Below are 115343 nucleotides of genomic sequence, written 5' to 3'. Positions count from 1 at the left end.
CATTTCTGTCATTTGACACACAGTGTTTCTACCGGAGATGGGGAATGGAAGACAGTCAGCAGCAGGACCACCGCTTTGACAATATCCTGGAATGTCCAAGTGCAGCAGGAATCCAGTCGGCTGTTCGATCAGGGCTGGGCATAGCGCTATTGAACGGGATGCACATTACACCTGACATGGAAGTCATCAACGATGTCTTTCCTACCCCTCCAGAGCTTGCCTATGTCGCGCGGGTTCAGATGAACAACCGCAACGCCGTGACAAAAGCGCTGATTGCGGAGATAGCAAAAGAGGTCGAACGCGCCTTTCCCTTGCGCGTAGCAGTTTAGTGGTCAGGTCTTCATTAAACCAAAGCCACTCGACATCCTCTGTCGCCGACGATCGATTGACTTGCGAAACGCTGTTTCGCTGACCAGTGACAGCGGAAAAAGAACCCTCTCGCCAACGCCGTCAATCACGGTCAGCTTGCCACCTCTTTCCTGCGCACGAACGATGTTTTCGAACCCCATGTCACCCACAATGATCCGGCCGCTTTCGAGATCGTCAAACAGTTCCATCAATTCAGCATGAAGACGTTCACGTCCGGCCTGATCCTTGGCCAGCGCGACGCGTTCCGAATGCAGGGTTGGCGCAAGATCTCCGTCCGGGCCGGTCAGTTTTTCCACCACTATCGCCGGGCCCGCTGATGTTGGCGCATATCCCATGAATTGCGCCAACCTCTCGATCTCGGGGCATCCACGGTTGAGCGCCGCCAGATATTCGTTTGCTTCGCGGTTCCATTGGCGCAGATTGCCATAGCGCCATTCGGCATAACGCGGCAGAAAATGGCTACGCACAGGTTCGTCCACCCGCACTTTCAGCAGCGCCCCTTCGACCTCGGGGTGCTGATAAATCAGATAGTTGCGACTTTTTCGCAGGGGTTTGTGGTCGCTCAGGTCAATCATGTCCGGGTGTTCCAACAGGGGTTGGGGTCTGTGTCCTTGAATGCCGGACAGCCCAAGTGGGCGCATTCATAGAATTTTCTCAAACCTGTTACAACTCACCTTTTGATCAGGGCCCCAGATTGGGACGCGGCAAAAGGATAAAGGCCTGGTCACCAGTTGATGCGACAACAGGCGTCGAGACCCAGTCGCCTGGATCGAACGGAGGTGTAATCCCATCGCATCTATCGGGCTGCTTCCAGCACATGATGATCTCGGCCCCGGTCAGATAGTTTAACCGCAACCGCAGCCCCCGTTCGAATTGAACTCTGGCGTCTGCCGCACCATTCACGCCAAGAAAATGTCCATAGATATACACGGTTTCGGCCTGTTCAGGCAGGCTTTGCGCCAATGCGCGCGTTGCTTTTTGCCAAGGCGGGATGAACATAAACGATGTTTTTCCAATGAGCATCAAATTGATCATCAACACGCACATCAACAAGATACGCGAAACACTTAACCATCTTTTTGAAGACTGCAGAAACTGAACCCCACACGAAGTCAGCACCACCCCAAACAAGATCCAAAGCCAGTTCAACGCCCGAACCGGGACCTGCACCCCCGACATCATCGCCTTGAGGATAAGCGGTGCCAGACCAGCAAGTGCAGCCATCAGGATCGCGACGGCAAACATCCGTCTTCGGGTAAACAGGAACCCCCAGGCACCTGCAAATAGGGCCAAGAGCATCAAGCCATAGCTGATTGTCCCTCCGCCCATTGTATAGATGATGGATCGGAGGAATACTTTGACCTTGGTAAGGTTCAGCAGCAGGTCATCGACCGAATTTACTTCGTTCGGCCCACGCCATTCAGCAACCGGAATACCAAATATCCCATGATAAAAGTAGTTCAGGGTGTAAACACTCAGCAACGCCAGAACCAGGCTGACAAAGAAAATGATCAGCGTAACAGCGACGCTGGTATAGGTTTTTGGCGCCTTGTTTGACAGCAGGATCAGTGTCAGCAACAGGAACGGATAGGTCGTGTAGGCCATGAAGGATAAGGGCACTGCCAGAACCAACAGGGCCAGCGACACACGATGCGGAAGAAACAGAATTGCCAGGCTGTACAAGGTGATAACCCAGATCCCCGGCAGCAACGTGTTGAACCAGTATGAAATCAGGAATGCTGGAACCGAAAACGCAATGAATAGCGCAAGATAACCTTTGTACCAGATCGGGTCCGAACGCTCCATGATCGCGACTGCCGCCGCAGCCGAGAACAAGCCCCAGGCTATGTTATAGAGATACATGCTTATTTGTGAGGGCCATAGAAATGGCCGGAACTGCCACCAGTAGTTCAACCAACGACCTTCATCCAAGGCCTTGTGGTAGGCAATCTCGGTCCAGCCCAGCAGCGCCGGGAAATCATCATGACGTACGAAAGGGTCGAAAAGCTGTGGCCAGTTGATCAGGAACAACGCAGCGGTGCAAAGCAGGGACAGAAAAAGAAACTCCTGCCGAGGTGTTTTTTCCGTCATGATTTGTCGCCATATGACCTTGCAATAACAGAGGCCCGGACCTGCGCGATCGCGGTGACAGCCGACCGGGGCAAGGCACGCACAACCAGCTTGCGTAGGGTCCAGCCTAAACTGCCGACCTCTTTCAACGCGCCGGGCGCGACTTTGGTATCCAGCACGTCCTGAGACAGCCGGGCTGCCCCTGACTGGTTCGCATAGAGGACAGAATTATACCGATACCAGGGTTCGATCGATTGATCCCCGAACATCTCAGGCCGCAAACAATCATAGGCCGTGTATCCCCGTTCAGCGAACAAACCCTGCCAAAAGGACAGGCGCTGTTCATTTATGTGAAACTCGCCGCCCTGCCCCGGAACGGCGGCTGAGAACAGGACCAGATCGCTATGTGTGGTCAGGCTCTGAACCAGGCTGGCCGACGCGTCATGCGGCAAGTGTTCACCGACCTCAAGCGACTGAGCCAAATCAAACTGGCGTCCAAGCTCGACCGGTTTGGACAGATCTGCACCGATAAACGCCTCAGCCGGTATCGCAAGCTTGTCACGATCCACATAGTCGCCATCAACACCGGCAATATCCTTGCAACCCGCGGCCTGCCACTCGGACAGCCACACACCCCGCCCGCAGCCAAAGTCCACGACACTGTCCGCAGAAATTTTTCCTAGAAGGCAAGCAATTAGCCTGTTTGCGGACCGCCTGGCGCCCTGGTCAATATAGTCAAAGAACTCGTTTGAATAGATATGCGACATTGCCAATCTCTAGGTTGAATTCTGCGGTTTATAGACCCACAGCCGTAGGAACGCGAAGTTGATCACAGGCAGAACAACTACAACGACAGCGGCCGAGGCAGCTTCGCTCAGGCCAAAACGAGGGCCGGCCAATCCGGTAATCGCAGCTGAAACCAGCAGCCCAATTCCGACCATGCAAAGAAACCGCCCAAACTGTGCAGGAACCACCAGCGCCTGCCCGAAGGTCCAGACTGTTTGCCCAATATATTGGATCAGGATTGCGGACCCAAAAGCCAATGCATTGGCGATCCAAGGCGAATGAAACACGCGCAACAGGCCCAGATAGGCCAGCATGTAGTAACCAGCCACGCCTAAGCCCACGATGGCAAACCGGATTATGCGGCGCCGTTCGCTCATTTCTGCGCGGTCTTCTCTTCTACTATGGTGTCCGAAATCTCTGAGGTCTCTTGATCTACAAAATAGAGTGGTCGGTTTTTGGCCTCGATATACAGACGTCCGAGATATTCCCCCATGATTCCAAGTGTCAACAGCTGGATACCCGAGAAGAAACTGATCACCAGAACCGTCGACGCCCAACCCGCAACCGCGTTGTAAAGGATCAAGGACCAAAAGACGTAGACCGCCATCAGCGCGGCGATAATCAGTGTCAGAAAGGCCATTCGTGTGGCGATCTGCAGCGGTTTGATCGAAAAACTCGCCAGTGCATCAAGCGCAAAGCGGATCATCTTGGACATCGGGTATTTGGTCTCGCCCGCGATCCGTGGGTCGCGGATGTATTCGATCCCGATTTGACGGAAACCAACCCAAGCGAACATGCCCCGAACGAACCGCGCGCGTTCCGGCATACTCAGAACCGCATCCAGCGCCCGACGGCTAACAAGCCGGAAATCGCCCGTGTCATTTGGAATGGGTACGTCCGAAAGCCGGTTCAATATGCGGTAGAAACCATGAGCTGTTACTTTCTTAAACCAACTTTCGCCTTTTCGCTCACTCCGACGCCCGTAAACCACATCATAACCCTGATCCATCATCGCCATCATGTCCGACAAAAGCTCCGGCGGGTCTTGCAGATCGGCATCCAACATGAAAATCCGCTGCCCTTGGGCTGCATTCAGCCCCGCTGTCAGAGCGATCTGGTGACCGCGGTTTCCCGATAGCTTCAAACCGCGAATACGCGGATGAAACTCGCTTTGGGCACAGATTGCGCGCCATGTTTCGTCATTAGACCCATCATCCACCAGAATAATCTCGGATTCGGCGTTCCACTGTTCAGTCGCAGCGATCAGGCGCTCCACCAGTAAGGGGATCGACTCCTCTTCGTTCATGCATGGAATGACGACAGACAGTAACATCTAACCTCCGGGCGCAATTTTGCTGCGCACCTATCGCAAAACGGACCAGCCAAGGAATAACGTTCACTTGGCGTTGTAGATGTATTGATATCTCAACACACGCATCAGCGAACAAGCCGGGCGCCGAGTTTTCACCTGTAGTTACCCAACCGACACAGGAATAGGCCCTAACCAACATTTTGACTGCCTCGCATCCTGAAATTCCCTTGCCTGCAAGAAACAGTAATTCGGGGCCATTTAAATTGGATGATTTCGCTCAACATGGGTTTTGTGAATCGCTTACCGAGCCTTTTTTGCTCGGGGACTCCAAAACAATGTCTGAGATGTGAAACACCTAAGCGTCCAAGACAAGAGCTGGTGTTGTGGCGGAGAGACAGGGATTCGAACCCTGGAGACGGTCTCCCGCCTACACACTTTCCAGGCGTGCGCCTTCGACCACTCGGCCACCTCTCCGTGCGGGCGTTATTTGGACTATCGCCTGGGGATTTGCAAGGCCCGATTAGTGTAAAATTCTCTGGCTCGTTTCAGGCCCGAACTTGCCTCAGGGTTCGTCACCATCACCGTCGGAAAGATCAGCCTCGGTCAATTCGGCGGGCGAAGAGGCCGGGGGCGCTTTTGTCTCTGAAACAGGCTCAGATGGGGGCATTTGCGCGTTACCTGACGATTGAAGGGCCTCGGGGTTTCGCAGCCAGACATCACGCTGAGCAAACGGAATCTCGATCCCCTCTTCGACAAAGCGGCGATTGATCTCATGGTTCATGTCGGACTTCACCGAAAGAACCCAATTCACATCCCGCAAAATGGCGCGGATTTCAAAGTCCAGAGAATCCGCACCGAACCCCTGAAACACTACGCTGGGTGCCGGATTCGCCAATACCATCGGATGTGCGTTGGCGATTTCGCCCAGGATTGTCTCGACCACGCGGGTATCGGTACCATAGGCTACCCCGACCGGGACAATGACGCGTCCGATCGTGTTTCCACGGGTATAGTTGGTGACAACACCGCTGATCAGGTCCGAGTTCGGGACAATGACATCTGTTCGATCGAAGGTCTCAATTCGGGTCGAGCGTACCGAGATGTCGCGCACATAACCCATCATCCCGTTTACGTCGATCCAATCGCCTTTTGAGATCGGACGTTCGACCAAAAGAATAATGCCGGACACAAAGTTCGAGACAATGGTTTGCAGACCAAATCCGATCCCGACAGAGAGCGCCCCGGCCACGATGGCCAGAGACGACAGATCGAAACCCGCAACCATGATGGCGACCAAGGCTGCCAGAAAGATACCGACATACCCCGTCCCTGAAACAATCGCGTTTTGACCACCGGGATCAATGCTCGTCTTTGGCAACAAAGAGGTCCGCAACCCACCCTGCAGGGCGCGTGTCAGTCCGTATCCGATCAGGAAAACCACCAGAAAAGTAAAGAAATTACTGGGCGAGACGGTCACGCCCCCAATGTCGAACCCCAAAAGGAGCCGCGACCATGCCTCTAACAAATCGGTCTCGCGTGCGCCCCAGATCAGCGCCAGAACCGGCAGGGCCAAAATGGCCATGGCAAAGCCAATCAGAACCGAAAACAATGTGTCCCGGGCTGCCTCACCCTTGCGGGTTATCAATCCATAAACCGAAGTCAGGAATCGTTGAAGGATGATCAGTGCGGCAATCAGGATCAACGATTTTACCGCTGGAAAAACAATGGCCTCAGCCGCGTTGTTATAACCGATGGCAGCCAGAACTGGGCTGACAACTCCCAACAGGAACAATGCTCGGCGCAAGAATTCGACCAGCTGGATAACCCCGGTTCCACGGGCATTGCCATCAGGTTCTGCCTGCACCTCGGCAAGCCGTATCTGCCGCGCACGCAACAGAACCAGAGCAGTTGCAAGAATAACTGGGAAGCCCACAACCGCGCGCGTCGCATCCGAAGTATTCTCGATCTGTTCGAAAAGGTTCCCAAGATCGTGCAAAATGAGAAAAACGGCAAGCAGATCCAGGTAGATTCGAAGCTCGGTGATCCGCTTTGGCGAGAGCTTTCTGAAACCCTGCGCCTGCTGCATTACATAGACCTGACGTCCAATCCAGTCGTAGTACAGAACAATGGCCGCCCAGAACGGTACGTTTTGTATCAGAAGGGTTCCCCGCAATCCCAATATCCCCGTCAGGACGACGGCTTTTACCAGCAACAAAACACCCAGCCATGGCAGAATTATCCGAAACAGCGATGTCAGGAATGTCCATACGCCAGTTCCCTGCCCCCCTATGGTACGCAGATAGTTCCCAGCAGCCTCGGACCAACGTTTTCCATAGCCCAGCAAAACAATGGCCACGAAGACCAGCAATAGAATTCCAAGCCCTTGTTTGCGAAGCTGCTCATGCACCACGTCTGTTTGGTAGTTCTGCACAGCCTCGTTGAAAAGGCTTCGGCCCGCTTCAGTCAGGTCAACCCAGGCTGGTCGCCAATAGCTGGGGTTCAGTGGCGATGGGCCGCGCTCCAACAGCTCTTTTTTCTGCCTATTTCGCAGGATCTGGTCAATTTCTGCGATCAGTCCGTTGGCGCGACTGAAGGCCTCGTCGGAAATGATATGCGGCACCCGCAGTGCGTTCAGTTGGTTTTCAAGATGTGAACGCAGCGTAGCAATGTCTTCCGGTTCGGTTGCATCACCTTCCGGTCCGGGACCCAAAGCCTTGATCTGGCTTTCCAGGGTCTGAATACGTTCGGTATTTGCACCACGCGCGCTGTTGAAAACATCTCGATAGGTATGAATTTCCGATCGCAGATTTTCCAGCGAAGCGTTCGAGGCCCGATTGGCCTCGATCACATCTTCGGCCCGATCCGCCGTTTTTACCCAACCCTGATAGTAGTCACTTTGCCGATCCGAAAGCTGGGCCGTTGCAGGACCAGACAGAACTGCAAACAAAAGTGAAACAAGGGCCAGAAACAGGCGGACCTGCCGCAACATCATACGTCCTCGAAAACGCCCGGAATGCTACGCGGCGCCTCGGTCATCCAATCAGGAACAGGCAATTCTTTTTCGCGCAGGAATTCCGGGTTGAACAGCTTAGATTGATAGCGCGTGCCATAATCACACAGAATCGTAACAATGGTATGGCCCGGACCCAGATCCTTGGCCAGGCGCACGGCGCCAGCCATGTTGATGGCGGTCGATCCGCCCATGACCAGACCTTCGTCGCGCAGAAGGTCAAAGATATAGGGCAACGCTTCGTTATCCGTCATCTGATAGGCGAAATCCGGTTTGAACCCCTCAAGGTTCTTGGTGATCCGCACCTGGCCAATACCTTCCGCGATCGAGCTTCCCTCCATCGCGATCTCACCGGTTTTGTAATAGGAATACAACCCGGCCCCCATCGGATCGACCAATGCGATCTTGACGCCTTTGGGCTGCAGCGCCTCGGCCACACCGGCCAACGTGCCACCTGAACCAACCGCACTGACAAAGCCGTCGACCTTACCGCCGGTTTGCTCCCAGATCTCGGGGCCGGTGGTCTCGACATGGCTCTGACGGTTGGCGACGTTGTCGAACTGATTGGCCCAGATTGCGCCATTGGGTTCCGTCTGCGCCAGTTCTTCAGCTAGACGGCGAGAGTAATGTACAAAGTTGTTCGGGTTGCGATACGGCGCTGCCGGGACCTGAACCAACTGTGCACCCGCAAGACGCAGCATGTCTTTCTTTTCTTCGGACTGGGTCTCCGGGATCACGATCACGGTCTTGAAGCCCATCGACGCCCCGACAAGCGCCAGACCGATACCGGTGTTTCCAGCGGTGCCTTCAACGATGGTGCCCCCAGGTTTCAGGTCGCCCCGTGCTATGGCATCGCGAATGATATAAAGAGCGGCACGGTCCTTGACCGATTGACCAGGATTCATGAACTCGGCCTTGCCAAGAATTTCACACCCGGTTTCCTCACTGATACGGCGCAGCCGGATCAACGGAGTTTTCCCTACTGCGTCGGCAAGGTCTTTCGCAATGCGCATGGCGCCCTCATTTCTTTACGTATCAACGAAGATTTACAGATGCTGCGCAACAACCACAAGCCGCGATCACGCCCCACGCAGCCTGTCTCTGTGCCGAGCCAGCCAATGCGCCAGTGACAATAGCGGCAAATCCTTGAACCCATGCCCGTCGACTTGATCCATGAACTGAGCAAAGGGAATGATTTTGGTGCGGATATCCTCACCTTCCGAGGCAAGCCCGCCATCGTCTATCGTTTTCTCAAGATCGGCCAACCCTACGTAAAGATAGACGTATTCGGTGGACGATCCGCTGGACGAATAGGCCTCTCCGGCAAATTCAAGCGACTTGAGGTTGATCTGGGCTTCTTCCATCGCCTCACGCCGCGCAGCCTGTTGCGGCGTTTCACCGGGGTCAATCATGCCTGCAACGGGTTCCCACATCCACGGCTCGGGGTCTTCGATCAGGAAAACCGGCGTCCTAAATTGTTCAACCAAAAGCACCGCATCACGCCCCGGATCATATGGCAGAACCACCACAGCACTGCCCTGCATCAATCCATTGCGGTTCAGCACCGACCCCATCGTGCCGTCATTCCTTCGGTGTTGAAGCTGAACCTCCTGCATGCCGAAATAGTCAATATAGGCATGGGTATGCTCGTGTACGATCACATCCTTCTTCGGATCACGCGCGTCACCGGTTCCGCGTTTGCGTGCACCCAGCTTGGCCCAGGCGCGGGTTCGGATCGACGGAAAACTGCGCGCGATCTTGACGGCATCGGCCTTGCCGTAATAGCCCATGACCTCTTGCGCGGCGGTTAGGGTCAGATCCCCCCACGCGTCTGCCCAGTCCTGCAAGGACCATAGCTCATCGGGCGACCACAGGTCAGGCTCGGGAAAGAACACGCTGACTTCGACAACAGAGCCATCGGGCAGTTCAACGGGCTGCCGCTGCAGATCATAATCAAACCCCCCTTCATAGAAAATCAGTCGCTTGAAATCCTCGGGTTCGAGGCCCTGAACCAGAAGGCCATCCGCAACGGCCCCACGTTCTGGCTTGATCATCGGAAATGCCTCGTCGCGCACGCCGTAAACCGCGTGATCCTTCAGCTTGGCCTCTGACAAAGTCAGGCATGACAGCGAACGGCCAAGCACCAGTTGCAGCAGTGGCAGATGCCGAAGCGTGCCATAGAAAAACAGATCGTTCACAAGGGTATCTCGCTTTGGTGTTTGGGTGCTAGCGCCAGCGGCGGCTTGCTTCTTCCGTCGCCAAACCGGCGATAAGAGCGCCAATAGCCAAAGTCCACAGAATTTCCGGAGCTAACAACTGCTCGCCATATCCAACGCCAATCTTGAATATCGCCATAAGGGCCTCGAACGGGCCGTCATAGCGGTGGCGCATGGCCAAGCGGAACATCTCATAGGTGCCCTGAACGAAAAGACCCCAAAACACCAGCGAAGCAATGCCTGTCAGTCCGTTATTGACGGCAGCGGTCCACCCCTTGCCGGTCCGTTTACCCATGATTTTCCAACCACACGCGACCCCAAGGGCCATGTTGACGACAGTGAAGTAGCCATAGCTTTTGCCTTCTTCACCATTTGCTATGATCATGCTGGAAACCAGAAATGCCACCACCGCCAGACAAAGGGCTGCGACAAGACGTGAGGCGCTGGGCATTCTAAAGGTCCGTTTACTAAGTAGGTTTCGCTATGGTGATCTGTGTCACATCACAGTTGCCGGTGTCAAAGGCCGCGCCGCAAGCGGTCAAATAATAATTCCACATGCGGCGAAAACGCTCATCAAACCCCATTCCCGAAATCTCGTCCCATTTGTCATTGAACGTCTCGTACCAGCGGCGCAGTGTCAGATCATAGCTTTTGCCGAATTCTTTTGACTTCACCACGGTCAGACCCGCATTCTCCACCTGCTCCTGCAGAATTGTCGGAGCCGGAAGCATCCCCCCCGGAAAGATATATTTCTGAATGAAATCAACACCATTCTTATACACATCCCAGCGATGATCGCCGACGGTAATGATTTGCAAGGTTGCCTGTGCGCCAGGTTTTAAGCGATCACGGATAGTGTCGAAATAGACCGGCCAATATTTCTGACCAACCGCCTCGAACATCTCAATAGAGGCGATCCCGTCATATTGGCCCCGTTCGTCACGATAATCCTGCAGCTTCAGATCAACTAAATCTGTAAGTCCTTCTTTTTCAATGCGTTGACGGGCAAAGCTCAACTGTTCCTTGCTGATCGTCAAGCCTGTGACCCGCAGGCCACGCTCTTTTGCTGCATATTCGGCGAAACCACCCCATCCGCAGCCAATTTCCAGAATATGGTCACCGGGTTTGGCACCCATTTCATCAACCAGACTGGCGTATTTAGCGGTTTGTGCCTTTTCCAAGCTTTCCTGTCCGGTTTCGAACAAGGCACTGGAATAGGTCATGGTATCATCTAGCCATAACCCATAGAATTCATTACCTAAATCGTAATGATAAGAGATATTCTTTTTAGCCTGTCGACGGTTGTTTCGATGCAACCAAAAGCGCAGGCGTTCATAGGCCTGTACCAGAAATTTCCCGGTGAAATCGTCGTACACGGTCTCGGTACCCAGATGCACTAGATCCATGAAGGCACGCAGATCTGGTGTGCTCCAATCGCCTTCCAGATATCCGTCTGAAAACCCCAGCTCACCCTCCCGGATAAGTCGTGCAAATACGTCCGGATTGTGAATATCGACCCGTGCGACAGGCCCAGGGCGTTTGCCTTCGGTTCGAAATACACGACCGTCTGGCAAGGCAATATCAAGCTGCCCCCGCTCCATCTGGTTCAGCATATTCAGAACATGTGCAAAATATCTTGGCAGGTCTGTCTGCCCTTCGATTGTAGTTAGAACCATCCGCTCTCCCCTGTGCGGTTGTTGTAGAAGGCTAAAACGAGTTTGTGTTTCTGGCAAGTTTTCAGTTCTTTACCGGCTTTTTCGGCCCTCGTAGGCCGACAAGGCGCGCGCGCGCCCTTCGGCCAAACCCACAACAGGGTTTGGGTATGGCGCGGACGGATCAAGACCCCACTTGCAGGGAATGGCTTCAAAATAATCAAGTGCGCTCGAGGGCGGGTTTGACTGTCCTTCGGCCACCCATTTCCGCACATAGTCGCAATAGGGATCATATTTTTTTTGCTGCGCCTCGGGGTTAAAAATACGGAAAAACGGGGACGCATCTGGGCCGGACCCAGCAACCCATTGCCAACCCATCGCATTTGAGGCCGGATCCCAATCGGTCAGGCAATCGGAAAACCAGCCCATACCGATTTTCCAGTGCGCCATCAGATGTTTGGTCAAATAACTGGCGACAATCATCCGTGCGCGATTGTGCATGCGACCTGTGACGTACATCTGTCGCAACCCAGCATCGACCACGGGAATGCCTGTCCTTGCCTGCTTCCAAGCAATGATCTCGGGGCTAGAGGCGTTTTGGCCCCAAGGGAACTGATCCCATTCCGGTTTCCAGTTGTTGCTTAACAAATGAGGCGTATGGAACATCAAATGATAGGCAAATTCACGCCAAACCAACTGTCGCAAATAGGCTTGGGTACCGGACATGCCGAACATCTCTGCGCCCTGGAGGGCGTGCCAGACGCTACGCGGTCCAATCTCACCCAGCGATAAATATTCGGAAATGCCCGACGTTCCATCCTCGGCCAGTTGATCCCGGGCTTCGGGATACCCCGAAAGCCGTTCCAAGAACCGATGGAGCGTTTTGAACGCTGCGTCTTCCCCTGGCTGTACATAGCGGGCGCAAACTGATGCCCCGCGGTTCATTCCCGCGGCCAATCCCCACGACTCCAGAGTATCTGTATGCGGCCATTCCTTCGGCGGGGCCAGCGCGGCGGGTCGCGCATGTGGAAATGGAACCTCGCGTCTCTGTACCGATCGCCACATTGGTGTAAACACGCGAAAAGGCGTTCCGGTCTTGGTCTGGACGGTCCAGGGCTCAAAAAGCAGGTGCCCGGAAAACGATTTGGGCTGTACGCCCAGTTTGGTCAGAGCCGTCTTGATCCTTGTATCTCGGGCAATCGTGTCCGGATCGTAAGCCCGAGACCAATAGACCTCGGTGGATCCGGTTTCCTTGATCAGGTTTTGCATAACCTCCAACGCATCCCCGCGCCGCAAGATCAGACGGCTTCCCAACTGCGCCAACGCGCGGTCAAACACCTCAAGGCCCTTGCCGAGGCGCCATTTAGGAGCCGCACCCAAGGCCTGCCCGAGATCGTCGAAAATATAGACCGGAATGATTGGCCGCCCCGTTGCCGAAGCAGCGCTGAGTGCAGGATGGTCCGACAGTCGCAAATCCTGTCGGAACCACATAATTATCGGCGGGCTCTTGGGTCCCATGACTGCTCCGTATTGTTTACCTTTCTACGCAGCAGTGTCAGAACTGGATCACAAAACAGCGTCCAACGCATTCAAAAGCTGATCAATTTCCCGTTTCGATGTGTAATGCGTAAAGCTGACTCGCAAAACACCTTGATCCAGATCCACACCCAAGGCCTGTAAAGGACGCACGGCATAGAAATCTCCGCCACCGGCCATAACCCCATGCGATGCAAGACTGGCAGCAACAGATTCAGCATTTCGGTTCAGCGCCAGCGCGACCGTTGGCGCACGCCGCGAGGCATCAGAGGTTCCGATCAGACGGACTGCATTGCGATCTTTAACCGCATCCAGAACCGGTTGTAGCAGGGCGATTTCGTGCCCGCGCATCAGGTCGTGGACAAACGCCCCCCGCGCTGCAGCACCAGTTCCGGGTCCGTCATGATGTTCGCATAAAAGATCGACGTAATCCGCCATCCCCGCACTGGCGGCGATCTGTGCGTGATCCGGCCCTGCAGGGGTAAAGCGTTGATAAAGAACATCGCCGTTGAAATAGTGCCCCTGATTGGGCAACAGCTCACCCAATGCCCGGCGGATCACCATGCATCCCTGATGAGGGCCATAGGTTTTATACGCCGAAAACAGATAGATATCCGGACCCAGATCACCGACATTCGGAAATCCATGCGGCGCGTAAGAGACACCGTCGACGCAGACAAACGCGCCTGCCGCATGTGCAATCGCAGTTATCTCGGTAACCGGATTGATTTCCCCGACCACGTTCGAACAATGCGGAAAACAGACCAGACGCACCTTTTCGTCCAGAATGTCCTCAAGATCCTGCGGGTTCAGAGACCCGGATTCGGGGTCTATCTGCCATTCGCGAACCTCTATGCCTTCATCAGCAAGACGGCGCCAAGGCCCCGAATTGGCCTCATGATCTTGATTTGTCACGACAATCGCATCACCCGGCTGCATCCACTGTCGGAATGCTTGCGCCAGAACATAGGTGTTCTGCGTGGTCGACGGGCCAAAGCTCAGTTCATCTGCATCCACACCCATGATCGCAGCCATTCGGGCGCGGGCCTCGTCCATTTCCTCTCCGGCCAGACGGCTGGCATCATAAGGGGCATAGGGCTGTACCTTGCGCTGGGTGTAATAGCGCGTCAAACGATCAAGCACCGGCTTGCAAGTATATGATCCACCAGCATTTTCGAAAAATGCCTGTCCCTGCAGGCTGGGTTCGGAAAAAGCCGGGAACTGCGACCGAACAAAATTGATATCCAGAGTGCTCATGGCACGTGCCTCCTTGATCATGCTTGCCTATCCAAGAGGTGCCCGAGCATGATTTCGGAACCCTCAGAAATCATGGCAGGTCTTCCAGCCCAGCCGACACGTTCAGGTGCCCGCAGAACCTGCGCCTTTGCCGCGCAAGTACGCCGACAAATTGCCCACAGCTTTTGCCATCGTCAAGAACACTGTGCCCTGAACCAAAGAAAAAGCCGGGCAATTATGCCCGGCCTTGAAAATGAGTACCGTTCGGGTGTCAGCCCTGAACTTTTGTGTAGGTTCCCTCACCGGCCAAGATACCGCGGAAACCGCCCGGCTCATCCAATCCGAATACGATCAGAGGCAGGTTATTGTCGCGCGCTAGCGCAATGGCCGATGCATCCATGACTTTCAGCCGCTTTGCCAACACATCATCGTAGCTGACCGAGTCATAACGCACCGCGTCCGAATGTTCTTTGGGGTCTTTGTCATAGACACCGTCCACGCCGTTCTTACCCATAAAGATCGCCTCGCAAGCCATCTCATTGGCGCGCAGTGTCGCTGCGGTATCTGTGGTGAAATACGGATTCCCTGTTCCAGCGGCAAAGATGCAGACCCGTTTCTTTTCCAGATGCCGCACAGCGCGGCGGCGGATGTAAGGCTCGCAAACCTCATCCATACGAATGGCCGAGATCACACGAGTAAACACGCCAACCTCCTCAAGCGCCGATTGCATGCCAAGCGCATTCATGACCGTAGCCAGCATACCCATGTAATCCGCCGTCGTCCGTTCCATCCCCTGAGCTGAACCGCTGAGACCGCGAAAGATGTTGCCACCACCGATGACCATACAAATCTCGACCCCTAGATCGTGAACTGACTTTACCTCTTGCGCGATGCGCTGAACGGTGGGCGGATGCAGGCCAAAACCCTGATCTCCCATCAGCGCCTCGCCCGAAATCTTCAGCATCACTCGGCTGTATTTCGCCTTGGTTGTATCGACAGTGTCGGTTGTGGGGGAAAGGGTCATGTTGCGCTCCGGGCTGGCACGGGTTTAATTCCGGCGCAAAATGAAGCAAAAGCTCCGCGGGTTCAATGCGGATGATGAGGAATGAGGCAACCTGAATGGCCAATGCCAAGATGACGCAGTTTTGGGACCGCCTTCCCCCTATTCCTGACGACAAACCCGTCTTGATCGCCGGGCCCACCGCATCGGGGAAATCAGCATTGGCGCTGAAGATCGCCGAAACGTTCGGCGGCGTGATCGTCAATGCAGACGCAAGCCAGGTTTATGATTGCTGGCGCGTGATCTCGGCGCGTCCCTCCGCCGAGGAAGAAGCCCGCGCGCCGCATCTGCTTTATGGTCATGTGCCTTATGATCAGAACTATTCGACTGGCCACTGGTTGCGCGAGGTCAAGCCATTGCTGTCCGGCGGAAAGCGCCCCATCATTGTGGGCGGTACAGGTTTGTATTTTTCTGCCCTGACCGAAGGTATGGCCGATATCCCGGCGACTCCGACCAAAGTTCGGGCTGCCGCGGATCAACTGGACCTAGCTACACTGATTGATGGGGTCGATGCCAAAACCCTGGCCGGGATTGACACCCGGAATCGCGCCCGCGTTCAACGTGCGTGGGAAGTTCAGCAAGCCACCGGGCGCAGCTTGCGGGACTGGCAAGCCGACACCCCTCCTCCGGTTCTGAACCCGCAAGACGCCGTGCCCATTGTGTTTGATGTCGACAAAGAATGGCTATTGGATCGGATCAGGCGCCGGTTTGACCTGATGCTGGAAAGTGGTGCTTTGGAAGAAGTTGAGGCGATGCGAAACCGGTATGACGCCTCGCTGCCGTCTTTCAAGGCCATCGGCGTTCCCGAGTTGGTAGCCTATCTTGAAGGCCGTATCACACTGGATGACGCGCGCGAGCGTGCCACAATCTCGACCCGTCAATTTGCCAAACGTCAGCGCACGTGGTTTCGCGCACGCATGAAAAACTGGATTCGCGTTGACTTATCAAAGTGATACTTAACGTAGTTACAAACCCATTTTCAGGACACCAACCGCAGATTCGAAGTGATCGAATCTGATTGGCGGTCACTTATTCGAATTACCTCGAGCACAGATTAAGCATCCGCGATGACGGAAACTTCGGCCCCAGCATGTCGCTTTTGTGCAGTTGATGACGATTTCCGACATTGACCTCATGGGAAATCTGGTGCCGAATGACGCCATGGGGATGCTGCTTATCCAAAAAAGAACACACGAACCTGCTGCCTGGCACCAACTGGTCTGAGCGGTTCAGAGCTACTTCATCAAAATCGATGTCACAGGGAGAGACATTAATGAAACACCAAACCATTACCGGAGCGCCGATCCATCGTGCCGCGGAAATGCACGCGCAAGAGTACCGCGACGGGCAACTAAGCCGCCGCGAGTTTTTGGCGCGCGTGACGGCATTGGGGGTTACCGTCCCCGCCGCCTATGGAATGATCGGCCTGGCGTCTCCGGCACAAGCACAAGAGCCACCGCGCGGTGGAACTATCCGCTATCAGATGGAAGTGCGCGGCCTGAAAGATCCACGTACTTATGACTGGACGCAAATTGCGACCTTCACGGCTGGCTGGCTGGAATATCTGGTCGAATACAACAATGACGGTTCGTTCAAGCCGATGTTACTGGAAAGCTGGGAATCCAACGATGACGCGACTGAGCACACGCTGAACGTTCGCAAAGGCGTCAAGTGGAACAATGGTGATGACTTCACCGCAGCGGATGTCGCCCGCAACATCGAAATGTGGTGTGACGCGGCAGTCGAGGGGAACTCGATGGCATCGCGCATGTCATCCCTGGTTGACGAGGCAACCCAGAAAGCGGGTAAAGGTGCAATCACTGTGGTCGATGATCACACGGTCAAGCTGACCTGCAACACGCCCGATATCACGATCATTCCAGGTATGGCCGACTATCCGGCAGCCATCGTGCACAGCAGCCACGATCCCAACAATATGCTGGCCAATCCGATTGGCACTGGCTTCATGATCCCTGAAAGCCACGAAGTGGGCGTAAAGGGTGTACTGGTCCGCAATGAAGAGCACGACTGGTGGGGATATGCTGCGGGCAAGGGTGGCTATATCGATCGGATCGAATTCATCGACTACGGCACCGACCCTGCGGCCTTCTTGGCTGCTTATGAGGCCGAAGAGATCGACATGAACTGGGAGTCGGTCGGCGAATTCGTAGACATCTTTGACAGCATCGGTCTGACACGGTCCGAGATCCCATCGGGCTTTACCATCGTCATCCGCCCGAACCAGCTGGCCGAAGATGCCGACGGCAACAAGATCTACGCCGACAAACGTGTGCGGCAGGCCCTGGCAATGGCCGTCGACAACGCCGTCTGCCTGGAGCTGGGCATGTCAGGATACGGCATTCCTGCCGACAACTGCCATGTTGGCCCGATGCACCCGGAATATGACTCGGCTGTGACCCGCCTGCCCTTTGATCCCGCAGCGGCCAAAGCGCTGATGGACGAGGCCGGAATGGGTGACTTCGAGCATGAGGTTCAGTCCATCGACGACGACTGGCGCCGCAACACGACCGCGGCCGTGGTCGCTCAGTTGAACGATGCCGGCATCAAGGCACGTCATACGGTTCTTCCGGGTTCGACCTTCTGGAACGACTGGACGAAATACGCCTTCTCGTCGACCAACTGGAACCACCGCCCGCTGGGCACGCAGGTTCTGGCGCTGGCCTACAAATCGGGCGTAGCCTGGAACGAGGCTGGTTTCGCCAATGACGAGTTCGACGCGCTTCTGGCCGAGGCAAACTCGATCGCGGATGTCGACAAACGTCGCGAAGTCATGGCCAAGCTGCAGGCGATCATGATCGAAGAAGGCGTGACCATCCAACCCTATTGGCGGACGGCGATGCGTCACCACCGGGACAATATGGTTGGGGTTGAAAAGCACATCGCCGACCTGCCACAAATCTATAAGTTCGGCATTCTTTCCTAAGCCGACAGATACAAGCCGCGCCGATTGGGCGCGGCTTTTTCGTCCGTATCGTGGCGACCAAAAAACAGCGAAGTGTGGGGCTTTTGACACCTGCACTGGCCACCAACAGGGGCTAATATGGGACTATTCATTCTAAAGCGTGTCGGCATCATGCTCATCACAGCTTTGTGCCTGACATTCTTGGTCTTCTTCCTCACCAACCTGTATCCAAACCTCGAAAAGCTTGCGAAAACGCAGGGCAATTTTCGTATGTCCGACGAACAGGTTGAAAGCTATCTTCGGAAAAACGGGTATCTGCAGCCGACGCCGATCAAATACGGCGAGTGGTTGGGCGTGCTGCCATCCTATCGGCACACCAACGAAGACGGCAGCGTACAAGGAAGATGTATCCTGCCCGGCGAAACTGCAGAAAGCTCGCCAAGTTTCTGCGGCATCCTGCAGGGATACTGGGGGTACTCCTCTGTTTTCAAAGAGGAAGTTTCGAAAGTTGTTGGCACCCGGTTGGCCCTGACCGGTCGGCTGATGCTTTGGGTTATGTTGCTGATGGTCCCTTCGGCGCTGATCCTTGGGGTGCTTGCGGGTATGAAAGAAGGATCGGCCACCGACCGGACCCTTTCAACATTCGCCATCACGACGACAGCGACCCCGGAATATGTGTCGGGCGTGATCTTTATCGCAATCTTCACTTCGTCCGCCGTTGGCCTGAAATGGTTCAAAGGCACCGCGACACAGGCGATGGAGAACCCAACCTTTGAAAACTTCTTCCTACCGGTACTGACTATTGCTCTCTACGGGATGGGCTATATCGCTCGTATGACCCGCGCCTCGATGACCGAGGTGATGACGGCGCAGTATATCCGTACCGCGCGTCTTAAGGGCGTTTCCTTCCCGAATATTGTCATGAAGCACGCGCTGCGAAACGCACTGATCGCACCGTTCACAGTCATCATGCTGCAGTTTCCCTGGCTGCTGAACGGCGTGGTGATCGTCGAGACCCTGTTTAACTATAAAGGTTTCGGCTGGGCGCTGGTTCAAGCAGCAGGCAATAACGACATCCAGCTTCTGCTGGCGATTTCGGTAGTGTCGGTCTTTGTGGTGCTAGTAACGCAGCTGATCTCGGATATCGGCTATGTCTACCTCAACCCACGCATCCGAATTTCGTAAGGAGGGACAGAACATGGAACCACTTACCTGGACCGGCTCTATCGCCATTCTGAACCCCTTGCTGATGATCGCACTGGTTGCACTAGGGGTATCAATCATCGTCTGGATCTTGGGCAGCATCGTGTTGCCCGAAACGCCGGTCGTCGTGAATATCGACGGCACAATCAATGCAGATACCGGCCTGCGCGGCCTGACGCAGATCGCGCTAAGATACAGCTTTTTCGCCTGCGTTGCGCTGTGTCTGGCATATGTGGTGCTTGGCATTTTGATGGGGACAAGCGCCGGGATTATCGGAGCGATCTCTCGGCAGTTTTTACCTGTCTGGATGTCGCTGATCATCCTGTTTGCAATGTCGATCGCCTTCAAGCGCAAGCTGGGCCTGTACGGTAAACTGTTTGACAGCCCCATCGGCATGATCGGTTTTGGCCTTGTGATGTTCTGGGTATTTACCGGCATTTTTGGTGCGCTGGACCTGATCGTCACGCATGATCCGCTGGCGCAAGTTTCAGGTATGAAGAACAAGTTGCCCGGAACTCCAATGCCCAGCACCGAGGACGGAACATATTCCTGGTATCTGCTGGGTGGGGACAATCTGGCCCGCGATGTGTTCAGCCGGATGGTCAAAGGGGCATGGATCGTGGTGCAGATCGCACCGATGGCAACCATATTTGCCTTCATGGTCGGGATTACTCTGGGCCTGCCTGCGGGGTTTTATGGCGGACGTCTGGACACGTTCCTGTCCTTCCTGGCAAACCTGATCCTGGCCTTCCCAGTAATCCTGCTGTTCTATCTGCTGGTCACGCCCGAGATCGTGGCAACCGGTGTGCCGAACTATATGGCAGCCGTGTTGTTCGTCTTTCCGATCCTGTTTCTTTGCGTCCTGCTGAATTCGCGGTTCTATACGCGGCCCAATTTCCGCACACCTCTGCTGATCGGAGTGTTGGGCATCGCGATGTGGCTCTATCTGTCTCTGATTTCAACAGACGGCTACATCATCGAAACCAACAGCTACAACATCTGGGGACTGCCCACCTATCTGGACCTGTTCAATATCCCCGGCGGCATTCTGGTCGTGTTCGTTTCGGTGGTTTTCGTAAACTCACCCACGGTATTCCGTATCGTGCGTGGCCTGGCGTTGGACATCAAAACCCGCGATTATGTTGCCGCAGCGCAAACCCGTGGTGAAGGTCCATGGTACATCATGCTTTGGGAAATCCTGCCCAATGCGCGCGGGCCGCTGATCGTCGATTTCTGTCTGCGCATTGGCTATACGACCATCCTTTTGGGAACCTTGGGATTCTTTGGCCTCGGGCTACCACCCGAAAGTCCCGATTGGGGGTCGACGATCAATGAAGGGCGCAAGCTCTTGTCGATCTATCTGCACCCTGCCCTGCCACCTGCGCTGGCGCTGTTGACACTGGTTCTTGGGTTGAACCTGTTGGCTGATGGCCTGCGCGAAGAAAGTCTGAAGGACTGATGTATGAGCGGCCGGGGGCCCTGCCCCCGGACCCCCGAGGTATTTTTGGCCAGATGAAGGGGATCCCCGGGATCTGGTGAGGAGCAACACAGATGACCAAACTTGCGTCCTATGAGGGCCCGATATTGGAGATCGACAAGCTGTCGATTTCGTTTTTCACGCGGTTGCGCGAGATCCCTGCAGTGATGGATTTTTCGGTCAGCGTGCAGCCTGGTGAAGCTGTGGGGCTGGTTGGGGAATCGGGGTGCGGAAAATCCACCGTTGCGTTGGGCGTGATGCAGGATCTGGGCAAGAACGGGCGTGTTGTTGGCGGATCCATCAAGTTCAAGGGTCGTGACCTATCCGAGATCACGGCCGAAGAACTGCGCGATATTCGCGGCAATGAAATAGCCATGATCTATCAGGAACCTATGGCCAGCCTGAACCCCGCGATGAAGATCGGTCGGCAGCTGATGGAAGTACCGATGATCCACGAGGGCGTCAGCAAGGACGAGGCCTATGCCCGTGCGCTGGAAGTGGTCACCGATGTACGCCTGCCCGACCCTGAACGGATGCTGAATTCTTTCCCCCACCAGCTGTCGGGAGGCCAGCAACAGCGCATCGTGATCGCGATGGCGCTGATGTCAAAGCCATCGTTGCTGATCCTGGACGAGCCCACCACCGCGCTTGACGTGACCGTCGAGGCCGCGGTGGTCGAGCTGGTCAAGGATTTGGGCAAGAAATACGGCACCTCTATGCTGTTCATCAGCCACAATCTGGGGCTAGTGCTGGAAACCTGCGACCGGCTGTGCGTGATGTATTCCGGCGAAGCGGTCGAGCGCGGCTCGATCAAGGATGTGTTCGACGAAATGCAGCACCCCTATACGCAGGCGCTCTTCCGGTCGATTCCACTGCCTGGTGCGGACAAGAACGCGCGCCCGCTGGTGGCCATTCCGGGCAATTTCCCCCTGCCCCATGAGCGCCCTCCGGGCTGCAACTTTGGCCCACGCTGCGACTATTTCGAGGAAGGTCGCTGTGACGCGCAGAACATTCTGATGGAGGCCGTGCCAGGCAATGACCGGCATCATACCCGCTGTCTGAAATTTCAGGAGATCGACTGGAACGCGCCCATCACCCTGGCCGAGCAAAAGGAAAAAGGTGAGATTGGCCGCGTTGTTCTGAAGATGGAAAATCTCAAGAAATACTATGAGGTTGCGGCAAATGCACTGTTTGGCGGCGGCGAAGCGAAAGTAGTCAAAGCAAACGAAACGCTGAGCTTTGAGGCGCATGAATCCGAGACACTCGCCATTGTGGGCGAATCCGGCTGCGGCAAATCCACCTTTGCCAAAGTTCTTATGGGGTTGGAGACGGCAACGGACGGGCAAATCCTGCTGGACAACCGCAATATCGAGGACGTGCCCATCGAAGAGCGCGACGCCAAGACGGTGGGCGAGGTTCAGATGGTGTTCCAGAATCCGTTCGACACGTTGAATCCTTCGATGACCGTGGGCCGTCAGATCATCCGCGCTCTGGAAATCTTTGGCGTCGGTAAGTCCGAGGCCGAGCGCAAGAAGCGGATGCTCGAACTGTTGGACTTGGTGAAACTGCCTCGTGCCTTTGCCGAGCGGATGCCGCGACAGCTTTCGGGTGGTCAGAAACAGCGTGTCGGCATCGCCCGCGCCTTTGCCGGGGATGCGCGGATCGTGGTGGCGGATGAGCCGGTCTCGGCGCTGGATGTATCGGTGCAGGCGGCGGTAACCGACCTGCTGATGGAGATCCAACGCGAGCACAAAACCACACTGCTGTTCATCAGCCACGACCTGTCGATCGTGCGCTATCTCAGCGACCGGGTGATGGTGATGTATCTGGGCCATGTGGTCGAGCTGGGCACCACTGATCAGGTGTTTGCGCCGCCCTATCACCCCTATACAGAAGCCCTGCTGAGCGCGGTCCCCATCGCCGATACATCGGTCGAGAAGCAGCACATCGTCTTGGAAGGCGACATCCCATCAGCGATGAACCCGCCTCCTGGCTGTCCGTTTCAGACCCGCTGTCGCTGGAAATCCGAAGTCCCCAACGGTCTTTGCGAAAGAGATGTCCCACCCGTGAAAACCCTGGCAGACGGTCATCAGGTCAAATGCCATCTGGCAGACGACATCCTGGCACGTATGGAACCCGTCATAAAAATCGCCGCTGAGTAATGGGATTGGGTACGCAACAAGGGCGTCGGTAAGGTGGTTCCGGCGCCCTAATTAAGCGACACGACCTCGAGCAGCCTGTCACTGAACGCGCTGATTTGGCCAAGCCGCATCACCTGTTGATCCGGCAATTCATCGGGCGGCCTAACCGCCCCAAATCACCTTCACGTAATTCTGGGTTTCCTTGTAGGGTGGTACGCCACCGTGTTTTTCAACAGCCTGAGGTCCGGCATTATAGGCGGCCAGCGCAAGCCGCCAGGATTTGAACTTGCGGTATTGCCAGGACAGATACCGGGCCCCACCTTCAAGATTCTGTTTCGGGTCGCGCGGGTTCACGCCCAATAATTGCGCGGTCCCGGGCATCAACTGGGCCAGACCCAACGCGCCTTTATGTGACACGGCATGCGGATTCCATCCACTTTCCTGCTGAACAAGGCGCAGGAACAGCTCTTCGGGAACATCGTGTTTACGAGCCGCTTGCCGCGCCATCGTCAGGTACTCACCCCGATAGTTGCCGGAATATCGCTTACTGAATTGTGGTTGAGGCGTCTTAGGCTTCAACCGATCTGAATCGCGGTACTGGGTGGCCGCACGGCCGTCCAAATATTTGGATTGCTTCAGAAAGATGTCCTTACGGCTTTTGGTAGACAGCGTATCCGCCGCAGCGAGTCCACAGGTTAACGCAAAGCATAGAACCGATAAAAAACCAAATCTGAAACGCATTAATGCCTGTCCCGCACTGTCACGAACCCGAGTGAGTATATGTATTTCAGCCAATAATGAAAGCATGGTAAATTTTCTCTGTGCAAACTCCCGACCAGTTCATTTCTCATGATCCATGTTCCAACCATGGTTCAGGGCGTATAGGGTCTCAGAAATACACAGCGCCAGATTCGGGCGCACTCAAGTCAGTTAAGAACGGGGAAATACATGGCGGGTTCTGTCAACAAGGTCATTCTGGTAGGAAATCTGGGGCGCGATCCCGAGGTACGGTCGTTCCAGAACGGTGGCAAGGTCTGCAATCTGCGCATCGCCACTTCCGAGACCTGGAAAGACCGCAACACCGGCGAACGCCGCGAGCGGACAGAATGGCACTCGGTCGCGATTTTTTCAGAACCATTGGCCCGCATTGCCGAGCAATATCTGCGCAAGGGCAGCAAAGTTTATATCGAAGGTCAGCTGGAAACCCGCAAGTGGCAGGATCAGTCCGGTCAGGACCGCTATAGCACTGAGGTGGTTTTGCGCCCCTATCGCGGCGAGCTGACTTTGCTGGATGCGCGTGGAGAAGGCGGCGGCGGTGGCGGTGGTCAATCCGGCGGTTACGGTGGCGGCCAGGCAGGTGGTGGCTATGGTGACCCCTATGGCGGACAATCCAGCGCCCCGGCACCCGCATCTGGTGGAATAGACGACGACGAGATTCCGTTCTAGGCACACCGGAGACACATCATGACATGGTCCTTCTCGCTCGGCCGACTATTGGGGTCGGAACTGAAGGTCCATGTCACTTTTTTCCTCTTGTTGGCATGGGTTGGATTCGCTGCCTATTCTACCGGAGGGATGCAGGCCGCGATCGGGAACCTGATTTTCGTGCTTGCCCTTTTTGCATGTGTGGTCGCGCATGAGTTTGGTCATGCGCTGATGGCGCGGCGCTATGGCATAAAAACTCCGGACATTACTTTATTGCCGATCGGCGGTCTTGCCCGATTGGAACGGATGCCAGAGAACCCCATGCAAGAGGTATCGGTGGCTTTGGCCGGTCCTGCGGTAAACGTCATCATCTGGATCATCCTCGTCTTTTTGGGCGCAGGAATGCCATTTGAAACACTCGCCAATATTGATTCACCCGAGACCGGGCTTTTGAACCGCCTCGCCTATGTGAACCTTCTTCTGGCCGCCTTTAATCTCATCCCCGCATTCCCGATGGATGGTGGACGCGTTTTTCGCGCACTGCTCTGCCTGAGGATGGATCGGGTCAAAGCCACGCGCATTGCCGCATTTGCCGGTCAGATAGTGGCGGTAGGATTGGGGTTTCTGGGGCTAAGCACAGGCAATCCGTTGTTGGTTCTGATCGCGGTTTTTGTATTCGTTGCCGCCAATGCAGAAAGCCAGGACGTCGCAATGCGATCAGTGGCGCGTCAGGTTCTGGCCCGCGACGCCATGATCACCGAGTTTCACGCCCTATCGCCAACCGACACGCTTGCGACCGCCGCTCAAGCAGTTATTCACACCACTCAGCATGAATTTCCATTGTTGGATGCAACAGGGAAACTGCAGGGCTTTGTCACGCGCGACCGGCTGTTTGCTGCCCTCGCCAAAGATATTCCCCGGTCAGAATTGGCCAGTTCAATCATGGTTGAGGATATCCCGACAGTGACCCTGAGCAGCGGGTTGGAAGCGGTTCTGAAACAGTTCCACGGGGGTGCCCCCGCAGTTGCCGTCTGCACGCGGTCAGATCAAATGGTCGGCTATATTACCCGTGAAAATATTGGCGAGTTAATGATCATTCGCGGGCGTTGATCAACCCAGCGCGTCCTAGAGGACACTCAAAACCGCATCCCGCGGAACATCCGACGTGACAAATGCCTGCCCGATGCCTCGGGCCAGAATGAAACGCAGCTGGCCATCGATAACCTTCTTGTCCTGCGCCATCAGCTCGACCAGCGCTTCGGCGTCGGGCAAATCCCCGTGGATATCGGAAATGTCGGTTTTCATGCCCATCGCACGCAGATGTGCCCGAACCCGGCTTGGGTCCTCTTGCGAACATAAACCAAGTCGCGCCGACAGTTCGAATGCCAGTGCGCATCCAATCGCAACGCCTTCTCCATGCAGCAAACGATCAGAATACCCGGTCGCAGCCTCAAGCGCATGACAGAACGTATGCCCGAGATTCAGCAGGGCGCGATCCCCCTGTTCGGTCTCATCACGAGCGACGATGTCGGCTTTCATCTGAACGGATCGGGTGACGGCCCGAACCCGCGCGGCCATATCCCCGCCCGAGACATCGGGGCCATTGCTCTCGAGCCATTCAAAGAATGCCGCATCCCCCAACAGCCCGTATTTTACGACCTCACCATAGCCGGACAGGAAATCCCGGTCGGTCATTGTGTCCAGAACCGAAGTATCCGCCAGCACCAGCGAGGGCTGATGGAACGCGCCGATCAGGTTCTTGCCCTGCGGTGCGTTGATCCCGGTTTTGCCGCCGACCGAACTGTCGACCTGCGCAAGCAGCGAAGTTGGTATCTGAACAAACCGTACGCCCCGGCGCAAAACGGCCGCGGCAAATCCGGCGAGATCACCTATAACCCCACCTCCGAGCGCAACCACCACGTCACGCCGCTCGATTTTCTCGGCTAACAACCATTCGACCGCACGCTCAAAATGCGGCCAGCTTTTGGTCGCTTCGCCCGCGGGCAGCGCCAATGCGGACATTTCGATCCCTGCGCTGGCCAACCCATCCCGCAACGCGTCAAGATGCAGGCTCGCCACGTTTTCATCGGTCAGAACCGCTACTTTGGGTCGCGGTAGCAAAGGCGCTATGCGCTGACCGGCCTGCGTCAGCAGATCGGGGCCGATCTCAACATCATAGGACCGATCCCCAAGCTCAACATGTACGGTTTGGTGCATCTATTTCCGTTCCAAAACATCAGGTCGCGTCATCAGAGCTTTGACGACACGCTCTACCATATCTTCAATCGAGACATCCCCGTCGGAGGAAACCGCCAGATCGGCGCGTTCATAGATCGGAACACGCTGTTCGTACAATGCACGGAGGGTCGCAAACGGGTTTTCGGTGCGCAAAAGCGGGCGCGTATCCTTGTGGCGAACGCGGTTCCACAACACACCCAAATCGGCGCGCAACCAAACGGACACCCCGCGTTGAGTGATCATGTCGCGGTTTTGTTCAATCATAAAGGCACCGCCGCCAGTAGAAAGGATACCTTTTTCCTCGACCAAAAGCCGCCCGATGACCTGGCTTTCCTTGCTGCGAAAAAAGGCTTCGCCATCACGCTCGAATATCTCGGGGATGGTCATGTTGGCCGCTGATTCGATTTCGGCATCGCTATCGAGGAAAGGAACCCTCAACCGAGCGGCCAATGCGCGGCCTACGGCGGTCTTTCCGGCCCCCATCATACCTACAAGCACCACTGTTTTGTGCAGTGTATAGTCCGAAACGGCAGATGCCGCATGGGTGTTATGCTTAATTTCGCTCATTTCATCGTGAATGACGTGATCTTAGGAAAAATGCCAGTTATAACTTGGTCAAAAGAGAAAATTGAGGCAGCGTTTGACCATGGGCCGTCTGATCAAGTTCCTGATATATCTGATTTGCCTGTGTTTCATCGGGCTGGTGGGATATGTCTACCTGGGTGAGTTTTTTGGTGCAGATTTCTCTGCGCCGCAAAGCGAGGTCAGGGAGCCGGTAATACTGAATGTCGAATAAAGTGGCGGTGGTTGCACTGTTTCTTGCAGGAACAGCGCAGGCGCAGCAGGAACCCCTTTCTGTTATTGAATGGCTGGCCAATCCTCCGGAAAACCTTCCGGGGACGGTTTTGCTTGAGCCACCCGTGGCGCAGCCCGGCGGTCAGCCCGATGTTCTTGTGACCCCGCTTCAGGCATTGTCACAACCCCTGGGCCTGGTTGCTTCGACTGTCACAGGATTGCCTGTCGACATGTGGCAGAACAGCGATCCCCAACGCTTGTCCGAACTGATCGAAAGCGTCCCGGTCAAGTACAACCCTGCAATGCAGCGTTTGCTGTTCACGTTGCTTTTAACCGAAGCTCGGGCACCGACGTCCAGTAAAGGGGAAGAGATTTTGCTTTTGGCGCGGCTCGACCGCCTCATGCATCTTGGCGCTGCAGACCCCACGCAATCATTGGTACAGCTGGCAGGTCCGACGAACAGTCTTGACCGATTTCAACGCTGGTTCGACGCCACCCTTCTGACCGGGGATGAAGATCGCAGTTGCACGGCGCTGATTGCTCAACCGCACTTGTCACGGGACTATGCCGCTCAGATTTTCTGCAAGGCCCGGCGTGGGGATTGGGACTCGGCCGCTCTCACGCTTGAGGCAGCCCATGCCCTACAGGTTCTGGCACCACAAGAGCTGGAGGTTCTGGACAGGTTTCTAAGCCCCGAATTGTACGAAGACGCCGAGTATCTGCCGCAACCGGACGACCCCTCGCCCCTGATGTTCCGCTTGTTCGAAGCTATTGGCGAACGTTTGCCCTCGGCTGCTTTGCCCCGCGTCTTCGCAAATGCGGATCTGCGGGATGTTGCGGGCTGGAAGGCTCAGGTCGAAGCCGCAGAACGGTTGACCCGCGTTGGAGCGCTAACGCCAAATCAACTGCTGGGGCTCTATACAGAACGGTCTCCGGCGGCGTCTGGAGCCGTATGGGACCGGGTATCGTCGATACAGCGGTTCGAAAAAGCACTGGATTCTGGCAATTCCGCAAAGATCGCCAAAGCTCTGCCGGTGGTTTGGAACCAGATGCGCAATGTCGGCCTGGAAGTGCCATTCGCTGAACTTTTCGCCGGGCGCCTCTCTCAGGTCAAACTACAGAAACCCGCGGCCGAGGATCTGCGGTGGCGCATTCTGTTGCTGTCAGATCTATATGAAACAGCGGCGTTGTCGGCTCCGGACAATTCTGAAGAAAGTCAGTTTCTGGCTGCGCTGGCTCAGGGTGATCCGGGGCGCGCGCCCTCCCCTTCGCCGCTGGCGGATGCCATCGCAGAGGGGTTTGCATGGGCGGCGCCGGTGCCAACCGATATTGGCAACATGCTGGACGAAGGCCGCCTCGGTGAGGCGCTTCTGGAGACGATGGTCCTGTTTGCCCATGGATCGCGGGGAAATCTGGTCGACCTGACAGCAGCCATGGCAACCCTGCGCCGGGTCGGTCTAGAAGATACCGCGCGCCGCGCCGCGCTGAACCTGCTGATCCTGCAGGGCAAGTGATCATGACGTCTCCGGGCTCTGACGAAATCTGGATTTCGACCTTTCTGGAAGCACAGGCCGCCGAGTTAGGCGCTGCCCAAAATACGCTTGTTGCCTATGGCCGCGATCTCAAGGATTTTGCGGCCTGGCTGCGGCGCCGGAAAATTGGGTTTGCCGAGGCCGACGCCAAGCAGGTTGAGGATTACCTGATCAGTTGCGACGCACAGGGATTGGCTCAATCCACCCGCGCCCGCCGTTTGTCTGCCATAAAACAGATTTATCGGTTCGCATTCGAGGAAGGCTGGCGTTCGACAAACCCCGCGATCAAGATCAAAGGCCCAGGACGGCCAAAGCGGCTGCCGAAAACTCTGGATGTATCCGAGGTGGACCGGTTATTGGTTGCTGCGCGCGAAAGCGGGCGAAACAACATCGAAAAGCTGCGCAATACCTGCCTGATGGAAATCCTGTATGCCACCGGGATGCGTGTCACTGAACTGGTATCGTTGCCGGTGTCATCGGCGCGCGGCGATCCGAGGATGCTCTTGGTATTGGGAAAAGGCGGCAAAGAGCGGATGGTTCCACTGTCCCCTCCGGCTCGACAGGCGCTTTCGGCATGGTTGGCGGCTCGGGATGAGACTGAGGAAAAGCGTGTTACAAAGGGTGGGCAGAGTTCCCGATTTCTTTTTCCCTCACGTGGCAAGGCCGGGCATCTGACTCGGCATATGTTCTATCATCTGATCAAGGAACTGGCGGTTCACGGTGGGGTCTCGCTCGAAAAGGTTACACCGCACACCTTGCGTCACGCTTTTGCGACACATCTTCTTGCCAACGGTGCCGATTTGCGATCGATCCAAACATTGCTTGGTCACGCGGATGTGGCGACCACAGAAATCTATACTCATGTCCTGGAAGAACGGCTGGCTGAACTGGTGTTGCAGCATCACCCATTAGCTAAAGATCCAGTTGAAAAGGGCTAACTCCTTGATCCAGTCAAGCCGCGCCCCCATAACAGACGCAGAAACACAAGCAGCTAAGGACCGATGGAACCCTCAACTTCTCTGATCGACGGCACATTCTGGCTTACGTCCGGTGCCATATTGCTATTGCTCTTCTTATCGGGGTTTTTCTCGGGTTCTGAAACGGCTCTGACGGCCTCGTCACGCGGCAAGCTGCGGGCGCAGGCGGACAAAGGGTCGCGCGGGGCGCAGAAGGCGCTGGACATCACCGACGACAACGAACGGCTGATCGGATCGGTTTTGCTGGGCAACAATCTGGTCAACATTCTTGCGGCCTCGTTGGCCACAGCGATGTTCACGCGCCTCTTTGGCGAAAGCGGCGTAGCGTTGGCAACCCTGGTCATGACCTTGCTGGTTCTGATTTTTGCTGAAGTTTTGCCCAAGACTTATGCCATAACCAATTCGGAAAAAGCGGCATCCGCCGTTGCTCCGATCATCAGCGTGGTTGTCACCCTATTCTCACCGGTCGTTTCGGCCGTACGCCTATTGGTACGGGGAGTTTTACGCCTCTTCGGTGTACAGATCGACCCGGATAGCAACATTCTGGCCGTGCGCGACGAAATCGTTGGGGCCCTGCATTTGGGCCATTCCGAAGGCGTGGTCGAGAAGGAAGACCGTGACCGCATTCTGGGCGCTTTGGATCTGGGTGAACGTGCGGTTGAAGAGATCATGCTCCATCGTTCGAATATCGAGATGGTTGATGCGGATGACGCTCCCGAGGCGATCCTGAAACAATGCCTTGAAAGCCCCCATACACGCCTGCCTGTCTTTAGGGACGAACCAGAAAACATCGTTGGGGTTGTTCACGCCAAAGACCTGTTCCGCGCTATGTATGCTCATGCAGGAAGCAGCGAACGTGAAAACAACCGACTGAAAGAGTTCGATGTCTCAAAGGTAGCGAACGCCCCTTATTTTGTGCCTGAAACGACCACTCTGGACGATCAGATGCGGGAATTCCTGCGGATGCATAGCCATTTTGCGCTGGTGGTCGACGAATATGGTTCACTCAGGGGTCTAATCACGCTTGAAGATATCCTCGAAGAAATCGTCGGCGAGATTGCTGATGAGTTTGATATTGATGAGGACGTCCCGGTAACGCGAACCGAAGACGGCCAGTACCTTGTTGAAGGCGCCATGACGATCCGCGATGTAAACCGCGCGATGGAATGGTCTTTGCCCGACGAAGAGGCCAATACCGTGGCCGGTCTGGTCATCCACGAAGCGCAGATGATTCCGATTACAGGTCAGGTATTCTCGTTCCACGGGTTCAGGTTCGAAGTCGTCGCGCGCGAAGGCAACAGGATCACAGAGCTGAAGATCCGTCCCCTCTGATCCTCTCGCCGCGACAGCCTATGTCGTGAACGGAACAGTATCCCTGGTTCTGCGATTGCAGGCTTTGACTATATCGCAAGGGGAGACTGTGACGTGAAGACAACAACTCAGGTAGCTGTAATCGGTGGCGGCGTTGTCGGGTGTTCGGTTCTTTATCACCTGACCAAGCTGGGCTGGTCGGATGTGATGCTGCTGGAGCGGTCCGAATTGACCAGTGGCTCGACCTGGCACGCGGCGGGTGGTTTCCACACGTTGAACGGCGACACCAATATGGCCGCACTGCAAGGCTATACGATCCGGCTGTATAAAGAGCTGGAAGAGATCACCGGCATGTCCTGTGGCCTGCACCACGTTGGCGGCATAACGTTGGCCGATGACCGCGACCGGTTTGACATGCTCCTGGCCGAACGTGCCAAGCACCGCTTTATGGGGTTAGAGACCGAAATCGTGGGCCCTGAAGAGATAAGGAAAATCGCACCGATCACCAATACCGACGGCATCATCGGCGCGCTCTATGATCCGCTGGACGGGCATCTTGATCCGTCCGGAACCACCCATGCCTATGCCAAAGCGGCGCGGATGGGCGGCGCAACAATCGAAACCCATTGCATGGTGCACGAAACAAATCAGCGCGCCGATGGCACCTGGGATGTGGTCACCAACAAGGGCACGATTCATGCCGAACATGTGGTCAACGCTGGTGGGCTCTGGGCGCGCGAGGTTGGCGCCATGGCCGGTGTCTATTTCCCGCTGCATCCGATGGAACATCAGTACCTGGTCACCGACTCGATCCCCCAAATCGAGGCAATTATCGACGCAGGTGGCGAACATCCCCATGTCATGGATCCCGCCGGCGAAAGCTATCTGCGGCAAGAGGGACGCGGTCTGTGCATCGGCTTTTATGAACAAACCTGCAGGCCCTGGGCTGTCGACGGCACCCCGTGGGATTTCGGTCACGAGCTTCTTCCCAACGATTTTGACAAGATCACCGATAGTATTGAATTCGCTTATCGCCGCTTTCCTGTTCTGGCCGAGGCTGGTGTGAAATCGGTGATCCACGGGCCGTTTACCTTTGCACCGGACGGCAATCCTCTGGTCGGGCCGGTTCCGGGGTTGCGCAACTATTGGTCGGCCTGCGGCGTGATGGCCGGGTTCAGCCAGGGCGGCGGCGTTGGTCTGACACTGGCGCAATGGATGATTGAGGGTGAGCCAGAGCGCGACGTCTTTGCGATGGACGTGGCGCGGTTCGGGGATTGGATCAGCCCGGGCTATACCCGTCCTAAGGTCATCGAGAACTATCAGAAGCGGTTCAGCGTCTCTTATCCGAACGAGGAATTGCCGGCAGCCCGCCCAGCCCGCACAACGCCGATGTATGATATCTTTACCGATCTTGGTGCTGTGTGGGGTCAGCAATACGGGCTTGAGGTGCCCAATTACTTTGCCCAAGGGGATGAACCGGGCTATGAAACGCCCTCGTTCCGCCGATCCAACGCATTCGATGCCACCGGGCGCGAGGTTCGGGCCGTGCGATCAAGTGTTGGCATCAACGAAGTGCACAATTTTGGTAAATACCGCATTGTTGGACCTGCTGCCCGTGATTGGCTGGATCGGATCATGGCGGGCCGAATCCCGAAACCGGGCCGCGTGTCGCTAACCCCGATGCTATCACCAAAGGGCAAGCTGATCGGTGATTTTACCGTTTCCTGTCTTTATGAGACCGAGTTCCGCCTAACCGCCTCCTACGGCTCTCAGGCGTTTCACATGCGCTGGTTCCTGCAAAATGCGCAGGATGGCGTAGCTGTCGAAAACATCAGCGATCGGCAGAACGGGTTCCAGATCGCCGGCCCAAAAGCCACGCAGGTTCTGGCGGCCTGCACCCGTGATGACCTGAGCGGATTTCGGTTCCTCGATCTGCGCCGCATGACCGTTGGGATGGCCGACTGTATCGTCCAGCGCGTCAGCTATACCGGCGATTTGGGGTACGAGATCTACTGCGATCCCATGGCACAAAGGCAGTTGTGGTGGACATTATGGCAGGCTGGGCAAGAACACGGCATCGTTCCATTTGGCATGCGCGCGATGATGAGCCTGCGTCTGGACAAGTTCTTTGGCTCCTGGATGCGAGAATTCTCGCCTGATTACACAGCCGCGGAAACCGGTCTGGATCGGTTCATTTCATTCTCTAAGAACGCCGATTTCATTGGCCGCGCAGCTGCCGAGGCGGAACGCACCTCAGGCGCTGCCCGTCGGCTGGTCGCGTTCGAGGTCGATGCCGAGGACGCTGATGTCAACGCGTATGAGCCGATTTGGCTGGGCGGAAAGGTCGCCGGGTTTTGCACTTCGGGTGGCTATTCGCACTATGCAGGCAAGTCCATTGCCATGGGGTTTCTGCCAACAGACCCCGCTGTGGACGGGCTGGAAGTAGAAATCGAAATACTTGGCCAGTTGTGCAAGGCACGCGTGATCTCAGAACCGTTATTCGACGCCGATGGCGCGCGTATGAGGGGATGACACAGCTTTCATACGTCTGCATTGTCGGCGCATGACGCGAATACCCATCATCCTTCTGGCCGCCGGACAATCCCGGCGTATGCGAGGCGCAGATAAGCTGCTGCAAGAGATTGATGGCTGCCCGCTGCTGCTCCGTTCCGCCCAGACAGCACGGGCCGCATCGTCGGTTATTGTTGCCCTGCCGTCCAAACCTCATCCCAGGTACGACGTGTTGCAGGGGCTGGACCTGCATCTGGTCGAAATCGCAGATGCGGAGGAAGGTATGAATGCCAGCTTACGAGGGGCTCTGTCCGCTGTTGGGCCAGAGGCCGAAGCCGTCATGGTTCTGCTAGCTGACCTGCCTGAAATCACTCTGGATGACCTTCAGACGCTGATCAAGGCGACTAAGGCGTATCCGGATAAGCTGATCTGGCGCGGGTCGACCGCGTCAGGACAGCCTGGCCACCCTGTGATTTTCAGCCGTCTCCTGTTTGATCAAATCAGCCGCCTGACCGGAGACGAAGGCGCACAATCAGTGGTTCGGGACCATCGGGACAAGGTCCATCTATGTGTGCTCCCCGGCCAACATGCCGTGCTGGATCTGGACACGCCCGAAGCATGGGATATCTGGACCAAAAATCGCAACAGTTAAAACGAGTACGGCCCGGTCAATGAAGACCGGGCCGGTTACCCAATTAAGGACTACCACTTTTCACTGATCCTGAAAGCGCGTCCAGAACACACTAGGCATTCCGAATATTCCGCAACCGAACCTAAACAAGACCCCCTCGTTAACATGCCGCTCAGCGCTTCCAGAGACTGTGACAAGCCGTTGGCACCCCCTAGTGCCGCCGACTTCCCTTCGCTTGGGCAAGACCATCGTCACCTATCAGATGCTCTCAAACAACGTAAAATTGGCCTAAACTTGCATTTTCTGATGTTTCAGTTTGGTTTTTACGCAACATCTCTCTCAATGCATTTCTACTATAGGTTGTTCGTCCGAGAAAATCTAAAAGCGAGTACACTCCAATTATCACAGACCATATATATAACATGTTCATAATATGATATGTTTCCGGCAAATTCAGCCTATGAGACCAGATCCACTCACAACCAATGGCTGTGTCATAAATCCATCAATTTCTGAGAGCTCGTTTTGTTTATCAAACAGATTTAATTCAACTAAAATCATCATTTGACTGCCGAACAGGCAACAATCCACCGATTCTCACCTTATGATTCGGAAGATTTCCGCGAATCTTTGCCACCCGACGCCGGGATAGAGCCTCTCGTTTGTGGCAAAATTAAGATTTATTAACCAACCAATCAGGAAAGTCACAGACTGATGCAGCATCTCTTGATCCAAGGCGCGGCCAGTGTCGCGTGCTTCAATCAGGAGACCAAAATGAGCATCCGTAAATCCTCTCTTCTTATGCCACGCACATCAAACTGGATAGGCGTCTCAGCGCTGAGTGCGGCATTGTTGGCAACGACCGCCCTGCCCTCGAAAGCTGACGAAGCGCTGGCTGATTTAGTTGAGAGCGTGTCACCTTCTGTCGTGACCATCATCGCGGAACAAAACGCCGCCAAGGGCCCGGAAACCGGACAGCAGTTTGATTTCGAAGGCCAACCATTCGGTGAATTCTTCAAACGCTTTGGCGTGCCTGAAGGGTTCGATGCCCCCCGTCGTGGTCCGTCTCAGGGTTTGGGGTCAGGTTTTGTACTGGATGAAGCCGGGTACATCATTACGAACCATCACGTGGTCGACGATGCCGCGACCGTGACCGTGCGCCTGAATGATGACCGAACTTTTGAGGCTGAGGTGATCGGTACCGACCCGTTGACCGATATCGCGGTTCTCAAGATCGACGCGGGCGAGCCACTTCAGGCCGTAGAGCTTGGCAATAGCGATGTGATCCGTGTGGGCGAGGATGTTGTCGCCATCGGGAACCCGTTTGGCCTCAGCTCGACCGTGACGACCGGGATTGTATCGGCCAAGGACCGCAATATTTCGCAGGGACCTTATGCCGAGTTCATCCAGACGGATGCGGCCATCAACAAAGGCAATTCCGGTGGCCCGCTGTTCAACATGGATGGTGAGGTTATCGGCGTGAACTCGGCCATCTATTCCCCGAGCGGTGGGTCGGTCGGGTTGGGTTTTGCCGTCACGTCGAACATTGTGGACCATATTGCCGCGGATCTGCGCGATGATGGCCAGGTCAGCCGCGGTTGGCTGGGTGTGTCAATCCAGAATGTCAGCCCTCAGATCGCTGCGGCGATGGGAATTGATGCCTCAAACGGCGCATTGGTTTCGGACGTTGTAGCCAACAGCCCTGCCGAAGGCGTCCTGGAACAGGGCGACGTCATCCTGACCTTTAACGGCGAACCCGTCGCGTCCAGCAGCGACCTGCCGATCCTTGTCGGAACTACCAAGGTTGGAACAGAAAGCACACTTACAGTTTTGCGTAACGGCAGTGAGCAAGACATAAAGTTGACGATTGGACAGCATCAGTCCGCATCGGCCGAAATGGACAAGTCAGTGGATGAAGGCATTTCGGGCACCGCCCTGGGCGTCACCGTTGCACCACTAACAGAAACCAACCGTGCGGAACTGGGCGTGGCCGAGAATATTGACGGTGTGATCGTCACGGACCTGAAACCGGACAGCCCTGCAGCCAAAGCCGGTCTTCAGCGTGGCGACGTGATCGTGAAGCTGGGCAACCAGGATACGGCCACTCCTGACGCACTGAAAGACGCGCTGGACAGCGAAAAAACCGATCCCGCGCTTGTCCTGATCAACCGTGGCGGCAACCAGATCTTTGTTGCGGTGGAAATCGCCTGATCGAACACCTGCGCGCGCCACGTGATGGGGAGATCTGGCGGGCGCCTCTCTGGCATGATTGAATTGTCCGCAATCTGCCGGAGCAGCCGGGTGCGCAACGACGCACCCGGCATCTAAACCGGTCAAATCTTGTACTTTGTTTGAAAAATTGTGTTTAAGTTCCGGTAGAAAGGATTTCAGATCATGAGCCGACGCCTGTTGATCGTTGAAGATGATGAAGACACCCGGGAATTCATAGCAAAAGGATTCAGCGAGGAAGGATATGTCGTCGAACAGGCCGCGGATGGGCGCGAAGGGCTGTATCACGCCACAGATGGTGGCTTTGACGCCATCGTTCTGGACCGAATGCTGCCCGGTCTAGACGGCCTGTCACTGATCAAATCCATGCGCGCCGCGGGTCTGAAAACTCCGGTTCTGATGTTGACCGCAATGAGCGCGGTCGATGAGAGAGTCAAAGGCCTGAGGGCCGGTGCAGATGATTATCTGGTCAAACCGTTCTCTTTTCAGGAACTGCATGCGCGGATCGAGGCTCTGTTAAGACGCCCGCAGGAATCTGAGGAAAACCCGACCCTGACCTGCCGCGATCTGGATATGGATTTGCTGACCCGCAAAGTCACCCGCAACGGGCGAGAGATTACCTTGACACCGCGTGAATTTCAGATTTTGGAATTCTTCCTGAGACGCAAGAACCGTGTGGTGTCACGCACTATGTTGCTGGAAGGTGTCTGGGATTATCATTTCGACCCGAACACCAATGTGGTTGACGTCCATATCTCGAAACTGCGCCGCCAATTGGATGAAGGCGGAGAGATCCCGTTGATTGAAACAGTCCGGGGCGCAGGTTACATGATATCTGATGGATAACCTGCGGCTTTCGTTCAATAATTCCAGAACACGTTTGGTTCTGGCCAGCATGGTTCTGAGCACATTGCTGACAGCCACCGTGCTGGCCCTTGTCTATGTCACCGCAAATCGCAGTATCGAAAGCGAAACCCGCTCGGTGGTTTCCGCGGAATTGACCGGTCTGGCCGATGAATACGAAAGGCGCGGGCTCATCGGTTTGCTGACAGCCATCGAACGCCGTATTCCCACCGCCTCTGAACGGGATGCCCTTTACTTATTGACCGACCGCAACGGGACGAAATTGGCTGGCAACCTGAGGCAATGGCCCGATGACATCACTGCCGGAAGTGGTTGGGTCCAACTTGAGCTGCGACGCTCGGACAGCGAACAGCTGGTGCCAATCTCGGCTGCATCCATTCGTCTGCCGGGCGGAGAACGCCTGCTTGTCGGGCGGGATGCGCTGGCACGACAGCAGTTTGACCGTGTTCTTTTACGCTCGGTCGGCTTCGCGCTGGCAATCGCGCTGGCGCTGAGCGTCCTGACAGGCTGGCTGTTTACCAGGCTCGTCTTTTCGCGCTTGTCTGACATCGCCTCGACCGCAGAAAATATCGTTTCAGGCGACCTGTCGCGCAGGATGCCCTTGCGCGGGACCGGTGATGAATTCGATCAAGTTTCAGGTACGCTCAATACGATGTTGGACCGGATCGAGGAGTTGGTCAGCAATCTACGGACGACCTCGAATTCGATCGCGCATGATCTACGCTCTCCTTTGTCGCGGTTGAAACAGCGGGTCGAATCCCTGTCAGATAGCCGCAAATCCGAACAGGATCGCGAAATCGACATCGCGCGCGCGACGACCGAGGTTGATCATGTCCTGCGGGTTCTGGGCCAACTGACTGAGATTTCGCGTGCCGAAGCAGGTGTCGGGCGAGAGCAGTTCGAAGATGTCGACCTTAAGCAACTCGTGGCGGACGTGGTCGAGCTCTATGATCCGGTTGCCACGGATCAGGGCGTAACACTTGAAGTTACAGGGTCAACTGCCCCCCTTCCCGGCCACCGCCCCCTTTTGTCTCAGGCACTGTCCAACCTGTTAGAAAATGCTCTGCGATACGCGCCTGATGGTTCGACCATCACGATCAATATTGCGGATGACGGCCTGTATACCAACCTCAGCGTGCGGGATCACGGCCCCGGTGTACCACAGGACGATCTGGCCCGCCTGCAGATGCCCTTTGTGACACTTGATCCCGCCCGGACCGAGCGCAATGCAGGTCTGGGCCTGGCTTTGGTCGCAGCGATATCGCATATGCACAAAGGCATGTTCGACGCCCGCAACTGTGATCCGGGCCTTGAAGCTACTATTCGTCTTTCGCGCAAACCCTGATCCGGTAATCATGAACCGCAAAGGTAAAAAAGGATCGGGTGACAGTAATTCTGACACCGGTTAAAACGTCGATTATGTCTGACCCGATCTCAACTATCCGTAATCTCGGCCCGGCCTATGAACAGGCTTGTGCGCGTGCCGGTATCCACTCGGCCCAGCAACTGCGCGAGATAGGCCCCGACGCGGCCTATGCAAAACTTTTGCAGGCAGGATCGCGCCCTCATTTCATCGGCTATTATGTTTTGGTGATGGGGCTGCAAGGCCGCCCCTGGAACGATTGCAAAGGCGAAGAGAAAAAGGCCCTGCGGCAAAGGTTCGACGCAATCAAAGCCAGCAACAGCACTGCGCCGCAAACGAAGATGATCGCCGACTTGGATGCGATCGGCGTCCGGATATCTTCGGACGATTTGAAACCCGCATAGAAAAAGCCGCCCCCGACCCCGGGAGCGGCTTTATAGGCTTGATCTTAAAACAGATTAGCCGACCAGTTCGATGCCCGAGAAGAAATAGGCGATCTCAACCGCTGCGGTTTCCGGTGCGTCTGAACCGTGGACCGAGTTCTCGCCAACCGATTCAGCGAACTCGGCGCGGATGGTGCCGGGGGCCGCATCTGCGGGGTTGGTAGCGCCCATGACTTCGCGGTTCTTGGCAATGGCGCCTTCGCCTTCCAGAACCTGTACAATAACCGGCTCGGACGACATGAATTCGCACAGTTCGTCATAGAACGGGCGCTCGGCATGGACGTCATAGAACTTGCCAGCTTGTGCTTTGGTCATGTGAATGCGCTTTTGCGCTACGATGCGCAGACCGGCCTCTTCAAACTTGGCGTTGATCTTGCCAGTCAGGTTGCGGCGGGTTGCATCGGGTTTGATGATCGAGAATGTGCGTTCCAGTGCCATGTCGGCCTCTCCTTAAAATAGGGCGCGGGGCCCGCGCCGAAATCCATCGCGGGCCGCGTATCATGGTCTGTAGCTTATGAAAAGTGTTATGATGCCCTGCTCCGGCGCTTTGCCGGTCACAATGTGCCGGGCAACGGGTCCAGACGGTCGATCCTACGAACATAGAGCACGGCCAGAAGGCCGATAAAGCTGCACCCGCACATCATGCCAAGCACAAGAAAGGGTCCGTTTTCCGGGCTGACAAAGGCGCCGGTGATCGTGGTCAGAACCGCCCCCAGCGCAACGATCATTGCACCTGACAGGCCCGCCGCGCTGCCTGCCAGTTTGGGACGAACCGACATCACGCCCGACGATGCATTGGCGTTGGTCAGTCCATTGCCGAAACCGACACAGATGGCCGAGCCGAAAAAGACCCAAACCGTACCAAGCCCGACCCAAAACAGAAGCAGCCCGCAAAGCGGCCCTGCCGTGGCCACATTCCGCCCTATCAGGATCATCGTTGTTAACTGCGTCCGCGCCGCCAATCGGCCAGTGACAAAATTCCCGACCATGAACCCGCCGGTGATAATGCCGATCCCAAGACCCAGCATCGCGGGGCTCAGATCAAACCAAGCAGCTGCAACCAACGGTGCACCGGTGATAAAACTGAAAAAGCCGCCGATCGAAAATGCCGCGCATAGGGCATAACCCCAAAACCTTCGGGCGCGGAACAGATGCGGATATTCCTTCAGCTGCGCCGCGAATGTTGGGGCGCGGTTTATATTGGTCTCTCCCATATCAAACCACAGCAAAGCCAGCAGACCGGTGCCAAGTACGGAATACAGAACAAACCCCGAGCGCCAGCCGAACAGCATGTCCAACGCGCCGCCCAGCATCGGCCCCAGCATTGGCGCCAACGCCATAGCCATTGCGACATAACCCAGCTTGCTGGCCGCCTCGTTGGGGGGATAGCGGTCGCGGATTGAGGCGCTGGACAGCACAGACCCGGCGACGACCACAGCCTGAATGAGGCGAAAACCCAGAAACACCCAGATTGTCCCAGCCAGCACGCAGCCGATGGATGCGACCACGAAGATCGACATGCAGATCAACAGGACCGGCCTGCGCCCATATCGATCCGACAGAGGACCCATGATCAGTTGCAGCACAGCAGAAACCGCCAGATATCCCGCAACCGCCAGATTCATAAGGCCGTAATCCACCTGAAAGTCCACGCTCATATGCGCCAGCGATGGCAGGAACATATTCAGCGTCAGCACCGACAACGCCGTGGCAAAGACCAGCGTGACCAACGACGGAGGTGTTCGGGCTGTATGCATGATGGAACCGTGTGAAAACTTCAGGCAAAACAGCGCTAACACATTGAATGTCGGTTGAACATGCAAGCTGCTGGCGGCGGCATTACGGCTCTGCTAAGAGCAGCACATGTTACGGATCGCAGACATCACATATGCCGTTGAAGGCCGCCCTTTGTTCGAGGGCGCAAGCGCAACCATCCCCGATGGCCACAAGGTTGGACTAGTGGGGCGCAATGGCACCGGCAAGACCACCCTGTTTCGCTTGATCCGGGGGGAACTGGCGCTGGAATCGGGCAGTATCGCTGTCCCGAAACGGGCGCGTATTGGTGGCGTGGCGCAAGAGGTGCCCTCGTCCGATGCCTCACTGATCAATACCGTTCTGGCCGCCGATACCGAGCGCAGCGCACTGATGACTGAAGCCGATAGTGCCACGGACCCCGGACGCATCGCCGATATTCAGACCCGGCTGGCCGATATAGACGCCTGGTCGGCCGAAGCGCGCGCGGCCTCGATCCTCAAGGGGTTGGGGTTCGATGACGAGGATCAGCTGAAACCCTGTTCGGACTTTTCCGGCGGCTGGCGCATGCGCGTCGCGCTAGCAGCGGTACTGTTCTCGCAGCCTGATCTGTTGCTGCTGGACGAACCGACCAACTATCTGGATCTGGAAGGCGCGCTGTGGCTGGAAAGCTATCTGGCGAAATACCCGCACACAGTGATCATCATCAGCCATGACCGCGGGTTGCTGAACCGCGCTGTGGGGTCGATCCTGCATCTGGAAGACCGCAAGCTGACCTATTACGCGGTGCCTTACGACAAATTCGCCGAACGCCGCGCTGAACGTCTGGCACAGGCGGAATCGGAAAACACCAAGGCCAAGGCGCGCATCGCGCATCTGCAAAGCTTCGTGGATCGCTTTCGCTATAAGGCGTCCAAAGCAGTTCAGGCCCAGTCGCGCCTGAAGATGATCGAACGCATTCAGTTGGTCTCGACCCCGCAAGAGGCTGCTCTGCGCGCTTTTTCCTTCCCAGAACCCGAAGAACTGTCGCCCCCGATCATTCAGATCGAAGGCGGTGTGACGGGATACGGCGAGACCGAGGTGCTGCGCCGTCTGAACCTGCGCATTGATCAGGATGACCGCATCGCGCTGCTGGGCAAGAACGGTCAGGGCAAATCGACCCTGTCCAAGCTGTTGTCTGATCGTCTGCCGTTGATGGCTGGCAAGATGAGCCGCAGCACCAAGCTGCGCATCGGCTATTTTGCACAGCATCAGGTGGATGAGCTGCATGTGGACGAGACGCCCTTGGATCATCTCCGCCGATTGCGCCCGAATGAAGCACCGGGCAAATGGCGCTCGCGTTTGGCCGGGTTCGGATTGAATGCCGATCAGGCAGAAACCAAGGTCGGGCGGCTGTCCGGCGGTCAAAAGGCGCGCCTGTCGCTGCTGCTTGCCACCATCGACGCCCCGCACATGCTGATTCTGGACGAACCGACCAACCATCTGGACATCGAAAGCCGCGAGGCGCTGGTTGAGGCATTGACCGCCTATTCCGGGGCCGTGGTGCTGGTCAGTCATGACATGCACCTACTGTCGCTGGTGGCGGACCACCTCTGGCTGGTCTCGGACGGATCCGTCAAACAGTTTGACGGGGATCTGGAATCTTATCGGTCCCTACTGCTGGGCCGCGACAAACCTGTTAAGGAAAAGCCGCTGACGGCCAAGCCCAAACGCCCATCGCGCGAGGCGGTTCTGAACCTGCGCGCCGATCTGCGCAAATGCGAGGAACGGATCGAGAAATTGACGGATATGCACGAAAAGCTCTCGGCCAAACTGGCGGACCCCAGTTTGTATGAAGACGACATGATCAACGACCTGGCGACCTGGAACCGGAAATTTGCCGAGGTGGTCGAGGCAATGCAAAAAGCCGAGGCGCTTTGGGTGGTTGCGGCAGAGCGGTTGGAACAGGCAGAGACCGCAGCATGATGGATACAGCCTTTCTCATAACCTCGTTTACAACATTGCTTGTGGTCATTGATCCGCCAGCACAAACGCCGATCTTTGTGGCCCTGACACAAGGCATGGATCGGCATGCGCGTTATACAATAGCGGTGCGCGCCTGTCTGACAGCGGCTGGGATTCTGGCCATGTTCGCCGCATTCGGCGAGGCGGTTCTGGGCTTTATTGGCATCTCGATGGAGGCGTTCCGCGTTGCGGGCGGCGTTCTGTTGTTCCTCACAGCGCTGGACATGCTGTTCGAACGGCGCACCAAGCGGCGCGAAAACAGCGCCGAAGAAGAAGAGCATCCTGATCCTTCGGTATTTCCGTTGGGTATTCCCCTGATTGCAGGACCCGGCGCGATTGCCACAATGATCCTGCTGGCCGGGCAGCATCCGGGCATAGAGGGTCTGGCCGTGGTGATCGGCATGATGCTGATCGTAGTGGCGATGGTGTTCGTCACCTACCTGTCTTCAGGCGCGGTGGCACGAATTCTGGGCAAGACCGGGCTGAATGTGCTGACCCGCCTGTTGGGCATGCTGCTGGCGGCCTTGTCAGTTCAGTTTATCTTGGATGGGCTAAAAGCCTTTGGATTTGCGTCATAAATCCCCATATTGGATTCGAGTGACGCAGTAAGGTAGCGGTATGGACGGCGACAGCATTGCAAATCTGGCCTATCTTGGATTGTTGGGCGCAGCGGTCGTGGCCTGGTTTATCTCTCAGAACCGGCAAAGCCTGAACAAAACGTTGCAACAGGCTCTGGCCTGGGTGTTTATTTTTATCGGCATCATTGCCGCCTATGGACTATGGGGCGATATCCGCAGCACTGTGGGCCCTGCCCCGCAGATGACCGTGACCGGCGAAAGCATCGAAGTGCCGCGCGCTTATGACGGGCATTACTATCTACCGGTTCTGGTCAACGGAGAACCCATCACCTTTTTGGTCGATACCGGCGCCAGCCAGATTGTGTTGAACGAGGCGGATGCCAGACGCATCGGTGTTGACCCCGATCAGCTGAACTATTTCGGGCGGGCCCTGACGGCCAATGGCGAGGTGCGCACCGCCCCGATACGGCTGGACAGCCTTGAACTGGGGCCGATCACGGATCGCAATGTCTCGGCCTGGGTGAATGAAGGGGCGCTGGATCAGTCCTTGCTAGGCATGGATTACCTGCACCGGTTCTCGAATATTCAATTCGCGGATGGGCGTCTGATCCTGTCGCGCTGATGCCCTCTCGATATTGAGAACATAATGAGAACATGCTAGAGTAATAGCATGTCCACACATCTTCTTGGCCGCAAGCCTGCACGACAAATGGCGGGGCTGCAGCTCCATCCGCAGATCACTCTGCAACTGGCCCGCGTGCACGAGGCCTGCGGCCCCGCCCGGCGCAGCTTTGCCATGTGGTTGGCCGGTCAGGCACAGGGGCCGGTGTTGTGGATTTCCCCCGCGTGGGAGGCAAGCCAGTTGCACCCGGGTGGGATGATGGCCTTTGCCGATCCTGCTCGGTTCCTGTTTGCCCGCCCCAACCATGCCGAGGACCTGCTGTGGTGCATGGAAGAAGCGTTGCGCAGCGGGGCAACCCCACTGGTGATCTGCGATCTGCCCGAGGCGCCCGGCCTGACGCCGGTCCGACGGATGCATCTGGCCGCGGAACAAGGCGGCACGATGGGGCCAGCCCCGCTGGGCCTGTTACTGACCCCTGGCGATGGCGGCGCACAGGGGGTTGAAACCCGCTGGCACATGGCTGCGGATCATCACGCCGGGGTTCCCTGCTGGACCCTGACCCGCCGTCGCGCCCGCGCCCTGCCCCCGGTCAGCTGGCAGGCCACCCAGACCAAGACGCATGCCGGGCTGAACCTGACGCGGATCAAGGCCCAAGATGTGTATTGGGGGGAATAAGTTACGCGGCTCACGGCACTTGTGACTAGCCAAGTGCTACATCCACCCCTAGCGTTCCGGTATGAGCCATCCAATCCATGACAGCCGCTATTCTTGGCTTCGCCTTCTGATCACCCTCGCAATCGCTACGGTGGCGAATGTGGGCATGTGGGCGGTAATCGTCGTGATGCCCGCGATCGAGGCGCAATTCAGCGCCGGTCGGGCCGAAGCCTCATTTCCCTATGTCCTGTCGATGATCGGGTTTGCACTGGGGAACATGTGGCTGGGGCAACTGGTTGATCGGTTGGGCGTGACCAAGGCACTGATCGGTGCCGCCCTTCTGAGCGCGGTCAGCTATCTGTTGGCAACATGGGCGCCGAATATGCTGCTCTTGTCACTGGCCCATCTGCTGTTGGGGTTGGGCACGGCTGTTGGTTTTGGCCCTCTGATCGCGGATATCTCACACTGGTTCATGAAACGCCGCGGGATTGCGGTGGCGTTGGTTGCCAGCGGAAATTACCTGTCCGGGGCGATCTGGCCAACGCTTCTGTCAGGCATCCTTGCACGTGAGGGATGGCAGCAGGTCTATCTGACGCTGGCGGTCATAACGCTGCTCGTTGTCATACCCCTGTCTCTGCTGCTGCGCCGGCAAGTCCCGATCGAGGCCCATCAGACCGCCGCCGCCAATGCGCAGATCAACGCGCGCAGCGTGGGAATATCGCCGCGCAGCTTGCAATACGTTCTTGGTCTGGCCGGAATCGGCTGTTGCGTGGCCATGTCGATGCCGCAGGTCCATATCGTGTCCTACTGCGTCGGGCTCGGATATGGCCCGGCGGTCGGAGCCGAGATGCTCTCGCTGATGTTGCTGGGCGGCGTGGTCAGCCGAGTGATCTCGGGGTTGGTCGCCGACAAGCTGGGCGGGTTGATGACATTGCTGGTCGGCTCTTTCCTGCAATGTATCGCCCTATTTCTGTTCCTTCCCTATGACGGGATGGCCTCACTTTACATTATCAGCCTCATGTTCGGTCTGGCGCAGGGCGGCATTGTCCCCAGCTATGCGCTCGTCGTACGTGAATATATGCCCCCGCAAGAGGCCGGAGCACGCGTCGGCTTTGTCATGATGATGACCATCATGGGCATGGCACTGGGCGGATGGATGTCCGGGTGGATTTACGACTTAACCGGAAATTATCAACTGGCCTTTATCAATGGCATCCTCTGGAACGGGCTGAACATCGCTATCCTGCTGATGTTGCTAAGGCGATCACGGCCCCGCAGGCTGGAGGTCATGATATGACCCAACTGACAAGGCGCGCTGTACTGTCCGGGTTGACCACCCTTCCATTTGCGCACCCGGCTCTGGCCGGGTTGCGTCCCTATGAACTGGTCCACAATGGCACTTCCGTAGATTTTACGTTCGAGCTGTCCGGAATCACACAGTCCGGAACCATGCCGATACGATCTGCAGATATCCGAATTGACATGACCGACCTGGCCAACAGCCGGGTGGATGTTTCGCTGAACATTGCCAAGGCGCGAACCAACCTGCCCTTTGCCCGCAAACCGATGCTCAGCGCTGGGGTTCTGGACGCCACAGGATTTCCCACAATTCATTTCACCTCGACCGATATTCAGCTTGGCGAAGGTGGACGTATCTCGAACGGGGCCGAGATCACAGGAGATCTGACCTTGCGTGGTGTAACGCGACCAATCACATTGCGCGCCAATATTTTTCGCCCGCCCGGCAGCGCCCGAGACAACTTGAATAACCTCTCCATCCAACTCAGCGGTTCACTGAACCGTCACGAATTTGGCGCCTCGGGTTATTCCGACCTCGTAAAGGAAACTGTTGGCCTTGATATCCGGGCCAAGATCAAAAAGACTGGATAGATCAAAAACGACGCCACAAAGTCGATAAGCCGCGCGCACCGCGCTGGAAATATCGCAATCTGAGCCCATCATGCGCACGATCATTTCCTTTGCCGCCCTATTTCTTTCCGTCATTCTGCTTCAACTGTCCACCGGTGGCGTTGGCCCGCTGGATGCGATTTCCGGCCTGACCCTGAATTTCACCACTGGGCAGATTGGTCTGTTGGGCTCGGCTCATTTCGTTGGCTTCTTTGTGGGATGCTGGTGGGCCCCGCGCCTGATGGGAAGCGTCGGCCATTCGCGGGCATTTGCCGTTTGCACAGCTTTGGGCGCAATGGGGTTGCTGGGGCACACCCTGACGGACAACGCTTATATCTGGGCGGCCCTTCGGATCGCGTCAGGCGCCTGTGTCGCCGGGTGCTACACAGTGATCGAGGCCTGGCTGAACGCAAAAGTCACGAATGAGACACGCGGGCGCGCCATGGGCACCTATCGCATCGTCGATATGGGCGCGTCCCTCTGCGCCCAGCTGATCATCGCAGTTCTGCCACCAGCATCATATGTCTCGTATAACTTGCTGGCGATCCTGTGCTGCGCTGCCCTGTTGCCGCTAACACTGACCCGCGCCAGCCAGCCCGAAACGCCCGACGCCCCGCGCTTGCGCCCGAAACTGGCCTGGAACAGCTCTCCTCTGGCGGTGGCCGGGGTGGTGGTTGCCGCGTTAAGCTCGGCGTCCTTTCGGATGGTCGGCCCTGTTTACGGGCAAGAGGTTGGGCTTGGCGTCGATCAGATCGCGTTTTTCCTGGCGTCTTTCGTGCTGGGCGGCGCGTTGGCGCAATATCCGATGGGATGGCTGGCCGATAAATACGACAGGCGCTGGGTACTGATCTGGCTTTCGGTTGCCGCCGTCCTAAGCTGCGGTGTGACCATGGCCGCCGGCAACACCGGAACCGTCGGCGTCATGCTGGCCGCGTGTTTGTTCGGCTTTACGACCTTCCCGATTTTCTCAGTTTCATCCGCGCACGCCAATGACTTTGCCACAACCGAACAACGGGTCGAGCTCTCTGCCGCGCTGATGTTCTGGTATGCGCTGGGTGCGATTGCCTCGCCTTACGTGTCATCCACTTTGATCCAATCCTTTGGACCCGGCGCGCTTTTTGCCTTTGTGGCACTTGGCCACGTGTTCCTGATCATCTTTGGTCTGGCGCGGATGCGGTCGCGGCCAACACCCGAGGAACGCACCAGCTATGTCTATTCACCGCGAACCTCGTTTACCATCGGGCGCTTGCTGAAACGATCCCGCGAGGAACGATAGAAAAAGGGCCGGGAAAATCCCGGCCCTTTCGTTTTAGTGTTCGGTGTGAGGTTCCTTGTCGACAACTTCGACCTCTTTCACCGGATCAACCGTCGGCTCTAGCGCGCCGTTGACGATGCCCCCGACCCCGTTTTCCATCGACAGGCCCAGCTCTTCGCCCAGCTTTTTCAGCGCGGGCATCTGCACGGCCATGCCCATGATCGAATCCAGCGCCTGGTTCACCACCGGCTTGTCGCCATTGGCGCCTCCGCCACCACCGGCGGCACCGATCCCGCCAACCTGATGGATCTTGATCGAGTCGATCTTTTCGGCAGGTTTGACCATTTCCGCAATGATCGTCGGCATCGCTTCAATCCGGGCCAGATCAACCTTCAGGCGGATCTGATCAACGGACAGGGCATTGTCAGCCTCGACAATCGCGCGCTTACCTTCCGCTTCGGCCAGCATGTCGTTCTTCTTGGCCTCGGCGCGGATGTTCAGCGCATCCGCTTCGGCTTGCGCCTCTTCACGGCGGGCTTCGGCGCGGTCGGCGGCAGCTTCTTTCTCGGCCTGGGCGGCCAGACGGATGGCTGTGGCCTGACGTTCAGCCTCACGCGTCGCTTCGATCAGCACGATCTGCTTCTGACGCTCGGCCTCGGCCACCTGACGGGCGGTAACCACCGCTTCGGTCGCTTTGGTCGCCTCAGCGCGGGCCAGATCGGCAGACGCACGGGCGCGGCTTTCCTCTTCGGATTTCTGCGCGATGATGATCTGACGCTCTTGCTCGGCAACCTCCAACTCACGCTCTTTCGAGATCTCGGCCTCACGGATTTTACGCTCGCGTTCAATGTCAGCCGCTCGAATTGCTTCCTCGCGCGCAATCCGGGCACGCTCGGTTTCACGTACAGAATCCTCGGTCCGCGCGGCGATCTCAGCCTCTTGCGCCACGCGCAGGGTTTCGATCTGTTGCGTCTGTTCGATGCGGGCCTGCTCTTCGTCCTTGTCGATCAACAGCTTCTGACGCTGGGCTTCCATCGCAGCACGGCGCACTTCAACCTCGGCATCCGCATCGATCTGCGCGCGCTCTTTTTTCGAGGTCGCAATAACCTCGGCCAGCTTACGCATACCCACGGCGTTAAAGGCGTTGTTCTCATCCAGCGCTTCGAACGGTGTCTGGTCCAGCGCGGTCAGCGAGACCGATTCCAGCGACAGGCCGTTTTTCAGCAGGTCTTCGGACACGGCATTCTGCACTTCTTGCACAAAATCGGCGCGGTTTTCGTGTAGACCGTCCATGGTCATCTGCGCGGCCACGGCACGCAGACCGTCGATCAGTTTGCCTTCGATCATCTCACGCAGTTGCTCGACATCGAATGTACGGTCGCCCAGCGTTTGTGCAGCACGCGCGATGCCTTCGTCCGTAGCCATCACCGAGACATAAAACTCGACACCTACATCGACACGCATCCGGTCTTTCGTGATCAGGGCAGCCTCAGCGCTGCGTTGAACTTCAAGGCGCAGCGTTTTCATGTTTACTGGGCTGACTTCGTGCAGAAGGGGGATAACCCAAGCGCTACCGTCCATAATAACTTTCTTGCCGCCAGCACCAGTCTTAACAAGACTGATCTCGCGGGTTGTCCGTCGGTACAACCGTTTCAAAACCAATCCAATTAACACTAGTATCGATAAAACGGTCGCAACAATAATGATCAGGAGTTCAAGTCCCATGCAAAATCCTCCAAGATTGGGGTTTGAAATTTAGTTAGCCTGACAAGCCGACCAGAACGAACCGGTCTTGCCGTCGGTCGCGCAGGACAAGCACTTCGGTGCCTTGTTCCAGCGTATCCTTGTCCTGCAGGGGCTCGGCGCGCAGGTAATGCGCATTGCCAAAGCGATCCATGACCCGCACTTCGGCCGGGCGGCCACGCGATGCTGTCCCTTGCGAGATGAAACCGCGACGGCGGGCCAGCATCCGTTCGGACATAGCCTCGGTCTCGGTTTTCGGCAGCAGGCGGGCAAAGACCGCGCTAAAGCCACGCGCAAACCAGATGCCAAAGGCCCCGGCCGGGATCGCAGCCATCCATGAGGGCAGATCAAAGCCCATCACATCACGCAGGCCCAGTTGCAGACCGATGCCCGACAGGCCGAAACCAACCAGCAAAACCACCAGCCAGATCATGAAAGGCACTTTGCCAAAGCCCAGCCAGCTTGCAGGACCGTCCGAGGTCACAACCGGCGTTTCCGCCGCAACCTCGGCCAGCTCGAACTCACCCAGATCAACATCCGCGTCCAGATCAAGTTCGAAATCACCAATGTCCAATTCCGGAGCGTCAACCAGATCAAGGTCAACCTCGCCCTCACCCGCCATCAGGCTTCCACCCAGCATCAGCGCCACCAGTTCCAGCCCCAAAAGGCCAAACAACAGCGCAATCGCAATGGTAAAGGGCACAAATGCACCCTCGAGTAGAAAGCTGAACATCAGTGGGCTGTCTCCGTTATTGTATACTATGGTATGCAGTAAATATGGGGAGTCATGACAAAGTTTCAAGAGGTTGTGATTCTATATTTCAACCTATGGGTAATTGACACGGTGCCTCTGGGGCAGTCGTGAAATCAGTTTTCAGGGGTTTTTTCCGTGCACGGGGCCCGAAAGTGGCATCCGTGCAAAAGCCGGGCTTTTGCTGGGCTGTGACATAAGATAGACGAGCCTGCAGTTACATACGCGGAAACGGAACATGGCTCGGATTCTCATCACCTCGGCGATCCCCTATATCAACGGGATCAAACACCTCGGCAATCTGATCGGCTCGCAACTGCCCGCCGACCTGTATGCGCGGTATCAGCGCGGCCGGGGGAATGAGGTCATGTTTCTCTGCGCCACCGACGAACACGGCACCCCGGCCGAGTTGGCCGCCGCCAAGGCAGGCAAGCCGGTCGCGGATTACTGTGCCGAGATGCATGGTGTGCAGGCCGATATCGCACAGCGCTTTGGCCTGAGCTTTGATCACTTTGGCCGCTCGTCCAGCGCCCAGAACAAAGCGTTGACCCAGCATTTTGCGGGCAAGCTGGAAGACGCCGGGTTGATCCGCGAAGTGAGCGAGAAGCAGGTCTATTCCCACGCCGATGGCCGCTTCCTGCCGGATCGCTATATCGAAGGCACCTGCCCCAACTGCGGCTATGACCGCGCGCGCGGTGATCAGTGCGAAAACTGCACCAAACAGCTGGACCCGACCGACCTGATCGAGCCGCGCTCGGCCATTTCCGGGTCGACCGACCTTGAGGTGCGTGAAACCAAGCACCTGTATCTGCGTCAATCCGCGATGAAGGATCAACTGGATGCCTGGATCGACTCCAAGTCCGACTGGCCAATCCTGACCACATCCATTGCCAAGAAATGGTTACATGACGGCGACGGCCTGCAAGACCGTGGCATTACCCGCGATCTGGACTGGGGCGTGCCGGTCAAGAAAGGCGATCAGGACTGGCCCGGCATGGAGGGCAAGGTCTTTTACGTCTGGTTCGACGCGCCGATCGAATACATCGCTTGCGCCAAGGAATGGGCCGATGCGACCGGAAAAGCGAATGCCGAGTGGGAGCGCTGGTGGCGCACTGACAAAGGTGCCGATGACGTGCGCTATGTTCAATTCATGGGTAAGGACAATGTGCCTTTCCATACCCTGTCCTTTCCGGCGACCATTCTAGGTTCGGGTGAGCCGTGGAAGATGGTCGACCACCTGAAATCCTTCAACTACCTGAACTATGACGGCGGCCAGTTCTCAACCAGCCAAGGTCGCGGCGTATTCATGGATCAGGCACTGGACATCTTGCCCGCCGATTACTGGCGCTGGTGGCTGCTGAGCCATGCGCCTGAAAGCAGCGATAGCGAATTCACCTGGGAGAACTTCCAGCAATCGGTGAACAAGGACTTGGCCGATGTGTTGGGCAACTTCGTCAGCCGGATCACCAAGTTCTGCCGCTCAAAATTCGGCGAGGCGGTGCCCCAAGGCGGCACCTATGGCGACCGCGAGCAGGCCCTGATCGAGGAGCTGACCCGCCGCGTCCGCGCCTATGAAGGGTTCATGGAGGCGATGGAAGTTCGCAAATCCGCCCAGGAATTGCGCGCCATCTGGGTTGCCGGGAACGAGTATCTTCAATCCGCGGCACCCTGGTCGACCTTCAAGGAAGATCCCGAACAGGCCGCGGTACAGGTGCGTCTGGGTCTGAACTTGATCCGGCTCTATGCCGTGCTCAGTGCGCCGTTCATTCCCGAAACCAGCGCCCGTATGCTGAGCGCGATGAACACGCTGGATACCGCCTGGCCTGACGATGTTGCGGCGGCCCTGTCCGCCCTGCCCGCAGGCCACGACTTTGCCGTTCCCGATGTTCTGTTCGCCAAGATCACCGACGAACAGCGCGAAGACTGGCAGGACCGTTTTGCAGGTGTCCGCACCTAAGACACCCGACTGGGAAAAAATACAGGGGGCTTAACGGCCCCCTTTTTCATTTTGCGTTTGATCCAGATTGCCGGAAACGCCCTTGCCAGATCAGGAAACTAGCCCTGGCCGATTTTCGTAAACCTGCCGCCCTACAGAAAAATATCCTTGGGTAAGCGATTGCCTTACGGGCTAACACGCTTGAGAAACCTACCAAAACCAGCCATCCTCACGAAGAGTTTAGGCGACTCGGACCGCTGGCGGCGACCCGAGTTGTGTTCAGTTTTTGTTTCAATGGGGCCTCTGCCATGATCCTTGCATCAACACTTTTCAGCTTTCGACCGAATGACCCCATAGCCAAATCCGTTTGGTATGCCGCAGCTTTTGCCCTGTGTGGGTTGGTGGTGCCAGCTGCCGCGCAGGATAAAGGTGACGCCCCACCGCCGAAAGTGTCCATCGCAGCGGCCTACACACAAGAAATCACGGACGAGGCGACTTTCATCGGTCGAGCTGAGGCGCTGAACAAGGCCGATATTGTCGCCCGGGTCAGCGGTTTTCTGGACAGTCAGAATGTTGAAGACGGCGCGATGGTGAATGAAGGCGACCTTATGTTCACGATCGAGCCGGACCTGTATCAGGCGACACTAGATGCACGGAATGCCGATCTGGACCGTGCCGAAGCAAATCTTGAGCTCGCCAAAGTTGACCTGGCCCGTAAAGAAGAACTTTACAAACGCGATGCCACTCCGGAAAGCGAACGGGATATCGCCCGTGCCAACGAACTTGTGGCCATTGCCGAAGTCAAAGCCGCGAAAGCCGCAATCCAACAGGCCGAACTTGATCTGAGCTATACTAAGGTCCACGCACCGTTCACCGGCCGTATCGGGCGGGTCGCTATCAGCGTCGGGGACGTTGTCGGCCCGAACAACCCACCATTGGTGAATATCGTCAGCGAGGCACCAGTGTATGTGAATTTCTCGTTGAACGAGAAACAGTTTACCTCGGTTCTTGAACAATATGGCGAGAATGCATCGTCGCTGGCCGAAAGCCCCAAAAGCCCGAATGTGCATGTAACGCTGCCCAATGGATCGGATCTGGGCGAAACAGGTTCGATTGTTTTCGTTGACAACCGTATCGACCCGCTGACTGGAACGATTGCAATGCGGGCCGAATTCACAAATGCCGACCGGCTGATCCTCGATGGTCAGTTCCTGAGCGTTCATATCGAAGCGCTGGAACCGACCTTGCAGGTTCTGATCCCGCAGGCGGCCTTGTCACGTGATCAGCGCGGTGATTTCGTTCTGGTCGTTAACGATAAGCAAATGGTCGAACAGCGCTATATCACCACCGGCGACAATGTCGGAACTGCTGTGATCGTTCTGGACGGCCTGCGCGAAGGAGAAAGCGTGATCGTCGAGGGCCTTCAGCGCGTGCGCCCGGGTGTGGCAGTGGATGCTGTCACCGCATCCGAGCAGCCGGGAGAGTAACAGATGTTCTCATCCCTGTTCATCAGCCGGCCCAAGCTGGCCCTAGTTATTTCGCTTGTCCTGACGATCATGGGCGGGATCGGCTATATGGTTCTGCCGGTCGCCCAGTTTCCTGATATTACGCCACCGGTCGTCAGCGTTTCCGCCACCTATACCGGTGCCAATGCCGAAACGGTCGAGAACACCGTCGCCGCGCCGATCGAGGCGCAGGTCAACGGCGTGGATGACATGATCTACATGACGTCCACCTCTTCGGATAACGGCTCGTATTCGTTGAATATTACCTTCGAAGTCGGCACCGACCCCGACATTGCATCCGTTAACGTGCAGAACCGCGTTGCGCAGGCCATGTCTTCGCTTCCGTCAGAGGTGACTTCGTCGGGTGTCGTTACGCAGAAGGCATCGACCAATATGCTGATGCTGGTCACGCTGACCTCACCCAAAAGCACCTATGACAGTGTATTCTTGTCGAACTACGCTTCGATCAACCTGAAAGATGCGTTGGCACGGGTACAGGGTGTTGGTAAAGCCGATGTTCTGACTAACCTTGAATATGCAATGCGGATCTGGATGGATCCCGACAAGATGACCGCCCTGTCGATTTCACCGGGTGATGTCATAGACGCTATCCGAGAACAGAATATCGAAGTGTCTGCCGGTTCGATAGGCTCGCCTCCGGTCCCTGAGGGACAGACATTTCAATATACGATCAAGACCAAGGGCCGGCTGACCTCGGCCGCTGAATTTGGCAATATTGTCATCCGTACTGGTGATGCAGGGGCAATCGTACGCATAAGGGACATTGCCAGAACCGAACTTGGAGCGCAGTTCTACTCGGCTTCGGGGTATTTCCAGGCAGAACCCGCAACGGTTATCGGAATCTATCAAGCCCCCGGTGCCAATGCGTTGGCTGTTTCTGATCGTGTTCAGGCCGAATTGGACCGGCTGTCGCGTTCGTTCCCAACAGATGTTGAATATCAGGTTCCGTTCAACACGACCGACTTCGTGGAACAATCTCTGAACGACGTGGTTTCCACCCTGATGCTGACGTTCGTATTGGTGATTTCGGTCGTATTTGTCTTTTTGGGCAGTTGGCGTGCCACGATCATTCCGGCGGTTGCTATTCCTGTTTCGCTGATCGGGACGTTCGCGTTCCTGCTGGCGTTTGGGATGTCCCTGAACACAATTTCTTTGTTCGCGCTTGTACTGGCCATCGGGATCGTGGTCGATGATGCCATCGTGGTGGTTGAAAACGTTGAACGCATTATCGCCGACGAAGGGTTGTCCCCGCCTGAGGCGACACGGAAAGCAATGGGCCAAATCACCGGACCCGTCATCGCAACCACACTGGTTCTGCTGGCCGTTTTTGTGCCCGTAACCTTTATGCCTGGCATCTCGGGGCGACTGTATTCTCAGTTTGCGGTCACCATCTCGACTGCGGTCGTGATTTCGTCAATCAACGCTTTGACCTTGTCTCCGGCGCTTTGCGGACTGGTTCTGCGCGCGCGCTCAGGTCCGCCCAAGGGTATTCTGGCCCTGTTTGAGCGTTTGATCGGAACGCTGCGTGACGGTTATGTTGTCATTGTCCGAAAACTGTTAATTCTGCCAGTCGCCGGACTGGGCGTCATCGTTGTTCTGGCCATGGGTACAGGGACGATCATGTCGAACACATCAAGCGGTTTTATTCCGCTTGAAGACAACGGTTATCTCTTTGTGGACATCCAGTTGCCAGATGCGGCAACGCTGGAACGCACCGAGACTATCGCAGGTCGGGTCGACGACCAGATCCGCGATATCTCGGGGGTCGCCAGTACGGTTCTGATCAACGGGTTTTCGCTGCTGAACGGCACAACCACAAATGGAGCGACCGTTTTTGTGAACCTCGACAACTGGGACGAACGGCAAGATCCCGACCTGTCTGCCGATGCCATTCTGGGCAAGGTTCTGGCGATTGCAAATGGCGAATCCGCAGCTTCGATCGTGGCCTTCAACCCGCCACCGATTCAGGGCCTCGGCATGTCAGCCGGTGTGGAAATGGAGGTTCAGCAAGTCGGGGGCGGTACGCCTCAGGATCTGGCCTCGGCCGTTGGGTCCTTCGTCTATGCTGCAAACCAGCGACCCGAGATTGGTCAGGCCTATACAACATTCCGGGCCAATGTTCCCCAGCTATTTGTCGATCTGGACCGTGAGAAAGCGAAAACCCTGGAAGTGTCTGTTGCTGAGATTTTCCAGACGATGCAAGCCCAGCTGGGCTCGTACTATGTGAACGATTTCAACCTGTTCGGCCGCGTCTACCGTGTGATGATTCAGGCCGAGGGGAGCTATCGGAACAAGGTCGAAGATATTTCGAACCTGTATGTGCGCTCAACCAAGGGCGATATGGTTCCATTGGGTACGTTGATCGACGTGGAAAACGTGTTGGGGCCAGTCCTGTTAAAACGGCATAACCTGTTCCGTTCGGCAACAGTTACAGCTGTACCTGCGCCAGGGCTGTCCAGTGGCGACGCTATCACTGTGATGACAGAAGAATCCGCCAACGCCCTACCCTCGGGATACGCGTTTGAATGGACAGGTACCGCGCAACAGCAGCTTGCATCCGGCAGCCTTGTGATCATTATCCTCGGGCTTGCTGTCCTGTTCGCCTATTTGTTCCTGGTGGGGCAATACGAAAGCTGGTCGATGCCGGTGTCTATTCTTCTATCGGTTATTGTTGCCCTGTTCGGGGCGGTTGCGGCGGTGGCCATCGTGGGCAGCGACATAAACCTGTACACGCAGATCGGGATGATCATGCTAGTGGGGCTTGCGTCGAAGAACGGTATCCTCATCGTTGAATTCGCAATGGAACAGCGTGCCAATGGCCTTTCGATCAAAGATGCTGCAGCCGAAGCCGCCCATCAACGTTTCCGCGCGGTGATGATGACTGCCCTCTCCTTCCTGTTGGGTGTTGTACCGTTGCTTGCCGCGAACGGCGCGGGTGCGGCTAGCCAGAAGGCCATCGGTGTCGCCGTCTTTGGCGGAATGCTGGCGGCAACTCTGGTTGGCGTTATCCTTGTGCCGGTACTTTACGCCCTGATGCAGGGGCTGAGGGAATGGCTCAAAGGGACAAAGAACGACCCCGACCCTTCGGAAGAAGCCGCATAAATCAAAAAAAGCCCCGCCAAAAACGCGGGGCTTTTCTTTAGTGGGCCAGGCGCTTTTCGATCCAGCGCTGGATGGCAGCGATCTGATCGGCATCAAGTCTTAGGCCCAGCTTGTTTCTGCGCCAGATGGCATCTTCAGCGCAGCGCACATATTCCTTGGTGACCAGCCATTCCATTTCGCGTTCGGTCAGAGTCGCCCCGAACTCTTCCCCCAGATCCTCAGCGGTCTTTGCATCGGCCAGAATAGCGCGCGCCTCGGTTCCATAGGCGCGCACCAGCCGTTCCGCCCATGTGCGATTCAAAAAGGCATAGTCGAATTCCAGACCGGCAATAAGGTCTTGCACTGCGCTAACGGGGAAATCGCCACCCGGCAAAGAAACACCAGCGGTCCATGGACCGGGCAAATCCGGGAAGTACTCAGCGATTTTCTCAAGCGCACTTTCGGCCAATCTGCGATAGGTCGTAATCTTGCCGCCGAAAACATTCAAAACCGGAGCGCCGCCAAGCCCATTGACCTTCAGAGTATAGTCTCTGGTCGCGGCCGTTGCGCTGCTGGCCCCATCGTCATACAGAGGGCGCACACCGGAATAGGTCCAAACGATGTCTTCGCGGGTCACAGGCTGCTCAAAATATTTTGACGCAAATGCACACAGATATTCCTGTTCAGACTCAGTACAGACTGGAGGAACCGATGGGTCTGGGTGATCCTGATCAGTTGTTCCAATAAGGGTGAAATCTCTCTCATAGGGAATGGCAAAGATGATGCGCCCGTCTTCGCCCTGAAAGAAATAGCATTTGTCATGGTTGAATAACCTGTGGGTTACGATATGGCTGCCGCGAACCAACCGAACGCCTTCACGCGAGTTCACGTGGATTTTGTCCTGAATAATGTCCCCGACCCAAGGGCCACCGGCATTGATCAGCATCTTGGCCTGGACGACGCGCGTTTCATCACTCTGCTTGTCGCGGATCGTGACATGCCACAGGTCATCGACCCTTTCGGCAGACAGAACCTCTGTCCGGACCAGAATTTCGGCACCTCTGGCCTCGGCATCACGGGCGTTCAGAACCACCAGACGGGAATCCTCAATCCAGCAGTCGGAATATTCATAGGCAGTTTCGAACCTGTTCTGCAGCGGGCCGCCTTCGGGCGCAGACCGTAGATTCAGCGACGAAGTTCCCGGCAGAATTTTACGCCCCCCGAGGTGGTCATACATGAACAAGCCCAGACGGATCAGCCAGGCCGGGCGACGACCGCGCATCCAGGGCATCACCATGCTCAGCAGGCGCGATGTCGGCGTGTCCGAGTCAAAGCGCATCCCATCGTGGTACGGAAGCACAAAGCGCATCGGCCAACTGATATGCGGCATTGCCCGCAGCAAGGTCTCACGCTCGATCAGCGCCTCGCGGACCAGTCGGAATTCAAAGTACTCAAGATACCGCAGGCCGCCATGGAACAGTTTGGTCGAGGCAGAGGACGTCGCCGATGCCAAGTCGTTCATCTCGGCCAATGTCACCGACAATCCCCGCCCGGCCGCATCACGCGCGATCCCGCAACCGTTAATACCGCCACCGATGATGAATAGGTCAGTAACCTGGCCAGTCTGCTGTGCCATTTGCAGGTCAGTCCTTTTGCTGAAAACGTGCGGCAATTAACCCGTTCGATACTCGGTTCGTCAATGTGGATTTTCGTTTTTTTTCGCGTAACGAACAAGAATAGCGATTTTTTGTTGTTGTCCAAACGATGTTTGATTTCTGCCGGTTGCAATATTGCGAAAAAAGGAACAAAAACGAAAGAACCCAATAACCGGAGCTTCCCTTGTCTCTTTCGTTCCGCCAGTCAGACATCATAGAAATCGCCAAGCAGAATGGTCGCGTCATGGTCGAGGATCTGGCGTTGCAGTTTGGTGTCACGGTCCAAACGATCCGGCGCGATCTTTCCGAGCTTGCGGAACTGGGCAAGCTGGACCGGGTTCATGGCGGCGCGGTCCTGCGATCCGGCGTTTCGAATATCGGTTACGAGGACCGGCGCACCCTGAATGCTGAAATCAAGACCCGTATCGCACAGGTTTGCGCTGCCAACATACCGGATGGTGCATCGCTTTTTTTGAACATCGGTACATCGACCGAGGCTGTCGCGCATCAGTTGCTAAACCACAAAGATCTTATGGTGGTGACAAATAACATGAATGTCGCGCGTATCCTGGTGGAAAACACGAACTGCCAGATCGTCGTCGCCGGTGGTGTTCTGCGCCGGTCGGACGGTGGTCTGATCGGTAACCTGACCAATTCAACGATTGAACAATTCAAGTTCGATTATGCGGTAATCGGGTGTTCCGCACTGGACGCCGATGGTGATCTTCTGGATTTCGATTTCCAAGAAGTCCGTGTCAGCCAGACTATCATTGCACAGGCCAGACACAGCTTTCTGGTTGCCGATCATTCGAAATTTCAGCGCTCGGCCCCTGCCCGTATTGCCTCGATGTCCGAAGTTGACGTTTTCTTTACAGATCAACCTCTTCCAAGTGGGCTTGCACGTAAATGTAAGGAATGGGGAACGCGGGTCGTATACAGCGGCCGAACCACCGGAGATTCGCATTAAACGCGTAATTCCAAACGTGGTTCTTGTCATAGGCGACCGGCCCTGACAGTATCGCAACATATTGCAATCAGTGCACGGCAAGGGGGAGATCCGGGCCATGATCGCGCTTTTATTTGCGTTACTCACAGCCACTATGGGGCTGAATTATTATAGAAAAACCAAAGCGGCCAATGTTGTGTTCTTCATTACCATGGCCCTAAGTGTTTATTGGCTGAAGTTTCATGCCACCAGCCAACTGACCATTCAGCTGTAGGAGGCCACAATGACACCCGAGCTTTCCCGCACCCTGAACGCGTTGGGAACCCTGGCGGTCAGCCTCGTTCTTGTACTGGCCTTCGGATACCAGCTGGCGCTGAACGAACTGCCCTGCCCGCTTTGCTTATTGCAACGGGTCGGGTTCGTAGCGGTGGGCGTTGGTTTGGGCCTGAACCTGCTATACGGAGCCCGGCCGCAGCATTATGCGTTGATGTTGCTTGCGGCACTGTTTGGGATCAGCGTTTCCGTTCGCCAGATCTTGCTGCATATCGTACCGGGTACCGGCCACTATGGTTCGCCTGTTTTTGGGTATCACTACTACACATGGGCCGCGATCTGCTTTTTTCTGATCCTGCTGGGCACGGCAATCATGCTGCTTTTCGACCGTCAATATCAGGACACAACCGTCGATCAACCACGGTTCGGGGGCAATACGCTGGCCAAAACCGCGTTCTTTGTGATGCTAGGGCTGGCCGCGCTAAATGCGGGGTCGACCTTGTTGGAATGTGGACCAGGTATCTGCGCTGACCCGCCGACAAGCTACAAATTGATTGACGAACTGGACACCAACAACTGAGGATGGATAAACCTTCCCTCATGGAGGCATCGGAATGGGACTACTGGGGCAGCCGCTAGGCTATTATGACTATCTGACATTTATCGCACTTATACTGCTGCTGGCCGCTGTAATGGCGCTGTTTCTGTTCATAATGGGACTGCCCGGCCGCATCGCAATCAAACGCAACCATCCCCATGCCGAGGCAGTCAAGATCATGGGCTGGATGGGGTTTCTGGCCGTCGTTCCCTGGATTCACGCCTTTATGTGGGCTTTCCACGATGCAGCCACAGTCGATATCCGCCGTTTGCCCGACGATGAACGCGATGCGATACGCAAGGATATCAAACGGTTGGGCGGTGAACTGACTGAAGAATATCGCGATCCGCTGGACCCGGACGAAACACAAAAAAGCTAAGGCTAAAGGAAGTCCCACAATATGTTTGTCGCTCTTGGCATTACGCTTTTCTACATCATTTTTGTCTGGCTGATCTTCTTCAAACTGCAATGGCTTAAGTTCAGTATCGCCTGGGGCATCGTTTCCTTCTGGGTGGGTGCTCATCTGTTATTGATCTTTATGGTTGCGCTGCGGTTCTTCCAGCCATTTTCGATCGACAGCCACGTGGTCCGCTCAACCATACAGATCGTACCGCGCCTGACTGAACCAACCATCCTTTCCGAGGTTCTGGTCGAGCCGAATACAGAGGTGAAGAAAGGGGATCCGCTGTATCGGTTCGACGACACCGTCTTTGCGCTTGAATTCGAAGAGGCATCCGCACAGTTGGTTGCAGCCCAGCAGAACGCCAAAATTCTGGAACAGGATGTGATCGTCGCGGGTGAAGCCGTCGAACGAGCCAACGCGCAACTGGCATATGCGCTGACCCAGCAAGCACGGTATGAAAACCTTGTCCCTGCGGGTGGTGCCCGCGAGGATGAGCTGGATCGCTGGAACGAGCAGGTCACGGAAGATCAGGCCAAGATAAAAGAGGCCGAAGCCAATCTGGAAAAGGCAAAGCTGGCGCTGGATTCGCAGATCGACGGGGTCAATACCGGAATCGTTCAAGCTCAGGCTCAGTTGGAAAAGGCCCGGTACTTTCTGGACAATACTACGATCTACGCGCCCGAAGATGGTATGATCGTTTCACAACAGGCACGCCCGGGTCTGGTTGTCGGTGATATCCGATTGGGCGCAATCGCCAGCTTTGTGACCAAGGAAAACCCCTATATTCTCGCCACTTACCGGCAGCAGAACCTGAAATTTGTGAAACCCGGGCAACAGGTTGAGGTCGCGCTGGACTTATATCCCGGAGAAATCCTGACCGGCAAAGTCGAGGCAATCTGGTGGGCAACCCGCCAGGGTCAATATCTGCCATCAGGCCGCCTGCCCGGATTTGAACTGCCAAAAATTCCTGGACATATTGCCGTGCAGATTTCGGTCGATATTCCAGATGGCCACGTCTTTCCCGCCGGTGGACATGCCGCGGTGGCAATCTATACCGGCCAGGGCAAAAGCTTTGAGTTCCTGCGGCGCATCAATATCCGCCTCTATTCCTTCGCAAACTTCATCCGACCACTGGACATTTAAGGACACGCTGTATGACACGGGCCAGGCTAAACCGCAGTTTGATGGGCACAGCCCTGTGTGCCGCGCTGCTGGTGGGATGCGCACCTGTCGGTCCTGATTTTGTGCGACCGAACTCTCCGGTCGTGAAGGAATGGATCGAGGTAAACAACCCCTCAGTCGGTCCCAGCGGCCTCACCTCGCGCAGCGCGCCGGTGGCAAAATGGTGGGAGACCTTCAACGACGCCACTTTGAACCGGTTGATCGCCGAAGCCTATGCCCAGAACCTAGCGCTACAGGTGGCCGGTGCACGCGTATTACAGGCCCGCGCACAGCTTGGGATTGCCTTTGGTGAGCTTTACCCCCAATCGCAGGCCATCGGAGCCTCGATCGAGCGGCGCCAGATCAGCGATAATATCGGGCCGATTTCCGATATCAATCGGATCATCCCTCTGGATACCGAATTCTCGACCTCTCAGGTTGGCTTCGACGCCCAATGGGAACTGGATGTGTGGGGGCAGCAACGCCGGGGTGTGCAGGCCGCACGATCCAATCTGGCACTTCAGGTCGCTAATTACGATGACGCTCTGGTCACGCTGACCGGCGATGTAGCAGCGTTATATGTAAGCTTCCGCGCGCTGCAAGAAACTCTGTTCGTGGCACGAGAGAATATCAAACTGCAGCAGGATTCGGTTGATCTGACCCAGCTGCGTTTCAACAACGGCGTCACCACTGAACTGGATGTGCAAGAGGCCACCGCCCTGCTGAACAATACCATGGCGCTGGTGCCGGAAATTGAAAGCGATCTTCAGCAGACCAAGAATGCTTTGGCTGTATTACTGGGAACAACACCCTCGCGCATGGCCGGGTTGCTGGGTAATTCCGGTCGTATCCCTTCGGCCCGATCCAACGTCGCCGTTGGAGTACCAGCGGAATTGCTGCGCCGACGCCCGGATGTACGCGCCGCAGAACTGGCCGCTGCCACACAGTCTGCGCAAGTTGGGATCGCGATTGCTGACCTGTATCCCCAGTTCATCCTGTCCGGTTCGATCGGCCTGCAGGCCTCGGGCAGTCAGGACCTGTTTTCATCCGCCAGCAATACTGGGCTGGCCAGTGCCGGAGTGGTCTGGAATGTGCTGAATTATGGGCGGATCAAGAATAATGTCCGCGCCCAGGACGCAGCTTATCAGGCATTGATCGCCAACTATCAAAACACCGTCCTGACCGCCTATTCCGAGGTCGAAAGTGCTATGGTCGCCTATACGCAATCACGCAAACAGGTGACATTTTACCAAAACAGCGTCACCGCATCGCGCAAAGCTGCCGAGATAGCGGTGAACCAATACCGGGATGGCATCGCCAGCTATTCCCGCGTTCTGAACACGCAAACCGCATTGCTGCGATCACAGGCCAACCTGATCGAAGCCCGCCAGCAGGTTTCGAGCAATCTGGTTGCAGTCTACAAAGGTTTAGGCGGTGGTTGGCAAATCCGGCAAAATCAGGAGTTCCTGCCGGAAACCGTGCTGGCCGAAATGGCCTATCGCACCGATTGGGGAGACCTGCTGCAACAGGCTCCGACCCAAGCGAGCCTGAACTGAGCGCTATTTCGTCAGACCGCGCAAACCGCCCGAAATCAGAATGTTGACCTCGTACAGAATACGCGGCGCGGCCAGTCCTCCGGGGCTGGCCAAATAGTTCGGGCTCCATTCTGGTTCGAATTTCTGCTTGAACGAGCGCAGCCCCTCGAAGTGATAAAACTGTTCGCCATGTTCATAGACAAAGCCGCCAATGCGGTTCCACAGCGATGCCAGTTGCCGGTTTTCGATCCCGGAAAACGGTGCCGCCCCCAGCGAGAACCAGTGGAACCCCTGCTCGGCCCCCCATGACATCATCTCGGCAAACAGCGCGTCCATAACAAAATTTGGGCTATCTGGTTCATACCGCATCAGATCCAGCGACAGTTCTGATTTTTGCCCGCCCTGAAACAGGTTAGCAAACGCGACGATCTCACCTGTTTCGCCATTCCGCAGCACCGCGTGGTCGAAATAGGACAGATAGGTTTCATCAAATCCGCCAAGCGCAAAACCTTTCTCGGCCCCAGCTTTTTGTGCCAGCCAGTCATCCGAAATCTTGCGCAACTCGGGCAGGATCAGGTTTAGTTCCTGTTTTGGAATAATCTCGAAAACATACCCTTCGCGTTCGGCCCGGTTCTTGGCCTGACGGAACCGCTTGCGGGATTTTCCGTCCAGCGAAAAATCTTTCAGCGGCACCCGCGCTACTTCGCCAATTTTCAGGATCGACAGGCCAAGGTCTAGAAAGGTCGGCAGGTATTTGGTGGAAACGCTGTAGAAGGCACAAAGTTTACCCTCACGGTCCGCCATCTCGCGCAGCTGCCATATCAGCTGTTTACCGGCGGTTTCATCCCCTACTGGTTCACCTTTGGTGACCAGTGCGTTGCCGGTATCGGCATAAGCCAGAAAAGCGGTTTCATCCGGCGCGATCAGGAACTGCTTGTCCCCGGTCAGGGAAATCTGGGATTCCGTGTCTTCGCTTTCCATCACCAGACGTTCGACTACTTCGGGGATTTCTGTGCGGACTGGAACAGGAATCTCGCGCCCGAACAGTGAGCTAACGGCAACCACCCCAAGGATGACCGCAACCACAAGGCTGGATCGTAGGAACCGCGAGGCGTCGCCGTTCCAGGCAAACTCCCACCACAGGGCATTTTGATATTCGACATGGGAATAAGCAAACAGACCCACCCAAAAGATCACGGCAAGCAATGCAAGAACGCTGACCAGCCAAGGTATGTTCAACCTGAAGATCGACGCGCCGCTAACCCGATAGAAAGCATCCCGGAACATGGCCAGCAGAACGATGCTACCCACCATGCTGAGCGCTTCGTGCGTATCCAGCCCTTTGGTCAGCGAAGCGACAAAACCGGCCAGCATCAACAGCATGGCCACGACCCAGGCCCGGTAAAGCTTGCGAAACAGCCCCCGTGAGACAAGGATCAGCAAGACCCCTACCGCGCTCCCGGCCAGGTGGGACGCTTCGACAAAGGACAGGGGCAGGAAATCCCGCAGCACACCCAGGTTACCGCTGCTTGCAGGCAACGCGCCGGAGACCAGAAGTATCACACCGGCCACTGCGGCCACGCCTGCGGCCACCATGGGCACGATCGGACGGATCACTCGATAAACCCAAGTGGCTGCACCAGTAATATGTCGCCGGTGGCTCAGCGCTGATGCCACAGCGATTGAAAGCGTGGCGATGAGGAAGGGAAGAAACGTATAAACAAGGCGATACAGCAACAGCGCGGCAATGACATCCGACCGGCCTGACGCGCCAAGTCCCGCGATCATAGTCGCCTCGAAGGCGCCAATTCCACCCGGCGCATGGCTGAGGATACCGACCGCAATCGCGCCAATAAAGATGGTGAAGAAATAGGGGTAGCCGATCCCAAGGTCTGTCGGCAGCAGCACATACAGAACCATCGACGCACCAAAAACATCGCCCAAGGCAGCCAGCGTCAGCAACCCGGCCAGTTTGCCGCCGGGAAGGTTAAATCCAACCCCGCCATAGGCCAGCCTGCGCCCGCCTTTCGACAGCCAGATGAACAGCGTTGCCAGAGCGATCAAAAGGCCCAATCCTATGACCGTCTCGACCGTATCGCTGATTGGCAAAACCTTCGATATCCCGTCGGGATGAAAGGTCAGCAAAGCCCCCAACAGCAAGGTCATGCCAGACCAGAAAGCGATCCACGAGGTCGCAATAACCCCAGCGACGCGCCCCAGATCCAGCCCCAATGATGCGTAGATCCTGTACCTGATCGCCGTGCCCGTGATGTAGGAAAACCCAAGGCAGTTTGACACCGCATAACCACAGGCCCCGGCCATGCCCGCAACCGGCAAAGGGACCTCACCGTCGGCAACGCTCTGGACTGCAAAGACGTCGTATAAAGACAGGGAAACAAAGCTAAAAGCGGTCCAGCACAAGGCGATGAACAACAGCGTCCAAGAGGTGTTCGCCACATCCGTCTGAACGGATGACCATTTCACATGCGCAGACAGTTCATGCAGCACGGTCAGGGCGACCAGCATGACGAATACGGGAATGGCGATTCTGACCAGGGGTCGTTCCAGAAAACCGGATACTCTTTCGGCAAGTCGGATGGCCCAGAGTTCTTTGCCTGTATCCTGATCAGTCATGTGATTTCCCTGTTTCAGGTTCGCAGCTGCCTTTGCGCGGGTGGCGAACGCATCGCAACTTTTACACATATTCCTTGCTGCTCAAAGCACTACAGCAATCAGACGCGGCCTTTCCGAGTAGAAAGAAGCAAGTTGGTTTCAGATCGCGTAATCCCTTCGATCCTGCGGATGCGAAACAGGATTTCATCCAGTTCGGCCAGGGTTTCGGTTCCAATCTCGGCAATCAAGTCCCAACCGCCATTTGTCGAATGGACAGCCCGCACCTGCGGCATGGCAGCAATTTGGGCCATGGTGCGCTCGGTGCCGCGCCCTTCGATTTCCAGCATCATCAACCCTCTGACCGGGCTTTGCGCCACATCCTGCCGTGTCAGAACTGTAAAACCTACAATCTCACCGGATTGCTTCAAACGTTGCAGACGGCTGCGCACTGTTGTGCGTGTGACCCCCAGTGTTTCAGCCAGTTCCGAGAGTGAAGCACGGGCATCCCGGTGCAGAGCGCTGAGAAGCTTGCCATCCAAATCGTCCATTCAATACTTCCGTTATGTCACTTGCGGTTCCATTTTGAGCATTTTGATCCCTATCCGCAAGCCACATTGCTGGAGTAGTAGTACATATGGATACAAACAACGTAATTCTGGTTGGCGCCCCGATGGATTCGGGCAAGCGTCGACAAGGCTGCCGGATGGGCCCCGATGCCTATCGGGTTGCGGGGCTTCAATCAGCTCTTTCCGATCTCGGCCTTCACCTACGGGATCTCGACGATATCACACCTGACATTCCGGATATGTCCGAACATTCGCATCTCTTCGCCCTGCCCGAGTGTGTCGGTTGGACCAAAGCTCTCAGCCGTGTTGCGCAGGATGTCGCCCCACAAGGCCTGCCAATTTTCATGGGCGGCGATCATGCACTTTCGATGGGCACGGTTTTGGGCATGGCACAGCACGCCGAGCGGATCGAACGCCCACTGTTCGTTCTCTGGCTGGACGCGCATAGCGATTTCCACACACCCGAGAGCACCGATAGCGGCAACCTGCACGGGACACCCGTAGCCTATTTCACCGGACAGCCCGGATTTGACGACTTTCCACCGGTTTCATCACCAGTTCCGACCGACCGGGTCGGCATGATCGGTCTGCGCTCGGTCGACCCAGCCGAACGGGCTCGGCTGGAACAGGATCGCGCAATGCTGGCCGATATGCGAAGCATCGACGAAAACGGCATCAAAGCACCGCTGATGGCCTTTCTGGAGCGGGTCCGGGCAGCGGATGGCATCCTTCATGTTTCGCTGGATGTGGATTTCCTTGATCCGTCCATTGCTCCTGCAGTTGGCACAACAGTTCCAGGTGGCGCGACCGAACGCGAGGCTCATCTAGTGATGGAACTGCTGCACGAAAGCGGTCTTGTCTGCTCGCTGGATCTGGTAGAATTGAACCCGTTTCTGGACGAACGCGGCCGCACTGCAAAATTGATGGTGGATCTGGCCGCCTCATTGCTGGGCCGCCGCATCTTTGACCGCCCCACCCGGAGCTTCTGATGCAATCTCTACAAGCCCCACCAGCCGTTGTGATGATCCGGCCCCATGCGTTTGCTTCGAACCCCGAGACACGCGACGACAATGCGTTCCAGACCTTGGCCAACCGCTCGGCAGCGGCCACGTCTGTCCAAGCGCGCGATGAACATGATCAGGCGGTGGCGCTGCTGCGCGATGCGGGTATTAAGGTTCATGTCTTCGACGATTTCGGAGACCTCGACACACCAGACAGCGTATTTCCGAACAACTGGTTCTCGACCCATCCCGGCGGACATGTGGCAATCTATCCGATGTTTGTGCCGTCGCGCAGGCGCGAACGTCGCGCCGACGTCATAGAAATGTTGAAACAGGAGTATCGTGTTCAGGACGTGATCGATTATTCCGGGCTTGAACAGGACAGACTGGCGCTGGAAGGCACCGGAGCGATGGTTCTGGACCACATTGGCCGCGTGGCCTACACGGTCAAATCCAACCGCGCCGACCCCGTTCTGTTGGAGCGTTTCTGCACCCATTTCAACTATGAGCCCATCGCATTCGAGGCGCATGATGCCGCAGGACGTGATGTCTATCACACGAATGTTCTGATGGGCATCGGCTCCAAATACGCGCTGATCTGTCTTGATATGATCGCGGACCCCGAACGCCGCGCGACAGTGAAAGCCAGGCTGGAAGAATCCGGTCGCACGGTCATTGACCTGACGCATGATCAGATCGCTGAATTTGCTGGCAACGCCATCGAACTGAGCGGCCTGAATGGTCCCGTGCTGGCGCTGTCCAGCCGGGCACTTGCCGCCCTGACCCCGGTACAAATCGCTACAATCGAAGCCAGCGCGACACCTCTGCCGCTTTCGATTCCCACCATTGAAACTGCCGGTGGATCCGTGCGCTGCATGATTGCGGGCATCCACCTGTCCCGCCGATAGGAGCCCCTAATGCAACCATCTGAAAAGGCCCTGGTGCCGTTTGTGTCTGTCGACAATATGATGAGACTGGTCCACCATATCGGCGTCGAACGTATGATCACCGATATTGCGGCGCAAATCGAAGCTGATTTCAAACGGTGGGAAAGCTTTGACAAAACACCCCGCATCCCTGCCCACTCGCCGCATGGGGTTATTGAACTGATGCCAACCTCAGACGGTGAGGCCTATGGGTTTAAATACGTCAACGGCCACCCCAAGAATACCTCCGAGGGCCTACAGACCGTTACCGCATTTGGACTGCTGGCAGACGTCTACACAGGCTATCCGACCCTGCTGACCGAAATGACCATGCTGACTGCATTGCGCACCGCAGCAACCTCTGCTCTGGTCGGCAGCTATCTTGCGCCCAAATCGGCCTCGACCATGGCAATGATCGGGAATGGCGCGCAATCCGAATTTCAGTGCCTCGCCTTCAAGGCCATGTGCGGGATTGATACTGTTCGCTTGTACGACACCGACGCGGCTGCCACCGAAAAATGTGCGGCCAACTTGGCGGGCTCTGGCCTCTCGGTCGTGAAATGCAAATCCCCTGAGGACGCCATCGAAGGCGCGCATATCATCACGACCTGCACGGCGGACAAGAAAAATGCCACGATCCTGACCGATAACTTGGTCGGCCCAGGCGTCCACATCAACGCGATCGGCGGCGACTGTCCAGGCAAAACCGAACTGCACAGAGATATCCTGCTACGCTCTGAAATATTCGTCGAATACCCGGAACAAACCCGTATTGAGGGCGAGATTCAGGCCCTTGAAGACGATCATCCCGTCACCGAGTTGTGGCAGGTCATGACGGGACAGGCCGAGGGTCGCAAAGATGATCGTCAGATCACGTTGTTTGACAGCGTAGGCTTCGCGATCGAGGATTTTTCAGCCCTGCGCTACATCCAGTCCGCAGTCCGGGGCACAGATTACTACGAACCCCTGGACATGCTGGCAGACCCTGACGATCCGCGCGATCTGTACGGAATGCTGATGCGAGCGAAATAGAGATACCCTGCCCCCAACGCGCCAGCCGGGGGCAGATATCACCAAAGATTGACTTCGCCAGATGCCAATTACCCAGCCAGCGAAGGCAGGTACAGAACGATGCCCGGAAAGGCGACCAGCAGCGCAATCGTCACGGCGTCGGCGATGAAAAACGGCGTCACGCCCTTGAACACGTCCTGAACGCTCAGATCAGGGCGGACGCCGGCAACGACAAAGCAATTCAAACCGATCGGTGGCGTGATCAGGCAGAACTCGGCCATTTTCACCACCAAAATACCAAACCAGATGGCGCACATCGGACCGGACATCCCAAACGTACTTTCCGCAGCGGTGACGGCCTCGCCCCCGTTCAGCGCCATAACTGCCGGATAGACAACCGGCAGAGTCAGCAACAGCATCCCGATGGCATCCATGAACATGCCGAGCACCGCATAGGCCAGCAGGATGCAGATCAGGATCAGCATGGGTGACATCGTCAGCGATGTGATCCAATCGGAAAACGCGTTCGGCAAATCGGCGAATCCCAGGAACCTTACATAGATCAGCACACCCCAGATGATCGAAAAGATCATTGCGGTCAATTTGGCTGTCTCGAGAAGTGCGGATTTCAACTCTGCCCATCTCATGCCGTGGAACAAGGCGAAACAGAATACGATGAAGGCACCTATTGCCCCGCCCTCGGTTGGTGTGCCCCAGGCTTTCTCACCAAAGGGGTTATAGACAAAACAGATGATGATCAGGATCACCGCCACAATCGGCAGAGCGCCAGGCAGAGCGGCAAAACGCTGTTTCCAGGTAAAGCCAGTGACCGGTGGGCCGACATTCTTGAACACCACCGCGATACCGACGATCAGCAACCCGTAAATAACCGCCGAAAAGGCCCCCGGTATGAACCCGGCGAGCAACAGCTTGCCCACATCCTGCTCTACGATGATCGCATAAATCACAAGGATCGCAGAAGGTGGGATCAGTGAGGCCAAAGTGCCACCTGCAGCGACTACGCCCGCCGCAAATTGTTTGTTGTACCCTACCTTCAGCATTTCCGGGATCGCGATCCGGGCAAATACCGCAGATGTCGCGACCGATGCCCCCGAGACTGCAGCAAACCCAGCGGTGGCGAACACGGTTGCGACCGCAAGCCCACCCGGAACCCAGGCCACCCAGCGCTTGGCCGCCTCGAACAGCGCGCGCGTCAGGCCTGCGTAATAGGCAAGATAGCCGATCAGGATAAAGGTCGGAATCAGGCTGAGCGTATGGGCTGCAACCTTGGAATGCGGCACTTGCCCTGCGGTTTTTACCGCAACGGTCAGCGCCTTGCCAAATCGGTCAGGATCATATCCGAATTTGGCCCAGAATATCCAAACCAGACCGATCAGCCCCGCCAACGCCGCGGCAAAAGCCACACGCATTCCGGTGATAACCAGAACCAGCAGACCACCGGTGACCCAGAGGCCAATCTCAATCGAGTCCATATGCTAGTCCTGTCCTTCGAATTGTTCGGCTTCAGCGGCAGCCTGCGCAGCAGCGTCCTGTATCATCGGCACCGCAACTGGGTTTTGTAGGCCCAGCACAAAGGCCCGTCCATAACCCCAGATTTGCAGCACAAGCCGCAAGCAAAGTACCGAAAACGCAATAGGTGCCAGTAACTTGGCAGGCCAGAGCGGGATGCCAATGTCGATCGAGCTGTCCCGGCTCCACAGAGGTGCGCCAAAGTCGAATGATCTGTCGAAATGGGACCAGCTGCCCCAGACCAATGCCAACATGAGCACCAGGATGAGAACGACCGAAATCAACTCGAACAGCCACAAAGCCCGTCCGTGTAGCCGCGAAATGACAATATCCATCCGGATATGGCCCCCATCGCGTTGTACGTAAGAGATACCTAGAAACGCAATCAAAGGCATGGCTTGCTCGATCCAATCGACATAGCCCGGCAATGGCGCGTTATAGGCGTTGCGCCCGCTCACCGAGACAACTGCCAGCACCATTAACCCGAACACGGCAATTCCGCTGATCAGTGCAAGCGTACGCTCGGCCCTTAACAGCAGCTGGTCCAGCCTGCTCAGACGGCTATCATCCGCAAGCACCGTCGCCTGTCCTGCCATTCCGCTGGCCCTTTCTGTATTGGAATCAGTGTCCGGGTACCGCGCTGGGTACCCGGAACGCGTGATCAGTTCCCGCCACGCTGTTGTTTCAGCGTCAGTTGAACAAGATCATATAGATCCTGCGCAGGCAGACCCTGCGCGGACATGTCAGCGATCCATTGCTCGCGGATCGGATCAGCAGCCTTGGTGCGGAATTCCTCCAGCACGGCCTCGTCGATCTGAACTTTCTGCACGCCTTTTTCGGTCAACACACCATCCCACTGCTCCAGCAGACCGCCGTAATTGGCGAGATAATGGGCAATGGCCTCGTCGACAGAACTGTTAAGCGCTTCACGATGTTCTGCAGGCAGCGCTTCGTAGGCGTCGATATTGACCACAACCGGACAGTTTACAGTGCCGGGGTTCAGGTTGGCCGTCCACCAGTCGGCTTCGTTGATGGTGCCGAAAGACAAATGTGCGTGCTGAGCAAAGGCCACTGTATCAACAACACCGGATTCCATCGCATTAAACGCCTCGGTCGCGGGCACCGATGTTGGAACACCGCCAACGGCCTCAAACGCCTTACCCAGCCCGCCGGTCGCACGTACACGCATGCCGTCAAAATCGGCAAGCGTTGAGCGCGGATCACCGGTTCCAACGATATTATACTGGGGCATTGGCGACGTCATGATGATCCGGGCATTCCACTGAGCCATCTCATCCTTAACGGCGGGATGATCATATACAGCGTGGCTGACGGCCACCTCTTCTTCCAAATTGTTCACACCCAGGAACGGCAGTTCAAGTACAGTGATCGCCCGATTTTTGTCGCGGTGATAGCCTGCGCAGAACTGCGCCATTTCGAATGCACCGATCTCAATCCCGTCCAGATTCTCCTTCGGCTTTGACAGCCCACCATAGCTGACATTGATCGTGAATTCGCCACCGGTTTTTTCGCTGACCAGTTCAGCCAGTTTCTCGACATGTTCGGTAAAGGCCCGGCGTTTGCCCCAGACCGATGCATTCCATTCTGTTGCTGCAGCTTCGGTAACGAATGCAACAGTCAGGGCGGCGACGGCGGCACTGCTCAACATTTTAGTCATAGTGATTTCTCCCATTGATGCGTCCCCTTTTTTGGGTCGCTTGCGCGTAAAGCTAGCGCCAACATCGATATGTGCCAACCCCTGCCAGACCACCCACCAAAATCTGCAATCCGCCCGCCAGCGCTAACAATCATAAGGTGTATATGAAATGTGTAAATTTCACGGGCGAGCACTTTGAAAACAGTTGAAATGTGGTTAACATCTATATTGCTGTTTTAAATATGTTTTTTTACTTTCTTACGATTTCCTTTACAAATCCCCCAGAGGGAATGAAATTTATTAACAAATAAACCCTGCTATTTCTGTAATTTATTTCATTGTTTTCTGATCTCCGTATTATCCTGCATCGGGAGGAAACAGGTCGACATTGCCTGTTCAGCGGGCAAGATTGTCCCAGTGAATTTAAGTCCAGAGGGAGGAACCTCAGAATGACAACCGCTGCTCAGGCAGATGCCAAAGTTTATCCGCCATCCGCAGAAATTTCAGCGCGTGCGCATGTCGATGCCAAGAAATACGGCGAAATGTACACGGCTTCTATAAACGACCCCGTTGCATTCTGGGGCGAACAAGGCAAACGCGTTGACTGGATCAAACCCTATACACAAGTGAAAGACGTCAGCTATGATTTGGGCTCGGTCGGGATCAACTGGTATGCGGATGGCACTCTGAACGTTTCAGCCAACTGCCTGGATCGTCATCTGAATACACGCGGCGATCAGACTGCGATCATCTGGGAACCTGATGACCCGAATGAACCCGCCCAACACATCACCTATGCCGAACTGCACCGCCGTACCTGCCGGATGGCAAATATCCTGGTTTCCATGGGCGTGCGCAAAGGCGACCGTGTGGTCATTTATCTTCCGATGATCCCCGAGGCTGCATATGCCATGCTGGCGTGCGCACGTATCGGCGCAATCCACTCTATTGTTTTTGCAGGGTTTTCCCCCGATGCCCTGGCTGCACGCGTCAACGGATGCGACGCCAAGGTTCTGATTACAGCTGATGAGGCCCCTCGCGGCGGCCGTAAGACACCGTTGAAGTCAAACGCAGACGCGGCCCTGCTGCACTGCAAGGACACGGTGAAATGCTTGGTTGTCAAGCGTACCAACGGCCAGACCACATGGATCGACGGGCGCGACTACGACTATAACGAGATGGCGCTCGAGGCGGATGACTATTGCGCGCCTGCGGAAATGGACGCCGAAGACCCTCTGTTCATTCTGTATACCTCCGGTTCGACCGGTCAGCCGAAGGGTGTCGTGCACACGACCGGCGGATATCTGGTCTATGCGGCAATGACGCATGAGATCACCTTCGATTACCATGAAGGCGACGTCTATTGGTGTACCGCCGATGTCGGCTGGGTGACCGGCCACAGCTATATCGTCTATGGCCCGCTGGCCAATGGCGCGACCACGCTGATGTTCGAAGGTGTTCCGACCTATCCGGATGCATCCCGCTTTTGGCAGGTCTGTGAAAAGCACAAGGTCAATCAATTCTACACGGCCCCTACCGCTTTGCGCGCCCTGATGGGGCAAGGCAATGAATGGGTCGAGAAATGCGATCTGAGCGATCTGCGCACGCTGGGCACTGTGGGTGAGCCGATCAACCCGGAAGCGTGGAACTGGTACAATGACGTTGTCGGCGGAGGACGCTGCCCGATTGTCGACACTTGGTGGCAAACCGAAACCGGTGGTCACCTGATGACTCCCCTGCCCGGCGCCCACGCAATGAAGCCCGGCTCGGCTATGAAGCCTTTCTTTGGTATTCAGCCCGTTGTTCTTGACCCGCAATCGGGGGTCGAGATCGAAGGCAACGGAGTCGAAGGCGTGCTGTGCATCAAGGACAGCTGGCCGGGTCAGATGCGTACGGTCTGGGGCGATCATGAACGGTTCGAGAAGACTTATTTCTCGGACTACAAAGGCTACTACTTCACCGGTGACGGCTGCCGCCGGGACGACGATGGCGATTACTGGATCACCGGACGTGTGGACGATGTGATCAACGTCTCGGGGCACCGCATGGGTACGGCCGAGGTTGAAAGCGCTCTGGTGGCACATGCTGCCGTGGCCGAGGCCGCGGTTGTGGGCTATCCCCATGATATCAAAGGGCAAGGCATCTATTGCTATGTCACCTTGATGAATGATCGCGAACCCTCGGACGAGCTTGTGAAAGAGCTGCGCACCTGGGTTCGGACCGAGATCGGACCGATTGCCAGCCCGGATGTGATCCAATGGGCTCCTAGCCTGCCAAAAACCCGCTCGGGCAAGATCATGCGCCGTATCCTGCGTAAGATCGCCGAGAATGATTTTGGATCGCTCGGTGACACATCGACCCTGGCTGATCCGTCCGTGGTCGACAACCTGATCGAAAACCGCGCAAGCAAGTGAGGATGTGATGGACGCTGCCACGATCACTACACCCACCGTACTGATCCTTCTCGGCCCCCCGGGCGCCGGGAAGGGTACACAGGCCCGTATGCTCGAAGACAAGTTCGGGCTTGTCCAACTCAGCACGGGTGACCTGTTACGGGCGGCAGTTGCCGCAGGAACCGAAGCCGGAAAAGCCGCCAAAGCTGTCATGGAGGCGGGTGATCTGGTCAGTGACGATATCGTAATTGCAATCCTGCGGGATCGTCTGGCCGAACCGGACTGCGCCAAGGGCGTCATTCTGGACGGCTTCCCCCGCACCACGGTTCAGGCACAGGCGCTGGACGCGCTGCTGTCAGAGACCGGTCAGAAGATCAACGCAGCCATCAGTCTTGAGGTTGAAGACGCTGAAATGGTGATCCGTATTTCCGGCCGTTACACATGTGCCGGATGTGGCGAAGGGTTCCATGATCGGTTCAAAACGCCCGCAGTCGAAGGCAAATGCGACAAATGCGGCAAGACCGAGTTCAAGCGCCGCGCAGATGACAATGCTGAAACCGTCGCCTCACGGCTGGCTGCCTATCACGCGCAGACCGCGCCGCTGATCACTTATTACCAAGACCACGGCGTTCTGAAAGGTCTGAACGCAATGGGCAACATCGAAGACATCGCCGGCAATCTGGAACGGATCGTCAGCGACACAATGAACTAGGGGAATATGGCCCGCCCTCAATAAGGGCCGAATTCCTAAAGGAAAACTTCAAAGGACCCGCTCTGGCGGACCAGAGAAGTCTTGCCTGATGCCACCTGGCATCAAGCATATCGAAAAGTGGCCCCGCGCGCTGGAGGGTTAGGACAACGGGCCGCTCAAAGAGAAAGCGAAGGAGGAACCCGCGATGGCGGATCAATCAACACACTCCGCGCAGACTGCCGAAGCCGATAAGGGCTATTGGCAGGCCAACCTGCGTCTTATCTACATCAGCCTGGTGATCTGGGCGCTGGTGTCGTTTGGATTCGGCATTTTGCTGCGTCCACTTCTGTCCGGCATTTCCGTCGGCGGAACCGATCTCGGCTTTTGGTTCGCGCAACAGGGATCCATCTTGGTCTTTCTGCTGCTGATCTTCAACTACGCCTGGCGGATGAACAAGCTAGACGCTGAATACGGCGTTGAGGAGGAGTAAGGCCCTATGGACCAGTTTACCATCAACCTGCTGTTTGTGGGCGCGTCCTTTGCGCTTTACATCGGCATCGCGATCTGGGCCCGTGCTGGGTCCACATCAGAATTTTACGCCGCCGGTCGCGGCGTTCACCCGGTCACCAACGGTATGGCGACAGCGGCAGACTGGATGTCTGCGGCCTCGTTCATCTCGATGGCGGGCCTCATCGCCTTTACTGGTTATGACAACTCGTCCTTCCTGATGGGTTGGACCGGTGGTTATGTGCTGCTGGCGCTGCTTCTTGCACCTTACCTGCGTAAGTTCGGCAAGTTCACCGTGTCAGAGTTCATCGGCGACCGCTTTTACAGCCAGACCGCGCGTATCGTGGCGGTGATCTGTCTGATCGTAGCGTCTGTGACCTACGTGATCGGCCAGATGACCGGCGTTGGCGTAGCTTTTGGCCGCTTCCTTGAAGTGTCAAACACCACCGGGTTGTTAATTGGTGCAGCCGTTGTGTTCGCCTACGCGGTGTTTGGGGGGATGAAGGGCGTGACCTACACACAGGTCGCTCAGTACTGCGTGCTGATCACCGCCTACACAATCCCAGCCATCTTTATTTCCCTGCAACTGACTGGCAATCCGGTTCCGGCTCTGGGTCTGTTTGGTGATACCGCCAGCGGTGAACCGCTGCTGACCAAGCTGGATGCGATCGTGACCGAGTTGGGCTTTAACGAATACACCGCCCACCACTCGGACACGCTGAACATGGTGCTGTTCACGCTGTCGCTGATGATCGGTACGGCCGGTCTGCCGCACGTTATCATGCGTTTCTTCACCGTGCCGAAAGTGGCTGATGCCCGCTGGTCTGCCGGTTGGGCGCTGGTGTTCATCGCACTGCTGTACCTGACCGCCCCTGCGGTTGGCGCAATGGCCCGTCTAAACATCAGTGACATGATGTGGCCAAATGGCGGCATCGAAGGTGGCGCCGTATCCGTCGAAGATATCGACAACGACGCCCGTTATGACTGGATGGCCACATGGAAGAAAACCGGCCTGCTGGACTGGGAAGACAAGAACGGCGACGGCAAGATCCAGTACTATAACGACAAGAATGCCGACATGCAGGCGCTTGCGGAAGAGAAGGGCTGGGTCGGAAACGAGCTGACCAAGTTCAACCGTGACATCCTGGTTCTGGCCAACCCCGAGATTGCCAACCTGCCGGGTTGGGTGATCGGTCTGGTCGCTGCCGGTGGTCTTGCGGCTGCTCTGTCGACCGCTGCGGGCCTGTTGCTGGCGATCTCGTCCGCGGTGTCACACGACCTGATCAAAGGCGCGATCAACCCGCAGATTTCGGAAAAATCCGAGCTTCTGTCGGCGCGGATCGCAATGGGCGTGGCCATTGTTGTGGCGACATATCTGGGCCTGAACCCTCCGGGTTTTGCAGCGCAGACCGTTGCCCTGGCGTTTGGTCTGGCAGCTGCCTCGATCTTCCCGGCGCTGATGATGGGGATCTTCTCGACCCGCATCAACAACACCGGTGCAGTTGCTGGTATGCTGGCTGGTCTGACTGTGACACTGGTCTACATCTTCCTGCACAAGGGCTGGTTGTTCATTCCGGATACCAACTCGTTCACGGATGCTGATCCTCTGTTGGGTACGATCAAGTCGACTTCGTTCGGTGCGATCGGTGCATTGGTCAACTTCACTGTCGCCTATGTGGTGGCTGGCATGACCAAGGAAACCCCGCAAGAGATCAAGGATCTGGTCGAAAGCGTCCGCATTCCCCGTGGCGCGGGTGCCGCTCAGGATCACTGAGTAGAGATGCGGCCCCTGAGCACCTTGCCAAAGGCCGTGTCTTTCGACTGACTACTCCCGCCCGGCATTCCACCGGGCGGGATTTTTCGAATAGAAACCGAGGAGTATCCGATGCCCCTTCCCCAAGCCGAGATCACGCGGTTTCTGAAATCCGTTCACCCTTACGACGCCCTGCCCGCCGATGATCTGGCAACGCTGTCTGATCAGATCGAAGTTTGGGAGGTCGAAGAAGGATCCCCGGTGTATCAACTGGGCGCGCCCCTGCCCGGCGTATTCGTGATTTACGAAGGACAGGTTGAAATCACTGACAGGAACGGTGCGATTGTCTCTCATCTGGGGTTGCGGAATTCTTTCGGGGAACGCGGTTTACTGAAAGACGGTAAAGCCGCGACCAAAGCGCAGGCACACGCAAACTCGGTTTTTTTTGTGATTCCGCCCAACCTGATCCGAGACCTCATTGACGAACATGAAATCGTCGCCAAATTCTTTGATCGGACCCGCACGGAACGCTCCAGCCCCCAAAGCCTTGCAACCAGCGCTATCGACGTTCTGATGGCACATAACCCCGCAACCTGCCCCCCTAATACCACCGTTCGCGAAGCGGCGCAGATGATGAGGGACAAACATATTTCCTCTCTCTGCATCACCGAGGGGGACATTCTTTTGGGGATCGCCACCTTACGAGATATCTCGGGCAAATACGTTGCCGATGGGATGTCTGTGGATACGCCTGTCTCGGCAATAATGACGGCAAACCCGGTGACGCTGTCGCCGTCTGATATCGGATCGGATGTTCTTCACATCATGATGGAGCGCGGCATCGGCCATATTCCGGTATCCGAGGCTGGGCGTCTGGTCGGAATTGTCACCCAGACAGACCTGACCCACTATCAGGCGGTCAATTCCGCCGAGTTGGTGCGCCGGATAGCAACTGCGCAAACCGCGCAGCAGATGGCAGAAGTGACCGAAGAGATTCCCCGGCTTCTGGTCCAGCTTGTCGCTGCCGGAAATCGCCACGAGATCGTTACACGCCTGATTACCGATATCGCCGACACAGCCACCAGACGTTTGCTGGCAATGGCGGAAAAACAGCTTGGACCACCACCTGTGCCTTACCTATGGCTGGCCTGCGGATCGCAGGGACGACAGGAACAAACCGGGGTGTCGGATCAGGACAACTGCTTGATGCTGGATGACAAAGTAACCGATGACGACATGTCATATTTCCAGACACTGGCAAAAATCGTGTCGGACGGGCTGGATAAATGTGGGTACTTTTATTGCCCGGGCGACATGATGGCGACAAATCCACGCTGGTGCCAACCGGTAAGTGTCTGGCGTGATTATTTTCGCGGGTGGATCGCCAAACCAAACCCCGAGGCGCAGATGCTGGCCTCGGTCATGTTCGACCTGCGCCCCATTGGCGGCGCATTTCACCTGTTCGATGACCTGCAGTCCGAAACGCTGGCCGCGGCCCAAGCGAATTCAATCTTTGTGGCGCATATGATCTCGAACTCGCTAAAGCACACGCCGCCGCTGGGCCTGTTACGCGGGTTTGCCACGGTACGCTCGGGCGAACATCGCAACACGCTGGATCTAAAGCATAATGGCGTTGTGCCTGTGGTTGACCTGGCCCGGATATACAGCCTTCAGGGGCAACTGTCCCAGGCCAATACACGTGCCCGCCTGAAAGCAGCTGGGGCGGCAGGCGTCCTCAGCCCCTCAGGTACCCGCGACCTGCTGGACGCTTACGATCTGATCGCCGAAACGCGGCTGGACCATCAGGCCCGTCTGGTGAAAGGCAACAAGAAGCCGGACAATTTCCTTCCCCCTTCCGATCTTTCGGACTTTGAGCGAAGTCATCTGCGAGATGCCTTTGTCGTGGTAAAAACAATGCAATCGGCGGTCGGCCACGGTAAAGGAATGCTGGGCTAAACCCTCAGGAACCTTGGAGAGTATTCATGTTCTTAGAACTGATCGGCACGATATTTGCAGGCGTCGCCCTAGCCGGCATCGTGATGGTGATCAACAAACTGACGGGTGGACGCCTGCCTCGTTGGTCCGCACCAGTCGCGGCGGGCATTGGCATGATCGGGATGACGATCAACAGCGAGTATTCATGGTTTGACCGCACGCGCGATACGCTTCCAGATGGTCTGATCATCATTCAAGAGGTCGAAAGCCGCGCTTTGTACCGTCCCTGGACCTATGCGATGCCCTTTGTTGATCGTTTTGCCGCAATCGACACCCTATCTGTGCGCACCAATGACCAAGTGCCTGAGCAGCGCCTCGTTGAACTGTATTTCTTTGGTCGTTGGGCACCGGTTTCAAAATTGCCGGTCGCTGTGGATTGCGACAAGAACCAACGCGCCAATCTGGCGGATGGGGCAGAGTTTGGTGACAACGGCCAGTTGCTGAACGCCGATTGGGTAACAGGCTCTACGAACGATCCGATCATCGAGGCCACTTGCGGAGTGTAACATGCTGACCCGATTAAGCCTGCGCCTGCGGATTTTCCTCTTCTTCTGCCTGCTGGCGGTCGGCGGGGTTGCCGTCAGCTCGGTTGCGCTTTGGGTCAGCTACAGGCGAGCGGCGGATCCGGCCCTTTTCGACGCGTTCATCTTTGCAGAGATCGTCATCGGGTTCGGTCTGCTGGCCCTGATCGCCGCTGTCTGGCTATTGTTCGACGATAATGTCGCCAAGCCGATCGAAAGGCTTTCCGCTGAACTGCGCGCACGAGCGCATGCCGGTGTCAGCCGCGACCTCGATCTGCAAGCCGCGCGGTATCTTGGCGACCTGGCCCCTGCGGCTGCCGGTCTGGCCAACCAACTGTCCGACAAGACCATGGGCGTGGCAGAGGCTGTCGCTGCTGAAACCGAGCATCTGGCTGTGGAACAGCAAAGGCTTAGGGCGCTTTTGACTGAAATTCCTGTAGCCATATTGCTGGCTAGCCCCTCTCACAGGCTCGTTTTGTATGACGGACAGGCGGCCGAGGTACTGGCACAGATTTCGCATCCACGCCTGAATGCGCCACTGTTCGATTACTTCCAGCCAGACGCGCTGCAGAAAGCCTATGCCAAACTGGCCAAGACCGGGATGGAGGCATCCTGTTCGCTGACCAGCATTGATGGGGCGCAGACCTATTCAGCCCGCATGAAACCGCTGGGGGAAACTTCCGGCTATATGCTAATCCTAGATGACAGCGCCGCCAATATAGCGCCTGAGGCTGCCAGACCTCTGGTCTATGACTTTGGTTTGCTGAACACATCCACCGACCAATCATTCGAGACATTGCCTCTGCGCGAGCTTTGTTTTGTTGTCTTCGACACCGAAACCACAGGCCTGCTGCCGCACAAAGACGAGATCGTCCAGATCGGCGCAGTCCGTGTGGTAAATGGACGGATGGTCGAAGGCGAAAGGTTGGATATGCTGGTGAACCCGGTCATGCCGATCCCTGCCGCCTCGACCAAGGTTCACAAGATCACGGATCGAATGGTCGAAGGCGCGCCGGAAATCGCCGAAGCCGGGCGTATCTTTCACGAATTCGCGCGAAATGCTGTAATCGTGGCTCATAATGCACCTTTTGATATGGCGTTTCTACGACGCCACGCCGACCGTATGAAAGTTGAGTGGACGCATCCCGTACTGGATACGGTCCTGCTATCAGCGGTCCTGTTCGGCGCCAGCGACACGCACACTTTGGACGCGCTGTGCGAACGGCTGGACATTACAATTCCGCATGAGCTGCGCCATACGGCATTGGGTGATGCAGTTGCCACCGCCGAGGCGCTGGTTCGGATGCTTCCGATGCTGCAAGCGCGCGGGATGAATACGTTTGGCGAGGTCATCGAAGCAACCCGCCGGCACGGTCGTCTGCTTGAGGACCTGAACTGAGGGCGAAATATGCACCTCAGGCGCAGCTTTTCATGGACAATCCCGACTTGCCGTGGCACCTGAGGCGCGGCCACAGAATGAGCGTGAGATGACGGACCGCACCTTCACCCCAACCCCGGACAACAGCACCGCGTTTCGCGAGGCATTGGGGTGTTTTGGAACCGGGGTCACGGTCGTCACCACCGAAACAGCGCTGGGGCCCCGCGCAATCACGGTCAATTCGTTTTCCTCGGTCTCGCTGACGCCCCCGCTGGTGCTGTGGTGCCTGGCGAAGGATTCAAACCGGTTCGACGCTTTCAAAGACTGCGATCACTATTCGATCCATGTGATGGCTGAGGAACAGCAGGAACAGGCCCTAAAATTCGCGCGCGAGGGTGCGGATTTTTCACATGCCAACTGGGCCGCAGATCACCGTGGCCGCCCTCGTCTGGCGGATTGTCTGGCGCGGTTCGACTGCCAGCTTCATGCCCGGCACGAGGCAGGGGATCATCTGATCATCGTGGGTGAGGTCGAACATGCCATGTACCGCACCGGCAAAGGCCTGATCTTCAAACGCGGTCAATTCGGTGGGTTTGCCGATCTTCTTTAAGCCCTATTCGTCCAGCGATCCGTGGACGGCCAGCGCCTCAAGCTGGGTTTCCTGCGGTGTGATGATGCGAAACGCCTCAAGCACCCCGGTTTCAGACAGCTCACGGGCGACCGTCAGCAGAGTATTGGCGGCGTGATCATCGCATAGCTCTGCCATATGCGCGATCTCTTCCTGCGCAACACCCAGGGCGGCCTCGACCGATGGGGCTCCGTAGAATTGCACGAAATGTTCCGCCAAATTCCGGGCAATCTGGTCGATCTCGGCCTGTTCAACCTGCGTCACCGCTACAAAGGTCACCCGGCCGAATGTCTCAACCCCCAACCAACCATTCGCAAAGGCCTGGCGGGCTTTACCCTCCAAATCGCCTTCGCCCCAATTCGAAAACTCGAACCCGCCGGAAATGCACCACTCACCCGTTCTCGCCGGAGAATGAAACACATTCATGTCGCTTTCATCGAAATGGATCGCACGGGCCAATTTCATTATCCGTTCTCCAGTAAGTTAGTCAGCGGGTGCAGGCGGGTGTCCGCACCATTGCGGATAAGCATGCCAAACCGTTCATCAGTGCCCAAAAAGACCCCGATCTCGCCATAGGGTTCGCCAACACCACGCAGCAGGCCCAACCATTCGCTGTGCAACGGCGCGTTTCCGTCTTCTTGCCAGCGGTTGAGCCATGTCAGCATATGGCGCGACCAGCTTTCAATCAGTTGGACAGGCTGGACCTCGGCACACCCTTCATCATAGAGCGCTGTGATATCCGGGGTCTGGCCTGGCGCAGTGCTGGTCTGTAGCAAGGCCAGCTCCCAGCCGACAATCAACCAGTCGGGCTCAATCTGAGGGTCTGAAGTCGACGCAGCAACCTGAAACTTGCCGCAGGTCGCACCATTCACACAGATAGGGCCGCCCCAGTCCAGATGAACGGCAACCTCGGGCGGGGCCAGAGCGCCCAGCGCATTCTGAAACCCAACTCCGCAAAGCGGCAACATCACCATGGCGTCCTGCAACGGAACCTCAGGTGCAAATACAATGGCAACGCGCAAATGGTTGGCCTGAATGTTGTAGACCACCGTTCCGGCATCACAGCCCAGCGCTGCCATCGCCTGGGCGCGTTCGAACGGGTCTTCCCCGCCCTGAACGCCATGTCCAGTTAGCAACGGAGGAAAGACCGGCAGGGTCATGCATTGCCCTTGGTGATCATGTCGCGGGCAATCTTGCGGAAAGCTTCGGCCTGTGCGCTGTCCGGCTTGCTGACAACGATGGGCGCGCCCCCATCCGCCGCAACCCGGATATCCAGATGCAGCGGAATCTCACCAAGCAGCGGAATGCCCAGCGCCTCGGCCTCAGCGGCGACGCCGCCATGGCCGAACACGTGCTCCTCATGACCGCAATTCGAACAGATATGGGTCGACATATTCTCGATCATTCCAATAATCGGCGTCTTGAGCTGATTGAACATATCGATCCCTTTGCGCGCGTCGATCAGGGCCACGTCCTGCGGGGTCGACACCACGATGGCCCCGTCCACCTTGAACTTCTGACTGAGCGTCAGTTGCACATCGCCGGTGCCCGGCGGTAGGTCGACAATCAATACATCCAATGCTCCCCACTGAACCTGCCCCATCATCTGCTGAAGCGCGCCCATCAGCATCGGACCACGCCAGACGACCGCCTGACCTTCGTTGGTCATCAGTCCCATCGACATCATCGTGACGCCATGATTGCGCAGGGGCAGGATCGTTTTGCCATCCGGGCTGGCCGGGCGGCCAGAGACACCCAGCATCCGAGGCTGTGAAGGGCCATAGACATCAGCATCCAACAACCCGACACGCCGCCCTTCTGCAGCCAAAGCACAAGCCAGATTTGCGGATACGGTGGATTTACCGACTCCGCCCTTACCGGATGCAACGGCGATGATCCGATCGACACCCGGAACGGCCTGCGGACCTGTCTGAGACGGTTTCGGCTTGGGCTTCAGTTCAGGCGGGGCCTTTTCGGAATGCGCAGTCATCATGGCGGAAACCTTGTCGACCCCCTCCACCAACTGCGCAGCCTGCTCGGCGGCGGCGCGCACCGGCTCCATCCGCTCTGCCTGTTTCGGATCAATCTCAAGCACAAAGCGCACTGTATCGCCATCGACATTCAACGCGCGGACAACTCCGGCGCTGACGATATCCTGGCCTGAAACCGGATCGGTGATTTTCTTCAGGTTCGCCAGAACCGCGTCACGAACACTCATGCCATTACCCTTTTGGTTTGCCCGGTCGTTGGGATACGTTTCATTGCATGTGTCTCCGTCTTTTTTTCGTTCATTTGACGCATTCGGGCGCAGGCCGATAAGCTGCCTTTATGCGGGTTACCTTCTTTTGCCTGAGCTTGCTGCTCTCTGCTACCCCCTCTTGGTCGCAAGAGGCGCTGGGGCTTGCCGCCCCGGATGAGGTTACAGACTCTGGTCTGTTGCAACATATTCTTCCGCGTTTTTCTCTCAAGACCGGGATACGCGTCGTTGCAGACGATTCCGGCGCTATGGCTTTGGGCGGTTCACCGCCAGGTGATCCGGTATTCGAGCGTCATGGCGTCACCTATCACCTGCGCATTGTGGACGACCCAAGGCAGATTCGGTTTCGGGAGTGGCTGCTTTCTGACATCGGCAAACGCACCGTTGAAAGCTTTAGCCCCGATAGCGGCCCGTCCTATTCGGCCAGTTTCACTGTCGAAGCCGCAACAGAGGGTCCGAAGATCGAAGGCGACGCTGTCCTGGGTGCGGAATTGTCGATGACCCATTGCGGGCGGTGCCATGTGATCGGTCCAGAGAACCGAATGAACGGGCTTGGCTCCACCCCCTCTTTCGCCGTGCTGCGGGCTATGCCGGACTGGTCCGAACGGTTCGAGGCCTTCTTTGCCCTGAACCCTCATCCCGCTTTCACGCAGATTGAGGACATAACCCCACCCTTCGATCCTCTGCGTCCCCCTCCAATCCACCCGGTCGAGATGACACTAGAGGAGTTAGAGGCCATTCTGGCCTTTGTCTCGGCCATCAAGGCAGCAGATCTGGGCGCGCCGCTACAGCTTCAATGATCCTTTCTTTTCGAGAAATAGTCCTCGGTCGTGACGACTTTGGGTTTCGGGTTTGACTGAAACGGGTTGTCCTTGTGTTGGAACTGTGCGTTCACGCGACAGTTGTCACACATCTGGATCATGCGCGCCTGCTCGGATGTCGCAAACATCGGATGCGTACCAGACAACTTTTCCATGATACGTTCGACGGTCGATTTGACACCAAAGAGAGCACCGCATTCCACACATGCAAAAGGATCTTCTTCGTTCAACACGTCCTGAGACAGGGCCGCATCACTTAAATCCAGTTGCGGAACCAGAGTTATTGCATTCTCGGGACAGATTGTCCGGCACAGACCACATTGCAGACAGGCATCCTGTTGAAAGTTCAGCTGCGGCATATCCGGGTTGTCGGCCAAAGCGCCTGACGGACAAAGGGACACGCAGCTGAGGCACAATGTACAGGCGTCCGTATCCACCGCGATGGCCCCATAGGGTGCATTCTCGGGCAAGGGCAACGGGGCTGCGGCCTGCGGGTTCAGCGCCTGTGCGGCCAGTCGCGTAATCTGCCTGCGATTTCCCAGCGGCAGAACCGGGTCGGCCAAGGGGGGCGGCACCTCCTGCGCATATAGCAGGTCGGACAGCGCATCGGGATCAGCCTCATCGATCAGTGCCAGACCGCCCGCGCCAGCGATCGCCTGCGCCAGCGCCAGTTCGCGGTCCAAGGCATCCCTTTCGGTTGTTGGGGCCAGCAGCACATCAACCCGCGCAAACCCATGTGCCAGCGCGGCCAGCATCTCGGCATGGCCAAAGCCCGAGATCACGTTCAGTTCTAGCGGGATCACATCCGCTGGAATCCCGCGTCCGAAACGGGCGGACAGACGGATCATTTCGGCCCCATGCGCGTCATGCACCAACAGTCGGGGGGCTTGCCCGCCTGCACGCCGGTAGGTTCGCGACAGAATGTGCATCCGTGACAGCAGCGCAGAAACGGGCGGATCCTCGTATGTGATCGCAGTCGAAGGGCACACCGCCGCGCATTCTCCACATCCCGCGCAAACCATAGGGTCGATGGCTACATGTTCGCCCGCAGGGGTGATCGCCCCCGTCGGGCAGATATCCAGGCAATTCGTACAGCCGACCTGTTCGGCACGGGAATGCGCACAGAGGGATTCCTCCAACCGGACATAGAGAGGTTTTTCAAATGTCCCGACCAGTTGCATGGCCTCAAACGCCAGCCGTTCGACAGCGACCGCATCTTTGGGATCAGCTCGCAAATACCCTTCGCGCTTGGCTGGGGCCTGAACCAGAGGCGTGCCGCCGGTCAGATCCACAACCATATCGCATGAGGAGTTCGCCCCATCGCGCGGTTCGGTCCAGCCAAAGGCCCCGCGTCCTCCGGGTTCAAGCTGCTGCAACGCATCCAGCTTTATCGAAAACCCGCCCAGCGCACCTTTCACAGTACGAACGCGCCCGCGCACCACATCAAAGCTGCGCGACATGGGGTCCATGTCATCAGTAGCCAAGACCGTCACGGCCAACTGGTCCGACAGGCGTTCTGCCACTTCAAAGCTCAGCGCGCCGGGCCCGACGATAAAGCATGTCCCTTCACTGACCACATCCACGCTGCGTGTGATCGGCTGAGGCAATACCGCCTCAGCAGCTAGCGCGGCCATTTTGGGGGCGGCATCCTGCCCTTGTTCAGACCACCCGGCACGATCGCGAAGATCGACAAACCCTGGCACTTCGACACCTAACTCATCGGCCAATGCCAGGAAAACATCCTGCTCTTGCATACAGGCAATTACGACGTTGCCCTCTTGCAGCGGCTTGGCGGCGGATTCCAGTTCTTTCGTACATAATGCGGTGTGAATTCTGGAGCAGGCGACATCGCAAGCTGACGATAGCTTCTCAGCGTCAATGGTTTGCGTTCCCGCACAGTCACATAGCAGCAATCTCGTACCCATAACCTCCCCCGGATGTCCTCCCCAGTCCAAGGTCAGCTTAGAACCTCTGAAGAAAGTAGCAATGCCCGTGGGGGCCGGATCGCCGGAACAAAGCCCGATAAGAGCCGCGAGGACCGTAAACAATCGGTGAAGGGTGCATATTCGACCACCCAAGGACTTGGCAGGAAGCTACTTTGTGTACCATAGTAGACCCTGAGGAAGGCAGGGGAGAGCTTTCCAGGGAGGACTTAGTGGCCAAGGCCGCCAGCCAGATTGAAATGCCAATCGGCGTCGTCGTGCGCAAAACACCCGGGGTTACACGCTGGGCGCAATGGAACTGGCGCGCCGTCGCCGTGCTGCCCGGCGCTGGACCGGCCGATTGGTTGGAGATGCGGCGCGAGGGTGAAGCGGTCGAATACCACGCGGCCACCCTGCCCCTGACCCTGTGGTCAGATGAGGCCGAAGCCTACATGGTCAACCTGTCGGACGGGCAACCCTCGATCTATCTGGTCCTGCGCGATGCGCTGGATGGAACACAACCGATGGACGCTGTGCTGGTGACCGCCTCACCCTTCGAAGGACAGGACTACGCCGATACCGGCGAAGAGCTTGTCGAGAAAATCCCAATGACTGATGGGCTGATCGCTTGGGTACGTGACTTTGCTCTGGAACACCATCGCAACGAAGTCTTCGTCAAGCGCCGCCGTGATAAGAAACGCACCGATCTGGTTGAGGACGGCAAAGGGGATGTACGCATCCGGCAGGACTCGGATGTTTTCCGCGCCCCGCGGAGGATCGTGCAGTGACCGAAACCCGCGATTTCTGGTCGCGCCGCAAGGCCGCCGTTCAGGCTGAGGCCAAAGCTGAGGTTGTAGCAGCACAAGAACAGGCTTTCGCTGAACAGCGGGGCGAGCTGGAAGAAAAGACTGACGCTGAAATTCTGGCAGAATTCAATTTGCCCGATCCTGATCTTTTGCAAGTTGGTGACGACGTCTCGGGCTTTATGGCCAAGGCAGTGCCTGACCGGTTGCGCCGCCGCGCCCTTCGGCAGCTCTGGCGCCTAAACCCGGTTCTGGCCAATGTCGATGGGCTGGTGGATTACGGCGAGGACTATACCGACGCCGCCTGCGTGATCGAGAATATCCAGACCGCCTATCAGGTCGGCAAAGGAATGCTGGCCCATATCGAGGCTTTGGCCGCTCAGACCGAAGAGGAAGACACAGACCCGATCCCTGAGGTTGAAGAACCCACGCAAGAGCCTGAGTTGCCCGAGGTACCCGAGATGCAATCGTCAGAGCCAGTAGTGATTTCTGAAATCGACGACCCGGAAGAGGCAGAGCTTACGCCTGCCCCACGCCGCATGAAGTTTGAATACGAAGGATAACCGTATGACCGCAAGCAACGCGCAAAACCTGGACGTCTCAGCCGAGGATCGTCTGCGCGCGGATTTCTATAACTTCCTTGGGCTGCTGCTTGCGGCGCCTCCGGATCAGATGCTGCTGTCTCAGGTTACTGGTCTGACTGGCGATGAAACCGATCTGGGTCAGGCTATCAAGGCCATGTCGCGGGTCGCCAAGGTGACCAAACCCGCGGCTGCCGAACGCGAATTCAATGCCCTGTTCATCGGGCTAGGACGCGGAGAACTGCTGCCCTATGCCAGTTTCTACCTGACCGGGTTCCTGAACGAAAAACCGCTGGCGCAACTGCGCAACGACATGGCGGTTCGTCAGATCACACGGGCGCAGAACGTGTTTGAACCCGAAGACAATATCGCCTCGTTGATGGAGATGATGGCGGGCATGATCGTCGGACGCTTTGGTTCACCCGCCTCGCTGGAAGATCAAAAAGCGTTCTGGAACAAGCATATCGGTCCCTGGGCCGCACATTTCTATTCAGATTTGGAAGCCGCGGAAAACTCGGTTTTCTATGCCTCGGTCGGCACCGCCGGTCGGGTTTTCATGGAAATCGAGCGTGAAGCCTTTCGAATGACGGCGGGATGATCCCGCCATTCGCCAGCGCCCCAAAAGGCGCTAGATCGCAATTGGGAAAGGAGGATCCCATGAGCAAAACCAAGGAAGAAGGCGCCACGCGCCGTGATTTCTTGAAACTGGCCGGAACCGCAGCGCCCGCTGCAGTCGCCGCCGCCAGCCTGAGCGGACAAGCCGAGGCAGCCCAGCTGCCGACGGATGAGACCCGCATGCAGGACACCGCGCATACGCGCGCATATCTGGACAGCGCCCGGTTCTGAACCCCGGACGATGTCACCACCCGACTGACGGTTGCGATTGGCCCTGACGTCGGCACCAACAGGACCAAGCCAGCCATGGAAAACATGGCCAGCAAGGGAGGAAAGAAATGCTTAGGAAAAAGACCAACGGGGTTGCGAGACGCTCCCAGCGGACAAGTATCCTGTCCCAGGTCGGCGAGAAAACCGTCGATCGCCGCGCATTCCTGCGCGGATCGGGCCTGACGATCGGCGGGTTGGCCGCGATCAGCGCCACGGGTGGAACCGTGACGCCAGCCAGTGCCCAGTCAGCGGCCAATCAAGCCGTTGAAAACATCAAATCCATATGCACGCATTGCTCGGTCGGCTGTACCGTAGTGGCCGAGGTGCAGAACGGCGTCTGGATCGGGCAAGAACCCGGCTGGGACAGCCCTTTCAACCTGGGTGCGCACTGCGCCAAGGGGGCCTCGGTCCGTGAGCACGCCCATGGTGAACGCCGCCTGAAATATCCGATGAAAAAGGAAGGCGGCGAGTGGAAGCGCATCAGCTGGGAAGAGGCGATCAACGAGATCGGCGACGGCATGATGAACATCCGCGAAGAATCCGGACCGGACAGTGTGTACTGGCTTGGTTCCGCGAAACATAACAACGAACAGGCCTATCTGTTCCGCAAGTTCGCCGCCTATTGGGGCACGAACAACGTGGACCATCAGGCCCGTATCTGCCACTCGACCACTGTTGCGGGTGTTGCGAATACATGGGGCTACGGCGCCATGACCAACAGCTATAACGACATCCACAACTCCAAGGCTATCTTCATCATCGGTGGCAACCCGGCCGAGGCGCACCCCGTCTCGCTGCTGCATGTTCTGCGCGCAAAAGAACAGAACAACGCGCCGCTGATCGTCTGCGACCCGCGCTTTACGCGCACCGCAGCGCATGCGGATGAATATGTCCGGTTCCGCCCCGGCTCTGACGTCGCACTGATCTGGGGTATCCTCTGGCACATCTTCGACAACGGCTGGGAGGACAAGGAGTTCATCCGCACCCGTGTCTGGGGCATGGATCAGATCCGTGAAGAGGTCGCCAACTGGAACCCGGAAGAAACTGAGCGTGTGACCGGGGTACCCGGATCACAGCTTAAGCGCGTGGCGCGCACCATGGCCAATAACCGTCCTGGCACTGTGATCTGGTGCATGGGCGGCACCCAGCATACCAATGGTAACAACAACACACGCGCCTATTGCGTGCTGCAGTTGGCATTGGGCAACATGGGGACGTCGGGCGGTGGCACCAACATCTTCCGTGGCCATGACAACGTACAGGGCGCGACGGACCTTGGTGTTCTGTCCCATACCCTGCCCGGCTATTATGGCCTGTCCGCAGGGGCATGGGGCCATTGGGCGCGCGTTTGGGGTGAAGACCCTGAATGGCTGTCCGGCCAGTTCGCCTCGATCAAGGACAAGGAGGGCAAGGATAAACCGCTGCAGAACGAGCGCGGCATCCCGGTCTCTCGTTGGATCGACGGTGTTCTGGAAGACCCCGCCAACATGGATCAGGACAACAATGTCCGCGCCATGGTTCTGTGGGGGCACGCTCCGAACTCGCAAACCCGCGGGCCGGAAATGAAGACGGCGATGGAAAAGCTGGACATGCTGGTCGTGATCGACCCGTATCCCACCGTTTCCGCCGTTCTGCATGATCGAACCGATGGCGTTTACCTGTTGCCCGCCTGTACGCAGTTCGAAACCCGTGGCTCGGTCACGGCCTCGAACCGGTCGTTGCAGTGGCGCGACAAGGTGGTGGATCCGCTGTTCGAAAGCCTGCCGGACGAGGTCATCATGGCCAAGTTCGCCAACAAGTTCGGCTGGGCGGATCGGTTCTTCCGCAATATCGAGATGGAGGACGCCGAAACCCCGAATGTTGAAAGCATCACGCGTGAGTTCAACTCGGGCCTCTGGACCATCGGCTATACCGGCCAGTCGCCAGAGCGTTTGAAAAGCCACATGGCCAATCAGCACACGTTCGACAGAACCACGCTGCAAGCTATAGGTGGACCAAACGACGGCGAATACTACGGTCTGCCCTGGCCGTGCTGGGGAACGCCAGAGATGGGTCATACGGGGACACCGAACCTCTATGACATGTCCAAACCGGTGGCCGAAGGTGGCCTGACCTTCCGCGCGCGCTTTGGCGTGGAACGTGATGGTGACAACCTGCTGGCCGAAGGGGTCTATAGCGTTGGGTCGGAAATCCAGGACGGATACCCTGAGTTTACGATGCAGATGCTGATGGATCTTGGTTGGGACGGCGATCTGACGGCCGAAGAACGTGCGGCCATTGACGCCGTTGCGGGGCCAAAGACCAACTGGAAAACCGACCTGTCAGGCGGCATCCAGAGGGTTGCGATTGCACATGGCTGTGCGCCCTTTGGCAACGCCAAGGCCCGCACCGTGGTCTGGACTTTCCCGGACCCGATCCCGCTGCATCGCGAGCCGCTCTATACCAACCGGCGTGATCTGGTAGAAGACTATCCGACCTATGAGGATCGTCAGTCCTATCGCCTGCCAACCCTGTATGCCTCGATCCAGAAGAACGACTTTTCAAAGGATTACCCGATAATCCTGACGTCAGGTCGTTTGGTCGAGTATGAGGGTGGAGGTGAGGAATCCCGGTCGAACCCGTGGCTGGCCGAGTTGCAACAGGACATGTTCGTCGAGATCAACCCCCGTGATGCCAACAACCTGGGCATTCGCGATGGGGCTCAGGTCTGGGTCGAAGGGCCTGAGGGCGGCAAGGTCAAGGTAATGGCGATGCTGACCAACAGGGTCGGTGCCGGCGTGGCCTTTATGCCGTTCCACTTTGGCGGCCATTTCCAGGGTCAGGATTTGCGGGACAAATACCCCGCAGGTGCCGATCCTTATGTGCTGGGTGAAAGTTCCAACACCGCCCAGACCTATGGCTATGATTCAGTAACCCAGATGCAGGAGACCAAAGCGACTCTCTGCAAGATCTCAGCAGCGTAAGGAGGACGACAATGGCTAGAGCAAAGTTTCTCTGCGACGCTGAACGCTGCATCGAATGCAACGCCTGCGTAACCGCGTGTAAGAACGAGCACGAGGTGCCCTGGGGCATCAACCGCCGCAGAGTGGTGACGATCAATGACGGCGACCCGGGCGAACGCTCGATATCGGTTGCCTGTATGCATTGCTCGGATGCGCCCTGTATGGCGGTGTGCCCGGTTGACTGCTTCTATCAGAACGAAGAAGGGGTCGTCCTGCACTCCAAGGACCTGTGCATTGGCTGCGGCTATTGCTTCTATGCGTGCCCGTTCGGCGCGCCGCAATACCCACAGGCAGGCAACTTCGGATCACGTGGCAAGATGGACAAATGTACCTTCTGCGCCGGTGGCCCCGAGGAAACGCATTCGACCGCAGAGTTCGCCAAATACGGTCGCAACCGGATCGCAGAAGGCAAACTGCCCATCTGCGCCGAGATGTGTTCCACCAAGGCCCTGCTTGCCGGTGACGGCGATGTGGTGTCGGCCATCTACCGCGAACGCGTCGTGGCGCGCGGTTTCGGGTCTGGCGCCTGGGGGTGGGGCACAGCCTACGACCAAAAAGACGGCTGATCCTTGGCCAAACCTTCCCCGGCGCGCAAACCGTGTGCCGGGGAGCACTAAGATTTTTCGACGAAAAATCTTTGCCCGCCCAGAAAAGGGCCTACGCCAATGACCGCGTCACGAGGTTCATATGACTTTCCTGCGACTTCTGTTCTGTCTCATTGTTTTGACTGTTCCTGCCCTTGCTCAGGATGCTCCGGATCGCAATTCGACGGGTGGTGCGACCACGCTCGAGGATATCTTGGCCCGGCAGCGTGGCGAGACGGTCGATAACGGTTATCGCTCAGGTAACACCGGTCAAGGCAACGCCGAAGGTCTGATGGGCCAGTTGGGCACACGTGGCGTGGCGTCTGACAGCGACGTCTATCGCGCTTTGCGGTATGGCTCCGCGGATGTGACCGTTTCGTCGAACGGTCCTGCGGCCAGCGTCTTGATACAGGACGGTGGCATGTGGTGGTTGAATTTCCGAACAGGCCCATTGCGCGATTACGGCACGTATATTCTGGCCGGGATGCTTGGCATTCTGCTGCTGTTCTTCTTGATCCGGGGTAAAATCCGCATTGATGGTGAAAAGACGGGACGCACAGTTACGCGTTTCTCGGGCTTTGAGCGGTTCGGACATTGGCTGTTCGCGGGCTCTTTCCTGATCCTTGGCCTGACCGGTTTGCTGACCCTTTATGGTCGAGACTTTCTGATCCCAATCTTCGGGAAAGAAGGCTTTGCGGCCATAGCGCAGGGCTGCAAATGGCTGCATAACAACCTCGCCTGGGCCTTCATGCTGGGTTTGATCATGGTCACTGTGAACTGGATCGCCCACAACATCCCCAACCGCACCGACCTGAAATGGCTGGCCGCCGGCGGCGGGTTGTTCACGAAAGGCAGCCATCCTCCGGCCAAAAAATTCAACGCGGGTCAAAAGATCATCTTCTGGGCCTGTATCCTGCTGGGCGTATCGATCAGCCTGTCTGGCCTGTCTCTGCTGTTCCCGTTTGAGATGCCGCTGTTTGCTAAGACCTTCTCAATCGCAAATGCCACCGGCATCCCGCAGATGTTGGGTCTGAACCTTCCGGTGCAGATGTCCCCCCAGGAAGAGATGCAATATGCTCAAGTTTGGCACGTGATGGTCGCTTATGTCTTCATCGCCATCATCATCGCGCATATCTACCTGGGCTCGGTGGGCATGGAGGGCGCTTTCGACGCGATGGGCACTGGCGAGGTCGAGGAACAATGGGCGCGTGAGCACCACTCGCTTTGGCTGGAAGAGGTCCAGGAAAAAGAGGCCAGTAAGGCAGCGGCCTCGCCTGCGGAATAGATGCGCGGTCTAATCCTTGCACTGGTGTTGACCCCCCTGCCCGCAATGGCCGAGTTCTTTACGCTCAAAGGTCATGGAGGACCGATCATGGGGATTGCCGCCGCGCCGGACGGCCGGATTGCGACGGCCAGCTTCGACAACTCCGTCGGCCTGTGGTCAGACCGCACGCCGCAATGGCTTGAAGGGCACGAGGCTGCCGTGAACAGCGTCGCCTTTGGCGGCACAGCGATCTATTCCGCGGGTGACGACTTTACCCTGCGCCGGTGGCCGGATGGCCAAATCCTCGGGCGGCACAAAGGCAAGATCGTCGATATTGCTGTTTCAGACTCCTACATCGCCACTGCCAGTTGGGACGGCACGATAGGGGTTTGGCCGCTTGACGGGACAGAGCCAAGGGTATTAGGGCCCACAGGCAGCGGTGTGAATGCTGTTGTGTTCACACCAAACGGGGATGCGCTGTATACCGGCGGGGTTGATGGGGCGGTTCGTCTTTGGGATGTCGCAACCGGTCAGGAAAAACTGCGACTGGTTGATAACGGGTTCGGCATCAACGAACTGGTCCTGAACCCCCATGAAAACTGGATTGCCTATGGGGCCGTCGATGGCGTCACGCGCATTCGTGATCTGACTACAGGCGACGAGCATGATTTTACCCTGGACCGCCGTCCAATCCTTGCGCTGGCTCTCAGCCCGGACCGCCGCCTGCTGGCGGTGGGGGATGGTGAGGGTCATATCATGTTGGTCGATACCATCGATTGGCGCATCGCACAGGATTTCCGGGCCACATTGCGCGGCCCGGTCTGGGCGCTGGCCTTCTCAACCGATGGTAAAAACATCTATGCAGGTGGTATAGATGAGGCGATGTATAGCTGGCCGGTATCTGACCTTGGCGACCAACAACAGATGGCCGCGACTGAACCAAGTTTTCTGAAGAACCCTGACCAGATGGATAATGGCGAACGCCAATTCGTGCGCAAATGCTCGATCTGTCACAGCCTGACGGCGGACGGGCACAGACGTGCTGGACCTACTCTGTTTGGTGTGTTCGGGCGCCCGGCGGGCAGCTTACCGGGATATTTCTACTCGGACACGCTGCAAGACTCTGATATCATTTGGAATGACGAGACGATAAATGCCCTTTTCGACCAAGGACCAGACCATTACATTCCGGGATCGAAGATGCCCATGCAACGGATTACACAAGCGGATGACCGCAAAGATTTGATCGCCTTTCTGCGCCGCGTCACGGCACCGGAAAACTGAACCGGAGGTAAATATGAAAGCCTTTCTAGCCGCAGTTGCCACGATGGCTGTAATTGCCGTCGCTGCGCCATTTGCCTTAGGTCAATTCGGATTCAGCGCGGCGAATGCCAGCGCGGGTTCGGCCGTGCGCCTCGACTGAATGTCAGAATACCTGACCACCAAAGAACTGGCGGACCTGCTGCGCATTGGCGAGCGTAAAGCCTATGACCTTGCCTCATCCGGCGAAGTCCCCTGTGTCCGTGCCATGGGCAAACTCTTGTTTCCAAGGGCCGAAGTCATTGCCTGGCTGAACGCATCACGTAGCGGACCGCAGGTCGCAGAACCGTCGCTGCCGCCGATCGTGGCGGGCAGTCATGATCCGCTGTTGGATTGGGCTCTGCGGGAAAGCGGGTCGGGCCTGGCAACTTATTATGACGGCTCATTTGACGGCTTGAATCGTCTGAAAGAACGATCAGCGCAGGCTGCGGCGCTGCATATCCACGAGACAGACGGATTCAACACGCAATCTCTGCAGGACCATCTGGGAGAGGCACCCGTCATTCTGTTCGAACTAGCAAAACGCCAGCGTGGGCTACTGATGGCCCCCGGTGTGACTGGGATATCGGACTTTTCTGACCTCAGGGGCCGTCGCATTCTTCTTCGTCAGGACAGTGCCGCCAGTCAACGGTTGTTCGACACGCAACTGCAGGCGCACGGCCTGAACCGAGACGATCTGGATACCCTGCCGACCTGCGCACGTACCGAAGAAGAGCTGGCCATAGCCCTGCATGACAATAAAGCCGATGCCGGATTCGGCCTGGGTGCGCTTGCAGGGCTGTACAATCTGGGCTTTGCCCCGACCCATACCGAACGCCTGGACCTTGCCATCTGGAGGCGCGCCTATTTCGATGGCCCGATGCTTCGGTTGCTCGGCTTTGTGCAATCCGACCGCTTTGCCACCCGGGCAGAAGAATTCGGCGGTTATGACTTGTCGGATCTGGGAACCATCCATCACAATGGAGCCAGCGGCTGACCCTATTGGGCGTTGGGAAAGAACAGCTGCTGGCCGTCGAGCGTGTAAGATGCGATGGCCGCCTGCCCTTCGGGCCCGGTCAACCAGTCAATAAAGCGCTGCCCCGAGGCCGCCCGCACTTTGGGATGCTTGTCAGGGTTCACAAGAATAATCCCATATTGATTGAACAGGAGTGGATCGCCCTCAACCATGACCTCAAGGTTTCCCTTGTTGCCAAAGCTCTGCCAGGTCGCCCGATCCGTCAGCGCATAGGCACCCATCCCACTAGCCACGTTCAGTGTCGCCCCCATCCCGGATCCAGTTTCCCGGTACCAAGTGCCCGAAGCGTCGGTCGGGTCGATACCGGACGAGGCCCAATGGCCCAATTCTGCCTTATGCGTCCCACTGTCATCCCCGCGCGAGGCGAAGGGCGCCTTCGCCTTAGCCACGGCGGTCAGCGCCGCGACAATGTCAGTCCCACCTTTCACTTTGGCGGGATCGGATTTTGGCCCTACAAGGACAAAATCATTGTACATCACGTCCGACCGCTCAACACCCCAACCATCTGCCACAAACTTCTCTTCGGCAGGTTTGGCGTGAACCAGCAAGACGTCCCCGTCACCGTTGATCGCATTGCGGATCGCCTGCCCTGTACCAACAGCCACCACGCGGACATCAATCCCGCTTTCGGCTTCAAAGCCTGGCAGGATATGGTCGAACAAGCCCGAATTCTGCGTCGACGTGGTTGATTGGACTACAATAAATGGGGTTTCGGTCAATGCGGCTGTAGTGTTCAGGCCAAGCGCTATTACTGCAGCCCCGACGAATTTGCGGATCATTTGAACTCCATATTCTGATTAGGTTACCAGACCACCGGCAACAAACCGGCGCGCGGCGTCACTTGTCGGGGCATCCAGCACTTGTTTGGCAGCACCGTGTTCGACCACGTGTCCGGACTGCATCATGACGATATCCGCTGCCAGACGGCGTGCCTGACCGATATCGTGGGATACCATGACAATGCGCACCCCTCGGTTCGAAGCGCGCAAGATCATCCGTTCGATCATCTGCGTAGCACCGGGATCAAGCGAACTGGTTGGTTCGTCCAGGAACAAAGTCTCCGGGTCCAGCGCCAGCGCGCGCAGGATGGCCAGCCGTTGCGCCTCGCCCCCGGACAGCGATCTGGCGGACTGGCGCGCCTTACCCTCTAGCCCACCTTCGGCCAGCAATTCGTCGATCCGGGATTTGCGAGTTGCACGGGGCATGCCCTGACGCTTTAGCACAAAATCAAGATTGGCTGACACGGACCGGCGCAACAGAACCGGTCTTTGAAACACCATCGCCTGTCGTGATTTGTGATACGCATTCAGGGCAATCCCGTCCTGCTGAACCTTGCCGCTATCCGGGACGATAAGCCCGTGTAAACAGCGCAAAAGCAGGCTCTTGCCCGCTCCGTTCGGCCCAAGGATCAAAGTTGGTCCCAGCCCCATCAGGGATAGCTCTGGCACTTGAAGCAGTGTCTTTCCCTTGCGGGAAATCTGTAAACTGTGAACAGAAAGACATTTCACCATCTCGGGCACCAGATCACGCATGGCGCAACCCTTCCTTCTCGGCCCGCAGGCTAAGCGTGCTGACCATGGCGTTTACTGCGATGGCTATGGCAATCAGGATGGCCCCAAGCGCAAGCGCCAACGCCAAATTTCCCTTGGACGTTTCAAGGGCGATTGTCGTCGTCATCACCCGCGTGACGTGATTGATATTGCCGCCAACGATAATAACCGCTCCAACTTCGGCAATCGCACGGCCAAACCCCGCCAGCAATGCCGTAACAAGAGACAGCCGCGCATCCCACAATAGCACCGGAATCGATGCCATCCGCGACAGGCCGAGTGAGCGGAGTTGCTCGGAATATTCCTCGGCCAGCATTTCGACCACTTGACGTGTCAGTGCGGCAACGATCGGGGTCACCAGAACGACCTGAGCAATAATCATCGCCGTCGGTGTGTAGAGCAATTCAAGGACCCCCAACGGGCCGGAACGCGACAGCATCAGATAGACCAGCAAACCAACCACAACCGGGGGCAAGCCCATCAAGGCATTCATCAAGACGATCAGAATCCGCCGCCCTGGAAAACGCGCAACGGCCAAAGCCGCGCCCATGGGCATCCCGATAACGGCAGAAATCAGAACGGCAAAAACAGAGACTTTCAGGGACAACAGAACAATCGCCCAAAGCTCCGGATCCCAATGAAGGATCAAAGCAAGCGCCGACCTGAATTCTGTTGTAAAATCCTGCATTATCTACCCAATATCCCCCATGTTGAACAGTTTGCTATAATTTACAGGTAATTACTATGACAAACGCCCTACAAGTGCAGTCACATTTTCGACGCTTCCAACAAAAAACGCGGCCCCGTTTGGGACCGCGCCATATTCCATCGTGAACCTGACTCAGTTCAGTGCTGCATCCGAAATCTGATGCGTCCAGGCACCTTCGGGTTGTTTGGTGATAACGGGATCAGAACCACCGGCAAGCAGCGTCCCTACAGTGCGCTCAAAATCCGCCGGATCAAGCGATCCGTTTGAGCCCGCGGTCAGCTTGGCAATCTCACCCATCATACGTTTCTGATGCGCTTCGGTCTGGGCGCCAGTCGCGTCATTTTCAAGCACGATATCGGCCGCTTCATCTGGGTTCTCTTCGGCATATTTCCACCCCTTCATCGACGCCCGCACGAAACGTTCCATCTTGTCGACAAATGCCGCGTCGTTCAGGTTCTCTTCGAGAACGTACAGGCCGTCTTCCAGCGTCGCGACGCCCTGATCTTCGTATTTGAATGTGACCAGCTCGTCGGGACTGACGCCGGAATCTATGACCTGCCAGTATTCGTTATAGGTCATGGTGCTGATGCAATCAGCCTGACGCTGCAGCAGCGGGTCGACATTAAAGCCCTGCTTCAAAACCTCGACGCCATTTTCGCTCTTGCCACCGGTATTAATGCCCAGCTGGCTCATCCAGCTCATGAAGGGGAATTCGTTGCCAAAGAACCAGACGCCCAGTGTCCGGTTCTTAAGGTCTTCTGGTGCGGAAATACCGGCATCTTTCCAGCAGGTCAGCATCATACCCGAGCTTTTGAAAGGCTGGGCAATATTCACCAGCGGCAGGCCCTTTTCGCGCGCGGCCAACGCAGCTGGCATCCACTCGACCGTCACGTCAGCGCCGCCACCGGCAATGACCTGTGTCGGCGCTATGTCCGGGCCGCCTGGCAGAATGGTGACATCAAGACCTTCTTCTTCGTAGAACCCTTTGTCTTTGGCCACGTAATAACCTGCGAACTGAGCTTGCGTGACCCATTTCAACTGCAATGTCACCTCATCCGCTGACCAGGCTGCACTGGCGGCCAGGCTAAAGGCGGCAACCGCCCCGCTGAGTATCTTTTTCATCTTCACATCTCCTAGTTTCAGTTGGCGCCCCATTTTTCATTTTTGGGGTCTGTTGAATTTTTATCCGCGCTGCGATGGGTGCCAGAAGGTCACCGCCTTTTCGATCATGGCCACCAGACCATAGAATGATGTCCCAGCCAAAGCCGCCACTACGATCTCGGCCCAGACCATATCCAATGAGAGCTGCCCCACGCTGGTTGATATCCGAAAACCCATGCCAAGCGTCGGTGAGCCAAAGAACTCGGCCACGATAGCGCCGATCAATGCAAGGGTGGTGGATATCTTGAGACCATTGAAAACAAATGGCATCGCGGCAGGCAAGCGCAGCTTCAGAAAGCTCTGCCAATACGTGGCGGCATAAGTCTCCATCAGGTCGCGCTGCATTGCTGTCGCCTCGCGCAGCCCGGCGACGGTGTTCACCAGCATTGGGAAAAAGACCATCACGACAACCACCGCCGCTTTGGAGTGCCAGTCGAACCCGAACCACATGACCAGAATCGGCGCGGTGCCAACAATCGGCAGAGCGGCCACGAAGTTGCCCACGGGCAAAAGCCCAAGGCGCAGAAAATCCCACCGGTCCACTGCAATCGCCATCAGGAAGGCGGCTCCACAGCCGATGATGTAACCGCTCAGCGCGCCCTTGATGATGGTTTGCACGAAATCCATCCAAAGCGTTGGCAAGCTGTCCCAGAACCGAATCCAGATAACCGATGGAGCGGGCAGAATGACCAAAGACACCTCAAGGCCGCGCACCAAAAGCTCCCAGATGATGATGATAGTCAGACCAAAGATCAGCGGAGCCAGAAACCGGACCATCCGCGTATCAGCATAGGGCCCGCTGGCCAAGCGGCTGTTCAACCACCATCCCAACAGCCACACACCGAGTGCGCCCAGAATTGGTATCATTGCGCAATCCCCATCCGTTTCAGGACCGACTTTTCAATCAGCCCCAGAAGCCCCACAAGACAGGCCGCCAGAATCGCCGCCGCAAACAGGGCCGACCAGATTTGCACGGTCTGACCATAATAGCTGCCTGCCAGCAGGCGCGCGCCCAGTCCCGCAACTGCCCCGGTGGGCAATTCCCCCACGATGGCCCCTACCAATGAAGCCGCAATGCCTATCTTCAGCGATGTGAACAGATACGGCATCGAGGCCGGCAAACGCAGTTTCCAGAACCCCTGCGCGTGGCTCGCGCTATAGGTACGCAGCAAATCCAGTTGCATCGCATCCGGGCTGCGCAAACCTTTGACCATGCCCACCACGACAGGAAAAAAGCTGAGATAGGCCGATATGACTGCCTTGGGGATGATCCCCTGCACGCCAACAGAATAAAGGACCACAATGATCATCGGGGCCAGAGCGATGATCGGGATGGTCTGGCTGACTATCGCCCAGGGCATGACCGACAGGTCCATGACCCGGCTATGTACGATCCCAACAGCCAGCAGAATTCCCAGGCCGGTGCCAATGGCAAAACCCAGTATCGTCGCACTCAGCGTCACCCAGCCGTGATAAACCAGCGAGCGCTTTGAGGTGATTTTCTTCTGGACCGTTGTCTTCCATATCTCAACGGCCACCTGATGCGGAGCGGGCAACCGTGGACGATCCTGTTCCCACGTGGCTGGAATGGCAAAGCTATTGTCCAGAACCAGGCTGAATTCGGACAGATCGCGACGATCTTTTGCCGAGGGTGGCTGGACAGTGGCGCCGGCCCGTTCCTGTTCGGTCAGAACGCCTTTGATATTCATCGGAATACAAGCGGCGTACCAAAAGGCTACTATGACGGCCAGTACCGTCAATACAGCCCAGAATGCCTTGAACCCGCTACTATTCATCCGAATGCCCCGCGCGCAACCCTTCTCGCACCCTATGGGAAACTTCGATGAATTCCGGCGTGTCGCGAATATCGAGCGGCCGCTCTTTCGGCAACGGACTGTCGATCACGTCAGTGATCCGTCCGGGCCGAGGGCTCATCACAACGATCTTGGTGCTCAGATAGACGGCCTCAGGGATGGAATGGGTTACAAACCCAATGGTCTTTTCAGTCCGCGCCCAAAGTGCCAGAAGCTGCTCGTTCAGATGATCGCGGACAATCTCATCCAACGCGCCAAAAGGTTCGTCCATAAGCAGGATATCCGCATCAAAGGCCAACGCCCGTGCGATGCTGGCTCGCTGCTGCATTCCACCCGACAACTGCCAGGGAAACTTTCCACCAAACCCTTCAAGATCAACAAGTTCCAAAACCTTGTTTACGCGTTCTTCCTGCTCGGCAGCTGTAAACCCCATGATTTCAAGCGGGAGCTTGATGTTCTTGGAAATGGTGCGCCAAGGGTACAGACCCGCGGCCTGAAATACATAACCATAGGCCCGTTTCCGCCGCGCCTCATCCGGGGTCATACTGTTGACGGTCAATGTCCCGCCGGTCGGTGTTTCCAACGCAGCGATGCACCGCAAAAAGGTGGTCTTACCACAGCCGGAGGGTCCGATGAAGCTGACGAATTCTCCCTTTTCGATGGTCAGGTTCACATCCTTCAGCGCGTGGACCGGCCCGTCATTGGTCTGAAAGGTCAGATCCAAGTTTTCTGCACAGATCACCGCTGACATGTCGTTTGTATTTGAAGTCATTGTTACTCGGTCTTTGGCAGCGCAATCCACGCAGCGATCATAGCTGCGGGAACGCCGAATTGCAGGAGAAAAAGAGAGTCTAATGGTCCGGCTTTTGAGTTCGAAGTCGAAAAAATCAACGCGGACAAGAACCAGGAGGAAACGGCAACAGCAGCAGCGGCAATCAGGGTAGAGCCGTTGCGGCCAAGCGGCAGGTGCCTCAGAGAATCGCGGACGAACACGAAAACAAAACACCCCGGAAACAGCCCAAATAGAAGGATCGACCCCCAGATAGGCCAACCCAAAAGGACGATTATTATCAGGAGCGATCCGAAACTTGCACCCCAGTTCGCTGTATTTTCAACAGATTGGTCTATAGTTCCTATAGCCCATCCCAAAAACGCCAGAACAGCCATCAAAGTCGCTAGGACGGCAAAGCCAAAAAATTGGCGAGGGGTTGGATTTTCACTATTCATAGTTGCACATCAAACCCCCGTCGCTGGAATACCCGTGCGTACCACCGGTCGCGGCGCTGTCAGCTCTTTCCAGGTACTCAGCGCCTTGTTGACGGTTGTATTGGCCTCGCGTTCAACAAATTGGCCATGGCCTTCCTGAGTCCTGATCTCTCCGTCATGCACTGCAACCTGCCCACGGGTCAGAGTAAAGCGCGGCAAGCCTTTGACCTCTTTGCCCTCAAACACGTTGTAGTCGATCGAAGATTGCTGCGATTTCGCGCTGATCGTCTTGCCTTTCTCAGGATCCCACACCACCAAATCGGCATCGGCACCTACAAGAACTGCGCCCTTTTTGGGATAACAATTCAATATCTTGGCGATGTTTGTTGAAGTGACTGCCACAAATTCATTTGGCGTCAGCCGACCAGTGTTCACCCCATGAGTCCACAGCATCGGCATCCGGTCTTCCAACCCTCCGGTACCGTTCGGGATCTTGGTGAAATCCCCCACGCCAAAGCGTTTCTGATCCGTCGTAAAGGCGCAATGGTCGGTGGCCACGACACTCAACGAACCAGATTGTAATCCGTTCCACAGGCTATCCTGATGCTGCTTGTTTCGGAACGGAGGGCTCATGACCCGCCGCGCCGCGTGGTCCCAATCCTGGTTGAAATACTCGCTCTCATCCAAGGTCAGATGCTGGATCAAAGGTTCCCCCCACACCCGCTTGCCCTGCATCTTGGCACGCCGAATGGCCTCATGCGCCTCTTCGCACGAAGTGTGCACCACATACAGCGGCACTCCGGCCATATCCGCGATCATGATCGCGCGGTTAGTCGCTTCGCCCTCGACCTGCGGCGGACGGGAATAGGCATGTGCCTCGGGTCCTGTATTGCCTTCGGCCAACAGCTTGGCGCTGAGCTCGGCAACAACATCGCCATTCTCGGCATGCACCATGGCCGTTCCACCCAGCTCGGCAAGACGCTTGAACGAAGCATACATTTCATCGTCATTGACCATCAACGCGCCCTTATAGGCCATGAAATGCTTGAACGTGTTGATGCCGCGTGTCTCGATCACCGTCTTGAGGTCATCAAACACCTGCTCGCCCCACCAGGTCACCGCCATGTGGAAAGAATAGTCGCAATTTGCACGTGTCGACTTGTTATCCCAGCGCTTGAGCGCATCCAACAGGCTTTCACCTGGGTTGGGCAGAGCGAAATCAACCACCATCGTGGTTCCTCCAGCCAATGCCGCCCGGGTTCCGCTCTCAAAATCATCGCTGGAATAGGTGCCCATGAACGGCATTTCCAAATGCGTATGCGGGTCGATCCCGCCAGGCATCACATAGCAGCCTGTCGCATCCAGTTCCGTGTCACCTTTTAGGTCCGGCCCAATCTCGGTGATCACCCCATGCTCGACCCTCACATCCGCTTGGTAAGACAAATCCGCGGTTACGACGGTCCCGTTCTTGATAACAGTGCTCATATCAATCTCCCTGATGCGGTCTGCGCCGCTTGCTTCATCTGGCTACAAATACCTCGGGGGGAGTCGCCCAACGGACGACGGGGCAGAGCCCCCTATTCCACAATCCCAGCCGTCTCTACGACCGCATGAAACAGAACATCCGCCCCGGCGGCAGCCCAATCCTTGCTGATTTCTTCGGCTTCGTTGTGGCTTAGCCCATCCACACAAGGGCACATCACCATCGCTGTTGGTGCAACCCGGTTGATCCAGCAGGCATCATGACCGGCGCCCGAAATGATATCTGTATGAGAATAACCCAACCGTTCAGCCGCATCGCGCACGGCTGCCACGCAGCCTTCATCAAATTGCACCGGATCAAATCCGCCGACCTTCTCGAATTCGATCTGTAGGCCCATCTCATCCACGATATCTTCGGCCGCTACGCGCAGACGATTTTCCATATCGGTGATCACGTCCAGATCGGGCGAACGGAGATCGACAGTAAACACAACTTTCCCCGGGATCACGTTACGCGAATTCGGAAACACATCAATATGTCCTGCCGCACCCACCGCGTGGGGCGCATGGGACCAAGCAATCTCGTCAACCTTTTCAAGGATACGCGCCATCGCCAATCCGGCATTCTTGCGCATCGGCATCGGCGTAGACCCGGTATGGGCGTCCTTTCCGGTAACTGTAATCTGGGTCCAGCTGAGACCCTGACCATGGGTGACAACGCCGATATCCTTCCCCTCGGCCTCAAGAATGGGGCCCTGTTCGATATGCAGCTCAAAAAAGGCGTGCATCTTTCGGGCGCCAACCTCTTCGTCACCGCGCCAGCCAATGCGGCTCAGCTCATCTCCGAACTTCTTAGCTTCGGCATCCTCACGGTCATAAGCCCAATCCTGCGTATGCATCCCGGCAAAAACCCCCGAGGACAGCATCGCAGGTGCATAGCGCGTGCCTTCTTCATTCGTCCAGTTGGTCGCGACGATTGGATGTTTGGTCTTGATCCCCAAATCATTGAGCGTGCGGATGATTTCCAACCCGCCCAATACACCCAGAACACCGTCATATTTGCCGCCTGTCGGCTGCGTATCCAGATGTGAACCCACATAGACCGGCAATGCCTCGGGGTCCGTGCCCTCTCGATGCGCAAACATATTGCCCATTTGGTCCAGCCCCATGGTGCACCCGGCCTCTTTGCACCATTTCTGAAACAGCGCGCGGCCTGCCGCATCTTCATCCGTCAGGGTCTGACGATTATTGCCCCCCGCAACACCCGGGCCAATCTTGGCCATCTCCATCAGGCTGTCCCACAACCTGTCGCCATTGATCCTGAGGTTCTGCGCCGGAGCTGCCATCCTAGTCTTCCCTGTTGCTTGCGATTTGCTCGCTTTTGGTGTCTTGATTTGACCATCTGGTCAAACTCACGCTATCACGGGTTCGACATCAGTCAAGAAATAGCAGAGCTCGGTGGGAATTTTTGGCATATTCCGCACTTGCGAGCCCAAAAATCAGACAGGCAAAGACATGTCCAAAGACCGCGCACCAACACGAATTCAGAAAAAAAACCGCGCTGCAATTCTAGAAGCCGCTTTGAACGTGTTTTCTGCCTACGGTTTCCGCGGTGCCACCGTCGACCAGATTGCTGCCGAGGCCGGGTTGAGCAAGCCGAATCTTCTATATTATTTCCCCTCAAAAGAAGCGATTCACACGGCCCTTCTATCTGGCCTTCTCGAGATTTGGCTGGCCCCTCTCCATGATCTCGACGCCGACGGGGACCCATTGGAAGAGATACGCGCTTATATCCATCGCAAACTGCAAATGAGCCGGGAACTTCCGCGCGAAAGCCGTCTGTTTGCCAATGAACTGGTCCAGGGTGCGCCACGCATACACGATGCATTGTCCAATGATCTCAAAACTTTGATGGATGAGAAGACCGCAATCCTTACGGCCTGGATGGAACAGGGTAAAATCGCGCGCCTCCATCCCTACCACCTTATTTTCTCCATCTGGGCTTTGACACAGCATTATGCGGATTTCGATGTCCAGGTTCGGGCCATTCTTGGCGACGAAGACCCGTATGAAGGTGCTGAACCGTTTATCGACACGCTCTACCGCAAATTGCTGGCGCCTTAGGTTTTCGTTAGCCGGAACCCGCTCACCCTGAGCCTAGGATGACGCTACTCTTTTCTTCCCTGTCCACACACAGGTGCCGTGGTAAGGCTTTCGTTGGGTGGGTAGAGCGAGAAGTGGGACATAAGGCGTTCCAAGACGAAGTGAGGAGGCGCGAATATCATCTGATCCGCACCGCCACCCAAAATGTCGCAAACTGTCACAACGCCCCCCATCGACATCCTGCTCTAAGAAAATTCGACGAATTTTCTTAGACTACTCGGCGGCTTTCGCCATTGGATTGTTGGGATGGGTTGTCCAGTTGCCATATTCGGGCTGCACTTCCTGTCCCGTGCGCGGGTCGATTTCGCCAGCGTCCATCGGCACCATGGAAATACATCCCTCGACCGGGCACACATCCACGCACAGGTTACAGGCCACACATTCGTCATCCATAACCTCGAACACGCGCTCTTCGGACATTGAAATGGCCTGGTGGCTGGTGTCTTCGCAGGCGGCATAGCAACGACCACACTTGATGCACTGATCCTGATCAATCTTGGCCTTGGCGACATAATTCAGGTTCAGATATTGCCAGTCGGTCACGTTCGGAACCGCAAGACCGACAATTTCCGAGACGTCCTGATACCCTTTTTCATCCATCCATTTCGACAGGCCCGCCGTCAGTTCGTCAATGATCTTGAACCCATAGGTCATCGCCGCCGTGCAGACCTGAACATTGCCGCAACCCAATGCCATAAACTCTGCTGCATCGCGCCAGGTGGTCACACCGCCAATACCCGAGATCGGCATTCCGTTCGTTGCCTGTCCACGCGAAATCTCGGACACCATCGACAGGGCAATCGGTTTCACCGCAGGGCCACAATAGCCGCCGTGGCTGCCTTTGCCGTCAATCGAGGGTTCAGGGCTGAAGCTATCCAGATTGACACTGGTAATCGAGTTAATCGTGTTGATCAGCGATACCGCATCCGCACCACCATTCTTTGCGGCTTCTGCCGGCTTGCGGATATCAGTGATATTCGGCGTCAGTTTCACGATGACCGGACGGTCATAGTATTTCTTGCACCAGCGCGTCACCATCTCGATATATTCCGGCACCTGCCCTACGGCCGCCCCCATCCCGCGCTCGCTCATCCCGTGTGGACAGCCAAAGTTCAGTTCGATCCCGTCGGCACCGGTTTCGGCAACACGCGGCAGAATGGCCTTCCAGGCTTCTTCCTCGCACGGCACCATGATCGAGGCGATCAGGGCGCGATCTGGATAATCAGCCTTAACCCGCGCCATTTCTTCAAGGTTTACCTCTAATGGGCGGTCTGTAATCAGCTCGATGTTGTTCAGACCCAACAACCGACGGTCTGCGCCGTAGATCGCCCCATACCGCGGGCCATTAACATTGACGACCGGTGGACCTTCGGACCCGAGTGTTTTCCACACGACACCCCCCCATCCGGCCTCAAAGGCACGGCGGACGTTATATTCCTTGTCCGTCGGCGGCGCAGATGCCAGCCAATATGGGTTGGGGCTTTCAATTCCCAGAAAGTTCGATTTCAAATCAGCCATTTATCCGGCCTCCCTGATGCTTGCAGGCATCTTGATCATTGAGTTTCACGCAATCAGACTTGCGTGGATATCCATCGCGGCATCGCGCCCCTCGGCCACTGCAGTCACGGTCAGGTCATCCCCGCCTGCGGCGCAGTCGCCTCCGGCCCAGACCGCTTGTACCGACGTGCGCCCGGCGCCCGTGACGGCGATCTTGTTCCCGTCCAATGTCAGCCCTTCGGGCGCTCCATCCAGCGTCTGACCTATTGCCTTCAGCACCTGATCGGCAGGCAGGCGGGTTTTCTCGCCGGTGCCCTTCAACTGACCGTCATGGCTGGCAGTATACTCCAATTCGATCTCGGCGGCTGCCCCGTTGCCGTGTACGGCTACGGGCTGAACATTGGTCATGATCCTGACACCGTGCGATGCGGCCAGATCCTGCTCATAGCGGCTGGCACCCATCGCCTCGCGTCCGCGCCGGTAGGCGATGGTGACGTTTTCCGCGCCCAGCAATTTCGACTTTACAGCTGCGTCAACCGCGGTCATGCCGCCTCCGATGACGACGACATTCCGCCCAACGGGCAGCTCAGCCAGATCGGCTGCCTGACGCACATCCGAGATAAAGTCGACCGCGTCGCGCACGCCGGTCAGATCCTCGCCGCCCGCTCGCAATGCATTCACACCTGTCAGACCGATGGACAGGAAAACCGCATCGTAGTTGTCAACAAGGCCATCCAGCGACAGGCCCTCGCCCAGCACCGATCCGGTCTCGATGGTGATGCCGCCGATCCTCAGCAACCAATCGATCTCAGCCTGAGCGAAATCATTGGTCGATTTATAGGCGGCAATTCCATATTCATTCAAACCGCCGGGTTTTGGGCGGCTTTCGTGAATGACCACATTATGCCCCAGCATCGCCAGCCGATGCGCGCAGGCCAGCCCTGCGGGCCCTGCCCCGATCACGGCCACCGTTTTGCCGGTGAATGCGGCGCGCTGGAACGGATGGTCGCCCGATGCCATAACGCTGTCAGTAGCAAACCGCTGCAAACGCCCGATCTCGACTGGCGATCCTTCGGCGGTTTCGCGTACGCAGACTTCCTCGCACAGCGTTTCGGTCGGACAAACACGGGCGCACATGCCACCCAAGATATTCTGGCCAAGGATGGTTTCACCCGCAGCTTCAGGTTGTCCGGCCTGGATTTGGCGCATGAACAATGGAATATCAATGTCTGTCGGACAGGCCGTCACACACGGCGCGTCATAGCAGAAATAGCACCGATCCGCGGCCACTGCGGCCTCATGCGGGGCAAGTGGTGGATGCAGATCCGTGAAATTCGAGGTCAGCTCATCGCTGGAAAGCCTCCCGGAGACTATGCCGGGGACCATCTGGCCCTGTGCCATCGCTCTACTCCCTGTAGATATGTTGTTATGGCCTCAGCTTGGCACAATCTGATTTTTTATCAAATGGTAAATTTTGCCAAATGGTCAAAAAATGAATAACCAGGCCGAAACACCTGGTTTTTTACTGTACATTGCTGGTTTTTTGGGCCGGAACCGCTCAGATCATCTGTGACAGATGCCCTAATTTGATCCAAATTCGCGCGCCCTCTGCTCCTGCCAAAGCAGTGGAACGCGCACCTGGCGGTAATCTCAACCAGTCCCAGACCGAAAATTCTTCGTCGGATTCCTGCACCGAACCTGCGATGACAAACAACTCCAACCCATCGACTGCATCCAGATCCAGCTTTTCGCCAGGTGACAGATTCAATACGCGAACATCTTCGCGTGCGCCCTTGAAAAGCTGAAGATTCGAATCCCCGGTAATCGACCGACGAATTTCGGTCCTGTCCTCAGGGTCAAACTGGTGCAGTTTGACTAGTATCGTCGCGCCTTCTTTTGCCGAAGGCGTATGGGAAGATGTCGGAGGATTGCGCACATAACTACCTGCAGGAAAATCACCGGTCTCGTCCTGAAACACACCGTCCAGCACCAAATACTCCTCTCCTCCATCATGCGTATGGGCGGCAAAGGCGCTTCCTTGGGCAAAGCGGACAATCGTGGTGGCGCGGGCGACCTCTTCCCCGATCCGGTCCAACATCTTGCGCTCGACCCCTGCGGCAGGTGACGCAATCCAGTCATTCCGGTCGAAATGCACAGCAACACGTTTTGTGAAATCTGCGTTAACTCTCATGCGGCTTCTCCTGTTGGGTCTGGTCTCTAGATGGTTGCGCAAGTCCTGAATTCAAAATTCAGATGCATGATCTATGATCACATCTGGTTTTGTGCCACGTCTCTACCTAGTGTACGCCCAACCAAAATTCGAGCAGTGCTGGCCCAACGCCACGAACCCGAGAGACGCCCGATGCAGACCGCCAACAATAAATTCAATATCGTGGTCATCGGCCAAAACAATCGGCTGCAATACGAGGCACTGCTGTTTGCAGCCTCGTTACGACACAGCTGTCCCGATTTCGCAGGCCGCCTGTTCGTTGCCGTTCCTCAACCAGGGGCCCGCTGGTCACAGGATCCCAGCATTCAGGATGAGGATGTCCTGAAAGCGCTACATCAGCTTGGGGCCGAAATTCTACCGTTTGAAAACCGGGCTTTCGGTGGAAGCTATCCCTATGGAAACAAGATCGAGGCGCTCTTGGCCCTGCCCGAGGGGGAACCGTTTGTCTTTTTCGACAGCGATACGCTTGTCACCGGAGACCTGAATAGTGTGCCCTTCGATTTTGACCGCCCCGGTGCCTCGCTGAAAGTCGAGGGAACATGGCCGCGCCCGACCCTGTATGGTCCGGGGTATGACGGTATCTGGCGCGCCCTGTATGAGCGGTTCGAACTGGATTTCGACAGCTCATTGGACAAGGCCCAACCAGCCGAATACTGGCGGCGCTACCTGTATTTCAATGCGGGTTATTTCTTTTACAGATGCCCACGCCAGTTCGGCGAACGGTTCCTGGAATATGCCTGCACTATCCGGGATGAGGATATCCTGGAACTCGCGGGCCAAACACTGGACCCATGGCTGGATCAGGTCGCATTGCCGCTGGTTATCCATGCCCTTGGCGGCGGCCGCGACGCACTGCCCACTGGCCTGCTGGACGGGTCGGTCACGTGCCACTACCGTCTGTTTCCCCTGCTGTATGCCCGCGAAAGCGACCATGTGATCGAGGTTCTGGAAACTGTGGTTGCGCCCAACAAGTTCAAGAAAGTGCTCAAGGGCTATGACCCAATAAAGAGACTGGTGCTCCAGCGCAAAGGGCACAAAATACGCGAGATGTTCGATCGCGAAAACCTGCCTCAGCGCGAGCAGGTCATTCGCAACAAGATCAAAAGCAAAGGTCTATGGATGCGCTGACAGCAATGTTGTGCGCACGCGTCCAATCGCCTAGAGATTCTGCAACACATAGCCCAACAGGAGATTTTCACCATGTCTGACGGCCCCACCTACGGTTTCGACACGCTTCAAATTCACGCGGGCGCACGCCCTGACCCGGCAACAGGTGCGCGTCAGACGCCGATTTATCAAACAACGGCATATGTGTTTCGCGATGCAGACCACGCGGCGGCTCTGTTCAACCTGCAGGAAGTCGGCTTTATCTATTCCCGCCTGACCAATCCCACCGTGGCGGTTCTGCAAGAACGCGTGGCAACGCTTGAGGGTGGCGTTGGAGCAGTTTGCTGCTCGTCCGGTCATGCCGCCCAAATCATGGCACTGTTCCCGCTGATGGGACCTGGCTGCAACGTGGTGGCCTCGACCCGGCTGTATGGCGGCACGATCACTCAGTTTAGCCAGACGATCAAACGGTTCGGCTGGTCTGCCAAGTTTGTGGATACTGACGATCTGGATGCTGTGAAGGACGCGATCGACGAAAATACACGAGCGGTGTTCTGCGAATCCGTCGCCAACCCGGGCGGCTATGTCACCGATATCCGCGCACTGGCGGATGTGACGGATGGCGCCGGCATTCCGCTGATCGTCGACAACACCTCGGCCACACCCTATCTGTGCCGCCCGATTGAGCACGGCGCGACGCTGGTTGTGCATTCAACCACCAAATACCTGACCGGCAACGGCACTGTCACCGGCGGCTGTATCGTGGATTCGGGCAAGTTCGACTGGTCCGCGAATGACAAGTTCCCTTCCCTCAGCGAACCCGAGCCGGCCTATCACGGGCTTAAATTCCACGAGACATTTGGCCCGCTGGCCTTCACCTTCCACGGCATCGCCATCGGCCTGCGTGATCTGGGCATGACGATGAACCCACAGGCGGCGCATTACACGCTGATGGGGATCGAGACCCTGTCCCTGCGGATGGAACGTCATGTTGAGAACGCGCAAAAACTGGCCGCCTGGCTCGAAGCTGATGATCGCGTGGAGTATGTGACCTATGCGGGCTTGGCCTCTTCGCCCTATCATGACCGGGTCAAGGCGCATTATCCCAAAGGCGCCGGTGCGCTGTTCACCTTTGCGGTCAAGGGCGGCTATGACGCCTGTGTCAAACTGGTGAACGCGCTGGAAATCTTCAGCCATGTGGCCAACCTGGGCGATGCGCGGTCGCTGATCATTCATTCGGCCTCGACCACCCACCGTCAGCTGACCCCGGAACAGCAAGAAGCCGCAGGCGCCGGTCCCGGCGTTGTTCGGGTTTCCATTGGCATCGAAGACGCCAACGATCTGATTGCCGATCTGGATCAGGCGCTGGCCAAGGCGACGGCCTGACAAATGGCCGGGCACGATACCAACGATCTTGGCCAACCCGTCGGCCGGCCGGTTTCGGGCAGTTTTCCGCGCCCGACGCCGCCATATACGCCGATGGAAGGCCACTATTGCTCGGTCGTGCCCCTTGATGTGAACAGGCATGCGCCCGGTCTGTACCGGGCGTTTGCCAATGACACTGATGGGCGGAACTGGACTTATCTGCCCTATGGCCCATTCGACAGCGAAGAAGATTTCGCCGCCTGGACCCGCGCGTCCTGTATGGATGCCGATCCCATGTTCCACACAGTGCTAGACGGTGATGGCACCCCGATTGGCATGGCCTCGTTCCTGCGGATTGAACCTGCGGCCGGTGTGGTCGAGGTTGGGCACATCCATTTCTCACCGCTGCTGCAACGCAGTCCGAAATCCACCGAGGCGATGTACTTGATGATGCGCCGCGTGTTCGACGAGCTGGGGTATCGCCGGTACGAATGGAAATGCGACGCGCTGAATGCCCCGTCCCGCAGCGCAGCCCAAAGGCTGGGCTTTACCTTCGAGGGCATCTTTCGGCAGGCCACCCACTATAAGGGGCGCAACCGCGATACAGCCTGGTATTCAATCCTCGATACAGAATGGCCGCGCATCCGCTCTGCTTTCGAGGCCTGGCTTTCACCAGATAATTTTGATCAGTCGGGCCAGCAGCGGCAATCCCTGATGGCCCGAACCAGCGACACATCCTAGTCGGAAATCAGAAATTCCATCGATACGTTGACCGAGACCGAAATCTCGCCCCCGGAAACCGGAACGCCGCCCTCAGCCGCCATGTTCATTGCACGCATTTGAGGCATGGGATTGAACCCTCCGGCCTGTTCGCGGATCATCTGAACCGGTCCCAGCGTGACTTCGGCCGCCTGTGCCAGTTGGTTGGCCTTTGCCCTTGCCTCACCCACTGCCTTGGCCCGCGCCTGTGCCTCAAGCGGTGCAGGGTCCTGAATTCCGAAACTCAACCCGCCGAAATTGTTGGCCCCGTCGTCAATGACCGCATCCATGATGGTACCCAGCTGCGACAGATCGCGAACACGCACCACGACGCTGTTGGATGCGACAAAGCCGGAAATCTCTGGCCGCTCTCCGCTAGAACTGTTCCGCCCAGACCATACCGGCGACAAAGACAGATCACGTGTCTGCACATCACGGGTTTCGATCCCCATCTCATCCAGTCGAGTCAGAATTTTGGTCACCGCGTCCGAAGTCGCCTGCATCGCATTTGATGCCTGTGCATCTTCGTTTGTTACACCCAGGGTAATGGTGGCCATATCCGGGGCCGCATGCACCATGCCTACCGCATCAACAATGATGCGACGTTCTTCCGCAGTTACCATCCCTACCGACGTCATGGCCAGCACAGCGGCCAGAAAAGCGATTTTCTTCAATATCTTCCCTCCAATTATCCTGATTTCAACATGGGGCTGCACCGGGTCACGGGGCAAGAGGAGACGCAGGCTTTTTCTTTCCCTCGGCGAGATCCTGCTTTAATGTCGGTCTGCGGACGAGGCATCGTTTGCATTGCAACTGACAATTATGGTTCCTCCGGATTATGAAACCCGCTTTTGCGCTGTCCATTTCTACAACCGGAATTTCTTTGCACCACAATTCCGATGGCGACTGGTTCGCCATAGGTGAGGTGTCGTTGGATGCCTCCAACTTGGAAGAGCAGTTGAAAGTGCTTCGGGACAAGGGGTTT

At 56.8% G+C, this 115343-nt stretch carries 105 protein-coding genes and 1 tRNA gene (2 of these 106 only partly in view); 61 read left to right on the top strand and 45 right to left on the bottom strand.

The genetic code is table 11. The annotated features are described in order from the left end of the window. On the top strand, positions 1-329 hold the 3' end of the coding sequence (locus AC2FJ5_RS11760) for a LysR family transcriptional regulator (protein WP_496793455.1). Its footprint begins 550 nt before the window's first position; the window shows 329 of its 879 coding nt (coding positions 551-879); its start codon lies off the left edge, out of view; the stop codon is at positions 327-329. 3 nt (positions 330-332) lie between these two features. Here AC2FJ5_RS11760 and AC2FJ5_RS11755 read toward each other — a convergent pair whose 3' ends face one another. The 14 genes from AC2FJ5_RS11755 to pyrH all read right to left on the bottom strand — a co-directional run bounded on the left by AC2FJ5_RS11755 (position 333) and on the right by pyrH (position 15211). Next, positions 333-1010, bottom strand: coding sequence for a YrbL family protein (locus tag AC2FJ5_RS11755; protein ID WP_496700845.1), 678 nt, complete (start codon positions 1008-1010; stop codon positions 333-335). Positions 1011-1050: 40 nt separating this feature from the next. Further along, the gene (locus AC2FJ5_RS11750) at positions 1051-2460 is read right to left on the bottom strand and encodes a hypothetical protein (RefSeq protein ID WP_496793454.1); all 1410 of its coding nucleotides are present in this window, start codon (positions 2458-2460) and stop codon (positions 1051-1053) included. Further along, complete coding sequence (locus tag AC2FJ5_RS11745; protein ID WP_282021316.1) at positions 2457-3206, bottom strand: methyltransferase domain-containing protein; 750 nt, start codon at positions 3204-3206, stop codon at positions 2457-2459. The genes AC2FJ5_RS11750 and AC2FJ5_RS11745 overlap by 4 nt, the downstream gene beginning before the upstream one ends. Before the next feature lie 9 nt (positions 3207-3215). After that, entirely contained in the window at positions 3216-3602 is a 387-nt protein-coding gene (locus AC2FJ5_RS11740; RefSeq protein ID WP_271946729.1) for a GtrA family protein, read from the bottom strand. Further along, entirely contained in the window at positions 3599-4558 is a 960-nt protein-coding gene (locus tag AC2FJ5_RS11735; RefSeq protein WP_496693251.1) for a glycosyltransferase family 2 protein, read from the bottom strand. Before AC2FJ5_RS11735 ends, AC2FJ5_RS11740 begins: the two co-directional genes overlap by 4 nt. Before the next feature lie 363 nt (positions 4559-4921). Next, positions 4922-5011, bottom strand: a tRNA-Ser gene (locus tag AC2FJ5_RS11730). 88 nt (positions 5012-5099) lie between these two features. Continuing rightward, positions 5100-7526: a DUF3772 domain-containing protein gene (locus AC2FJ5_RS11725; protein ID WP_496690667.1), complete on the bottom strand. Its 2427-nt coding sequence runs from the start codon at positions 7524-7526 to the stop codon at positions 5100-5102. After that, positions 7526-8560 carry a cysteine synthase A gene (locus AC2FJ5_RS11720; protein ID WP_142634220.1) on the bottom strand — a complete coding sequence of 345 codons (1035 nt, stop codon included), beginning with the start codon at positions 8558-8560 and terminating at the stop codon, positions 7526-7528. The genes AC2FJ5_RS11725 and AC2FJ5_RS11720 overlap by 1 nt, the downstream gene beginning before the upstream one ends. Before the next feature lie 66 nt (positions 8561-8626). After that, positions 8627-9745 (bottom strand): NUDIX domain-containing protein, encoded by a 1119-nt coding sequence (locus AC2FJ5_RS11715; protein WP_496793453.1) that lies wholly within the window; start codon positions 9743-9745, stop codon positions 8627-8629. 28 nt (positions 9746-9773) lie between these two features. Further along, on the bottom strand, positions 9774-10214 hold the full coding sequence (locus AC2FJ5_RS11710; protein ID WP_142634225.1) for a TrgA family protein: 441 nt from the start codon (positions 10212-10214) through the stop codon (positions 9774-9776). 16 nt (positions 10215-10230) lie between these two features. After that, the gene (locus tag AC2FJ5_RS11705; RefSeq protein ID WP_271946718.1) at positions 10231-11439 is read right to left on the bottom strand and encodes an SAM-dependent methyltransferase; all 1209 of its coding nucleotides are present in this window, start codon (positions 11437-11439) and stop codon (positions 10231-10233) included. Between the two features lie 69 nt (positions 11440-11508). Next, positions 11509-12933: a cryptochrome/photolyase family protein gene (locus AC2FJ5_RS11700; protein WP_496793451.1), complete on the bottom strand. Its 1425-nt coding sequence runs from the start codon at positions 12931-12933 to the stop codon at positions 11509-11511. A gap of 48 nt (positions 12934-12981) precedes the next feature. Then, a complete protein-coding gene (locus AC2FJ5_RS11695; protein ID WP_496793450.1) occupies positions 12982-14208 on the bottom strand; it encodes an aminotransferase class V-fold PLP-dependent enzyme in 1227 nt (408 codons plus the stop codon). A gap of 250 nt (positions 14209-14458) precedes the next feature. Beyond that, positions 14459-15211: a UMP kinase gene (gene pyrH / locus AC2FJ5_RS11690; protein WP_142634233.1), complete on the bottom strand. Its 753-nt coding sequence runs from the start codon at positions 15209-15211 to the stop codon at positions 14459-14461. Between the two features lie 95 nt (positions 15212-15306). Here pyrH and miaA point away from each other — a divergent pair, with 95 nt between their 5' ends. The 5 genes from miaA (at position 15307) to AC2FJ5_RS11665 (ending at position 23012) form a co-directional block, all read left to right on the top strand. Beyond that, positions 15307-16200, top strand: coding sequence for a tRNA (adenosine(37)-N6)-dimethylallyltransferase MiaA (gene miaA / locus AC2FJ5_RS11685; RefSeq protein WP_496793449.1), 894 nt, complete (start codon positions 15307-15309; stop codon positions 16198-16200). 320 nt (positions 16201-16520) lie between these two features. Then, positions 16521-18191, top strand: coding sequence for an ABC transporter substrate-binding protein (locus tag AC2FJ5_RS11680; protein WP_496793448.1), 1671 nt, complete (start codon positions 16521-16523; stop codon positions 18189-18191). 117 nt (positions 18192-18308) lie between these two features. Next, a complete protein-coding gene (locus AC2FJ5_RS11675) occupies positions 18309-19355 on the top strand; it encodes an ABC transporter permease (protein WP_496687738.1) in 1047 nt (348 codons plus the stop codon). A gap of 13 nt (positions 19356-19368) precedes the next feature. Further along, complete coding sequence (locus tag AC2FJ5_RS11670; protein ID WP_142634239.1) at positions 19369-20832, top strand: ABC transporter permease; 1464 nt, start codon at positions 19369-19371, stop codon at positions 20830-20832. A 92-nt stretch (positions 20833-20924) separates the two neighbouring features. Continuing rightward, complete coding sequence (locus AC2FJ5_RS11665) at positions 20925-23012, top strand: dipeptide ABC transporter ATP-binding protein (RefSeq protein WP_496793446.1); 2088 nt, start codon at positions 20925-20927, stop codon at positions 23010-23012. A gap of 141 nt (positions 23013-23153) precedes the next feature. Here the strand turns inward: AC2FJ5_RS11665 and AC2FJ5_RS11660 are convergent, their stop codons facing one another. Then, positions 23154-23732, bottom strand: coding sequence for a lytic transglycosylase domain-containing protein (locus AC2FJ5_RS11660; RefSeq protein WP_271946701.1), 579 nt, complete (start codon positions 23730-23732; stop codon positions 23154-23156). Positions 23733-23939: 207 nt separating this feature from the next. On the opposite strand from AC2FJ5_RS11660, the gene ssb reads away from it, so the two are divergent. After that, positions 23940-24437: a single-stranded DNA-binding protein gene (gene ssb, locus AC2FJ5_RS11655; RefSeq protein ID WP_142634245.1), complete on the top strand. Its 498-nt coding sequence runs from the start codon at positions 23940-23942 to the stop codon at positions 24435-24437. Positions 24438-24455: 18 nt separating this feature from the next. Then, a complete protein-coding gene (locus tag AC2FJ5_RS11650; RefSeq protein ID WP_496695193.1) occupies positions 24456-25526 on the top strand; it encodes a site-2 protease family protein in 1071 nt (356 codons plus the stop codon). A gap of 15 nt (positions 25527-25541) precedes the next feature. Here AC2FJ5_RS11650 and aroB read toward each other — a convergent pair whose 3' ends face one another. Both aroB and AC2FJ5_RS11640 read right to left on the bottom strand, forming a co-directional pair. Beyond that, the gene (gene aroB, locus AC2FJ5_RS11645; protein ID WP_496793445.1) at positions 25542-26633 is read right to left on the bottom strand and encodes a 3-dehydroquinate synthase; all 1092 of its coding nucleotides are present in this window, start codon (positions 26631-26633) and stop codon (positions 25542-25544) included. Then, on the bottom strand, positions 26634-27221 hold the full coding sequence (locus AC2FJ5_RS11640) for a shikimate kinase (protein WP_496793444.1): 588 nt from the start codon (positions 27219-27221) through the stop codon (positions 26634-26636). A gap of 79 nt (positions 27222-27300) precedes the next feature. Between AC2FJ5_RS11640 and AC2FJ5_RS11635 the strand changes: the two genes are divergently transcribed. The 10 genes from AC2FJ5_RS11635 (at position 27301) to AC2FJ5_RS11590 (ending at position 39271) form a co-directional block, all read left to right on the top strand. Next, positions 27301-27450: a hypothetical protein gene (locus tag AC2FJ5_RS11635; protein WP_185956616.1), complete on the top strand. Its 150-nt coding sequence runs from the start codon at positions 27301-27303 to the stop codon at positions 27448-27450. Beyond that, on the top strand, positions 27440-28963 hold the full coding sequence (locus AC2FJ5_RS11630; protein ID WP_496785274.1) for a hypothetical protein: 1524 nt from the start codon (positions 27440-27442) through the stop codon (positions 28961-28963). Before AC2FJ5_RS11635 ends, AC2FJ5_RS11630 begins: the two co-directional genes overlap by 11 nt. 2 nt (positions 28964-28965) lie before the next feature. Further along, positions 28966-29919, top strand: coding sequence for a site-specific tyrosine recombinase XerD (locus AC2FJ5_RS11625; protein WP_496793442.1), 954 nt, complete (start codon positions 28966-28968; stop codon positions 29917-29919). Positions 29920-29982: 63 nt separating this feature from the next. Beyond that, positions 29983-31290, top strand: coding sequence for an HlyC/CorC family transporter (locus AC2FJ5_RS11620; protein ID WP_142634257.1), 1308 nt, complete (start codon positions 29983-29985; stop codon positions 31288-31290). A gap of 93 nt (positions 31291-31383) precedes the next feature. Continuing rightward, positions 31384-33801: a GcvT family protein gene (locus AC2FJ5_RS11615; protein ID WP_496793441.1), complete on the top strand. Its 2418-nt coding sequence runs from the start codon at positions 31384-31386 to the stop codon at positions 33799-33801. 31 nt (positions 33802-33832) lie between these two features. Continuing rightward, positions 33833-34432, top strand: a complete 600-nt coding sequence (locus AC2FJ5_RS11610) for a nucleotidyltransferase family protein (protein WP_496700819.1) — start codon at positions 33833-33835, stop codon at positions 34430-34432. A gap of 753 nt (positions 34433-35185) precedes the next feature. Further along, positions 35186-36622, top strand: coding sequence for a Do family serine endopeptidase (locus AC2FJ5_RS11605; protein ID WP_282021323.1), 1437 nt, complete (start codon positions 35186-35188; stop codon positions 36620-36622). A 183-nt stretch (positions 36623-36805) separates the two neighbouring features. Then, on the top strand, positions 36806-37486 hold the full coding sequence (locus AC2FJ5_RS11600) for a response regulator transcription factor (RefSeq protein ID WP_142634264.1): 681 nt from the start codon (positions 36806-36808) through the stop codon (positions 37484-37486). Continuing rightward, positions 37479-38849 carry a sensor histidine kinase gene (locus tag AC2FJ5_RS11595; RefSeq protein WP_271946675.1) on the top strand — a complete coding sequence of 457 codons (1371 nt, stop codon included), beginning with the start codon at positions 37479-37481 and terminating at the stop codon, positions 38847-38849. The genes AC2FJ5_RS11600 and AC2FJ5_RS11595 overlap by 8 nt, the downstream gene beginning before the upstream one ends. A gap of 74 nt (positions 38850-38923) precedes the next feature. Next, positions 38924-39271, top strand: coding sequence for a TfoX/Sxy family protein (locus tag AC2FJ5_RS11590; protein WP_496687709.1), 348 nt, complete (start codon positions 38924-38926; stop codon positions 39269-39271). Positions 39272-39325: 54 nt separating this feature from the next. Here AC2FJ5_RS11590 and ndk read toward each other — a convergent pair whose 3' ends face one another. Together ndk and AC2FJ5_RS11580 are read right to left on the bottom strand one after the other, a co-directional pair. Next, on the bottom strand, positions 39326-39748 hold the full coding sequence (gene ndk / locus AC2FJ5_RS11585; protein ID WP_142634270.1) for a nucleoside-diphosphate kinase: 423 nt from the start codon (positions 39746-39748) through the stop codon (positions 39326-39328). A gap of 116 nt (positions 39749-39864) precedes the next feature. Beyond that, complete coding sequence (locus AC2FJ5_RS11580; RefSeq protein ID WP_496793440.1) at positions 39865-41067, bottom strand: multidrug effflux MFS transporter; 1203 nt, start codon at positions 41065-41067, stop codon at positions 39865-39867. Positions 41068-41173: 106 nt separating this feature from the next. Here AC2FJ5_RS11580 and AC2FJ5_RS11575 point away from each other — a divergent pair, with 106 nt between their 5' ends. From AC2FJ5_RS11575 to AC2FJ5_RS11545, 7 genes are all read left to right on the top strand, one after another. Continuing rightward, a complete protein-coding gene (locus AC2FJ5_RS11575; protein WP_496793439.1) occupies positions 41174-43027 on the top strand; it encodes an ABC-F family ATP-binding cassette domain-containing protein in 1854 nt (617 codons plus the stop codon). After that, positions 43024-43644 (top strand): MarC family protein, encoded by a 621-nt coding sequence (locus tag AC2FJ5_RS11570; protein ID WP_142634274.1) that lies wholly within the window; start codon positions 43024-43026, stop codon positions 43642-43644. Before AC2FJ5_RS11575 ends, AC2FJ5_RS11570 begins: the two co-directional genes overlap by 4 nt. 40 nt (positions 43645-43684) lie before the next feature. Beyond that, positions 43685-44266: a retropepsin-like aspartic protease family protein gene (locus tag AC2FJ5_RS11565; RefSeq protein ID WP_142634277.1), complete on the top strand. Its 582-nt coding sequence runs from the start codon at positions 43685-43687 to the stop codon at positions 44264-44266. 48 nt (positions 44267-44314) lie between these two features. Then, positions 44315-44941, top strand: coding sequence for an ImuA family protein (locus AC2FJ5_RS11560; RefSeq protein ID WP_496704785.1), 627 nt, complete (start codon positions 44315-44317; stop codon positions 44939-44941). Between the two features lie 61 nt (positions 44942-45002). Next, on the top strand, positions 45003-46217 hold the full coding sequence (locus AC2FJ5_RS11555; protein WP_496690686.1) for an MFS transporter: 1215 nt from the start codon (positions 45003-45005) through the stop codon (positions 46215-46217). Further along, positions 46214-46810, top strand: a complete 597-nt coding sequence (locus AC2FJ5_RS11550) for a YceI family protein (protein WP_496793437.1) — start codon at positions 46214-46216, stop codon at positions 46808-46810. The genes AC2FJ5_RS11555 and AC2FJ5_RS11550 overlap by 4 nt, the downstream gene beginning before the upstream one ends. A gap of 70 nt (positions 46811-46880) precedes the next feature. After that, on the top strand, positions 46881-48104 hold the full coding sequence (locus AC2FJ5_RS11545) for an MFS transporter (protein WP_271946650.1): 1224 nt from the start codon (positions 46881-46883) through the stop codon (positions 48102-48104). 33 nt (positions 48105-48137) lie between these two features. Here the strand turns inward: AC2FJ5_RS11545 and AC2FJ5_RS11540 are convergent, their stop codons facing one another. Next, complete coding sequence (locus AC2FJ5_RS11540) at positions 48138-49808, bottom strand: flotillin family protein (protein ID WP_496793436.1); 1671 nt, start codon at positions 49806-49808, stop codon at positions 48138-48140. Positions 49809-49842: 34 nt separating this feature from the next. Next, complete coding sequence (locus AC2FJ5_RS11535; protein ID WP_496793435.1) at positions 49843-50559, bottom strand: OB-fold-containig protein; 717 nt, start codon at positions 50557-50559, stop codon at positions 49843-49845. A gap of 256 nt (positions 50560-50815) precedes the next feature. On the opposite strand from AC2FJ5_RS11535, the gene metG reads away from it, so the two are divergent. From metG to AC2FJ5_RS11520, 3 genes are all read left to right on the top strand, one after another. Next, positions 50816-52534, top strand: coding sequence for a methionine--tRNA ligase (gene metG, locus AC2FJ5_RS11530; protein ID WP_496793434.1), 1719 nt, complete (start codon positions 50816-50818; stop codon positions 52532-52534). A gap of 287 nt (positions 52535-52821) precedes the next feature. After that, positions 52822-54000 (top strand): efflux RND transporter periplasmic adaptor subunit, encoded by a 1179-nt coding sequence (locus tag AC2FJ5_RS11525; RefSeq protein ID WP_496700800.1) that lies wholly within the window; start codon positions 52822-52824, stop codon positions 53998-54000. Positions 54001-54003: 3 nt separating this feature from the next. Then, complete coding sequence (locus AC2FJ5_RS11520; protein ID WP_496793432.1) at positions 54004-57141, top strand: efflux RND transporter permease subunit; 3138 nt, start codon at positions 54004-54006, stop codon at positions 57139-57141. A 37-nt stretch (positions 57142-57178) separates the two neighbouring features. On the opposite strand, the gene glpD is transcribed toward AC2FJ5_RS11520, so the two are convergent. Next, on the bottom strand, positions 57179-58756 hold the full coding sequence (gene glpD / locus AC2FJ5_RS11515; protein WP_282021329.1) for a glycerol-3-phosphate dehydrogenase: 1578 nt from the start codon (positions 58754-58756) through the stop codon (positions 57179-57181). A 203-nt stretch (positions 58757-58959) separates the two neighbouring features. Here glpD and AC2FJ5_RS11510 point away from each other — a divergent pair, with 203 nt between their 5' ends. The 6 genes from AC2FJ5_RS11510 (at position 58960) to AC2FJ5_RS11485 (ending at position 63712) form a co-directional block, all read left to right on the top strand. Then, positions 58960-59742 carry a DeoR/GlpR family DNA-binding transcription regulator gene (locus AC2FJ5_RS11510; RefSeq protein WP_496793431.1) on the top strand — a complete coding sequence of 261 codons (783 nt, stop codon included), beginning with the start codon at positions 58960-58962 and terminating at the stop codon, positions 59740-59742. A 97-nt stretch (positions 59743-59839) separates the two neighbouring features. After that, positions 59840-59995, top strand: a complete 156-nt coding sequence (locus tag AC2FJ5_RS11505) for a DUF5993 family protein (protein WP_271946630.1) — start codon at positions 59840-59842, stop codon at positions 59993-59995. Positions 59996-60004: 9 nt separating this feature from the next. Next, a complete protein-coding gene (locus AC2FJ5_RS11500) occupies positions 60005-60574 on the top strand; it encodes a disulfide bond formation protein B (RefSeq protein ID WP_496707852.1) in 570 nt (189 codons plus the stop codon). A gap of 34 nt (positions 60575-60608) precedes the next feature. Then, positions 60609-60971, top strand: a complete 363-nt coding sequence (locus AC2FJ5_RS11495; RefSeq protein ID WP_496690695.1) for a DUF3302 domain-containing protein — start codon at positions 60609-60611, stop codon at positions 60969-60971. Between the two features lie 21 nt (positions 60972-60992). Beyond that, the gene (locus AC2FJ5_RS11490) at positions 60993-62138 is read left to right on the top strand and encodes an HlyD family secretion protein (protein WP_142634305.1); all 1146 of its coding nucleotides are present in this window, start codon (positions 60993-60995) and stop codon (positions 62136-62138) included. An 11-nt stretch (positions 62139-62149) separates the two neighbouring features. After that, entirely contained in the window at positions 62150-63712 is a 1563-nt protein-coding gene (locus AC2FJ5_RS11485; protein ID WP_496793430.1) for an efflux transporter outer membrane subunit, read from the top strand. Positions 63713-63715: 3 nt separating this feature from the next. On the opposite strand, the gene mprF is transcribed toward AC2FJ5_RS11485, so the two are convergent. Beyond that, complete coding sequence (gene mprF / locus AC2FJ5_RS11480) at positions 63716-66325, bottom strand: bifunctional lysylphosphatidylglycerol flippase/synthetase MprF (protein ID WP_496793428.1); 2610 nt, start codon at positions 66323-66325, stop codon at positions 63716-63718. 98 nt (positions 66326-66423) lie between these two features. Then, entirely contained in the window at positions 66424-66852 is a 429-nt protein-coding gene (locus AC2FJ5_RS11475) for an Lrp/AsnC family transcriptional regulator (RefSeq protein ID WP_142634311.1), read from the bottom strand. A gap of 86 nt (positions 66853-66938) precedes the next feature. Between AC2FJ5_RS11475 and rocF the strand changes: the two genes are divergently transcribed. Genes rocF through ocd form a run of 3 tightly spaced genes read left to right on the top strand, consistent with a single transcriptional unit; the run spans position 66939 to position 69829 of the window. Further along, positions 66939-67859 carry an arginase gene (gene rocF / locus AC2FJ5_RS11470; protein WP_496793427.1) on the top strand — a complete coding sequence of 307 codons (921 nt, stop codon included), beginning with the start codon at positions 66939-66941 and terminating at the stop codon, positions 67857-67859. Further along, entirely contained in the window at positions 67859-68779 is a 921-nt protein-coding gene (gene ctlX, locus AC2FJ5_RS11465) for a citrulline utilization hydrolase CtlX (protein ID WP_496728152.1), read from the top strand. Before rocF ends, ctlX begins: the two co-directional genes overlap by 1 nt. A 9-nt stretch (positions 68780-68788) precedes the next feature. After that, on the top strand, positions 68789-69829 hold the full coding sequence (gene ocd / locus AC2FJ5_RS11460; protein ID WP_142634317.1) for an ornithine cyclodeaminase: 1041 nt from the start codon (positions 68789-68791) through the stop codon (positions 69827-69829). 68 nt (positions 69830-69897) lie between these two features. Here ocd and AC2FJ5_RS11455 read toward each other — a convergent pair whose 3' ends face one another. The 3 genes from AC2FJ5_RS11455 to AC2FJ5_RS11445 all read right to left on the bottom strand — a co-directional run bounded on the left by AC2FJ5_RS11455 (position 69898) and on the right by AC2FJ5_RS11445 (position 73016). Then, positions 69898-71301, bottom strand: coding sequence for a TRAP transporter large permease (locus tag AC2FJ5_RS11455; protein WP_496709326.1), 1404 nt, complete (start codon positions 71299-71301; stop codon positions 69898-69900). 3 nt (positions 71302-71304) lie between these two features. Next, a complete protein-coding gene (locus AC2FJ5_RS11450) occupies positions 71305-71934 on the bottom strand; it encodes a TRAP transporter small permease subunit (RefSeq protein ID WP_142634321.1) in 630 nt (209 codons plus the stop codon). Positions 71935-71999: 65 nt separating this feature from the next. Continuing rightward, positions 72000-73016 (bottom strand): C4-dicarboxylate TRAP transporter substrate-binding protein, encoded by a 1017-nt coding sequence (locus AC2FJ5_RS11445; protein ID WP_496793425.1) that lies wholly within the window; start codon positions 73014-73016, stop codon positions 72000-72002. 428 nt (positions 73017-73444) lie between these two features. Here AC2FJ5_RS11445 and acs point away from each other — a divergent pair, with 428 nt between their 5' ends. The 8 genes from acs to AC2FJ5_RS11405 all read left to right on the top strand — a co-directional run bounded on the left by acs (position 73445) and on the right by AC2FJ5_RS11405 (position 82843). Continuing rightward, positions 73445-75409, top strand: coding sequence for an acetate--CoA ligase (gene acs / locus AC2FJ5_RS11440; protein ID WP_496793424.1), 1965 nt, complete (start codon positions 73445-73447; stop codon positions 75407-75409). A 7-nt stretch (positions 75410-75416) separates the two neighbouring features. Continuing rightward, positions 75417-76100 carry an adenylate kinase gene (locus AC2FJ5_RS11435; RefSeq protein WP_496749082.1) on the top strand — a complete coding sequence of 228 codons (684 nt, stop codon included), beginning with the start codon at positions 75417-75419 and terminating at the stop codon, positions 76098-76100. Between the two features lie 184 nt (positions 76101-76284). Beyond that, positions 76285-76569, top strand: a complete 285-nt coding sequence (locus AC2FJ5_RS11430) for a DUF4212 domain-containing protein (RefSeq protein WP_142634329.1) — start codon at positions 76285-76287, stop codon at positions 76567-76569. Between the two features lie 6 nt (positions 76570-76575). Further along, positions 76576-78360 (top strand): sodium:solute symporter family protein, encoded by a 1785-nt coding sequence (locus tag AC2FJ5_RS11425; protein WP_142634331.1) that lies wholly within the window; start codon positions 76576-76578, stop codon positions 78358-78360. Between the two features lie 111 nt (positions 78361-78471). Further along, positions 78472-80295 (top strand): DUF294 nucleotidyltransferase-like domain-containing protein, encoded by a 1824-nt coding sequence (locus tag AC2FJ5_RS11420; RefSeq protein WP_496793422.1) that lies wholly within the window; start codon positions 78472-78474, stop codon positions 80293-80295. Positions 80296-80321: 26 nt separating this feature from the next. Continuing rightward, positions 80322-80840, top strand: coding sequence for a hypothetical protein (locus tag AC2FJ5_RS11415; protein WP_142634335.1), 519 nt, complete (start codon positions 80322-80324; stop codon positions 80838-80840). A 1-nt stretch (position 80841) separates the two neighbouring features. Then, complete coding sequence (locus tag AC2FJ5_RS11410; protein ID WP_142634338.1) at positions 80842-82254, top strand: 3'-5' exonuclease; 1413 nt, start codon at positions 80842-80844, stop codon at positions 82252-82254. An 88-nt stretch (positions 82255-82342) separates the two neighbouring features. Beyond that, entirely contained in the window at positions 82343-82843 is a 501-nt protein-coding gene (locus AC2FJ5_RS11405) for a flavin reductase family protein (protein ID WP_496690705.1), read from the top strand. Between the two features lie 3 nt (positions 82844-82846). Here the strand turns inward: AC2FJ5_RS11405 and AC2FJ5_RS11400 are convergent, their stop codons facing one another. The 3 genes from AC2FJ5_RS11400 to AC2FJ5_RS11390 are packed head-to-tail and all read right to left on the bottom strand — an operon-like array spanning position 82847 to position 85079. Next, positions 82847-83326 carry a DUF6505 family protein gene (locus tag AC2FJ5_RS11400; RefSeq protein WP_496690706.1) on the bottom strand — a complete coding sequence of 160 codons (480 nt, stop codon included), beginning with the start codon at positions 83324-83326 and terminating at the stop codon, positions 82847-82849. After that, complete coding sequence (locus AC2FJ5_RS11395) at positions 83326-84021, bottom strand: biotin/lipoate--protein ligase family protein (RefSeq protein WP_496700136.1); 696 nt, start codon at positions 84019-84021, stop codon at positions 83326-83328. The genes AC2FJ5_RS11400 and AC2FJ5_RS11395 overlap by 1 nt, the downstream gene beginning before the upstream one ends. Next, on the bottom strand, positions 84018-85079 hold the full coding sequence (locus AC2FJ5_RS11390; RefSeq protein WP_142634347.1) for an Mrp/NBP35 family ATP-binding protein: 1062 nt from the start codon (positions 85077-85079) through the stop codon (positions 84018-84020). The genes AC2FJ5_RS11395 and AC2FJ5_RS11390 overlap by 4 nt, the downstream gene beginning before the upstream one ends. Positions 85080-85189: 110 nt before the next feature. Between AC2FJ5_RS11390 and AC2FJ5_RS11385 the strand changes: the two genes are divergently transcribed. Then, positions 85190-85918: a hypothetical protein gene (locus AC2FJ5_RS11385; RefSeq protein ID WP_496687667.1), complete on the top strand. Its 729-nt coding sequence runs from the start codon at positions 85190-85192 to the stop codon at positions 85916-85918. Here the strand turns inward: AC2FJ5_RS11385 and AC2FJ5_RS11380 are convergent. Further along, positions 85912-87864: a 4Fe-4S binding protein gene (locus AC2FJ5_RS11380; RefSeq protein ID WP_496793421.1), complete on the bottom strand. Its 1953-nt coding sequence runs from the start codon at positions 87862-87864 to the stop codon at positions 85912-85914. The genes AC2FJ5_RS11385 and AC2FJ5_RS11380 overlap by 7 nt on opposite strands. 230 nt (positions 87865-88094) lie before the next feature. Here AC2FJ5_RS11380 and AC2FJ5_RS11375 point away from each other — a divergent pair, with 230 nt between their 5' ends. The 10 genes from AC2FJ5_RS11375 (at position 88095) to AC2FJ5_RS11330 (ending at position 97276) form a co-directional block, all read left to right on the top strand. Further along, complete coding sequence (locus AC2FJ5_RS11375) at positions 88095-88649, top strand: DUF3305 domain-containing protein (protein WP_142634353.1); 555 nt, start codon at positions 88095-88097, stop codon at positions 88647-88649. Further along, a complete protein-coding gene (locus AC2FJ5_RS11370; protein WP_496793420.1) occupies positions 88646-89227 on the top strand; it encodes a DUF3306 domain-containing protein in 582 nt (193 codons plus the stop codon). The genes AC2FJ5_RS11375 and AC2FJ5_RS11370 overlap by 4 nt, the downstream gene beginning before the upstream one ends. A gap of 4 nt (positions 89228-89231) precedes the next feature. Continuing rightward, entirely contained in the window at positions 89232-89843 is a 612-nt protein-coding gene (locus AC2FJ5_RS11365) for a TorD/DmsD family molecular chaperone (protein ID WP_496793418.1), read from the top strand. 59 nt (positions 89844-89902) lie between these two features. Beyond that, a complete protein-coding gene (locus AC2FJ5_RS11360) occupies positions 89903-90091 on the top strand; it encodes a ubiquinol-cytochrome c reductase iron-sulfur subunit N-terminal domain-containing protein (protein WP_496793417.1) in 189 nt (62 codons plus the stop codon). A gap of 107 nt (positions 90092-90198) precedes the next feature. Further along, positions 90199-93093 carry a formate dehydrogenase subunit alpha gene (locus AC2FJ5_RS11355; RefSeq protein ID WP_496793416.1) on the top strand — a complete coding sequence of 965 codons (2895 nt, stop codon included), beginning with the start codon at positions 90199-90201 and terminating at the stop codon, positions 93091-93093. An 11-nt stretch (positions 93094-93104) separates the two neighbouring features. Continuing rightward, positions 93105-93698, top strand: a complete 594-nt coding sequence (fdh3B, locus tag AC2FJ5_RS11350; RefSeq protein WP_085821701.1) for a formate dehydrogenase FDH3 subunit beta — start codon at positions 93105-93107, stop codon at positions 93696-93698. A 121-nt stretch (positions 93699-93819) separates the two neighbouring features. After that, positions 93820-95001: a formate dehydrogenase subunit gamma gene (locus AC2FJ5_RS11345; RefSeq protein ID WP_496793415.1), complete on the top strand. Its 1182-nt coding sequence runs from the start codon at positions 93820-93822 to the stop codon at positions 94999-95001. Beyond that, positions 95002-96264 carry a c-type cytochrome gene (locus AC2FJ5_RS11340; protein ID WP_496793414.1) on the top strand — a complete coding sequence of 421 codons (1263 nt, stop codon included), beginning with the start codon at positions 95002-95004 and terminating at the stop codon, positions 96262-96264. A 13-nt stretch (positions 96265-96277) separates the two neighbouring features. Further along, positions 96278-96403: a hypothetical protein gene (locus AC2FJ5_RS11335; protein ID WP_271946568.1), complete on the top strand. Its 126-nt coding sequence runs from the start codon at positions 96278-96280 to the stop codon at positions 96401-96403. Continuing rightward, complete coding sequence (locus AC2FJ5_RS11330) at positions 96404-97276, top strand: substrate-binding domain-containing protein (protein WP_142634368.1); 873 nt, start codon at positions 96404-96406, stop codon at positions 97274-97276. A gap of 2 nt (positions 97277-97278) precedes the next feature. On the opposite strand, the gene AC2FJ5_RS11325 is transcribed toward AC2FJ5_RS11330, so the two are convergent. The 10 genes from AC2FJ5_RS11325 to AC2FJ5_RS11280 all read right to left on the bottom strand — a co-directional run bounded on the left by AC2FJ5_RS11325 (position 97279) and on the right by AC2FJ5_RS11280 (position 106583). Beyond that, positions 97279-98094, bottom strand: a complete 816-nt coding sequence (locus AC2FJ5_RS11325) for an ABC transporter substrate-binding protein (RefSeq protein WP_496793413.1) — start codon at positions 98092-98094, stop codon at positions 97279-97281. Between the two features lie 18 nt (positions 98095-98112). Then, positions 98113-98847, bottom strand: coding sequence for an ATP-binding cassette domain-containing protein (locus tag AC2FJ5_RS11320; RefSeq protein ID WP_496793412.1), 735 nt, complete (start codon positions 98845-98847; stop codon positions 98113-98115). After that, a complete protein-coding gene (locus AC2FJ5_RS11315; RefSeq protein ID WP_281994749.1) occupies positions 98840-99553 on the bottom strand; it encodes an ABC transporter permease in 714 nt (237 codons plus the stop codon). Before AC2FJ5_RS11315 ends, AC2FJ5_RS11320 begins: the two co-directional genes overlap by 8 nt. Before the next feature lie 153 nt (positions 99554-99706). Beyond that, positions 99707-100696 carry an ABC transporter substrate-binding protein gene (locus AC2FJ5_RS11310; RefSeq protein WP_496793410.1) on the bottom strand — a complete coding sequence of 330 codons (990 nt, stop codon included), beginning with the start codon at positions 100694-100696 and terminating at the stop codon, positions 99707-99709. A gap of 60 nt (positions 100697-100756) precedes the next feature. Then, complete coding sequence (locus tag AC2FJ5_RS11305) at positions 100757-101602, bottom strand: ABC transporter permease (protein WP_142634378.1); 846 nt, start codon at positions 101600-101602, stop codon at positions 100757-100759. Continuing rightward, the gene (locus AC2FJ5_RS11300; RefSeq protein ID WP_142634380.1) at positions 101599-102531 is read right to left on the bottom strand and encodes an ABC transporter permease; all 933 of its coding nucleotides are present in this window, start codon (positions 102529-102531) and stop codon (positions 101599-101601) included. The genes AC2FJ5_RS11305 and AC2FJ5_RS11300 overlap by 4 nt, the downstream gene beginning before the upstream one ends. Next, positions 102524-103321 (bottom strand): ABC transporter ATP-binding protein, encoded by a 798-nt coding sequence (locus AC2FJ5_RS11295; protein WP_496793409.1) that lies wholly within the window; start codon positions 103319-103321, stop codon positions 102524-102526. Before AC2FJ5_RS11295 ends, AC2FJ5_RS11300 begins: the two co-directional genes overlap by 8 nt. A 2-nt stretch (positions 103322-103323) precedes the next feature. Beyond that, positions 103324-103776 carry a hypothetical protein gene (locus AC2FJ5_RS11290; protein WP_496793408.1) on the bottom strand — a complete coding sequence of 151 codons (453 nt, stop codon included), beginning with the start codon at positions 103774-103776 and terminating at the stop codon, positions 103324-103326. 9 nt (positions 103777-103785) lie between these two features. Continuing rightward, entirely contained in the window at positions 103786-105240 is a 1455-nt protein-coding gene (gene hydA / locus AC2FJ5_RS11285) for a dihydropyrimidinase (protein WP_281972255.1), read from the bottom strand. Between the two features lie 92 nt (positions 105241-105332). Beyond that, positions 105333-106583 (bottom strand): Zn-dependent hydrolase, encoded by a 1251-nt coding sequence (locus AC2FJ5_RS11280; protein WP_142634386.1) that lies wholly within the window; start codon positions 106581-106583, stop codon positions 105333-105335. A gap of 169 nt (positions 106584-106752) precedes the next feature. On the opposite strand from AC2FJ5_RS11280, the gene AC2FJ5_RS11275 reads away from it, so the two are divergent. Further along, a complete protein-coding gene (locus AC2FJ5_RS11275) occupies positions 106753-107361 on the top strand; it encodes a TetR family transcriptional regulator C-terminal domain-containing protein (protein ID WP_142634388.1) in 609 nt (202 codons plus the stop codon). A gap of 252 nt (positions 107362-107613) precedes the next feature. Here AC2FJ5_RS11275 and preA read toward each other — a convergent pair whose 3' ends face one another. The 3 genes from preA to AC2FJ5_RS11260 form a co-directional block, all read right to left on the bottom strand. Continuing rightward, positions 107614-108918, bottom strand: a complete 1305-nt coding sequence (gene preA / locus AC2FJ5_RS11270) for an NAD-dependent dihydropyrimidine dehydrogenase subunit PreA (protein ID WP_281994752.1) — start codon at positions 108916-108918, stop codon at positions 107614-107616. A 45-nt stretch (positions 108919-108963) separates the two neighbouring features. After that, complete coding sequence (locus tag AC2FJ5_RS11265) at positions 108964-110298, bottom strand: NAD(P)-dependent oxidoreductase (RefSeq protein ID WP_496793406.1); 1335 nt, start codon at positions 110296-110298, stop codon at positions 108964-108966. A 157-nt stretch (positions 110299-110455) separates the two neighbouring features. Then, the gene (locus tag AC2FJ5_RS11260; protein ID WP_496793405.1) at positions 110456-111088 is read right to left on the bottom strand and encodes a cupin domain-containing protein; all 633 of its coding nucleotides are present in this window, start codon (positions 111086-111088) and stop codon (positions 110456-110458) included. 171 nt (positions 111089-111259) lie between these two features. Here AC2FJ5_RS11260 and AC2FJ5_RS11255 point away from each other — a divergent pair, with 171 nt between their 5' ends. From AC2FJ5_RS11255 to AC2FJ5_RS11245, 3 genes are all read left to right on the top strand, one after another. Continuing rightward, the gene (locus AC2FJ5_RS11255) at positions 111260-112255 is read left to right on the top strand and encodes a GT-B fold glycosyltransferase domain-containing protein (RefSeq protein ID WP_496793404.1); all 996 of its coding nucleotides are present in this window, start codon (positions 111260-111262) and stop codon (positions 112253-112255) included. Between the two features lie 72 nt (positions 112256-112327). Then, positions 112328-113620: an O-acetylhomoserine aminocarboxypropyltransferase/cysteine synthase family protein gene (locus AC2FJ5_RS11250; protein WP_496700115.1), complete on the top strand. Its 1293-nt coding sequence runs from the start codon at positions 112328-112330 to the stop codon at positions 113618-113620. Between the two features lie 3 nt (positions 113621-113623). Beyond that, complete coding sequence (locus AC2FJ5_RS11245; protein WP_496793403.1) at positions 113624-114340, top strand: GNAT family N-acetyltransferase; 717 nt, start codon at positions 113624-113626, stop codon at positions 114338-114340. Here AC2FJ5_RS11245 and AC2FJ5_RS11240 read toward each other — a convergent pair. Next, the gene (locus AC2FJ5_RS11240) at positions 114337-115032 is read right to left on the bottom strand and encodes an SIMPL domain-containing protein (protein ID WP_496793401.1); all 696 of its coding nucleotides are present in this window, start codon (positions 115030-115032) and stop codon (positions 114337-114339) included. The genes AC2FJ5_RS11245 and AC2FJ5_RS11240 overlap by 4 nt on opposite strands. 164 nt (positions 115033-115196) lie before the next feature. Between AC2FJ5_RS11240 and AC2FJ5_RS11235 the strand changes: the two genes are divergently transcribed. Beyond that, positions 115197-115343 carry the 5' end (the start) of a hypothetical protein gene (locus AC2FJ5_RS11235; protein ID WP_496793400.1) on the top strand. It continues 1731 nt past the right edge of the window, so the window shows 147 of its 1878 coding nt (coding positions 1-147); it begins with the start codon at positions 115197-115199; its stop codon lies off the right edge, out of view.

Source organism: Ruegeria sp. CDSA221, from assembly GCF_059611825.1.
Note: the sequence above shows the minus strand (reverse complement) of the source record. Positions and strands in the feature narration are given on the sequence as shown.

Excerpts from the sequence above, each read along its gene's own strand:
- AC2FJ5_RS11755 (WP_496700845.1), bottom strand. The coding sequence starts at position 1,010 with ATGCGCCCACTTGGGCTGTCCGGCATTCAAGGACACAGACCCCAACCC.
- AC2FJ5_RS11750 (WP_496793454.1), bottom strand. The coding sequence starts at position 2,460 with ATGACGGAAAAAACACCTCGGCAGGAGTTTCTTTTTCTGTCCCTGCTT.
- AC2FJ5_RS11745 (WP_282021316.1), bottom strand. The coding sequence starts at position 3,206 with ATGTCGCATATCTATTCAAACGAGTTCTTTGACTATATTGACCAGGGC.
- AC2FJ5_RS11740 (WP_271946729.1), bottom strand. The coding sequence starts at position 3,602 with ATGAGCGAACGGCGCCGCATAATCCGGTTTGCCATCGTGGGCTTAGGC.
- AC2FJ5_RS11735 (WP_496693251.1), bottom strand. The coding sequence starts at position 4,558 with ATGTTACTGTCTGTCGTCATTCCATGCATGAACGAAGAGGAGTCGATC.
- AC2FJ5_RS11725 (WP_496690667.1), bottom strand. The coding sequence starts at position 7,526 with ATGTTGCGGCAGGTCCGCCTGTTTCTGGCCCTTGTTTCACTTTTGTTT.
- AC2FJ5_RS11720 (WP_142634220.1), bottom strand. The coding sequence starts at position 8,560 with ATGCGCATTGCGAAAGACCTTGCCGACGCAGTAGGGAAAACTCCGTTG.
- AC2FJ5_RS11710 (WP_142634225.1), bottom strand. The coding sequence starts at position 10,214 with ATGCCCAGCGCCTCACGTCTTGTCGCAGCCCTTTGTCTGGCGGTGGTG.
- AC2FJ5_RS11705 (WP_271946718.1), bottom strand. The coding sequence starts at position 11,439 with ATGGTTCTAACTACAATCGAAGGGCAGACAGACCTGCCAAGATATTTT.
- AC2FJ5_RS11700 (WP_496793451.1), bottom strand. The coding sequence starts at position 12,933 with ATGGGACCCAAGAGCCCGCCGATAATTATGTGGTTCCGACAGGATTTG.
- AC2FJ5_RS11695 (WP_496793450.1), bottom strand. The coding sequence starts at position 14,208 with ATGAGCACTCTGGATATCAATTTTGTTCGGTCGCAGTTCCCGGCTTTT.
- pyrH (WP_142634233.1), bottom strand. The coding sequence starts at position 15,211 with ATGACCCTTTCCCCCACAACCGACACTGTCGATACAACCAAGGCGAAA.
- miaA (WP_496793449.1), top strand. The coding sequence starts at position 15,307 with ATGGCCAATGCCAAGATGACGCAGTTTTGGGACCGCCTTCCCCCTATT.
- AC2FJ5_RS11680 (WP_496793448.1), top strand. The coding sequence starts at position 16,521 with ATGAAACACCAAACCATTACCGGAGCGCCGATCCATCGTGCCGCGGAA.
- AC2FJ5_RS11675 (WP_496687738.1), top strand. The coding sequence starts at position 18,309 with ATGGGACTATTCATTCTAAAGCGTGTCGGCATCATGCTCATCACAGCT.
- AC2FJ5_RS11670 (WP_142634239.1), top strand. The coding sequence starts at position 19,369 with ATGGAACCACTTACCTGGACCGGCTCTATCGCCATTCTGAACCCCTTG.
- AC2FJ5_RS11665 (WP_496793446.1), top strand. The coding sequence starts at position 20,925 with ATGACCAAACTTGCGTCCTATGAGGGCCCGATATTGGAGATCGACAAG.
- AC2FJ5_RS11660 (WP_271946701.1), bottom strand. The coding sequence starts at position 23,732 with ATGCGTTTCAGATTTGGTTTTTTATCGGTTCTATGCTTTGCGTTAACC.
- ssb (WP_142634245.1), top strand. The coding sequence starts at position 23,940 with ATGGCGGGTTCTGTCAACAAGGTCATTCTGGTAGGAAATCTGGGGCGC.
- AC2FJ5_RS11650 (WP_496695193.1), top strand. The coding sequence starts at position 24,456 with ATGACATGGTCCTTCTCGCTCGGCCGACTATTGGGGTCGGAACTGAAG.
- aroB (WP_496793445.1), bottom strand. The coding sequence starts at position 26,633 with ATGCACCAAACCGTACATGTTGAGCTTGGGGATCGGTCCTATGATGTT.
- AC2FJ5_RS11640 (WP_496793444.1), bottom strand. The coding sequence starts at position 27,221 with ATGAGCGAAATTAAGCATAACACCCATGCGGCATCTGCCGTTTCGGAC.
- AC2FJ5_RS11635 (WP_185956616.1), top strand. The coding sequence starts at position 27,301 with ATGGGCCGTCTGATCAAGTTCCTGATATATCTGATTTGCCTGTGTTTC.
- AC2FJ5_RS11630 (WP_496785274.1), top strand. The coding sequence starts at position 27,440 with ATGTCGAATAAAGTGGCGGTGGTTGCACTGTTTCTTGCAGGAACAGCG.
- AC2FJ5_RS11625 (WP_496793442.1), top strand. The coding sequence starts at position 28,966 with ATGACGTCTCCGGGCTCTGACGAAATCTGGATTTCGACCTTTCTGGAA.
- AC2FJ5_RS11620 (WP_142634257.1), top strand. The coding sequence starts at position 29,983 with ATGGAACCCTCAACTTCTCTGATCGACGGCACATTCTGGCTTACGTCC.
- AC2FJ5_RS11610 (WP_496700819.1), top strand. The coding sequence starts at position 33,833 with ATGACGCGAATACCCATCATCCTTCTGGCCGCCGGACAATCCCGGCGT.
- AC2FJ5_RS11605 (WP_282021323.1), top strand. The coding sequence starts at position 35,186 with ATGAGCATCCGTAAATCCTCTCTTCTTATGCCACGCACATCAAACTGG.
- AC2FJ5_RS11600 (WP_142634264.1), top strand. The coding sequence starts at position 36,806 with ATGAGCCGACGCCTGTTGATCGTTGAAGATGATGAAGACACCCGGGAA.
- AC2FJ5_RS11595 (WP_271946675.1), top strand. The coding sequence starts at position 37,479 with ATGGATAACCTGCGGCTTTCGTTCAATAATTCCAGAACACGTTTGGTT.
- AC2FJ5_RS11590 (WP_496687709.1), top strand. The coding sequence starts at position 38,924 with ATGTCTGACCCGATCTCAACTATCCGTAATCTCGGCCCGGCCTATGAA.
- ndk (WP_142634270.1), bottom strand. The coding sequence starts at position 39,748 with ATGGCACTGGAACGCACATTCTCGATCATCAAACCCGATGCAACCCGC.
- AC2FJ5_RS11580 (WP_496793440.1), bottom strand. The coding sequence starts at position 41,067 with ATGCATACAGCCCGAACACCTCCGTCGTTGGTCACGCTGGTCTTTGCC.
- AC2FJ5_RS11575 (WP_496793439.1), top strand. The coding sequence starts at position 41,174 with ATGTTACGGATCGCAGACATCACATATGCCGTTGAAGGCCGCCCTTTG.
- AC2FJ5_RS11570 (WP_142634274.1), top strand. The coding sequence starts at position 43,024 with ATGATGGATACAGCCTTTCTCATAACCTCGTTTACAACATTGCTTGTG.
- AC2FJ5_RS11565 (WP_142634277.1), top strand. The coding sequence starts at position 43,685 with ATGGACGGCGACAGCATTGCAAATCTGGCCTATCTTGGATTGTTGGGC.
- AC2FJ5_RS11560 (WP_496704785.1), top strand. The coding sequence starts at position 44,315 with ATGTCCACACATCTTCTTGGCCGCAAGCCTGCACGACAAATGGCGGGG.
- AC2FJ5_RS11555 (WP_496690686.1), top strand. The coding sequence starts at position 45,003 with ATGAGCCATCCAATCCATGACAGCCGCTATTCTTGGCTTCGCCTTCTG.
- AC2FJ5_RS11550 (WP_496793437.1), top strand. The coding sequence starts at position 46,214 with ATGACCCAACTGACAAGGCGCGCTGTACTGTCCGGGTTGACCACCCTT.
- AC2FJ5_RS11545 (WP_271946650.1), top strand. The coding sequence starts at position 46,881 with ATGCGCACGATCATTTCCTTTGCCGCCCTATTTCTTTCCGTCATTCTG.
- AC2FJ5_RS11540 (WP_496793436.1), bottom strand. The coding sequence starts at position 49,808 with ATGGGACTTGAACTCCTGATCATTATTGTTGCGACCGTTTTATCGATA.
- AC2FJ5_RS11535 (WP_496793435.1), bottom strand. The coding sequence starts at position 50,559 with ATGTTCAGCTTTCTACTCGAGGGTGCATTTGTGCCCTTTACCATTGCG.
- metG (WP_496793434.1), top strand. The coding sequence starts at position 50,816 with ATGGCTCGGATTCTCATCACCTCGGCGATCCCCTATATCAACGGGATC.
- AC2FJ5_RS11525 (WP_496700800.1), top strand. The coding sequence starts at position 52,822 with ATGATCCTTGCATCAACACTTTTCAGCTTTCGACCGAATGACCCCATA.
- AC2FJ5_RS11520 (WP_496793432.1), top strand. The coding sequence starts at position 54,004 with ATGTTCTCATCCCTGTTCATCAGCCGGCCCAAGCTGGCCCTAGTTATT.
- glpD (WP_282021329.1), bottom strand. The coding sequence starts at position 58,756 with ATGGCACAGCAGACTGGCCAGGTTACTGACCTATTCATCATCGGTGGC.
- AC2FJ5_RS11505 (WP_271946630.1), top strand. The coding sequence starts at position 59,840 with ATGATCGCGCTTTTATTTGCGTTACTCACAGCCACTATGGGGCTGAAT.
- AC2FJ5_RS11500 (WP_496707852.1), top strand. The coding sequence starts at position 60,005 with ATGACACCCGAGCTTTCCCGCACCCTGAACGCGTTGGGAACCCTGGCG.
- AC2FJ5_RS11495 (WP_496690695.1), top strand. The coding sequence starts at position 60,609 with ATGGGACTACTGGGGCAGCCGCTAGGCTATTATGACTATCTGACATTT.
- AC2FJ5_RS11490 (WP_142634305.1), top strand. The coding sequence starts at position 60,993 with ATGTTTGTCGCTCTTGGCATTACGCTTTTCTACATCATTTTTGTCTGG.
- AC2FJ5_RS11485 (WP_496793430.1), top strand. The coding sequence starts at position 62,150 with ATGACACGGGCCAGGCTAAACCGCAGTTTGATGGGCACAGCCCTGTGT.
- mprF (WP_496793428.1), bottom strand. The coding sequence starts at position 66,325 with ATGACTGATCAGGATACAGGCAAAGAACTCTGGGCCATCCGACTTGCC.
- AC2FJ5_RS11475 (WP_142634311.1), bottom strand. The coding sequence starts at position 66,852 with ATGGACGATTTGGATGGCAAGCTTCTCAGCGCTCTGCACCGGGATGCC.
- rocF (WP_496793427.1), top strand. The coding sequence starts at position 66,939 with ATGGATACAAACAACGTAATTCTGGTTGGCGCCCCGATGGATTCGGGC.
- ctlX (WP_496728152.1), top strand. The coding sequence starts at position 67,859 with ATGCAATCTCTACAAGCCCCACCAGCCGTTGTGATGATCCGGCCCCAT.
- ocd (WP_142634317.1), top strand. The coding sequence starts at position 68,789 with ATGCAACCATCTGAAAAGGCCCTGGTGCCGTTTGTGTCTGTCGACAAT.
- AC2FJ5_RS11455 (WP_496709326.1), bottom strand. The coding sequence starts at position 71,301 with ATGGACTCGATTGAGATTGGCCTCTGGGTCACCGGTGGTCTGCTGGTT.
- AC2FJ5_RS11450 (WP_142634321.1), bottom strand. The coding sequence starts at position 71,934 with ATGGCAGGACAGGCGACGGTGCTTGCGGATGATAGCCGTCTGAGCAGG.
- AC2FJ5_RS11445 (WP_496793425.1), bottom strand. The coding sequence starts at position 73,016 with ATGACTAAAATGTTGAGCAGTGCCGCCGTCGCCGCCCTGACTGTTGCA.
- acs (WP_496793424.1), top strand. The coding sequence starts at position 73,445 with ATGACAACCGCTGCTCAGGCAGATGCCAAAGTTTATCCGCCATCCGCA.
- AC2FJ5_RS11435 (WP_496749082.1), top strand. The coding sequence starts at position 75,417 with ATGGACGCTGCCACGATCACTACACCCACCGTACTGATCCTTCTCGGC.
- AC2FJ5_RS11430 (WP_142634329.1), top strand. The coding sequence starts at position 76,285 with ATGGCGGATCAATCAACACACTCCGCGCAGACTGCCGAAGCCGATAAG.
- AC2FJ5_RS11425 (WP_142634331.1), top strand. The coding sequence starts at position 76,576 with ATGGACCAGTTTACCATCAACCTGCTGTTTGTGGGCGCGTCCTTTGCG.
- AC2FJ5_RS11420 (WP_496793422.1), top strand. The coding sequence starts at position 78,472 with ATGCCCCTTCCCCAAGCCGAGATCACGCGGTTTCTGAAATCCGTTCAC.
- AC2FJ5_RS11415 (WP_142634335.1), top strand. The coding sequence starts at position 80,322 with ATGTTCTTAGAACTGATCGGCACGATATTTGCAGGCGTCGCCCTAGCC.
- AC2FJ5_RS11410 (WP_142634338.1), top strand. The coding sequence starts at position 80,842 with ATGCTGACCCGATTAAGCCTGCGCCTGCGGATTTTCCTCTTCTTCTGC.
- AC2FJ5_RS11405 (WP_496690705.1), top strand. The coding sequence starts at position 82,343 with ATGACGGACCGCACCTTCACCCCAACCCCGGACAACAGCACCGCGTTT.
- AC2FJ5_RS11400 (WP_496690706.1), bottom strand. The coding sequence starts at position 83,326 with ATGAAATTGGCCCGTGCGATCCATTTCGATGAAAGCGACATGAATGTG.
- AC2FJ5_RS11395 (WP_496700136.1), bottom strand. The coding sequence starts at position 84,021 with ATGACCCTGCCGGTCTTTCCTCCGTTGCTAACTGGACATGGCGTTCAG.
- AC2FJ5_RS11390 (WP_142634347.1), bottom strand. The coding sequence starts at position 85,079 with ATGAGTGTTCGTGACGCGGTTCTGGCGAACCTGAAGAAAATCACCGAT.
- AC2FJ5_RS11385 (WP_496687667.1), top strand. The coding sequence starts at position 85,190 with ATGCGGGTTACCTTCTTTTGCCTGAGCTTGCTGCTCTCTGCTACCCCC.
- AC2FJ5_RS11380 (WP_496793421.1), bottom strand. The coding sequence starts at position 87,864 with ATGGGTACGAGATTGCTGCTATGTGACTGTGCGGGAACGCAAACCATT.
- AC2FJ5_RS11365 (WP_496793418.1), top strand. The coding sequence starts at position 89,232 with ATGACCGCAAGCAACGCGCAAAACCTGGACGTCTCAGCCGAGGATCGT.
- AC2FJ5_RS11360 (WP_496793417.1), top strand. The coding sequence starts at position 89,903 with ATGAGCAAAACCAAGGAAGAAGGCGCCACGCGCCGTGATTTCTTGAAA.
- AC2FJ5_RS11355 (WP_496793416.1), top strand. The coding sequence starts at position 90,199 with ATGCTTAGGAAAAAGACCAACGGGGTTGCGAGACGCTCCCAGCGGACA.
- fdh3B (WP_085821701.1), top strand. The coding sequence starts at position 93,105 with ATGGCTAGAGCAAAGTTTCTCTGCGACGCTGAACGCTGCATCGAATGC.
- AC2FJ5_RS11345 (WP_496793415.1), top strand. The coding sequence starts at position 93,820 with ATGACTTTCCTGCGACTTCTGTTCTGTCTCATTGTTTTGACTGTTCCT.
- AC2FJ5_RS11340 (WP_496793414.1), top strand. The coding sequence starts at position 95,002 with ATGCGCGGTCTAATCCTTGCACTGGTGTTGACCCCCCTGCCCGCAATG.
- AC2FJ5_RS11335 (WP_271946568.1), top strand. The coding sequence starts at position 96,278 with ATGAAAGCCTTTCTAGCCGCAGTTGCCACGATGGCTGTAATTGCCGTC.
- AC2FJ5_RS11330 (WP_142634368.1), top strand. The coding sequence starts at position 96,404 with ATGTCAGAATACCTGACCACCAAAGAACTGGCGGACCTGCTGCGCATT.
- AC2FJ5_RS11325 (WP_496793413.1), bottom strand. The coding sequence starts at position 98,094 with ATGATCCGCAAATTCGTCGGGGCTGCAGTAATAGCGCTTGGCCTGAAC.
- AC2FJ5_RS11320 (WP_496793412.1), bottom strand. The coding sequence starts at position 98,847 with ATGCGTGATCTGGTGCCCGAGATGGTGAAATGTCTTTCTGTTCACAGT.
- AC2FJ5_RS11315 (WP_281994749.1), bottom strand. The coding sequence starts at position 99,553 with ATGCAGGATTTTACAACAGAATTCAGGTCGGCGCTTGCTTTGATCCTT.
- AC2FJ5_RS11310 (WP_496793410.1), bottom strand. The coding sequence starts at position 100,696 with ATGAAAAAGATACTCAGCGGGGCGGTTGCCGCCTTTAGCCTGGCCGCC.
- AC2FJ5_RS11305 (WP_142634378.1), bottom strand. The coding sequence starts at position 101,602 with ATGATACCAATTCTGGGCGCACTCGGTGTGTGGCTGTTGGGATGGTGG.
- AC2FJ5_RS11300 (WP_142634380.1), bottom strand. The coding sequence starts at position 102,531 with ATGAATAGTAGCGGGTTCAAGGCATTCTGGGCTGTATTGACGGTACTG.
- AC2FJ5_RS11295 (WP_496793409.1), bottom strand. The coding sequence starts at position 103,321 with ATGACTTCAAATACAAACGACATGTCAGCGGTGATCTGTGCAGAAAAC.
- AC2FJ5_RS11290 (WP_496793408.1), bottom strand. The coding sequence starts at position 103,776 with ATGAATAGTGAAAATCCAACCCCTCGCCAATTTTTTGGCTTTGCCGTC.
- hydA (WP_281972255.1), bottom strand. The coding sequence starts at position 105,240 with ATGAGCACTGTTATCAAGAACGGGACCGTCGTAACCGCGGATTTGTCT.
- AC2FJ5_RS11280 (WP_142634386.1), bottom strand. The coding sequence starts at position 106,583 with ATGGCAGCTCCGGCGCAGAACCTCAGGATCAATGGCGACAGGTTGTGG.
- AC2FJ5_RS11275 (WP_142634388.1), top strand. The coding sequence starts at position 106,753 with ATGTCCAAAGACCGCGCACCAACACGAATTCAGAAAAAAAACCGCGCT.
- preA (WP_281994752.1), bottom strand. The coding sequence starts at position 108,918 with ATGGCTGATTTGAAATCGAACTTTCTGGGAATTGAAAGCCCCAACCCA.
- AC2FJ5_RS11265 (WP_496793406.1), bottom strand. The coding sequence starts at position 110,298 with ATGGCACAGGGCCAGATGGTCCCCGGCATAGTCTCCGGGAGGCTTTCC.
- AC2FJ5_RS11260 (WP_496793405.1), bottom strand. The coding sequence starts at position 111,088 with ATGAGAGTTAACGCAGATTTCACAAAACGTGTTGCTGTGCATTTCGAC.
- AC2FJ5_RS11255 (WP_496793404.1), top strand. The coding sequence starts at position 111,260 with ATGCAGACCGCCAACAATAAATTCAATATCGTGGTCATCGGCCAAAAC.
- AC2FJ5_RS11250 (WP_496700115.1), top strand. The coding sequence starts at position 112,328 with ATGTCTGACGGCCCCACCTACGGTTTCGACACGCTTCAAATTCACGCG.
- AC2FJ5_RS11245 (WP_496793403.1), top strand. The coding sequence starts at position 113,624 with ATGGCCGGGCACGATACCAACGATCTTGGCCAACCCGTCGGCCGGCCG.